The 115,343-nt window shown below is 48.5% G+C and carries 104 protein-coding genes and 1 riboswitch (1 of these 105 running past the window's edge); of the genes, 17 read left to right on the forward strand and 87 right to left on the reverse strand.

Features of this window, described 5'->3' with window-relative positions:
- Positions 1-348 precede the first annotated feature (348 nt).
- From DMN77_RS16905 to DMN77_RS16940, 8 genes are all read right to left on the reverse strand, one after another.
- On the reverse strand, positions 349-729 hold the full coding sequence (locus tag DMN77_RS16905; protein ID WP_179015773.1) for a VOC family protein: 381 nt from the start codon (positions 727-729) through the stop codon (positions 349-351).
- A gap of 551 nt (positions 730-1,280) precedes the next feature.
- Positions 1,281-2,003 carry a TraX family protein gene (locus DMN77_RS16910; RefSeq protein ID WP_068778187.1) on the reverse strand — a complete coding sequence of 241 codons (723 nt, stop codon included), beginning with the start codon at positions 2,001-2,003 and terminating at the stop codon, positions 1,281-1,283.
- A 242-nt stretch (positions 2,004-2,245) separates the two neighbouring features.
- Entirely contained in the window at positions 2,246-2,596 is a 351-nt protein-coding gene (locus DMN77_RS16915) for a DUF2200 domain-containing protein (protein ID WP_179015774.1), read from the reverse strand.
- 348 nt (positions 2,597-2,944) lie between these two features.
- The gene (locus tag DMN77_RS16920) at positions 2,945-3,934 is read right to left on the reverse strand and encodes a tRNA dihydrouridine synthase (protein WP_179015775.1); all 990 of its coding nucleotides are present in this window, start codon (positions 3,932-3,934) and stop codon (positions 2,945-2,947) included.
- Between the two features lie 112 nt (positions 3,935-4,046).
- Complete coding sequence (rlmD, locus tag DMN77_RS16925; RefSeq protein WP_179015776.1) at positions 4,047-5,567, reverse strand: 23S rRNA (uracil(1939)-C(5))-methyltransferase RlmD; 1,521 nt, start codon at positions 5,565-5,567, stop codon at positions 4,047-4,049.
- Positions 5,568-5,984: 417 nt separating this feature from the next.
- Positions 5,985-6,872, reverse strand: a complete 888-nt coding sequence (locus DMN77_RS16930; RefSeq protein ID WP_068778210.1) for a diacylglycerol kinase — start codon at positions 6,870-6,872, stop codon at positions 5,985-5,987.
- Positions 6,873-6,893: 21 nt separating this feature from the next.
- Positions 6,894-7,682, reverse strand: coding sequence for a sirohydrochlorin chelatase (locus DMN77_RS16935; protein WP_179015833.1), 789 nt, complete (start codon positions 7,680-7,682; stop codon positions 6,894-6,896).
- Between the two features lie 59 nt (positions 7,683-7,741).
- A complete protein-coding gene (locus tag DMN77_RS16940; protein ID WP_068778211.1) occupies positions 7,742-8,032 on the reverse strand; it encodes a YerC/YecD family TrpR-related protein in 291 nt (96 codons plus the stop codon).
- Positions 8,033-8,337: 305 nt separating this feature from the next.
- On the opposite strand from DMN77_RS16940, the gene DMN77_RS16945 reads away from it, so the two are divergent.
- Complete coding sequence (locus tag DMN77_RS16945; protein WP_068778212.1) at positions 8,338-8,838, forward strand: hypothetical protein; 501 nt, start codon at positions 8,338-8,340, stop codon at positions 8,836-8,838.
- A gap of 138 nt (positions 8,839-8,976) precedes the next feature.
- On the opposite strand, the gene DMN77_RS16950 is transcribed toward DMN77_RS16945, so the two are convergent.
- The 13 genes from DMN77_RS16950 to DMN77_RS17010 all read right to left on the reverse strand — a co-directional run bounded on the left by DMN77_RS16950 (position 8,977) and on the right by DMN77_RS17010 (position 20,878).
- Entirely contained in the window at positions 8,977-10,200 is a 1,224-nt protein-coding gene (locus DMN77_RS16950) for a glycosyltransferase family 8 protein (RefSeq protein WP_068778213.1), read from the reverse strand.
- A gap of 112 nt (positions 10,201-10,312) precedes the next feature.
- A complete protein-coding gene (gene galU, locus DMN77_RS16955; protein ID WP_068778214.1) occupies positions 10,313-11,206 on the reverse strand; it encodes a UTP--glucose-1-phosphate uridylyltransferase GalU in 894 nt (297 codons plus the stop codon).
- Between the two features lie 542 nt (positions 11,207-11,748).
- On the reverse strand, positions 11,749-12,714 hold the full coding sequence (gene corA, locus DMN77_RS16960) for a magnesium/cobalt transporter CorA (protein ID WP_179015777.1): 966 nt from the start codon (positions 12,712-12,714) through the stop codon (positions 11,749-11,751).
- A gap of 85 nt (positions 12,715-12,799) precedes the next feature.
- Positions 12,800-13,789: an inorganic phosphate transporter gene (locus DMN77_RS16965; RefSeq protein ID WP_068778217.1), complete on the reverse strand. Its 990-nt coding sequence runs from the start codon at positions 13,787-13,789 to the stop codon at positions 12,800-12,802.
- An 88-nt stretch (positions 13,790-13,877) separates the two neighbouring features.
- Positions 13,878-14,492, reverse strand: coding sequence for a DUF47 domain-containing protein (locus tag DMN77_RS16970; RefSeq protein WP_068778218.1), 615 nt, complete (start codon positions 14,490-14,492; stop codon positions 13,878-13,880).
- Between the two features lie 223 nt (positions 14,493-14,715).
- Positions 14,716-15,789 (reverse strand): DUF3048 domain-containing protein, encoded by a 1,074-nt coding sequence (locus tag DMN77_RS16975; RefSeq protein WP_179015778.1) that lies wholly within the window; start codon positions 15,787-15,789, stop codon positions 14,716-14,718.
- Positions 15,790-15,957: 168 nt separating this feature from the next.
- Complete coding sequence (locus DMN77_RS16980) at positions 15,958-16,764, reverse strand: DODA-type extradiol aromatic ring-opening family dioxygenase (RefSeq protein WP_068778220.1); 807 nt, start codon at positions 16,762-16,764, stop codon at positions 15,958-15,960.
- Between the two features lie 235 nt (positions 16,765-16,999).
- A complete protein-coding gene (locus tag DMN77_RS16985; protein WP_068778221.1) occupies positions 17,000-17,827 on the reverse strand; it encodes an alpha/beta hydrolase family protein in 828 nt (275 codons plus the stop codon).
- Between the two features lie 98 nt (positions 17,828-17,925).
- Positions 17,926-18,141, reverse strand: a complete 216-nt coding sequence (locus DMN77_RS16990; RefSeq protein WP_068778222.1) for a hypothetical protein — start codon at positions 18,139-18,141, stop codon at positions 17,926-17,928.
- Positions 18,142-18,296: 155 nt separating this feature from the next.
- Positions 18,297-18,887, reverse strand: a complete 591-nt coding sequence (locus tag DMN77_RS16995) for a TetR/AcrR family transcriptional regulator (protein ID WP_372776102.1) — start codon at positions 18,885-18,887, stop codon at positions 18,297-18,299.
- A 47-nt stretch (positions 18,888-18,934) separates the two neighbouring features.
- Positions 18,935-19,738, reverse strand: a complete 804-nt coding sequence (locus tag DMN77_RS17000) for an ABC transporter permease subunit (protein ID WP_068778224.1) — start codon at positions 19,736-19,738, stop codon at positions 18,935-18,937.
- Positions 19,735-20,640 (reverse strand): ABC transporter ATP-binding protein, encoded by a 906-nt coding sequence (locus DMN77_RS17005; protein ID WP_179015780.1) that lies wholly within the window; start codon positions 20,638-20,640, stop codon positions 19,735-19,737. The genes DMN77_RS17000 and DMN77_RS17005 overlap by 4 nt, the downstream gene beginning before the upstream one ends.
- Positions 20,641-20,683: 43 nt before the next feature.
- Positions 20,684-20,878 (reverse strand): hypothetical protein, encoded by a 195-nt coding sequence (locus DMN77_RS17010; RefSeq protein WP_068778226.1) that lies wholly within the window; start codon positions 20,876-20,878, stop codon positions 20,684-20,686.
- A gap of 88 nt (positions 20,879-20,966) precedes the next feature.
- Between DMN77_RS17010 and DMN77_RS17015 the strand changes: the two genes are divergently transcribed.
- The gene (locus DMN77_RS17015) at positions 20,967-21,677 is read left to right on the forward strand and encodes a hypothetical protein (RefSeq protein ID WP_256872462.1); all 711 of its coding nucleotides are present in this window, start codon (positions 20,967-20,969) and stop codon (positions 21,675-21,677) included.
- A 154-nt stretch (positions 21,678-21,831) separates the two neighbouring features.
- On the opposite strand, the gene DMN77_RS17020 is transcribed toward DMN77_RS17015, so the two are convergent.
- Positions 21,832-22,170, reverse strand: coding sequence for a zinc ribbon domain-containing protein YjdM (locus DMN77_RS17020; RefSeq protein WP_068778227.1), 339 nt, complete (start codon positions 22,168-22,170; stop codon positions 21,832-21,834).
- A 356-nt stretch (positions 22,171-22,526) separates the two neighbouring features.
- Between DMN77_RS17020 and DMN77_RS17025 the strand changes: the two genes are divergently transcribed.
- Both DMN77_RS17025 and DMN77_RS24300 read left to right on the forward strand, forming a co-directional pair.
- Complete coding sequence (locus tag DMN77_RS17025) at positions 22,527-23,258, forward strand: hypothetical protein (protein WP_179015781.1); 732 nt, start codon at positions 22,527-22,529, stop codon at positions 23,256-23,258.
- A gap of 48 nt (positions 23,259-23,306) precedes the next feature.
- Positions 23,307-24,608, forward strand: a complete 1,302-nt coding sequence (locus DMN77_RS24300; RefSeq protein ID WP_179015782.1) for a polysaccharide deacetylase family protein — start codon at positions 23,307-23,309, stop codon at positions 24,606-24,608.
- Between the two features lie 55 nt (positions 24,609-24,663).
- Here the strand turns inward: DMN77_RS24300 and DMN77_RS17035 are convergent, their stop codons facing one another.
- From DMN77_RS17035 to DMN77_RS17100, 14 genes are all read right to left on the reverse strand, one after another.
- Positions 24,664-25,626 (reverse strand): aldo/keto reductase, encoded by a 963-nt coding sequence (locus DMN77_RS17035; RefSeq protein ID WP_179015783.1) that lies wholly within the window; start codon positions 25,624-25,626, stop codon positions 24,664-24,666.
- Positions 25,627-25,747: 121 nt separating this feature from the next.
- Positions 25,748-26,419: a ThuA domain-containing protein gene (locus DMN77_RS17040; protein ID WP_179015784.1), complete on the reverse strand. Its 672-nt coding sequence runs from the start codon at positions 26,417-26,419 to the stop codon at positions 25,748-25,750.
- Positions 26,420-26,866: 447 nt separating this feature from the next.
- Positions 26,867-27,565 (reverse strand): SDR family NAD(P)-dependent oxidoreductase, encoded by a 699-nt coding sequence (locus DMN77_RS17045; RefSeq protein WP_068778232.1) that lies wholly within the window; start codon positions 27,563-27,565, stop codon positions 26,867-26,869.
- A 23-nt stretch (positions 27,566-27,588) separates the two neighbouring features.
- Positions 27,589-28,065, reverse strand: coding sequence for a VOC family protein (locus tag DMN77_RS17050; protein ID WP_068778233.1), 477 nt, complete (start codon positions 28,063-28,065; stop codon positions 27,589-27,591).
- Between the two features lie 70 nt (positions 28,066-28,135).
- The gene (locus DMN77_RS17055; RefSeq protein WP_068778234.1) at positions 28,136-28,591 is read right to left on the reverse strand and encodes a VOC family protein; all 456 of its coding nucleotides are present in this window, start codon (positions 28,589-28,591) and stop codon (positions 28,136-28,138) included.
- A gap of 31 nt (positions 28,592-28,622) precedes the next feature.
- The gene (locus DMN77_RS17060; RefSeq protein ID WP_068778235.1) at positions 28,623-29,510 is read right to left on the reverse strand and encodes a carbohydrate ABC transporter permease; all 888 of its coding nucleotides are present in this window, start codon (positions 29,508-29,510) and stop codon (positions 28,623-28,625) included.
- An 11-nt stretch (positions 29,511-29,521) separates the two neighbouring features.
- Positions 29,522-30,364 (reverse strand): carbohydrate ABC transporter permease, encoded by an 843-nt coding sequence (locus tag DMN77_RS17065; protein WP_179015785.1) that lies wholly within the window; start codon positions 30,362-30,364, stop codon positions 29,522-29,524.
- Between the two features lie 48 nt (positions 30,365-30,412).
- The gene (locus tag DMN77_RS17070; RefSeq protein ID WP_179015786.1) at positions 30,413-31,753 is read right to left on the reverse strand and encodes an ABC transporter substrate-binding protein; all 1,341 of its coding nucleotides are present in this window, start codon (positions 31,751-31,753) and stop codon (positions 30,413-30,415) included.
- A 207-nt stretch (positions 31,754-31,960) separates the two neighbouring features.
- Complete coding sequence (locus tag DMN77_RS17075) at positions 31,961-33,001, reverse strand: LacI family DNA-binding transcriptional regulator (protein WP_179015787.1); 1,041 nt, start codon at positions 32,999-33,001, stop codon at positions 31,961-31,963.
- A gap of 308 nt (positions 33,002-33,309) precedes the next feature.
- Positions 33,310-34,071 carry a hypothetical protein gene (locus tag DMN77_RS17080; protein ID WP_068778238.1) on the reverse strand — a complete coding sequence of 254 codons (762 nt, stop codon included), beginning with the start codon at positions 34,069-34,071 and terminating at the stop codon, positions 33,310-33,312.
- Positions 34,068-34,766 carry an ABC transporter ATP-binding protein gene (locus tag DMN77_RS17085; RefSeq protein WP_068778239.1) on the reverse strand — a complete coding sequence of 233 codons (699 nt, stop codon included), beginning with the start codon at positions 34,764-34,766 and terminating at the stop codon, positions 34,068-34,070. The genes DMN77_RS17080 and DMN77_RS17085 overlap by 4 nt, the downstream gene beginning before the upstream one ends.
- 16 nt (positions 34,767-34,782) lie before the next feature.
- On the reverse strand, positions 34,783-35,154 hold the full coding sequence (locus tag DMN77_RS17090) for a GntR family transcriptional regulator (protein WP_068778240.1): 372 nt from the start codon (positions 35,152-35,154) through the stop codon (positions 34,783-34,785).
- A 46-nt stretch (positions 35,155-35,200) separates the two neighbouring features.
- Positions 35,201-35,950 carry an ABC transporter permease gene (locus tag DMN77_RS17095; RefSeq protein ID WP_068778241.1) on the reverse strand — a complete coding sequence of 250 codons (750 nt, stop codon included), beginning with the start codon at positions 35,948-35,950 and terminating at the stop codon, positions 35,201-35,203.
- A complete protein-coding gene (locus DMN77_RS17100) occupies positions 35,943-36,923 on the reverse strand; it encodes an ABC transporter ATP-binding protein (protein WP_068778242.1) in 981 nt (326 codons plus the stop codon). The genes DMN77_RS17095 and DMN77_RS17100 overlap by 8 nt, the downstream gene beginning before the upstream one ends.
- Positions 36,924-37,126: 203 nt before the next feature.
- Here DMN77_RS17100 and DMN77_RS17105 point away from each other — a divergent pair, with 203 nt between their 5' ends.
- Positions 37,127-37,882: a MerR family transcriptional regulator gene (locus DMN77_RS17105; protein WP_179015788.1), complete on the forward strand. Its 756-nt coding sequence runs from the start codon at positions 37,127-37,129 to the stop codon at positions 37,880-37,882.
- A 97-nt stretch (positions 37,883-37,979) separates the two neighbouring features.
- Here DMN77_RS17105 and DMN77_RS17110 read toward each other — a convergent pair whose 3' ends face one another.
- The 25 genes from DMN77_RS17110 to DMN77_RS17230 form a co-directional block, all read right to left on the reverse strand.
- A complete protein-coding gene (locus DMN77_RS17110) occupies positions 37,980-39,032 on the reverse strand; it encodes an NAD(P)-dependent alcohol dehydrogenase (protein ID WP_372776132.1) in 1,053 nt (350 codons plus the stop codon).
- Between the two features lie 28 nt (positions 39,033-39,060).
- Entirely contained in the window at positions 39,061-40,671 is a 1,611-nt protein-coding gene (locus DMN77_RS17115; protein ID WP_179015790.1) for a glycoside hydrolase family 43 protein, read from the reverse strand.
- Positions 40,672-40,908: 237 nt separating this feature from the next.
- Complete coding sequence (gene ilvA, locus DMN77_RS17120) at positions 40,909-42,171, reverse strand: threonine ammonia-lyase IlvA (protein WP_179015791.1); 1,263 nt, start codon at positions 42,169-42,171, stop codon at positions 40,909-40,911.
- A 76-nt stretch (positions 42,172-42,247) separates the two neighbouring features.
- On the reverse strand, positions 42,248-43,195 hold the full coding sequence (locus DMN77_RS17125; protein WP_068778247.1) for a ring-cleaving dioxygenase: 948 nt from the start codon (positions 43,193-43,195) through the stop codon (positions 42,248-42,250).
- A gap of 144 nt (positions 43,196-43,339) precedes the next feature.
- Complete coding sequence (locus DMN77_RS17130; RefSeq protein ID WP_068778248.1) at positions 43,340-43,561, reverse strand: hypothetical protein; 222 nt, start codon at positions 43,559-43,561, stop codon at positions 43,340-43,342.
- A gap of 157 nt (positions 43,562-43,718) precedes the next feature.
- A complete protein-coding gene (locus DMN77_RS17135) occupies positions 43,719-44,330 on the reverse strand; it encodes a DJ-1/PfpI family protein (RefSeq protein WP_179015792.1) in 612 nt (203 codons plus the stop codon).
- A 340-nt stretch (positions 44,331-44,670) separates the two neighbouring features.
- Positions 44,671-45,942 carry a phosphoribosylamine--glycine ligase gene (purD, locus tag DMN77_RS17140; RefSeq protein ID WP_179015793.1) on the reverse strand — a complete coding sequence of 424 codons (1,272 nt, stop codon included), beginning with the start codon at positions 45,940-45,942 and terminating at the stop codon, positions 44,671-44,673.
- Positions 45,943-46,074: 132 nt separating this feature from the next.
- Positions 46,075-47,622, reverse strand: coding sequence for a bifunctional phosphoribosylaminoimidazolecarboxamide formyltransferase/IMP cyclohydrolase (purH, locus tag DMN77_RS17145; RefSeq protein ID WP_179015794.1), 1,548 nt, complete (start codon positions 47,620-47,622; stop codon positions 46,075-46,077).
- 116 nt (positions 47,623-47,738) lie between these two features.
- On the reverse strand, positions 47,739-48,356 hold the full coding sequence (purN, locus tag DMN77_RS17150) for a phosphoribosylglycinamide formyltransferase (protein ID WP_179015795.1): 618 nt from the start codon (positions 48,354-48,356) through the stop codon (positions 47,739-47,741).
- On the reverse strand, positions 48,356-49,399 hold the full coding sequence (purM, locus tag DMN77_RS17155; RefSeq protein ID WP_179015796.1) for a phosphoribosylformylglycinamidine cyclo-ligase: 1,044 nt from the start codon (positions 49,397-49,399) through the stop codon (positions 48,356-48,358). The genes purN and purM overlap by 1 nt, the downstream gene beginning before the upstream one ends.
- A 661-nt stretch (positions 49,400-50,060) precedes the next feature.
- Positions 50,061-51,533 carry an amidophosphoribosyltransferase gene (gene purF, locus DMN77_RS17160; RefSeq protein ID WP_179015797.1) on the reverse strand — a complete coding sequence of 491 codons (1,473 nt, stop codon included), beginning with the start codon at positions 51,531-51,533 and terminating at the stop codon, positions 50,061-50,063.
- Positions 51,518-53,764: a phosphoribosylformylglycinamidine synthase subunit PurL gene (gene purL / locus DMN77_RS17165; RefSeq protein WP_179015798.1), complete on the reverse strand. Its 2,247-nt coding sequence runs from the start codon at positions 53,762-53,764 to the stop codon at positions 51,518-51,520. The genes purF and purL overlap by 16 nt, the downstream gene beginning before the upstream one ends.
- Complete coding sequence (gene purQ, locus DMN77_RS17170) at positions 53,742-54,431, reverse strand: phosphoribosylformylglycinamidine synthase subunit PurQ (RefSeq protein ID WP_068778257.1); 690 nt, start codon at positions 54,429-54,431, stop codon at positions 53,742-53,744. Before purQ ends, purL begins: the two co-directional genes overlap by 23 nt.
- 3 nt (positions 54,432-54,434) lie before the next feature.
- Positions 54,435-54,680, reverse strand: coding sequence for a phosphoribosylformylglycinamidine synthase subunit PurS (gene purS, locus DMN77_RS17175; protein WP_068778258.1), 246 nt, complete (start codon positions 54,678-54,680; stop codon positions 54,435-54,437).
- A gap of 347 nt (positions 54,681-55,027) precedes the next feature.
- Positions 55,028-55,924, reverse strand: coding sequence for a phosphoribosylaminoimidazolesuccinocarboxamide synthase (locus DMN77_RS17180; protein ID WP_179015799.1), 897 nt, complete (start codon positions 55,922-55,924; stop codon positions 55,028-55,030).
- Positions 55,925-56,032: 108 nt separating this feature from the next.
- Entirely contained in the window at positions 56,033-57,334 is a 1,302-nt protein-coding gene (gene purB, locus DMN77_RS17185) for an adenylosuccinate lyase (protein ID WP_179015800.1), read from the reverse strand.
- Positions 57,331-58,605, reverse strand: coding sequence for a 5-(carboxyamino)imidazole ribonucleotide synthase (purK, locus tag DMN77_RS17190; protein WP_179015801.1), 1,275 nt, complete (start codon positions 58,603-58,605; stop codon positions 57,331-57,333). Before purK ends, purB begins: the two co-directional genes overlap by 4 nt.
- Positions 58,605-59,108 (reverse strand): 5-(carboxyamino)imidazole ribonucleotide mutase, encoded by a 504-nt coding sequence (gene purE / locus DMN77_RS17195; RefSeq protein ID WP_179015802.1) that lies wholly within the window; start codon positions 59,106-59,108, stop codon positions 58,605-58,607. Before purE ends, purK begins: the two co-directional genes overlap by 1 nt.
- A gap of 463 nt (positions 59,109-59,571) precedes the next feature.
- Positions 59,572-59,673, reverse strand: a riboswitch (purine riboswitch).
- Between the two features lie 293 nt (positions 59,674-59,966).
- Entirely contained in the window at positions 59,967-61,415 is a 1,449-nt protein-coding gene (gene spoIIP / locus DMN77_RS17200; protein WP_179015803.1) for a stage II sporulation protein P, read from the reverse strand.
- Between the two features lie 1,305 nt (positions 61,416-62,720).
- On the reverse strand, positions 62,721-63,155 hold the full coding sequence (locus DMN77_RS17205; protein WP_068778264.1) for a universal stress protein: 435 nt from the start codon (positions 63,153-63,155) through the stop codon (positions 62,721-62,723).
- 86 nt (positions 63,156-63,241) lie between these two features.
- A complete protein-coding gene (locus DMN77_RS17210; RefSeq protein ID WP_068778265.1) occupies positions 63,242-63,505 on the reverse strand; it encodes a DUF1294 domain-containing protein in 264 nt (87 codons plus the stop codon).
- 110 nt (positions 63,506-63,615) lie between these two features.
- The gene (locus DMN77_RS17215; RefSeq protein ID WP_179015804.1) at positions 63,616-63,753 is read right to left on the reverse strand and encodes a hypothetical protein; all 138 of its coding nucleotides are present in this window, start codon (positions 63,751-63,753) and stop codon (positions 63,616-63,618) included.
- 57 nt (positions 63,754-63,810) lie between these two features.
- On the reverse strand, positions 63,811-65,931 hold the full coding sequence (locus tag DMN77_RS17220; protein WP_179015805.1) for a DNA topoisomerase III: 2,121 nt from the start codon (positions 65,929-65,931) through the stop codon (positions 63,811-63,813).
- 76 nt (positions 65,932-66,007) lie between these two features.
- Complete coding sequence (locus tag DMN77_RS17225) at positions 66,008-66,418, reverse strand: DUF4183 domain-containing protein (RefSeq protein WP_068778266.1); 411 nt, start codon at positions 66,416-66,418, stop codon at positions 66,008-66,010.
- Between the two features lie 194 nt (positions 66,419-66,612).
- Complete coding sequence (locus DMN77_RS17230) at positions 66,613-67,188, reverse strand: hypothetical protein (protein WP_068778267.1); 576 nt, start codon at positions 67,186-67,188, stop codon at positions 66,613-66,615.
- A gap of 417 nt (positions 67,189-67,605) precedes the next feature.
- On the opposite strand from DMN77_RS17230, the gene DMN77_RS17235 reads away from it, so the two are divergent.
- Positions 67,606-67,821 (forward strand): hypothetical protein, encoded by a 216-nt coding sequence (locus DMN77_RS17235; protein WP_068778268.1) that lies wholly within the window; start codon positions 67,606-67,608, stop codon positions 67,819-67,821.
- A gap of 116 nt (positions 67,822-67,937) precedes the next feature.
- Here the strand turns inward: DMN77_RS17235 and DMN77_RS17240 are convergent, their stop codons facing one another.
- The 3 genes from DMN77_RS17240 to DMN77_RS17250 form a co-directional block, all read right to left on the reverse strand.
- Positions 67,938-68,306 (reverse strand): hypothetical protein, encoded by a 369-nt coding sequence (locus DMN77_RS17240; protein ID WP_068778269.1) that lies wholly within the window; start codon positions 68,304-68,306, stop codon positions 67,938-67,940.
- 123 nt (positions 68,307-68,429) lie between these two features.
- On the reverse strand, positions 68,430-69,356 hold the full coding sequence (locus DMN77_RS17245) for a DMT family transporter (protein WP_179015806.1): 927 nt from the start codon (positions 69,354-69,356) through the stop codon (positions 68,430-68,432).
- A gap of 132 nt (positions 69,357-69,488) precedes the next feature.
- A complete protein-coding gene (locus tag DMN77_RS17250) occupies positions 69,489-70,286 on the reverse strand; it encodes a sulfite exporter TauE/SafE family protein (RefSeq protein ID WP_372776115.1) in 798 nt (265 codons plus the stop codon).
- Between the two features lie 458 nt (positions 70,287-70,744).
- On the opposite strand from DMN77_RS17250, the gene DMN77_RS17255 reads away from it, so the two are divergent.
- The 3 genes from DMN77_RS17255 to DMN77_RS17265 all read left to right on the forward strand — a co-directional run bounded on the left by DMN77_RS17255 (position 70,745) and on the right by DMN77_RS17265 (position 80,421).
- Entirely contained in the window at positions 70,745-71,581 is an 837-nt protein-coding gene (locus tag DMN77_RS17255) for a sulfurtransferase (protein ID WP_068778271.1), read from the forward strand.
- A gap of 405 nt (positions 71,582-71,986) precedes the next feature.
- The gene (locus DMN77_RS17260) at positions 71,987-79,099 is read left to right on the forward strand and encodes an endo-1,4-beta-xylanase (RefSeq protein ID WP_179015808.1); all 7,113 of its coding nucleotides are present in this window, start codon (positions 71,987-71,989) and stop codon (positions 79,097-79,099) included.
- Positions 79,100-79,278: 179 nt separating this feature from the next.
- Positions 79,279-80,421, forward strand: coding sequence for an amidohydrolase family protein (locus DMN77_RS17265; protein ID WP_179015809.1), 1,143 nt, complete (start codon positions 79,279-79,281; stop codon positions 80,419-80,421).
- 91 nt (positions 80,422-80,512) lie between these two features.
- On the opposite strand, the gene DMN77_RS17270 is transcribed toward DMN77_RS17265, so the two are convergent.
- The gene (locus DMN77_RS17270) at positions 80,513-81,277 is read right to left on the reverse strand and encodes an SDR family oxidoreductase (RefSeq protein WP_179015810.1); all 765 of its coding nucleotides are present in this window, start codon (positions 81,275-81,277) and stop codon (positions 80,513-80,515) included.
- A gap of 150 nt (positions 81,278-81,427) precedes the next feature.
- Here DMN77_RS17270 and DMN77_RS17275 point away from each other — a divergent pair, with 150 nt between their 5' ends.
- Complete coding sequence (locus tag DMN77_RS17275) at positions 81,428-81,997, forward strand: thymidine kinase (RefSeq protein ID WP_179015811.1); 570 nt, start codon at positions 81,428-81,430, stop codon at positions 81,995-81,997.
- 1,162 nt (positions 81,998-83,159) lie between these two features.
- On the opposite strand, the gene DMN77_RS17280 is transcribed toward DMN77_RS17275, so the two are convergent.
- Complete coding sequence (locus DMN77_RS17280) at positions 83,160-84,569, reverse strand: deoxyguanosinetriphosphate triphosphohydrolase family protein (protein ID WP_068778276.1); 1,410 nt, start codon at positions 84,567-84,569, stop codon at positions 83,160-83,162.
- 357 nt (positions 84,570-84,926) lie between these two features.
- On the opposite strand from DMN77_RS17280, the gene aac(2')-IIb reads away from it, so the two are divergent.
- A complete protein-coding gene (gene aac(2')-IIb, locus DMN77_RS17285; RefSeq protein ID WP_068778277.1) occupies positions 84,927-85,646 on the forward strand; it encodes a kasugamycin N-acetyltransferase AAC(2')-IIb in 720 nt (239 codons plus the stop codon).
- A gap of 16 nt (positions 85,647-85,662) precedes the next feature.
- Here aac(2')-IIb and DMN77_RS17290 read toward each other — a convergent pair whose 3' ends face one another.
- The 16 genes from DMN77_RS17290 to DMN77_RS17365 form a co-directional block, all read right to left on the reverse strand.
- Positions 85,663-86,214: a hypothetical protein gene (locus DMN77_RS17290; protein WP_068778278.1), complete on the reverse strand. Its 552-nt coding sequence runs from the start codon at positions 86,212-86,214 to the stop codon at positions 85,663-85,665.
- Positions 86,215-86,353: 139 nt separating this feature from the next.
- Positions 86,354-86,812 carry a GtrA family protein gene (locus DMN77_RS17295; protein WP_256872466.1) on the reverse strand — a complete coding sequence of 153 codons (459 nt, stop codon included), beginning with the start codon at positions 86,810-86,812 and terminating at the stop codon, positions 86,354-86,356.
- 110 nt (positions 86,813-86,922) lie between these two features.
- Positions 86,923-87,774 carry a diguanylate cyclase gene (locus DMN77_RS17300; protein ID WP_068778280.1) on the reverse strand — a complete coding sequence of 284 codons (852 nt, stop codon included), beginning with the start codon at positions 87,772-87,774 and terminating at the stop codon, positions 86,923-86,925.
- On the reverse strand, positions 87,771-89,861 hold the full coding sequence (locus DMN77_RS17305) for a cellulose biosynthesis cyclic di-GMP-binding regulatory protein BcsB (RefSeq protein ID WP_179015812.1): 2,091 nt from the start codon (positions 89,859-89,861) through the stop codon (positions 87,771-87,773). Before DMN77_RS17305 ends, DMN77_RS17300 begins: the two co-directional genes overlap by 4 nt.
- Before the next feature lie 16 nt (positions 89,862-89,877).
- Entirely contained in the window at positions 89,878-91,128 is a 1,251-nt protein-coding gene (locus DMN77_RS17310; RefSeq protein ID WP_068778282.1) for a glycosyltransferase family 2 protein, read from the reverse strand.
- Positions 91,129-91,138: 10 nt separating this feature from the next.
- Entirely contained in the window at positions 91,139-92,701 is a 1,563-nt protein-coding gene (locus DMN77_RS17315; RefSeq protein WP_179015813.1) for a hypothetical protein, read from the reverse strand.
- A 22-nt stretch (positions 92,702-92,723) separates the two neighbouring features.
- On the reverse strand, positions 92,724-94,223 hold the full coding sequence (gene wsfD / locus DMN77_RS17320) for a glycan biosynthesis hexose transferase WsfD (RefSeq protein WP_179015814.1): 1,500 nt from the start codon (positions 94,221-94,223) through the stop codon (positions 92,724-92,726).
- Positions 94,224-94,261: 38 nt separating this feature from the next.
- A complete protein-coding gene (locus DMN77_RS17325) occupies positions 94,262-95,428 on the reverse strand; it encodes a hypothetical protein (RefSeq protein ID WP_179015815.1) in 1,167 nt (388 codons plus the stop codon).
- A 26-nt stretch (positions 95,429-95,454) separates the two neighbouring features.
- A complete protein-coding gene (locus tag DMN77_RS17330) occupies positions 95,455-96,456 on the reverse strand; it encodes a glycosyltransferase (RefSeq protein WP_179015816.1) in 1,002 nt (333 codons plus the stop codon).
- Between the two features lie 464 nt (positions 96,457-96,920).
- Entirely contained in the window at positions 96,921-97,367 is a 447-nt protein-coding gene (locus DMN77_RS17335; protein ID WP_068778286.1) for an OsmC family protein, read from the reverse strand.
- 184 nt (positions 97,368-97,551) lie between these two features.
- Positions 97,552-97,710: a hypothetical protein gene (locus tag DMN77_RS17340; RefSeq protein ID WP_157259333.1), complete on the reverse strand. Its 159-nt coding sequence runs from the start codon at positions 97,708-97,710 to the stop codon at positions 97,552-97,554.
- A gap of 75 nt (positions 97,711-97,785) precedes the next feature.
- Positions 97,786-98,610 carry a phosphoenolpyruvate hydrolase family protein gene (locus DMN77_RS17345; RefSeq protein WP_068778287.1) on the reverse strand — a complete coding sequence of 275 codons (825 nt, stop codon included), beginning with the start codon at positions 98,608-98,610 and terminating at the stop codon, positions 97,786-97,788.
- A gap of 87 nt (positions 98,611-98,697) precedes the next feature.
- A complete protein-coding gene (locus DMN77_RS17350) occupies positions 98,698-99,912 on the reverse strand; it encodes a Tm-1-like ATP-binding domain-containing protein (RefSeq protein WP_068778288.1) in 1,215 nt (404 codons plus the stop codon).
- Positions 99,913-100,039: 127 nt separating this feature from the next.
- Positions 100,040-101,245: a phosphoenolpyruvate hydrolase family protein gene (locus DMN77_RS17355; RefSeq protein ID WP_179015817.1), complete on the reverse strand. Its 1,206-nt coding sequence runs from the start codon at positions 101,243-101,245 to the stop codon at positions 100,040-100,042.
- Between the two features lie 188 nt (positions 101,246-101,433).
- The gene (locus DMN77_RS17360; RefSeq protein WP_068778290.1) at positions 101,434-102,345 is read right to left on the reverse strand and encodes a carbohydrate deacetylase; all 912 of its coding nucleotides are present in this window, start codon (positions 102,343-102,345) and stop codon (positions 101,434-101,436) included.
- A gap of 84 nt (positions 102,346-102,429) precedes the next feature.
- Entirely contained in the window at positions 102,430-103,644 is a 1,215-nt protein-coding gene (locus DMN77_RS17365; protein WP_068778291.1) for an MFS transporter, read from the reverse strand.
- Between the two features lie 140 nt (positions 103,645-103,784).
- On the opposite strand from DMN77_RS17365, the gene DMN77_RS17370 reads away from it, so the two are divergent.
- A complete protein-coding gene (locus tag DMN77_RS17370; protein ID WP_179015818.1) occupies positions 103,785-104,696 on the forward strand; it encodes a LysR family transcriptional regulator in 912 nt (303 codons plus the stop codon).
- A 12-nt stretch (positions 104,697-104,708) separates the two neighbouring features.
- Positions 104,709-105,836 carry a VanZ family protein gene (locus DMN77_RS17375; protein WP_179015819.1) on the forward strand — a complete coding sequence of 376 codons (1,128 nt, stop codon included), beginning with the start codon at positions 104,709-104,711 and terminating at the stop codon, positions 105,834-105,836.
- A 159-nt stretch (positions 105,837-105,995) separates the two neighbouring features.
- On the opposite strand, the gene DMN77_RS17380 is transcribed toward DMN77_RS17375, so the two are convergent.
- The 3 genes from DMN77_RS17380 to DMN77_RS17390 form a co-directional block, all read right to left on the reverse strand.
- Positions 105,996-106,769 carry an exodeoxyribonuclease III gene (locus DMN77_RS17380; RefSeq protein WP_179015820.1) on the reverse strand — a complete coding sequence of 258 codons (774 nt, stop codon included), beginning with the start codon at positions 106,767-106,769 and terminating at the stop codon, positions 105,996-105,998.
- Positions 106,770-106,923: 154 nt separating this feature from the next.
- Positions 106,924-107,259 carry an antibiotic biosynthesis monooxygenase gene (locus DMN77_RS17385; protein ID WP_068778295.1) on the reverse strand — a complete coding sequence of 112 codons (336 nt, stop codon included), beginning with the start codon at positions 107,257-107,259 and terminating at the stop codon, positions 106,924-106,926.
- Between the two features lie 92 nt (positions 107,260-107,351).
- Entirely contained in the window at positions 107,352-108,578 is a 1,227-nt protein-coding gene (locus DMN77_RS17390; RefSeq protein ID WP_179015821.1) for a purple acid phosphatase family protein, read from the reverse strand.
- A 197-nt stretch (positions 108,579-108,775) separates the two neighbouring features.
- Here DMN77_RS17390 and DMN77_RS17395 point away from each other — a divergent pair, with 197 nt between their 5' ends.
- From DMN77_RS17395 to DMN77_RS17410, 4 genes are all read left to right on the forward strand, one after another.
- The gene (locus tag DMN77_RS17395) at positions 108,776-109,489 is read left to right on the forward strand and encodes a polyphosphate polymerase domain-containing protein (protein WP_179015822.1); all 714 of its coding nucleotides are present in this window, start codon (positions 108,776-108,778) and stop codon (positions 109,487-109,489) included.
- A gap of 1 nt (position 109,490) precedes the next feature.
- Complete coding sequence (locus tag DMN77_RS17400) at positions 109,491-110,186, forward strand: DUF4956 domain-containing protein (RefSeq protein ID WP_068778298.1); 696 nt, start codon at positions 109,491-109,493, stop codon at positions 110,184-110,186.
- A gap of 21 nt (positions 110,187-110,207) precedes the next feature.
- Positions 110,208-112,175 carry a CotH kinase family protein gene (locus tag DMN77_RS17405; RefSeq protein ID WP_179015823.1) on the forward strand — a complete coding sequence of 656 codons (1,968 nt, stop codon included), beginning with the start codon at positions 110,208-110,210 and terminating at the stop codon, positions 112,173-112,175.
- Between the two features lie 114 nt (positions 112,176-112,289).
- Entirely contained in the window at positions 112,290-112,547 is a 258-nt protein-coding gene (locus tag DMN77_RS17410) for a GlsB/YeaQ/YmgE family stress response membrane protein (RefSeq protein WP_068778300.1), read from the forward strand.
- Positions 112,548-112,633: 86 nt separating this feature from the next.
- On the opposite strand, the gene DMN77_RS17415 is transcribed toward DMN77_RS17410, so the two are convergent.
- Positions 112,634-114,250 (reverse strand): response regulator, encoded by a 1,617-nt coding sequence (locus DMN77_RS17415; RefSeq protein WP_068778301.1) that lies wholly within the window; start codon positions 114,248-114,250, stop codon positions 112,634-112,636.
- A gap of 201 nt (positions 114,251-114,451) precedes the next feature.
- On the reverse strand, positions 114,452-115,343 hold the 3' portion of the coding sequence (locus tag DMN77_RS17420) for an ABC transporter substrate-binding protein (protein WP_068778302.1). The gene runs 455 nt beyond the window's last position; 892 of the gene's 1,347 nt are visible here — the last part of the coding sequence; the start codon falls outside the window, past its right edge; its stop codon occupies positions 114,452-114,454.

Consider the following 115,343-nt stretch of genomic DNA (forward strand, 5'->3'; position numbering starts at 1 on the left):
GTATTAGGCACGCCGCCAGCGTTCGTCCTGAGCCAGGATCAAACTCTCCAATAAAGTGTTACTCATTGAAAAGAGCGATTAGCTCATTTTGAATCTGACTTATTTCTTAGATTTCACTTGACGTGAAACCCGCTCACTCGTTGTTCAGTTTTCAAAGATCAACTTCGTTTTTAGCGTCGCTGCGTTCTCAGCAGCAACTCTTATAATATATCATGTCCAGATCATCAATGCAAGCATTATTTTTCTTTTCCTTTTTAGAAGCTGTCAACAACGCTTCAAATTAACGACCGGACTAATAATGTACCACGGTTATTCGCCCATTACAACACGTAAAATATTCCAATTCCTCTAAATAGCTATCCACCAAAACACACCGAATTTATCGATGAGATTAGAACAACACGGATTCCAATCACAAGAGCCGATGGGATCAATGACAGTGCCTCCATTGCTCAGTACATTATAAGCTTTGCGGACGGCTTCCTCAGTTCCCATATCGTATACATTAAATGCCATGGTCTGCCAAGTTGTTTTTTTATGAACATCGCAATCTTTTGGCGCTTCACTCACTGCCATAAACAGCTCGCCATTTAAAGTCAATTCACAATGCGCATAAGCGTTCTGTGTTTCATCCTTAATCTCCAGGCTTTTCTCTAATCCAAATGCTGAACAATACCTATCAACCGCTTCGATACTTCCCCTTACATATGCTTGTGAGCTTATTTTCATTCTTCCTCTCCCTTCGATTATTTTCAATTCTCTTAAACACAAAATATTCCATATTCGTTATTATAACTCTATTATACAGAATCGGGCCCAAATCCTGGTGTTAATTTTGATACAGTTAACTGTTCACTAAGGCCAAAGTATTCACAGAAACTCACGATCCGACTCCATTTGGAAGGATCCACATCATTCGAGTTCACATCCATAAGAAGGGAATCTTCTATATGAACTTTTTCGATGCGTACTTCAATAGCAACCAGCGAGCTTGGTTCTTCGAATGGATGTAATCTCCACAAACCTGGCTTCCAGATGGACGAGGCACTCTTTGACACGTGGTGCATGAACTAGCTGTGTTGAAAGAGAGGTTAGCCATGCGGCGCCAAAATTATCCGCTTCGTACCTATAACCTCTCATTGCTTTGAATTCTGACACCGGATTTTGCCCCTTTAATAGAGTCAACCGATCAATTGCAAGAGTTGAACCGACGGGATGGAAGATTAAGTACACATTCGCCCCCCAAGGATCAAATTTTGAAAAAACCAAATGAAAGGCAGCTAATCCGAAACGATATACGCAATCGTTGTAATTATCCATAAATGAGCCGGATAGAAAACATAGAAGAAATACTTCGCAAATCTAGAGTTGCTTCCTCTTTTACCATTATATATATACAAAAACGGGATAACGAAGATAAACATGAAGTCCGAATTAAATGCCAGCATTTCGATTGTTGTTAACACATCTCCGTAATTTACAAATGACATCAAGAACAAAATAAGCGATAAACATAAATAACCAATATTTCTGTATTTGTTTTTACCGTAGGTGAAATAGGTTATAAGCATAAACGGTAGAATGACCATGCCGCCTTCAGCTATCAATATTCCGACCGCCAGCAAAACAACGGAGCAGATGAACCCCCATATTTTATTATTAATTCGGGTTAGTACTGTTAGCATGAATACACCGATAGCCAAGGTTAAAAATATGTTGTTATGAATGGCAATACCGCGATCCTCAAACATTAAGTTCAGCACATAGTTGCCTGCAAACATCATGACTGCCCATGAGAACAATCTTGTAAAATACTTTCTCAGATTGCTAGTATACATGAAACCTTCCACAGCGATATAAGCAAACCATACTCCAACCACTCTTGTGACAACATGGAAGATCATTACCCAAATTCCAGGTATAAAATAAGCGATATGATCCAGCACCATTAAACACGCCATAATTAATTTAATTTGAAATCCGTTAAGCCTCATTGTTTGCATATTGATCTCCTTTCTCCCTCTTTCCTCCTTATTGTTCTATATCGATTATAGTGATCTATGTAAAATCTTACGATCTACCCAACTTACACTAACATTACTTATTTGTAATAAAACATGTTATGGCCGTAAATCCCTTTGCTACATAAAAAAAGACGCAGTTTCCTACGTCCATCTTAAATACAAATATTTGATTAACTAGCTTCATTTATTTAGCTTTGCGCATTCACTTCGGTTTCTTTATATTATTTCCGCAAAATCTTCTCCATTGCTTTTCCCTTGGCTAACTCATCGATCAGCTTATCCAAATAACGAATTTCCCGCATCGTTGGTTCTTCGATGTCTTCCACACGGACACCACAGACCACGCCTTTGATCAACTTCCGCGAAGGATTTAGTTGGGGAGCATTCGCAAAAAAAGTCTCAAAGTCCGTCGTTTGTTCCAGTTGCCCTTCAAACTCTTCCTGGCTATACCCTGTCAACCAACGGATAATTTCATCAACCTCTGCTTTCGTACGCCCTTTTCTCTCCGCCTTCGTAACATAATGGGGATAGACACTTGCAACACTTGTTGTGAAAATCCGATGTTTGGTCATGATTTGTCCTTTCCGTTCTATGCTTAGTTCTTAGTTCATAACTATCACGAATTTGTCTCTATATCAATGTTACTTCCTTCCGAAAGCTCCAATTCTTCCATCCCAAATCAACTTCCGACCTTCAGACTTACCATGACATGACTTATAGAAGTGCAGTGGAACAGTAAGGGTCTGCCGACAACTTCAAGACCAGACTTGGCCAAACAATAACGCTAAATTTCTATTTCGTCTCGGTAGCAACGCTATAGCCTTTACATATGTCGTACAAGCAAAATCAACATAGATCAATAACAGCTAATGGGATGCCTATACTCGTTTAATACCTAGGCTGTAGTAGAGAATCTGAACTTAATTTTCGGGTTCCTCCACCCCATCATGCTCCTTGCTGTCAAATTCATCAAGCAGCGCACGCACTTCATTTGTTGACTTTGTATTCATTAGGTTATTTCTTAATTCACTTGCCCCTCGGAATCCGCGGACATAGATTTTGAAGAAGCGTTGAAGCGGGCTGAACGAACGTGGTTTCTGTCCCGAATACTCATCATAGAGATCCAGATGCAGCCGCAGCAGACCCAGCAATTCCTCACTGCTATGTTCCTTCGGCTCCTTCTCAAAAGCAAATGGATTATGAAAAATACCGCGCCCGATCATAATGCCATCCACACCATATTGCTCGGCGAGCCTCAGTCCGGTCTGACGGTCCGGGATGTCCCCGTTAATGGTTAGCAGAGTATCAGGGGCCACCTCATCACGAAGCTTTTTAATCTCCGGTATCAGTTCCCAGTGAGCATCTACTTTACTCATTTCCTCTCTTGTACGCAGATGAATGGACAGATTCACAATGTCTTGCTTCAGGATATGGGTTAACCAGCCGCACCATTCGTCTATGCTGCTGAAACCGAGCCTGGTTTTTACACTGACGGGCAATCCCCCGGCTTTGGCAGCCTGGATGATCTCCGCTGCGAGTTCGGGACGGCAGATCAGCCCGCTTCCCTTCCCGTTCTCTGCTACATTTGCTACAGGACAACCCATATTAATATCGATGCCCTTGAATCCTTCTTGCGCCATGCCGATGCTCATCTGACGGAAGTATTCCGGCTTATCTCCCCAGATGTGAGCCACAATGGGCTGTTCATCCTCTGTAAAAGTCAGACGCCCGCGCACAGCCTGGTTTCCCTCCGGGTGACAATAACTCTCTGTATTCGCAAACTCCGTAAAAAACACATCCGGTCTGCCCGCCTCACTGACGACATGGCGAAAAACAACATCCGTCACATCTTCCATCGGCGCCAGTATAAAAAAAGGCCGTGGCAAATCACGCCAAAAATGTTCTGTCATATCAAAAACCTCTCTATCAATACCAGGATAAATCTTCATCCCGAAAAATAAAAACTGCAAAAATGGGCTGTTGCTATTGATAATAACAACGGCATGGAACCTTTGTTAATGATTAACTCAAGTGCAGTGATGCTACGCTCTCCACATGCACCGTATGCGGGAACATATCCACTGGCTGCACCTCAACGGTGCGGTAGCCGCCGTCTTCCAGTACACGCAAATCCCGTGCCAACGTGGACGGATTGCACGATACATAGACCACTCGCTTCGGCTTCATTTCGAGTATCGTCTCTAACAGACGAGGATCACAGCCTTTGCGCGGCGGGTCGACGACGATGATGTCGGCTTCGACACCTTGCTCCTTCCAGGCCGGGATGACATCCTCGGAGGCACCGACCTCAAAGGTTACGTTATTCATGCCGTTCAGCTCCGCATTGCGACGCGCATCTTCAATCGCTTCCGGTACAATTTCGACTCCATATACTTTAGCGGCATGCTGCGCCAGGAACAAGGAAATGGTGCCGATTCCGCAATAAGCGTCGATTACCGTCTCTTGGCCGGTGAGTCCGGCATATTCTACAGTTCTCCCGTACAACAACTCGGTCTGCACAGGGTTCACTTGATAAAAAGAACGCGCCGAGATGGCGAACTTCACATCTCCGATATAATCATAGATCGTCTCACGCCCCCACAGGACGCGGGTGACATCGCCAAAGATGACATTCGTCTGTCTCTTATTCACGTTCTGACAAATGCTCGCGACCGCTGGAATTTCATTGCGGATCGCTTCGGTCCACTCCTTGACATGGGGAATCTTGTCCCCATTCGTCACTAGGACGAGCATCATTTCGCCCGTACGGAAGCCTACCTTCACGACAACATGGCGAAGCAAACCATGTCCGGATTCCTCATCGTAGGCAGTGATGCCAAGACGACGAGCGATCTCCTTCACTCTAGCAACTACAGCGTCATTACTCTCATGCTGGATGAGACAGGTCTCCATGTCGATGATGCGATGGCTGCCACGGGCATAAAAACCGCCGACCAAGGCCCCATCCGTCACACCAACAGGTACTTGAGCTTTGTTGCGATAACGCCATGGTTCAGACATTCCCAGGGTCGGAAGCACCTTAATAGGATCAACTTGCTTCGCCAGGCCCGTTCCTTCAGAGTTCCAAGCATTCTTTCGCTCATCTGGCACTGCAGAGCTCTCCTCTTCCTTCGCTACCGTCAGTTTCCCGATCCGCTCCAGGGCATCTACGACATGCTGACGCTTCCACTCCAATTGGCCCGAATAGCTCAAATGTTGAAGCTGGCAGCCGCCGCATTGATGATAGATCGGGCAAGGCGCTGCTACACGCTGCGGACTGGTCTGAAGCAGCTCTAGCAGCTTGGCGTAACCATACTGCTTCTTCGTCTTCAGCACCTTGACCCGCGCTTGTTCACCCGGGAGTGCCCCTGCGACGAACAGCGTGTAGCCTTCGGTACGGCCTACACCCTCACCGTCATGGTTCATCCCGATGATGTCGATCATTACCTCGTCATTCTTGGCAACCGGTAATCCGGCTAGCGCTTCCTTATTACCTGTATCCGCTGCCTTCCTGCCTCTTGCCCGATCCCGCTGTTTCCTCATGGCTACCGCTTCACTTCTTTCCACTTAAGTCTAAGTCTATTTCATGTTACGACGTACACTCTCTCACTTCATGCAAAACCCCCGCCAATAAGGCAGGGGAACGCTGATTCCAGTTTCTAACGAAACTGGGTATCGTTATTTGGAACCCAAAAAGCTTCTGCAAATTTTAACGAAACTAGGTAGCGCTATTCGCTCAAATCAGGAGCTTAAAGCCCCTATTTCTCCCTAATAACGATCCAGAGTTTCGTTAGATTAAAATTGCCGCTATTAATGCGGAAATAGCGATCTGTAGTTTCGTTAGAGCTTCAAACGATTGGTTAACTTCGTTAGAGCTTCAAACGATTAGCTTCCATCGTTAAGGCTTCAAACGCCTGCCTAACGGTCATATCCGCAAACGAACCACGCTTAAATCTTCTTCTACTCATGCGAAAAAATATGCAAATGCCGCGGCAAAATCTCGAAAACGCCTGGAAGCTCGCCGCCAAGCTCACCGTCCAGGTTGAGCAAGACATGTCCTGGGGAGGTAACCTCCATCCGTTCGGTCTTGAAGTACATAATTCGCGGATCATTGAAATGATCGCCGCGCAATGCCATGCTGACCAGGCGGATAAACTCCGCCAGATTGCATTTCTTCACGGCAATGACATCAAGCAAGCCGTCATCGATTCTGGCGTCCGGCGCCAGCCGCTCGAAGCCGCCAACCGAGTTGCTGTTCGCGATCAGGAACATCATGAACTCGCCCTCTACCTCGCCGATCCCTTCGGCACGGATAACCAGCTCCGTTGGCGAGAGATTGATCATCTTCTCGATACCCTTCATGTAATAAGCCAATTGACCGATCATCGTCTTCAGACGGCTTGGAACCTCATAGGTTAATTCCGTTAGCGAGCCGCCACCAGCAATATTAATAAAATGTCGTCCGTTCACCTTGCCGATATCAATCGGTCTCGTCTTGTTCTCAATCACCAGATCACAGAAATCTTCCCAGCGCTTCGGAATTTTCATGGCCCGCGCGAAGTCATTGGTCGTTCCAAGCGGAAAAATACCTAATGGCGGCAAATCATCATACCCTGCCATCCCGTTCACGACCTCGTTCAGCGTCCCATCGCCGCCGGCAGCAATAAGAATGTCATAGCCACGCTGCACGGATTCAGCGGCCTCACGTGTAGCATCGCCGTCTCCCGTCGTCGCATGACAAGACGTCTCTATACCGGCCTGGTCCAACCGATCCAGAATAGATGGGAGCAATCTCCGCATTTCTTCCCTTCCGGAAGTAGGATTATAGATAAGCCTAGCTTTTTTCATTACTTGAACGCCACCTGTTTATCATAATTTCAATGATCCCATTATATTCAATATCTGATAAGATATCCAGCGGGACAACCTGGAATGCGGCAACAAAGCCTCCCCCAGATAATGATAAGGTAGTCCCTCAAGACGAGTTGGAATCACTGTACCGGTGAAGTAGCCCTTACTCAAAAAAAGCGGAGCAACGATCACCTCATAGCCCCGCTCCTCCTGCCAATAGCTTACTTTGCTGCGCAAGCTATCCGGACTAAGAAGCGCATAATCCGCATGAGCCAGCCCGCCAAGGCGGCCAACACGCGCGGATAGTCCTGCGATCCCCCGCTCCCAGCGCTGCCGGAAACCCTCATGCCGGCTGCCATGGCCAACGAGAAGCAGCACCTCCCGCTCCGGCCAGCTCGATAGCTCCTTCACCTTATCCCAGACGATCTCGGCCACGATCGGATCGTCGTCGATGGGATCGCCAAAAAACACGCGGACAGATAAAGAAAAAGGCTCTAAATCCGTTTCCTTCTCCGGCGTGCTCTTCATGCCAAGTGCATATGAAATCTCATCGATATGAGTACTGCCCGACGAGACAAATAACGGGATGACAATAATATCTGTCACTCCCCAAGCTTCCAGCTGATCGATTCCATCTTGAATCAGCCGTCCTTCCACAATCTCCAGGAAGGAGGATACGATTGGAATATTGGCCTGCAGTTCACTCGCCGCACCTGCAACCGCTTCGTCGACGAAGGCTACCCAGTCCGAGTCAGGGGACCCGTGACTAATAACAAGTACCCCTGGCTTCCCCGGAGAACTCTTTATATCACATGCCTCCTGACCGACCGTCCAATCCTGTGATGTCCCTGGCCCTGTCTTCACAATTACAGGTTGATGCGCTCAAGCGCCATTTTATACCCGTCGTTGCCATAATTAAGACAGCGCTTAACGCGTGAAATCGTTGCCGTACTAGCTCCAGTCTCAGCTTCGATCTGATTATATGTAGAACCCTTGCCAAGCATTCTCGCTACTTCCAGACGCTGGGAGAGCGATTGTATTTCGTTAACTGTACAAAGATCATCAAAGAAGACGTAGCACTCCTCAACATTCTTTAAAGAAAGTATCGCTTCAAACAATTGATCGATCGTCTTATCATTCAACTTCTTAAGTTGCACTGAATCATCATCCCCTACCGTTACTGTACCACACCACCATTGTACCCGAGTAAGGTCATCTTTTTCAAGCATTAACGATTTCACGCATCACAGAAAGAACGCCCATTTTCCGCAAATGCCCACAAAACCGGGACATTCGTCCAGACGAAAATCTGGGTAGATACATACATTGTATTATTGCAAATGCCTATTTACTAAAGAATTATCCTAGTCACACTAACGGTTTATATGCATAACCAGGAATGGGAGAAGCGCCGGAGGCTGCTGCCCACCTCCTGACACAATACTATGTAAAGGAAAGTGATATGATGCCGCATTACACTCCTCCACGGCGAAGTGCGACGCCCCCTTCGTATCCCTACTCGCACAATTATCCAGGGATTACGCCGTATGATTCCGATCCATCCGAGATCGTCGAGGCTTCTGCGCTTGTTCCTTATTCACAGCCGACCGATCCGCTCCCCGCTGCTACCAATTCGGCAGCCAAGGCTGGAGGCGGATTCTCCATCCCGAATCTGGGCGATCTGAAAGGCATGATCGACCGCATGGGTGGAATCGACGGAATCGTCGCCACCATGGGCAAGGTACAAAAAATTATGCAAACCGTTCAGCAATTCGCGCCAATGGCTAAAATGTTCACCAGCCTGCTTCCAGGATCCAAGGGCAAGGGCGGCAATAGCGACGACAATTTAGACGAATACAAACCGCGCCGCAAAGGAAGCGGAAGGAAGAGCGGAAGGAAAGGCAGCAAGCGCCCGTCCTCCCGTCCACGCAGCGGCAAGGCACCTGCCAAACGCCGTCGTTAAGTTCAAACTCCCGCAGAGCAGTAAATTTATGGGCGCAGGGCTGTCGAGAGGTCTCGGCAGCTATTTTTCTTGGCCTAATCGTAATATAGACAAGGATCCCCATCCGCTTCATCACGGAATTGAGGTCCTTGCCCCACTCTAATACCTGTGGTTGGCCCGAGAGTGCACCGTCTTCCAAGGGGTCCGGGCAACCCTTCCTCGCCGAGGTACTACGACTCGACGTCTCCTTCTAGGAAGTGCAGCTCTGGCAGGAGACGAATTCCATCCTCCGCGTTCAGGCGACAATCGATTTCTTGGCTGCACCGATGCTGTCCGATGCATGCGACGTAAAGAATATGATCGTAAAGTCTTGTGTCTTCGAGCCAAGCCAAGTCGTCTTCCTGATTTCTGCAATACCTTCAGCTTCGTCAATCTTCTGGACTTTTTAAGCCTCCATGATCTCTTCATCCGCTTCATCCGCGATCTTTCTATAGAGTGACGACGCCGGGGCGGATGCCCTCCATGATGGCTCCCGACATGTTCCAGGGGCAGCAATTGATTATCCTCCATGGGATCAAGCAGCCCTGCAAAATACGATTTCGGCAGTCTCCACGGGGTCTGATTCAGATATTCCTGATACAGGGTGAAACCCGGTGACACGGGTTCCCACCACTTCGCCCCTCCGGCAAAGTGTACAATTCTATGATTAAAGTCCAGATCCGGAATATTGATAATAAAAATATTGAAATTCCCATCCAGCTGTAAATAGTTGTCACCGTAAAGGTGATTGAGTACATCCTGGTCCGGCAGGCTCGTGCTGGGGTGCTGCCGAAGGAAATCCTGCATCTTCACATACCACTCCGAATTTTGGCGAATATTGTCCAATTCAAATACGATTACGCCCGAATTGAAGTAAGTATCCGGATTAAATCCTAAGGGGAGAAGAACGTCAGCGAGCCCTGCGGCGCCTAAATCTCGGGCCGCAGCCAGATAGCATCCGTTCAAATCGACATCCCACAATTCTTGAATATCGAGATTTACCAGCACATCGCAATCCAGATAGATTACTTTGCTGACATCCAGCAAAGAAGGCAGGAGCAATCGGTACATGCTGCCCCAAGTCCAGGAATTAACCGATTGGGCTCCCTCAACGGTTTCGGCCAAATCACGATCCAGGACAACAGAGTAGAATTTCACTGTATGATTATGATGTGTAACCAGTTGCTTGATTCGCAGCATGTTCTCCCGGGTCAACGACTCGTCATGAAGAATATGAACGTTAACTTGTGAACTTGTATTGTGGAAGACCGACGTCAGAACGACAGCGGCATGTTCTGCATAGCTTCCATCCTTATCTGTAAATGCCAAAGCCAATTCAACCATTTACGATGAACACCTCTCCCTGTTTTTTAGATAACCACGCAACTCACAACTGCCGTGCTTTTTACGCTCACGGTCTTTGGAGCCTGCGTTCCTACAGATCAAACGTAGATAGTTATTGCTCGGAACTAGGGATATCCTTGTCAACTTGCAGCAGCCTGTTTACCTCTTCTTGAAGATCATTCTTTAGATTTCCACGGTGCCCTGTAATTGCGAGAATGGCCTTAAGATAGCCAAGCGGGTCTCCCACATCATGCCAGCGGCCGTTGATCTCGCAAGTATAGACGGCCTCCCTGGCCAGGAGCCGATTCAACGCGTCGGTGAGCTGGATTTCACCTCCTACACCTGGCGGCTGATCTTCCAGAATATCAAAGATGGATGGCGTAAGAATATAGCGCCCTACCATAGCCAGACGCGAAGGAGCCGCACCCGGCTGGGGCTTCTCGACTAATTGATTGACATAGGCGAAAGCACCAACCAGTGGCTTGGCATCCACAATCCCGTATTTGGATACTTTCTCTTCGGGTACCGTCTGGACCCCCAGTATGGATGTCTGGAATCTGTCAAAGCCTTTGATTAACTGCCCCAGAGCCGGTGGCTCTGACTCGAAGAAGGTATCTCCAAGCAGCACGGCAAAAGGCTCTCCTCCGATAAACTTTCTGCCCACATGTATGGCGTGACCCAGCCCTTTACGATCAGACTGGCGGATATAATGAATGTCTGCCAGACCAGTAAACTCTCTCACCTTGCGAAGCTCTTCGAACTTTCCCTTCTGTTCCAGGAAGTATTCGAGCTCATGTGCAGAATCAAAATGGTCCTCAATGACCTTTTTCCCTTTGCCAGTGACAACCAGAATCTCTTCGATTCCGGCCGCCGCCGCTTCCTCGATAATGAATTGAATCGTTGGTTTATCAATAATCGGAAGCATTTCCTTGGGCATTGCCTTGGTTGCTGGAAGAAGCCGCGTTCCGTAACCTGCTGCCGGTATGATCGCCTTTCGAATCTTCAACTGGTCCTCCTCCTTAATGATGCAGTTGTATATGATGTCATCGTATGCCAGAGAAGCTTTTGAATAGTGGACATCTATCTAATTAGGCAAAAATAATTAAATGCCCGTCCAGCGCAGCCAAAAAAACGGTCACTTCCCGTCGAAATTGGGAAATGCCCGTTTTAAGTTGAAGCCATAAATGATGTTTAAAAATAGTGTGATCTAATCTGGGTCGTCAGTTTAATTAAAATGGTGAGCATACCGTATGTGAGGAGTGCATTGAATATATAGATGCCCAAATCTATAGAAGTGGTTAAGAAGAAGTTGTTGAAGATTTGAAAAGGACCCTCCGGAACTGTGAAGTTATGATAAGTAACAAATTTTAATGGAAAACCTAACTTGAATATTCGATCATCAACCTGGGTAACCCAAAGCAAAGACAACAACGGAATAATACAACTCCATAAGAACAGCGCCCTTTTCTTCATTTCTTCCCCTCCTTGGCACTATATATATCATACGCAGCGAGCCAAATAATGTTGCCAAACAGGACTGGCAGCCTGCTATTTGAACCAGCCTCGCCGCATGAAGCTGAATATCATCCAAATGCTGAGTATACCCATCAAGCTCAGTACGCCAAAATATCCATAACGCCAGTGCAGCTCAGGCATGTTCGCAAAGTTCATGCCATAAATGCCAGCGATGAGCGTCAGCGGCATAAATACACTGGTGATCACGGTCAGCGTCTTCATAATGCCATTCATCCGGTTAGAATTCAATGAGAGATAGGAATCGCGAAGATCCGCCGTCATCTCACGGTTGGATTCTACCATTTCCGACAGCTTCAGTAAGTGATCGTAGATATCCGAGAAGTAGGCGCCAGCTTCCTTCTGCGACTGAATATGCTTCGAATTGAGGATATGGTACATAAGATCGCGCATCGGAATGATCGTGCGACGCAGCTTGAGCAGCCTGCTGCGAAGATCGAAGACCTGGTTCATCAGCTGCTCAATCGATTCACGACTGCCCAGCTTCTCAAGCTCGTCCAGTTCATCCTCCACCGCATAGACACAAGGGAAATATTGATCGACCAGATTGTCGATGACCAGATAAGCAGCGGTAAAAGGGCCGCGCTCCCACATTTTTCGGTTCAACGCCCGCTTCTGAATGCTCTCCCAGGCTATATCGATCTCCTGAAGCTCCCGGTAATGAAAGGATACCAAATAGTTCTCGCCAATGAACAGATTTACCTCAATCAGCTCCAGCGTGTCCGGATCCAACGCGTGCAGAATAAGAAAATCATTATCCTCGTAGAAGTCAATTTTGGGACGCTGCATAACATGCAGCATACAATCCTCAATGGCTAATGGGTGGAATTGGAAGAAGGAATCCAGGAGCTTTGCTTCCTCCTCTGTGGGTTCACTGAAATCAACCCAGCTCCACAAAAAATGATGACTATTATGAATGTCTTCCAATGCAATATCCGTTTTTACCTGATGGTCATGCGTAATCCCCATCACACGAATCATTGTCCATAACCTCCCGCACATGCACTAGAATACAAAGAAGGCCAATCCTGCAGCAGATTGGCGTCATTGTTATTCGCTTTATCTTTTAGAACAATACAACATAGATCAGACCTGCAAGTACAGCTACGATTGGAATCGTAATCACCCAAGCGATAACAATTCGACCGGCTAGCCCCCAGCTAACTCCAGAGAACCGTTTCGCAGCGCCAACGCCAAGAATGGATGACGTAATAGCATGCGTAGTGCTGACAGGCAAATGAATCAGGGTCGCCCCGAAAATAACCGAAGCCGCCGAGATATCAGCTGCAAAACCGTTAATCGGTTCAATTTTAAATATTTTCGTCCCCATCGTCTTAATAATCTTCCAGCCCCCAAGAGATGTACCCAGAGCCATCGCGGATGCAGCAGCAATCTTAACCCATAGCGGAACTTCCATATGATCCTGGAATTTAGCCGTTACAAGCGCGAAGGTAATGATCCCCATCGCTTTCTGCGCATCGTTCGTCCCGTGCGAGAAGCTCTGAATCGCCGCGGTCAAGACTTGAACGGAACGGAAGCCTTTATTGACGGTATGCGGGCTTTTCTTGGCAAAGACCCATTTCAGAATCAACATAACAATGTAGCCAATCCCGAAGGCAAGGAACGGAGAAATGATCAGGGCTTCCACAATTTTTGTGAAACCGCCCCAGTTCAGCTTGTCCGGACCTGCGCCGACATACACCGCACCTGCCAACGCACCAATCAAAGCATGTGAGGAAGATGAGGGTATGCCAAACCACCAGGTAATCAAGTTCCAGATAATTGCCGCAAGCAGGGTAGCGATCAATACTTCCAGTCCATTATCCAGTGCGGCTGGGTTCGCTACACTGCCTCCGATCGTCTCTGCAACGCCCGTAAATAACAGGGCTCCGAGGAAGTTCATTCCGGCAGCCATCATAATCGCCGTCCGCGGCTTCAAGGCCCGGGTGGAGACCGATGTTGCAATCGCATTGGCTGTATCATGGAAGCCGTTAATAAAGTCGAAGCCTAACGCCAGTATGATAACAACGAAAATAATTATTAGACTCGTATCCATGTTTTTTTATTATTGCACAGATGGAATTTTTCTCTTTACAGGATCCGCGCAATTCCAACCTCCCGTATTTCGAATGAGTAGTTTAATCTTATGAATTGCGCATTATTATGGATTCAAGCATATTGGCAACATGCTCGCATGCATCTGTGGTGGTCTCGAGTCGCTCGTAGATTTCCTTCTTCTTGATCAGAGTGATCGGATCCGTTACCTTCGCAAATAGTTCATTAATGCAAATGCGGAGTAATTCATCCCCCTGATTCTCCAGGTCATTCAGACGGATCGTATATTCACGAATTGCCAACAGCTTCTTCTGCGACAGCAAGTGAATCGCCTTCTGAATCTCATAGGCAGAATTGCGCAGAATCTCGGCAAACTTCGTGATATGCTCGTCCGGCTCATGCAAATGATACATGAAGAAACGGGACGTTGTCGCTTCCAATCCGTCCATCACATCATCCAGTGTTGTCGTCAGACTCATGATATCGTCTCGTTCGATCGGAGTGATAAACGTCTTGTTGAGTTCAACGATAATCGTATGTGTGTAGTTGTCACACTGCGATTCAAGCTCTTTCATTTTTTTCGCGAATTGGTCTACGTCTTTAAATTCCGCAACCTGCTGGGCGAAATAATCGGCCGATTGTACAATCGTATCCGCCATGTTCTCCAGGGTTTGGAAAAAGATATCCTTCTTCTTAACTCGCATCTGGAATCCTCTCTTCTCTTTTACGTTTGTTATACCCCTTACACTCCTATTACTAACCCACAATATATTATCATAACTTGAGAGGGTATAGATCATTTTGTCGAAAACATTTCATCTATATAACTTATTTTTGCCCCAGTGTTCCCAGCTCTATCCTTAAAGCTCCAGATTCATCCAAAGGAACATCCAGATTGAGCCAATAAAGCCCTGTCATGACCAGCAATTATTCAAGCTTAATATGACTCTCGAAATCAGGTTTGTTAGGGACGATATTGAAGTATGTTTTACCTGGGTAAAAGGGAACCTCGACATTGTCCTTAATGATGCGAATCACGTCATCCGCCTTGCGAATCCAGGTGCCACGAATGACTTTGCCATTTTGCAGCAGGATCGCATCCCCGCCCATCTCCAGATTAATGCTGAGATGCCCGATATCATCAAGCACCTTATGATCCGTACCCAGAATGACCACGTTCGTGCAGGTCAGCTGTTCCCCGGTGTCCAGGTCCTTGTGCGGCTCGCCATTAATAAAGCGCTTGTACAATTTGCTCTCCGCATCATATACATAGGATACCTTATATTTTTCAAGCTGAAACTTAACCTCCACAGACGTTGCCGGATCCCCTTCTCCCGGATCACTCGAATCGCGGAAAGGGTAGGTAGGAATCTCGGTATCCTGGGTCGAGTATTTCCGTTTATCAGCACCTTCGAGCAGCTTCTCTACATTGGAATATAAATTATGCGGTGCTTTTCGCGATTTATCTCTCCAGAAATAAGGTCCCGCATTCGTAATCTCGTCCAAATCTTCCTTGTGCTGGCGCTGTAAAATAGCAAAAGCATCGTTGCTGGCTCCGGCATGAACCGTAATCCCATGGTAACTTTCGCCAAGTTCGATCATATAAGGACGTATACTGCGGATTGGACCAACCTTGGCTACTTCGCCACCGCTTTGAAATATGGCCACCAGCCGAGTAATACCGCCCTCCATTAGCAGCTCATATACAATATCCGCCCCGCCTAATCCTGATTGTGGTCTGGCAGCAGGAGCATTATTGATCATAATGGCTAAAGGTCTTTGTGTAGTCGGCTCATCAAGCGGCAATCCGGTAAAAGGAGACTTGTATAGCGCCTGTTGTTCATCCGGTTCTTCCACCGGCGGTTCCTGAACATCTTCGCTTGGAATGGGCTGATCCGGTTCATTCAATGCATGGTTGCCTCCTTTCCCACATGCGGGAACAAGCAGCAAGCATGCCGCTAACAGCAGGGACAGACTGATTCTGGATAGATAAGATTTCATAATTCCTCCATTATTTTCTTCTATTAGCTCTGGTTCCCTCTATTATACGTTGAACCGACTCGCCTAGAAAAGACAAAAAAAGACTGCCGAATCGATCCATGGATCATTCGACAGTCCTTGTTGCGATATAACTCGCCTAAGTATTCTATATATGAACTCAATAATGTATCATTCAATTTTTTTTGATATTGTTCCACCGAATACCCAGCAGTTTAGACTTATACTGCCATATTGGTAATCCTGGAACAGCTTCACCGCTCTACGCTCATCATCCGCAGCTCCCATCGCATACAACAAAGGGGCGAAATGCTCATTTGCGTAAACAGGAACCGCCTTCCGTACATGCGGAGCCCGCCGCTCATAATCGAACAATATTCGCAGATTCCACTCTTGCAGCTGCTCGCCAATCCACTCATCAAATTCCACCGCCCAATCGGCGGGCGAGGATGCTCCGGACTCCAGCAGCCGCAGGTTATGCACTAGACCACCGCTGCCAAGGACAAGCACATTCTCCTGACGCAGTCGGGTCAGCATTTTGCCAATCGCATATTGCTCTGCAGGGGAACGTCTGGAATCCACCGACAGCTCCACTACAGGCACATCTGCCTCAGGGAACAACATCCGAAGCAGCACCCAGACTCCATGGTCGAGCCCTCTTCCCGAGGACATCTCATACGTTAAATTATTGTTGGCGAACAGTTCTCCGATCTGCTTGCTCAGTTCCCGATCTCCGGGAGCCGGGTAATGAATGCCGTACATTTCCTCCGGGAATCCATAGAAATCATGCATCGTCTCATGAATATCATCATTGCTTACAGCCTGAACAGGTGAATCGAAATGGGCTGAGAACACAACGACTGCCCTGGGTCTGCGCGGCAATTGCTGTATCAATTGCTTCAGAAATTGGGTGTAGTTATTGTCTTCAATCGCGAGTGTAGGGGACCCGTGCGCGAGAAACATTGCAGGCTGAGTCATCATACATACCTCCAGGGCACCAGAATGGTTACATCTTCATTGTATCCCTATATGTCGGTATTTACTAGTTCCCCCTAACGCAGCTTTGATCACGAAGTGAATCAAGAAATATGCCAGGCATCGGACCTTGAATTCAATCGGGACTCCCGGGGCCTCAAGCACCCACTACGTATGCTCCGATCCGCAGGCTCTAACTTCGTCCAATCTTTTTCGGTGCTGGAAGCGTTTTTTGCTGTCAGATCATCCAGTCTTGCCACTCGCGATGGGCATGCTCAAGCCCGCCAAGCCAATCCCTCGTCTTATGGATCAGCTGCTGCTGATGCCCACCGCTCGAATACGTATGATCCGCCTGGAAAATAATCTCCTTATCGCAGCGTCCTTCAGGCCGCATCCAGAATACCTTTTGGTATAAAAAAGCATAGTCAACTGGTATCGCATCATCAGAGGTACCGTGAACGACGAGCACATCGCCGGCGAATTTCTTCGCCTCCTGGAACGGCTGGTAGCCAGCAAGCGATTCAAAGAACTGCGGCGTAAGACCATAGCCCAAATAGTCGACCTTGCCTTTCGTTATCGCTTCATCATACAACTTACGGCTTGTGATCTTGACGATATCGTTGAATGGATAACCTACGGCTGACCACAGCACCAGATTTTTCACACGCCGGTCACGGGCCGCTGTCAGCAAGGCGATCATCCCGCCCAGGCTATGACCAATTAACGTCACTCGTTCCGGATCAATATCGCCCAGCCCCAGCGCATAATCCAGTACTTCCCTCGTCTGTGCGATCATGGAGTCCACACTCTCGCGGCCATAATCCCCACTGCTCTCCCCACAGCCGACATAGTCGAAGCGCACGACCATGGATCCCGCCTGCGCCAGCTCCCGTGACGTCTTCACGAACAAACGATCAACGCCAATCCGGCTGCCCACGAAGCCATGGCAAATAATAACCAAGGGCATCCGGTTTTTGCAACGCCCTTCTGTTTTCACCCCGACCGGGTAGTGAACACTCGCTGCAATTTCCTCAGTTCCATGCTGTATGATGATTTGCCGTTCCATCTCTATTCCTCCCCGTTACAACAATGAATACAATTCCGATAATTTTAATATGAATTATTGGTTTTATATTATCATCGCAGCTAACAGGGTGTCAATTATCAGCTATAGTATTGTCTGAGATAATGTGCGATCTTCTCTTTTCCTGATTGTTCTTCTTCAAACAGGGTTGGAGGGATATCCTCGGAGATCTGGATCGCCAGTTCCCGGCCATCCGCCAGCTCCAATTGCTCATCCTCGCCTACGACTTCCTCCAGACTGCCCCGTGAATGACTGTTGAGCAAATAACGGCGTGTTAATTCCGCTTCATTCTCCATGGATACTTTCCTCCTGTTTAACAAATTCCGTGATGATGTAGTTTCGTCTTGATAGCTGCCTTTTTATGCGATGTTCACGAAAAATACAAAAAGGACACCACTTCAAAGCGGTGTCCTGTGCAGCCTGATTCAACTCAAGTGCAAAAAAGTCCATCCTATTCTTTTGGAGGCTCGGTTATAGACGGCGTATTGGAAATGCCATGAATCAGCAACGATATGAATTGATCGGCCAGTACATTCATATTCGTAAATGGCTCCAGACGACCAGGCTTCGCCATGAATTCCTTCATGGAAGACAAGTACAGCACCAGCAAATGCGGTGAGATATCCTTTCGAATTTGCCCATTCTGTTGGCCACGGAACACCATCTCCTCGAACAGCGGCATGTTCTTCTGCTCATTATATTCAATCATCTGCTGCGTATATTCGGGGTATACATTAACCAGATCATTGATAAATTCGGGAGAATAGTCATTCATTTTCTGATAGCGAAGCAAATGGTGCATGAGTTCAATTGCATCATTGGATTGCTCCATCATTTGTGCAAAATCCGCATGCGTCTCTTCATTGATCGCCATAACTACGTGCTCGATCAAGCCATCCTTGCTGCTGAAATATTTGTAAATGGTCATTTTTGAAACAGGTACAGCCTCGGCAATTTGATCCATACTCGTGCCTGCAATCCCCTGCTCATAAAACAGCCTGCGCGCCGTCCGGATGATTTGCTCCTTTTTTCCATTAGCCACGGACAGTACGCCCCCTTTGTTCAGTATCATTTTCTATCTATTATAAACTAAATATCCTGCCGACGGAGCAAAATTGCAGCCAGCACTATTCCCAGAAAATAAACCAATAAGCAGATAGCTACCCCTGTCCAGGAAAGATACGATTCGGTTGCCATTCTGAGGCTATCAAAGATATTGAATAAGCTCCATTTCGACAGCCAGGAGATGGATTCACTTAGCCCGGAGAGCATTTTCAGCAGGAAGGATACCATAACGATACCGATGCTGATCGACATAGCCGCCCGCTCCGTGCGGACCAGTGTTGTGAACAGATAACCGATTCCGGCAAAGGCCATCGCTACCAGCAGGCCGGACAGCATCATGACAAGAACTGCTTCCGGGTTGCCAACCGTGCTAAATAGAGAGCCAAATAAATAGACGGAGCCCATAACAATAAGAAATACAACAAGCATCTGCACCAAATGCGCCAGCACTCGGGACAGAAAGATTTGCGTGCGTGAATAAGGTAGCGTAAACAGGAAATCCTGCGTCTTATTTCCCCGCTCACGTGCAATCGTCTGACTCCCCCACACTGCGGCAAATCCACCGAACAGCATCTGGTAGAACAATAGCGGCTCACTGCTCATCCAGCCCTCAAAGCTAGCCATCTGCTCCGGATGCATCCCGAAGGCTTCCAGCATGGCAGAAGGAATGGTCTCCATCAATTTGATAATGTCATTATTCTGCAGATAAATATCCGACACACCGGTGAACAGCACCTGAAAGCCAACAATGATGAAAAGAGCGATCGCGAAATTGCGCCGATTTACCCACCATTCATTCCTGACCAAATTTCCAATCATGCCTCTCATTGCTCTCCCTCCGTATGCTCCGAATAATCCTTCATAAATATCTCTTCCAGAGATGGCCGCTCCACGCGCAAATCATTTACGCCGACATCAGCCAGCATTCTCAGTACAGGTTCGATGGGGCCTGATACCTGAAAGGTATGCTCACCGTGCTGATACTCCGCATTCGGATCCAATTGATTCAATGCCAGCCTGTCAATAAGGTTCCCCTGATCGCGGAATAGGACTGTGAACTTGCGCAACATTCGTTCTGCAATCTCATCCACCCGGGATACTCTAAGCAGCTTGCCTTCCCGAATAAAAGCGACCCGATCGCAGAACCTCTCTACCTCAGACAGAACATGCGTAGAGAAAAATACGGTCATCCCTTCTTTATTCAATTCGCTTAACAGGTTGAAGAATTCATGTTGAATGAGCGGATCCAGACCCGAGGTTGGCTCATCAAGCACGGCCAGCTCCGGTTGATGTTGAAGACATTGCACAATCCCCAGCTTCTTGCGGTTCCCAAGGGAGTAATCGCGAACCTTGAGGCTCAGATCGAGCTGCAATCGTTCCGCCATCTCCAGCGCCATGGTATCCTGCAGATTTTTGCCGTAAGCCCGAGCGGCAAACTTTAGCACCTGAAGGCCGTTCATATCGCTGTCATACTGCACCTCGGAAGGAAGGTAACCGATTCTGCTGCGTATATCCGGGTTCTCCTTCCCGAGCGTCCTGCCCAAGAGAGAGATTTCTCCACCGGACGGATGCAGAAGCTGCATCAGCATACGAATTGTCGTAGACTTGCCAGCACCGTTAGGGCCGATAAACCCGAATTTCTCCCCCTCTGACACGGTAAAACCGATATTTTCTACACCGATCTTCTTGCCATAGTACTTCGATAGACCAGATATCGAGATCGCGTCCATGTCCTCCAACCTCCAACTGTACTTATATTAAATAATGAGTACATTATATATTATTGATTAATTTATTCAATATATTTTTATACTCAAAAATATTAATTAGTACAATTTTAGGTGTTATTTTATCAACGATATCTGCTGAGAAATCTTGATTGCCAAGCAAGTCTGCCTTGAATTGAATCGAGGGCTGCCCAGCTCTGAGCAACTCGATTGGCTTTCTTGTCAAAAGCGGACTTTCCACACGAACCCTGTATCCCCCTTCCCTTGCGATTCGGATAAAATTTACCGTATACTATTGAACAATATCAGCATAGTTGGAGGGTCTTGGATTGAACACTCAAGAGAAAGCTGCTAGAGTTGAACAACTCCGCCAGCAAATGAACCAAGAGAATGCAGCTTATTTTCAGGAAATGTGCAATTATGTCCGCAAAGAGGAAGAGATCAGCGACGCCAAAAAGGAAGAACTGCTGCTCTACCTGGCGCAGAAGATCAGCAAACATGAGCCTAAAGGAGTTAACGCTGACCAATTATTTGGAGCAAACGCCGCTGCTTACTGTGCACAGCTCATCGACGATGTCCAAATGCGCAGACCTCGGACTTTAAGAGAGAAGATCAAATACTACATTATGATTCCATGGGTGACGATCACCTGGGTATTCTTCATCTTTATGATTACCAGCTTCTTCGGCAAATGGTTCGGAGGGGAATTCGCCAATACAACCATTAATAGCGGGATCCTGGTGTTAATCGCCGGGCTGGCCATCGTATTTATCGAATCGATTACGCGGTTTCTCGGACCCGGGCAGGAGGAGGATGACGCCAAGCAAGCCGCACCTTCTCCAGACCCGAGGCAGTCGCGTAAATTTTTCGATATGAAAGCCTTCGGCATTTATATTATTATCGCTCTGGCCGTCGTTGCCGCCGGTTTGCTGCTCAACCGGATTATGCCCTCCTTCGTGGTTACCCCATGGCAGAGCTTGATCATCTTTATCATTGGGCTGCTTGGTCAAATCTTCATCTTCGCGCGGCGCAGCAAATGATTTATTGACTCAATCGGCAAAAACCTTGCTTTAAAATTGCGAATTTTTGAGGTAGGAAATCCCGATGGCAACCGGATGGACATATACCGCTCCTTAACAAAAATACAGCCCGATCTCCTAAGGAGACGCGGACTGTATTTTTTTCATGCTCTTGCTAGATTTTCTTCACAAATTCCGACTTCAATTTCATCGCGCCGAAGCCGTCAATTTTGCAATCAATATCATGATCGCCCTCGATCAGACGGATATTTTTCACCTTGGTACCAATTTTGATGACCGATGAGCTTCCTTTTACTTTCAAATCCTTGATTACCGTAATAGAATCGCCATCGCTTAGCACATTGCCGTGAGCATCCTTCACGACTCTCGCATCTTCATTCTCCACAGCGGAAGACTCAGCAGACCACTCGTGGCTGCACTCCGGGCAGACAAGCAAGTCTCGATCCTCGTACGTGTACTCAGAATTACATTTCGGGCAATTTGGGAAAGGCATAACTTCATGTCCTCCATTCATCATTGTCAGTTGTCCATGTAACTCCAGCTTACAAGCTTATAACAACCATTGTACTATAGTGACATAGTTCCATACCCTTGGCAAATCCCTCTTAGATTCAATGAACCGCAATCCAATAGGACTTTATTATTGTATTCCTATATTTACATTTATAAATAATAGGATGTAAGGCCTAGTACAATAGCATTATATTGACATTATCCTACATAATTATACAATGTGAATAGATTGATTTAATCATGACGGATCATTTATACATAACTGCTACTTTAGTAATGTTTTTCACATTTTTACGAGGAATACCTATTACTATTTCTTATTTAGGAGACGAAACTATGGCTAAAGATGCTAGAAATAAGTCGATGGGTTGGTTGAAAGGTGTTCTAACTAATCAAAATGAACCCGTTCCTACGAACCTTGAGGGGAAGGAAGAACCATTAGAGCTGGTGGAGATTATTACTAGTAATAAGGAAATCTCCAATCCGGCCGAGAACTCCGGCAAGAAATACATATTGTCCAAAGAGAATCTTGATAAGGTCTCTTTCGATCTGGTGCTGTCTCTGGAGAATATGCTGAATGAACGGCAATTGCTCGTGTACAAGAACGAAGATTTCGAGACTCAACTGGATGCGGCCAACGAGACGATCAGCCGTCTGAAGTACGATTTGGTCAAGAAGGAACAGCTCATACAGGACAAGAGCAAAGAGATTCGCACGCTCGAGACCAGCCTCACCAACAAACAGATGAGTTATGATCAATTGCTTGAAGACTATAAAGAGTACCAAAGCACTTCAAACCATGATTTTGAGAAGATCTCCAATCAATTGGAGAAAGAAATTAACAAATATAATTTATTAAAGGAAGAGTCCGCTAATATTCAGTATCAAAACATGGTGAATATTAGAGAACTGGAAGAGAGAATTAGAGAGCTGGAAGTTGAAAATCAGAAGGTAGATGAGCAATGCACTAAGATTAAGGCCGAGAAAGATGAATTGATGAAGACCATCAATGATTTCACGGAGCGAATGAGCTTCTCCTTCTCTTCCAAGCCCACTGTAAGCGATTAACGACCACCTGATCTCTAGTCACACTAGAGAAAGGAGATTACTATGCCTGTGCCAGTCTATCTAGGAAAAGTGCTGGAATTGCAGTCCGTTTCAAACCAAGCGGATCAATCCTATTTAACTATCAAAATATCATCTGAGCAAGAACCAGGTACCGAGGTACTATGGAAAATTGACAACACTACAGCGGATCATTTGCAAGCCATCTTTGAACAAGAACTTGATCCCGATGCCGTTAATAAATATCGCTTGTCCTTTTATACCGCTCGGGATTCCGCCAATAGCTGCTATGTCAGCTATCTGACGAGGACTTATTGCGAGCAAAGCGAGCGGATCTATTTCACCTGTTCTGAACAATATGTGCACGACTTGCAATCTATTAGAACAAATGAATCCATCGATGGGCTAGAGTTCCTGACCCCCTTACCCGAGACAGCGCCTGAGCCTGATTCTTCGAAATCTGAGAACGCGCGTCCATATCTATCCAACCGGGGACTTATCTGGTCAGCCATTGTTTTGATGAGCATCATTATTTTAATGCTGATAGGTTCCGCGGTACCTGCTTTCTCTTACAAGATGGCTAGCGGCATAGATGCCGATACTCAGCTGGTCGGGGGCATGACCAAGACAGTTGATAGCATTGAGGGGCTTACTTCAGAGATAGGATCGATAACCGCCGTCAATCCTCAATTCCAAGCACCAGCAGCGGAGCAGAAAATAGCTAAAGCCGTGGACGCTCCGGCAAGGCCTGCCAATGAGCCGGTTGTTTCGTTTGTGGAATTGAACGATACCTTGAATTTTAGTATTCCGAAAGGCCATGTCGCCCTTACCTTTGACGACGGACCTTCCAAGTTCACAGAGAAGATTGCCGACGTATTGAAGGAGTATCGAGTGGGAGGAACTTTCTTCTTTATCGGAGAAAATGTTGAGAAGTATCCCGAATCGGTTCAGTATGTGAAGGAGCATGGGTACTCAATCGGCAGCCACAGCATGCATCACCTGGAACTGACCAAGCTATCCAAGGCGAAGCAAAAATACGAAATTACCCAGCCTAATGAGATGATTGAAAAATTGACCGGAGAACCTGTCGTTCTCTTTCGCCCGCCCTACGGGGCCAAAAATAAGGCGCTCGTCGATTACATAAATAATACGAATCATAAAATGGTATTATGGGATATCGATACGCTTGATTGGAAGAGCCGGAACGCGGATAAAATTTATCAATCCATCCAAAATGCGCAACCCGACGGTTCTATCATACTCATGCATGAAACGAAGGCTACGCTCGAAGCCCTGCCTAGAATTATTAAATATTTGCAGGATCAGAAGCTTGATATGGTGAGTTTGCGATAATAGCTATGGAAAAGCCGACACCTTGAGGGTCGGCTTTTCCATGTTCTATGACTTATTAGCCCTCGCGTAAATAACGCACAGCGGCGGAGTCAAGCTGAAGGTCGCCGGCCTTGAGACTCTCCTCAAGCTGCTGCCTTGTACGGCAACCGATGATCGGAAATGCCGGGAACGATTGAGAGGTCAAATAGGCGAGCGCCACCTCCGTACCGGAGCAACCCAGCTGCTTAGCCGTCTCCTGGACACGCGCCAGACGGCCAAAATTGACCTCATTGTAGAACATATTTACAACGCTGACTTTGGTACGTTCTTCTGGACGATATTTCCCGCTAAAAAATCCTTGGGCTTGCGATGTATAAGGGATAGCGGCAAGTCCTGTTGATATATGATAATCCAGCATCCGTCCATCCATCTGAACCGTCGTTGGATCGGCAATCCCCTCCGGGTTCACCACAGCCAGACTCCATTGCATCTGATTCGCAACAAAGCCTGATTTGCCAATAGAAGCAGCATACTGTCGTGCCGCCTCAATCCGCTCCACCGTCCAGTTTGAGCAGGCGTAATAACGAATACACCCCGCCCGTACATGCTCCTCAAGCATATCGATGATATCCTCCACAGGTCTGGAGATATCATCGCGATGCAGCCAGTATAGATCAATGACATCAGTGCCTAGATTAAGCAAGCTATGATCCAGATCGAAGGCAATGTCCTCCCTGGTTAATCTGCCCATGGACATCTTATCCCGAGCCGGATGTCCCCCTTTGGTCGCCAAAATAATCGAACTACGCTGGCCCCGGCTCTTCAGCCATTTGCCCAGGGTCTTCTCAGTAACGCTCTTCACATCGCTCTCCCAATCAGAGTACACACTGGCCGTATCAATGAAATTTCCGCCCCGCTCACAATACGCATCAAGCAGTGTGAAAGCATCAGCCTCGCTAATCGAAGCTCCAACGCCAGCCGTCCCGAAGCAAATCCGCGCCGCCTCAAGCTCTGTATTTGGAATATGCCCGCATCTCATATGTATATCCCCTCCCATCAATCCTTTATTAGAATTTTGAAATCATCATAGTTTAAAAAGCCTCTTTATGAGAATAAGCAGCGGATAACCTGCTTATAGGCAAGTCATCCGCTAGGCAAGTCTATGGTTCAAGCTCAGTGCACCAAGCAACGAGGCCTCTCATCACCTCAATAAACTGCGGCATCAGCAGGCCTTCGGAGAGATGGGCTGGCGTCAGGCAGCCCACTCGCCCTGAGCCGTACGCATGGTACCAGCCCGCTTTACTCTCGCCGTCTATAGAAGAAGAACGCAAAAATACAGTCGTCTTGGACTCATCGCAAGCTACGAAGTAATGCTCATCCATGAAAGCGAACGACGCCCCAAGCTCTCCCAGCTCCGTGCCTGGCAACGGGGTATACGTGACTTTGCTGTGCTCTGACGGGTGGGATAAGAAGTGCCCCTGCAGCATTCTCACATAAGCCCCACCTACAGGGTAGGAGGCAAGACCGGAGTGCCAGGCAAGCCAAGCCCCGCCTCCGGCAACATAATCCGCGATGTTCTCTGCCACCGGAGGCGTCATCCACTGTTTCACCTGTTCCGACTGCGGATCGATCCGATCCTCAGCGAACAGAACGACCAGATCAAGCAATACACCTGACGGACGAACCAGCTCCTGCTCAAGCTGCTCCACACCTGCATAAGCGACCTGTAATCGACCATCCTTGACGAACGGCTCGACCACCCGATCGAACGACTTCTTGGCCAGTTCAGCATCATGATAGAAGTCTCCGACAATTGCTAGTACACGCTTCATCTCTAATCATCTCCAATCTGCTTCTAATAGAGTTACTATATACGTAAGAACGGAAGACGCAATAGAAAAGCCGTTCGACTAGCGCCCCTTCATCTCCGGTTCTAACGGAAATGGGAGCCGTTATTAGGTCAAAAAAGCGACCGTGGAAAATCTAACGGAAATGAGTGACCTTATTAGGCAAATTTTCGGCCAAATGGGGTCGTTAACCCACCAATAGCGCACCACATTTCCGTTACAATTCTAATGTGCTAATAAATAGCAAAATAGAGACCGTGGTTTCCGTTAGCTCACTTCTTGAGCTTACTCCTAGTGCTCACTTCCAGTGCTCACTTCCAAAACCACTTCCAGTGCTCACCCAAGCTCACTTCCAAAACCACTTCCAGAGCTCACTTCCAGAACCCACTCCCAAAGCTCACTTCCAGAGCCCACTCCCAGTGCTCACTCCGATCAATAAGGCATAGCCTCGCCCTTATGATTGATCATCCAGCTCTCCTGCTCCGGCTGAATCTTCCGCTCTGCAAGGTTCAAGAGTCCAACCGCTGTATCCTGCGGATGCCCGGGGGCCCGGTCTCCCCCCATCTGCGTCTTGATCCAGCCAGGGTGTACGCTGTACACTACGAAGCCCTGCGGCGCGAGTTCCTTGCGCAACTGCGCAGTGAAGAAGGTCAATCCGCACTTTGACAACGCGTACGGATAATCTGCTCCGTACGCCGCTGAGAAGCAGCCCGCCTCTGAGCTGATATTGATAATGCACGGCTGATTGCTCTTGCGCAAGAGAGGCAGGAAATGCTTGGCCACCTTCATCGGTCCATACAGATTGGTCTGCATTGTAAGCTCCATATCCTTGAAATCAAGCTGCTCCAGCTTCTGATCACGCGCAATCAGTATGCCTGCATTGTTAATGAGAGCGTCGATATGACCGTGCTTCTGCTCGATCTGAAGCCTGGCCTCGCGAATTTCGCGTTCATCATTCACATCCAGTTGTACGATATCAAGCTGCTGCGAGTATTTGTTACTCAGTTCCTGCAAATGTCCAATGCGCTTTATGTCCCGGACAGTAGCCATCACCTGATGCCCGCGCTCCAGCGCCTCGCTTGCCGTTGCCAGCCCTAAGCCCTGAGCGGCCCCTGTCAACAAAATCTTCATATTTTGCTCTCCTCCCTCTAGGATCAGTCCTGCTCCGGACCGAGCTCCTGCAAGCCCAGCGTTACGCCAAGCCTCTTCTCCGAATCGAAATAACAGTAGCGCCCGGCGCCATACTCTCCCTTATGATTGAGTGGATAACCCCTCTGCTCCATGAAATCGATATGCTGGTTGAAGCCGTCGACCGTAAACATAATAAAGTGAACACCCTCGCCATGCGCCTGCTTGAATTCATTCCACGGACTCGGCTCATCGTACGGCTCCAGCAATTCCAGCACCATCGGCCCCATCTGCAGCACACACATCTTTGTGCGGGTAGGGCGAAGCTCACCGCGCTGCCAGGTATAGGAGTCAGCCGAAGGCTCGTAGACCGCATCAGGATCAGGAACAGAGATCGCGGGAACCTCCATCCCGAACAGCTGGCAGAAATGCTTGGCCGCCGCTTCAATATCGTTAACGACAATCCCCATCTTTAACAAGTGATTATTCGATATATGTTCCATTCTTCTCCACCCCTATTTTTAGAAGTTGTTCACAAAGACCGCTCTGGACAATAAAGCCAGTTAAGGGTATTCAATTATCATTCTCCAGCAATTCCACCAACACCTTCAGCTCGGCAAAAGAATCCATATATGCATAACGCCCGCCGGTATATTCGCCCTTTTGAATCAGCGGCATTTGCTGCGCCTGCATAACGCTAACCTTCTCCTTCATTCCCTTCACGAAGAAGGCGATATGATGCACTCCTTCGCCATGCTCGTCGAGAAATTCCCGCCAGGTGGAAGGGTGCTGATCAGGTTCGATCAGTTCAATCTGCAGTTGGCCGCAATCAATGAACGCGAGCTTCGCCCGGGCCGGGGAGGACTCTCCCTTATATTCCGTCTGTGCAACATCTGCGGTATCCGTCCAGGACCACTTGGGCTGCTCAATTCCGAAAAATTTGGCGTAGCTCTGGGCTACCTTCTCAATATCGCGAACAATAATACCAATCTGAGTAACAATCGTGGTCCCGAGCAAGCTTTTTTCCATAATAAATCGTCTCCTTATGATTGAATTATAATTATGCTTCGTCCGAGCTGAATCCATTGGACAGCTTGAACAGGGCTAACGTAATAATTAATGCAAGGATCAGCAGGATCCAGGCCATCGCTGAAGCGTAGCCCATCTTCGCATACTGGAATGCATTCTGATACAAATATAGCGAATAGAACATCGTTGAGCCGTCGGGACCGCCATTGGTAATAATGAAGGATTCGGCAAAAGACTGCAGAGTTCCTATCACGCCCGTAATCACATTAAACACAATCGCCGGCTTCAGCATCGGAATCGTAATGTTCACGACCTGTCTCCAGGAGCTGGCCCCATCGATGGATGCAGCTTCATACAGGGAATCGGATATGCCCTGCAGTCCAGCCAGATAAATGATGATCATCTGTCCTGAACACCACAGTCCCATCAGAATGAAAGCAGGCTTCGACCAAGCAGGGCTTGAAAACCAGCCCGGGCCCTCAATGCCAAACACGCCCAAAAAGGAATTTACCACTCCGTTCTCCGGCTGCAGCACCCAAATCCATAGCACAGAGAGGACAACCAAAGGCACCAGTGTTGGCAAGAAGAAGACCACTCTGAAGAAAGACAAACCCTTGATTTTCTTGCTGTTGAGCAGTATTGCAATAAATACTGCGCCGATAGTTGTCACGGTCGTACCAATTACAATCATATAAAGCGTGTTCATCAGCACCTTGTAGAACAGTGAATCCCCGGCGAACAGCTTCGTATAATTATCAAGGCCCACCCAGACCGGCGGGTTAATAATGTTATAGTCCGTCAGTGAATAATATAGTGAGCTTATTAGCGGATAGCCGGTAAATACAAGGAACCCGATCACCCAAGGCGATATGAACAGCAGGCCGTTCCGCAGATTGCGGCGGTCCAATTTGGAACGCATAGCTTCTCCCCCTATCCTTTGATCCCTGTGAAGGTAATCCCCTGAATGAAATATTTCTGCAGCAGGAAGAAAATGATTAATACGGGAAGCGTCATACTAACACCCACGGCCATCAGCAGCGTCCATCGTGGATCATTCACCGACATAATCTGCTGGATCCCAAGTGAGAGCGTATACAATTTATTGTCATTCAAGAAGACAAGCGGACCGATGAAATCTCCCCAAGCTCTTGTAAAAGAAAAGATCGCGACCGTGATCATGACCGGCAAAGAGAGCGGCAAAGTCAGCTGCCAATAAATACGGAACTCGCTGGCTCCGTCCACCTTGGCCGATTGGGACAGCTCCTTCGGAATTCCGATAAAGAACTGACGCAGCAAAAAGATAAAGTAAGCGTTGCCAAAAAAAGCAGGAATTACAAGCGGTTTAAAGCTCCCGATCCAGCCAAACTTCTGAAACAACACGAACAACGGGATCATCGTTACCTGAAAAGGCAGCATCATTGTAGCTAATACAATAATGAACAGCGTATCGCGGCCTTTCCATTCAATCCGTGAGAAGCCGTATGCAACCAGACTGTTGGACAGCACTCCGCCTATAATTGCCATAGCGCAAATATACAGGGTGTTCCGCAGATAGAGCAGGAACGGAAACTGCTGAAAGGCGGTTACATAGTTAGCCCACTGAAGCTTCGCCGGAATCCACACCGGAGGATCGGCGAACAGCTCTGTATTGCTCTTTAATGAACCTGAAATCAGCCATATAAAAGGAACAATATACGCAAGTGCCACAGCAACCAAAATTATATAGACAACGACCTTCTCGATCATATCTATCCTGTACTTGGTGTGTATCATAATCACCCCTTACTCTTTAATCAAGATTCAGGCAGCGAATCGACAGGCTTACTTGGACTGTTTATCCACCTCGGCTTGAAGCTTCTTCTCAGCATTTTGCAGCAGCGGCTTTGGATCGCTGTTATTATAGATCACATTATCCCGAAGCAGCGTAATCTCATTGGACATCTCTTTAGCCACGATCGTTAGCGCCGGGTGGCCTGAGTTTGGTGAAGAGGCGATTTCGCGAACGATTTTATAGACTGCGTCTCCTTCTTTATCCCATTTAATCGCATCATTTGGCGCTTTGTAGATCGACAGCGATCTCCAGATGTTAATGTTGTCGGCCATGACCTCCGGATTCACACCAAACAGGATGAACCTCATGGCCGCTTCAGGATTTTTGGCTCCCTTCGGAATCATGAAGATGTTCGTGCCGAAGTTCGAGGAATTGGCCCGGCCTCCTTGCGGGGCTGGTATAGCTGCCACACGGTAGTTCAGATTAGGCGCATATTCTTTGAGTGCATTCGCGAACCAGTTGCCGTTTACGGTCATCGCCACCTTGCCCGAGAAGAACGGGTGATCCGGCGAGAACGCTCCACCAAAGCCGGACGAGAATGATTTAATCTTCTCCGGATTGTACTTCCGGGCATAGGTATTCATCCAATTCAGCATATCGACCATATGCGGGTCATCAAGTACCACCTTCTTGTCGCTCACATCATAGAAGTCAGCGCCGAAGATATACCCCCACATGAACGCTTCATCTCCTGCATCAAGCCATGGAATGAAGCCAAGCCGGCTGATCTTGTTATCCTCTACCTGCGATAAACGCTCGGCCGCCGCATCTAATTCCTCAATCGTTGTTGGCGGTTCATCCGGATCGAGCCCTGCCTCAATGAATAAATCCACATTGTAATAAAGCAAGTTAACGTTTGAGTCTTCCGGGAAAAGGTAAGTCGTGCCATCGACCTTCATTACATCTCTATAAGCATCCAGAATTTCATCCTCTTTAAAATCAGTATCCGCGAGCAGATCATCAAGCGGCATCAATGCCCCCTGAGCGGCAAGCGCATAGGCACTGGCATATTCATTAGTGATGACGACATCGGGAGGGTTGCCGCCGGATATGGCAGCGAGCAGCTTACCGTTGGATATTCCTCCATCCGGTGGAACATAGGTTGCGTTGAAGTTCACGTCCGGATATTCCTTCTTGAATTCATCCATCCGCCATTGATCCCATTTCTCCGAATCACCGCCCCAAGGGTACCAATAGGTTAGCGACCCACCTGCTCCCTGGCTGGATTTGCCGCCAGAAGCTGCCGGTTCCGTTGATCCCCCGCCACATCCTGCAAGAACTAGACTTAAGCCTACCAGTAAGCTTAACAGTACTGTTACTTGTTTCTTCATAAGATACCCCTCGCTTTATTAGAGATTATTGTACCTTGATCAAGATGTGCTTCTTGAACCTCCCAACATCAATCCGCCGGAATGTCTGCCCGTCACCTCCCCCCTTTTGTGAACACGTGTTTATCATTAATCAAAAAAATACTATCCTACGGCAAATAGTATTTTTTTGGATTAACCGATCTATTGGATTAAGCACCTGAATCACCGCTAAATGGCACGGCAGGAGTCCCTGATTACCAGTTCGGTAGTGCCGACATATTTCTTGAATCCCTTCGGATCTTGCTCGATCGCTTCGATAATATTGCTGATCAATGTATGTACCATTTCCGTAAAATCCACATGGATGGTCGTTAATGCCGGCTGAATTCGGGAGCTAAGCGCGTGATCATCGAAGCCGATCAGGGAGAGCTGATCCGGTACGGTCAGATTCGCTTCCTTCAAAGCCGCCAGCGCACCGAAGGCGACGCTATCGTTGCAGGCGAATATCGCCGTCGGCAGCTCTTGGACCTTTTTGAGCCATTGCCTGACCGAATTGTATCCGCCCTTCTCAGTGAAATCGGACGGGATAATCCAGCGCGGATCCACCTCGAGCCCATGCGAAGCCATCGCATTCTTGAAGCCTTCAAGCTTCTCTGGCCCGGAGCAGCGCTGAGGATCGCCAGTAATAAAGGCCACTTTGCGATGATTCAGAGCGGCCAGATAATCGACTCCCTGCTTCATGCCTTGCAAATTGCCAAAGTTGCAGACGACCCGATTGGACTCATAACGTCCTTCAATATTCTGATCTATAATGCCAACAATGTAACCTTCGGCGATTAATTCTTCAATCAGTGGTTCATGATTGGCTGCGCCGACGAAAATTCCGCCGTCGATCCGCTGCTGGTAGAACGTCTCCTTTACTTTGCGAACGATGTCCTGGTCCTTGGTATTTCTGATAATATGCGTCAACACGTAATACCCCTTACTGGATGCGCTTTCAATGAGTCCGGTAATTAATGAGGTTGTTAACGAATCATGAAACACCTCTTCAGGCGAGATCATAAACAGACCGATGGTTCGGGTCTTCATGCCGGACATGATTCGGGCCGAAAAATTAGGCGAGTACTTATACTGCTCGATCACCTGCATCACCTTATCCCGCGTTGCCTTTGGCACGTTCGGATAATTGTTGATTACCCGACTGACCGTGCTGCGGGATACACCGGCAATTTTAGCGATTTCAATGCTATTGATATCCGACTTTTTCATAAAATGCCCCTCCTGCCTAACACGTGTTCATATTGATCTATTCTTAATTCCCTGAATCAGCTAATAATTTCCGATAATTAAACCCAAAACTCCTATAAAATGAGTAGATTTCTCTCCAAATTAATAAACACGTGTTTATGGTTACAATTTACATCAGCCCTATTTGATTGTCAATCTATAAATTGGAATGGAAACCCGAAAAATAAAAATCCCTCTCACGGAGTCTCTTGTTCGCTAATAAGCTCACTCAAGACCCTTAAAAGGGATCATTTCTTTCTCTATAATGATCTATCCATGTATTGCTGAGGTTAAGCCTCCACCCTGCGGTTCAGCAGAAGAACCGTTGCATACAGCATCAGGGCGATAAAGACCGCTTCTAATAGGGTTTCTCCCCAATTAATGAGCATGATGTCATTTGGAAAGATCATCTCTCCGCCAACCATCAAATCCGTTTGAACACTGACGTTGAGAAATGGAATACCTCCGAAGTTCACTTGGAACAGCCTGGATATGATCCAACTGATTACATTCTGTATAATAACGAAGCTCAGAATCCCGATCCATACTCTACCACGCTGGAACATTAATGCGATCGCAATGGACAGGGCTATAGCCATGTAAGAGAAGAGATAGGCCCAGAACGCCTGGAATATAAATATCGCTGTCACCCTCAAAAGCTCGGGAACCGCTTCCGCAGAAATTCCCTTAAGATCGGGAACCCCATAAATTAGACTGAAGATTCCTATATGAATACAGATGAGAATCCCTAGCCCAATCAGCACCAGCATTCCCAGAACCATCGGGGAGAGAACACTCCATATCGTACGGACAGGAAGCAGTCTGCGGCTGTATGACTTGGCATTGCTAAAAAAGGTTCTGTATGTCATGATGACTGCCAGCATCGCGACGAAGATATACAGCATTATGCTGAGCCCAAAGGTGATTCCCTCTTCCCAGCCCCGGGTATAGCTGGCTATCGTTAATCCCGCCTCGGCAAGGATCAAAATAACGGCTGTACTTAACAGCATCGTTGAGTTCTTCTTCCAATCGTACTTGAGCAATCTCATCATTCGGCAAACACCTCCTTGAACATATCGTCCACGCTCTTGCCATGCTTGAGTCGCAGTTCCTCTACTTCCTCATGCAGCACAAGCTCCCCATTCTTGATGAAGATCACCTCGTCAAAGATCCGTTCAATATCCTTAACCAGATGCGTCGATATGATCAAGCTGCTGTCTTCGCTATAGAACTCCACAATAGCGTCAAGAATTTTCGTTCTGGCTACCGGGTCTACTCCGCCAATCGGTTCATCCAGCAAATAGAGCTTGGCATTTCTGGACAGGGCCAATGTTAATTGCAGCCGTTCATTCATCCCTTTGGATAAAGAACTGATCCGGTCCTGCGGATTCAAATTCATAAAATCGAGCATTTGCAGCGCTTTTGCCATATCGAAGTCCGAATAAAAATCACTATAGAACGTAATCGCGTCCCTGACCTTCATCCAGGATTCCGTCAAGGGACGGTCCGGCATAAAGGAGACGATTGATTTCGTATTCAGATCAAGCGGCTGGCCAGCTACCGTTACGCTTCCGGAGTATACCGGCAGCAGTCCGGCGGTTATTTTCATCAGCGTACTTTTGCCGCTTCCGTTCGTACCCAGCAGACCGATAATTTTGCCGGGCCCGATGCTGAAGGATACATCGTTCAAAGCTTTTCTCGATCCATAAGATTTAGAGACGCTCTGAAATTGCAGCAGATTATCCATATCCTCTCTCCTCTCTCTATTCACTCTTTATTTCAACGGCTTCCGCTACAATACTTGCGATATCCTTATTGGAGAAGCCCAATTCCTGCATTCCGTTAATGAAATTATCCAGCAGGTCCCCGGCCATTTCCTTCTTGATCGTCATAATCTTCGCTTCCTCGCTCGTCACATATCTTCCTAGCCCGCGTCTTGTCTCCACGACTTCCTCACGCTCCAGTTCCTGAAATGTTCGTTGTATCGTATTCGGATTGATTTGCAGCTCGGCCGCAAGCTCACGAACCGATGGGATCTTATCCCCGGCCTTCAACTTTCCAGTGACAATCTCTTTCTTGATAAAATTCATGATCTGCAAATAAATCGGTAGATTGTTATCAAATTCTATGCTCACGATCCGTTGGCTCCTTTCATCCGTTATGTTCCCAGGCCATTGTGACCTATGCAACATCCCGTTTTTTAAAGGTAACAAAGCTTACCATAAGAAACAATGCCATATATACCGCAATAACGATTACGGAGAAGCTGATCGTCATCCCTGGCAGCGGTGAACCGCCGTCCACATATTTGGACAAATCGGTATTCGCAAAGATCAAGTACTTCGTAAAGGAATATTTCGCAAGCAGGCCAACAATCAGACTCTCCAGCATCATCAAGAACATAGTGAGCCCGACCGTTATTCCAGTAGAACGGGTGAGTACCCCCAACATAAACGTTATTGTTGCATAAATCACGGTATAGACCAAGGTGTAGAGCGACGTCTGAGCGACATCATTCCAGCTTACGCTTGGCGTCCCCGCTCCGAAGGCAATCGTCCCTGTGATGAAGGAGATCACCAGCATTGTGAGCATTAGCGACAAAATATACACGACGATGCCGATATATTTGGAGAGTAAAATCTTGCCACGGCTCTGGGCACGGATCAGCAACAGCTTAATTGTTCCCTGACCATACTCTTTGGAGACAACCCCCGCCGTTCCCACCACGACCAGGAAGAGGAGCAGAGTGCCAAATCCGCTGGGCGACATAGCCATAAAGACGAAATCCCGTGCATTAAATACCTCGTCTCCCGACAATTTAGCCATAAAGTAGGCAGCGCCGATGACAAAAACGGCAATAGCCAAATAAGCAACGAAAAAGCTTCTTTTCTTAAACAATTTCAACCACTCATTAAAAACCAATTTATGCACTTTGACTTCCTCCCGTCCATTTCAAGAACTCGTCTTCCAGCGATTCCTTCATTTCCTCGATCCGGTACAATGCGACTCCTTCATTCCGCAAAACATCGATCACATTCGGGATATCTCTGTCGTGTACGGCAATCGTAACTTGATTCCGGTCGGTATCGATTCCAACCACACGCAGTTCCTCCATCTGTACGAGTCTTAACTTCGCCTGCTCCGCATCATTGACACGCAGCATGACTTGAATTTGTTCCTCTTCCTTAACAGCTGACGAAGCGCCCAGCGTTCTGACGGTAACCAGCTTGCCTTCCTGAATGACGACAACCCGGCTGCACATCAGTTCCATCTCCGATAACAGATGGCTGGAGACGAGTATGGCGATGCCTTCCTCACGGGCAATTTTTTTGAGGTAGTCGCGCATTTCCCTGATTCCCGCAGGGTCCAGGCCGTTCGTCGGCTCATCCAGAATCAGAATCGATGGATTATGCAGCAGTGCCTGGGCTATGCCGAGACGCTGGCGCATTCCAAGCGAATAAGCCTTCACCCTCTTCTTCATCGCATCCTGAAGACCAACCAGTCGCACCACCTCAGCGATCCTCTCTTCCGTAATGCCCTTGGCCATACGCTGATATTGCTTCAAATTATCGTAGCCTGTCATATATGGATAGAATTCCGGATTTTCAATAATACCGCCAACATGGGCAATCGCCTTGGCGAAATGTCGCTTCACGCTCTCCCCCTTAATCAGCACGTCACCTTCGCTCATACCGATTAATCCGACAATCATACGGATCGTGGTCGTCTTGCCCGCTCCATTTGGTCCAAGCAAGCCAACGATCTCTCCCTGATGTATATTAAATGACAGCCGATCGACTATTTTCTTATGTCCAATCTGCTTGGTCACTCCATTCACTTGAAGGACGACCTGACCCTTTCCGTTCGCAGGGCCTGTTCCGACCTGGTTTACCGCTTTATTCATTACGGCCACTCCTTATTTGTATTAGTGTTATAGTTGAATAGTACACTAGTAAATAGATATTGTAAAGCCTATTTTTGAAATTTCGCAAAAACATAATAACGGTATTGACTCTCCTCCAAGAGGATAGCTTATAGTTCCTTTTATAAGAAAGGGAGGAGGGGACAATGTTACTATGATTTATAGAACATGAAGAGGGGGAAATCATGTATACCGTTCATGAAGTTGCAAAGTTGGCTCATACAACAGTAAAAACATTACACCATTATCATAGAATAGGACTTCTGATCCCGGAGCAAACAACGGAGGCCGGTTACCGTTTGTATGGATTAAAAGACCTGGAGCGATTACAGCAAATTCTTTTTTACAAAGAACTGGATTTGCCACTCAAAGAAATTAAGCAATTGCTGGATTGTGAAATCGACAGGGAGAATACATTGATTCAACAAAAAAAGTTACTGGAGCAAAGGATCGAACGATTTAAAGGACTGATCAAGACGATCAATTCCTCTATCCAAAGCGCTAAAGAAGGGGTAGATGCAGATATGGAAAATATGTTTAAAGGGTTTGAAACCGAAGAAGAATGGAAGAAAGCCTTAAAAAATCAAGATGAGCATTTGCAGCAAGCGTATGGCTTTGACTTGTCGTATCAAAAGGTTGACGTAGAATCCATGAATGATTCTGCTGTAGAAGCACAGTCGTTTAACGAAGATATGATCTGCTACTTGCGAGAAGGTTATCCCGCTAATGATCCGGAAGTGTTTGAACGTGTCCAAGAGCATTTATCCTTTTTAGAAAAAATGGGGCATCCCTCCACAGCGCAAGATTTTCTAAATCAAACCGAGTTTTTCATCGTTGATGATTTCCATAGAAATATGCTTGAACAATGGCAATTGGGTTACGCTTATTTTCTGAATAAGGTAGCCGCTAATTATTTGAGGAATGAAAGCGATGCAAAATAACATTAACGAGGAATGCTTCAAAGCTATATACGGCAATGGTTATAGCAGTACACCCCTCCACTTGTGTGGAGGGGTGTCTAAGCTAATGCCTATGAACTTAAAGCTGCGGATAAATCATCACTTTGATACCCGTCTCTTTCTCTGTCCGGGCGACTTCCACTGCTTCCTGAATATCCTTCAGAGCATACTTATGTGTAATAACCCGCCCCACATCAATGTCTGATCTGCCAAGAGCCTGAATAGCCGACGGATATGTATTGGCGTAGCGGAACAATCCATACACATCGATCTCACCGTCGATAATCGTATTGATATCCACCGGGATCTCCTTAGCCGCAGGCATGCCAACCAGTACAACCCGGCCACCGCGATTCACGGTTGTCAGCGCATCGGAGATCGCCCGGCCATTCCCTGATGACTCCACAACCACGGTAACCCCCCGGCCTGAGGTTAAATGTGCAATCCGTTCCTTCAGATCCTCCTTCGCCGGATTGATCACCGCAGTGGCGCCCATTTCCAGCGCGAGGTTTTGACGAAACGGTACAATATCTGTCGCATAGATTTCAGTGACACCGTATATTTTAGCCGCCTGGATCGCGAGTAAGCCGATGGGGCCAAGCCCTGTAATCAGCAAACGGTCAGAAGGTTTTACCCCGCCCCGGATCATCGCGTGCATGCCTACCGAAAGCGGCTCCAGCAAAGCGCCTTGCTCGAAGCTCAGACCGTCCGGAAGGCGGAACAGAAAATCACTGCGCACCGCGACATATTCGGCCCACGCGCCGTCCACCGGAGGAGTGGCCATGAATACCACATCCGGGCACAGATTGTAACGGCCTGACTTGCAGTATTCACAGCGTCCGCAGGCTACGCCAGGCTCTACCGCAACACGGTCGCCGACAGATACATTCGTTACCCCCGCTCCCACCTGTACGACTTCCCCGGCCAGCTCATGGCCAAGAATAATCGGCTTTTCCACGACATAACGGCCAATTCTGCCATGCTCATAATAATGAACATCCGAGCCGCAGACACCGATACAATACACTTTAATAAGCGCCTCATCTTCCTTAATCCTAGGCACAGGTACTTGTTTCAATGCCATATCCATCGGTTTATTCAAGACAGCTGCTTCCATTACTTCAGGTATCATAGACATCGTTTTCGACTCTCCTCTGTCATTAATATTCATCCAGCTCACGGTACGTAAAATAATCAAAATCCGCATGCAGCCCGCGGCCGCTTAAATCTTGAACACACATGCCGAGAAATGCCCCGGTAAAACCTTGGTCAAGCGCAACGCCTTCTTTAATGAATTCTGCATTTTCGTCCGATAGCTTCGTTGCATCCAGTTCACCGCCGATGAGCTGCCATTCCTGCCCATCCCGGGAATAGAGGAACTGCAGCCTTTCCCTGCGGATCATTGCTTTTAAATAACAGCGTTCCCAGCCTTCAATTGACACTGGCGATTTCAACGGTTCATCATAGGACCCCCGATCGCTGGACATAATCCCTACACATTTTCCAAGCTCCTCATCCCAGCTGATCCATAAATAATAATAATTCCTTGAATTATAGTAATAGATCAGTCCGGCCAACTGTTGATAGCTGTCCGGCGCAAATTCAACAACCGTCTCGGCTTCAACCAGGAATGACTGCTGGCGGCGGGCGATCAAGCTCTGTTGATGATGGGAGGATAAGGATTCCCTCCCTCTTAGACGTAGAAATCCAGGGCGTTCACGGAGAGACGCCCAATCCTCAGCCAGCGGCTCGCGCAAGCTATTGAAATGAATGCTGATCTGATCACTATCAAAATGCTCTGTCTCCGGCTCAGGCTCAAAGGAATATTCCGGTATTGATGGGGCCGTTACCTTCACTTCAGGCTCATGATCTCTCGAAGCCAGACTTAACCATCCCGCTTCGTTCCATATACATCTCTGAATTGCTGTCTCCCTGCCTAATGTGCAGTACAGTGACGGCCTCAAAGGACGTCCGCACAGATGAACAAGATACATCTCTGCGGATGGCGTCTCCACCAGGCAGCCGTGTCCCGCGCGTTGCAGTTCTGCCTCAGGACGGTCTGCGGAGGTTAGCACAGGTCCCGCCGGATCAGCCTCATAGGGCCCGAGTAGCGAAGTCGAGCGTGCCATCGTAATGGCATGTCCATATCTCGTTCCCCCTTCCGCCGTCATCAGGTAGTAATAGCCATTGGCTCTATAAATATGAGGCCCTTCGGTTAAACCAAGCGAGGTCCCCCTGAAGATGTTATGAATCGGACCAACAAGACGCTTCTCGGTTTGCGAGTATTGCTGAATAACGATGCCACCGAAATGATTTTTCCCTTTGCGATGGTCCCATACCATATTGACAATCCACTTGGTTCCGTCCTCTTCATGGAACATCGAAGGGTCGAAGCCGCTGCTGTTCAGATAGATCGGTTCACTCCATGGACCATGTATGTCACTCGCGGTAACCATATAATTATGCGTATCCTTGAACGGTCCCATATGACTCTTCACATCGGTATAAATAAGATAATATGTCCCTTCATGGCAGCTGAGACAAGGCGCCCAGACGCCACCTGAGTCCGGATTTCCCGTCATATTTAATTGGCTTGTTCGAGTTAACGGATGACCGATCAGCTTCCAGTTCTGCAAATCCCGGGAATGATGAATCTGTACGCCCGGGAACCATTCAAACGTTGAGGTCGCAATGTAATAATCCTCGCCAACCCGGATGATCGACGGATCGGGGTTAAATCCTCTCAAGATCGGATTCACAATATAAGACACCAGGCATTCCTCCTCTTGTGCTCTAATGTGGCTGCTGTTTTAAATTATAATAGCTTATTTATCCATTTCTCTGCCCTGCCCAATTCCCGCACCTATTTACCCTTAAGACTCGTATGGACATAGAAAAAGAGCAGCCCCAGGCATAAAATGCCGCAGACTGCTCAAGAATGCATAGCTGTTTTATTAATATATCGTTCATCTACTCTTATCCGTAGAGTAAATTCCTATTCGTCCTGCTCAAATCAACAGGTTAAACAAATTCAAGTCGCGATTCAGCTCGGTATAGGCGATATTCTTCGATTTCATCCTGTCGATCAACGGCCCGTAGTCCGACTGGTCGCTTAGCTCGATTCCGACCAAGGCCGGGCCATTCTCCTTGTTATGCTTCTTTGTGTACTCAAACCGGGCGATATCGTCATTGGGCCCAAGCACATCCTCCAGGAACTCCCGCAGCGCTCCGGCGCGTTGCGGGAAATTGATCAGGAAGTAATGCTTCAAGCCTTCGTAAATGAGCGAGCGCTCCTTCATCTCCTGCATCCGGTCGATATCATTGTTGCCACCGCTAATGATGCAGACTACCGTCTTGCCTCGAATTTGATCGCGGTACATATCCAGTGCCGATACAGGCAATGCCCCAGCGGGCTCAACCACGATCGCACTGTCATTGTATAGCTCGAGAATAGTCGTACAAGCCTTGCCTTCTGGAACCTTGACAATGTCATCAAGAAGCTCTGCGCAAATGGCGTAGTTCAAATCTCCGACCCGCTTCACCGCGGCCCCGTCGACGAACTTGTCAATCGCCTCCAGAGTGACGACCTGCTGCTGCTTCAGCGCCTCTGACATCGATGCAGCCCCGGCTGGTTCTACACCGATCACCTTTGTCACCGGACTGACGGTCTTCATATACGTACCCACTCCGGAGACCAGCCCTCCGCCGCCAATCGTGACGAAGATATAATCCGCCGGTGCGGCAAGGCCCTCCATAATCTCCATTCCGATCGTTCCGTTGCCGGCGACGATCTTCGGATCATCAAAAGGATGAATGAACGTCATTCCGCCTTCCCGGCACGCCTTCATAGCTTCCTCATATGCATCATCATAGGTGTCGCCCGTCAGCACGATTTCTACCGCCGAACCGCCAAAGCGCTTCACTTGCTTCACTTTTTGATTTGGCGTCGTGCTTGGCATATATATTTTGCCCCGGATGCCCAGCGCATTGCAGGAGAAGGCAACTCCCTGCGCATGATTGCCTGCGCTGGCACATACGATCCCTTTAGCCAACTCGTCCTGGCTCAGGCTGCGGATCATATTGTAAGCCCCACGGATTTTAAAGGAGCGGACAACCTGTAAATCCTCACGCTTTAAGTAGACATTGCATTCATATTTGGCAGACAGCGCCGCATCTAATTGCAACGGTGTACGTTTTACAACCTCTTTCAACACATGGTGAGCGCGTACGATATCCTCCATCCCCACTGGTTGCCGTTCCGTTTGGTTCATCCTCTTCTCCTCACTTTACTTCAATCGTTTTTATTGTTTTTATAAAGTTACACCCGAACGGCTGATCGATCAAGTCCTATTTACCGGCCGGCTTTACGGCTCTGACCTGGAATGGCTTAAGCCGCTTCGCTATTCTCTCGCGCTGATCCTCATACATATCCGGCAGCATCAGCTTATTGCCCAGAGATTCCGGAGTCTCGTCGTTATCAAAGCCAGGCCCGTCCGTAGCTACCTGGAACAAAATCCCCCCCGGCTCGCGAAAGTATAAGGATTTATAGTATTGGCGATCGATGACCGGTGTCGGTTCCATGCCGCTTACTTCAAGCAGCTCGTGGTACTTCATCTGCTCTTCTTTGTCCTTCGTCCGCCAGGCCATATGGTGAACGGTCCCGGCACCGCTGCAGCCTCTTGGCAAGTTCTCCATATTCAAATCGATCACATTGCCGAGGCTATCCGCCGCTTTGAAACGCAACAGCCCTTCTTCCTCGCCAACATAATCCAGACCAAGGACCTCCTGCAGGACCTCTGCCGTTTTCTCGCTGTTGCAACTGAATAATAAAGCACCTGCCAATCCCTTAATGGCATAACCTTCCGGAATGCCACCAAATTGCCAAAGGCTGAACGGCCCTTCCCGACACTCAACCAGATCAATCAACAGTCCGGAGGGGTCGGCAAACCGAACGTATTCCTCATCAAAACGAACCAGATCCATATATGTAATCTCAAAGTCCTTCAACCGCTGCCGCCAGTAGAGCATGCTTCCCGGTGGAACCGCAAGCACGATAACGCCAACCTGGCCACCGCCAAGAATACCCTGATGGTCACTCTCCAGCGGATAGAAAGACATAATCGTTCCGGGGTCTCCATTTTCATTGCCAAAATATAGATGATATAGATCCGGGGCCTCATAATTAACTGTTCTCTTCACGAGCCTTAGACCTAAAACACCCGCGTAGAAATCAACGCTCTCTTGAACATCCCCCACAATAGCTGTAATATGATGAATCCCTGTCGTAACGCTCATCGCTTGTCCTCCCGATTAATACCTCTCCTCAGTTATCCATTATACGGAACATCCGCGATGAATTCACCCATCCGTAGTGAAAACAAATCGAACGCCCTTCCGAAAAGTGAACTCGGGGACGTTCGACTCATTCCAACCTATGAACTAATCTTCCTCTGTATCCGACTCAGGGTCTGTGCGCCCTTCAGCATGCTTGATCTGGGCCAGCTCAGTCAGCTTCCATTCTACCGTTCCATGAACCAGATCGGCGGGGAATTGCTCCCCCTTGTGCAGGTACTCCTCACGGCCAATTTCATCCGTATAGACACCCTCAACCTCCACTTGCTCACGCGATACCGGAAGCATATCCTTCTTTTCTTTACTCATCCGTTAGGTCGCCTCCCGACAATGTTGGAATAATGTAGAACTTTCTGCTTTAACATTTGTCAAAGGGGCGATAATTATCCCTGCCTGTAAGCTGAAGCACATTCTGAGAATCCGTCAAAGTATAACTAAGTACAGGCCAATTCGCTCACAGATACCGTTATTTATCAGCATCCAGAATAATATCGTATTCCATCCTGCGCGCTGTCTCCTGTGCAACCTCTTTACCAAGCAGACGATTAACCATATGAAATGCCATGTTAATTCCGGCTGATATTCCTGCCGAGGTTACAATCCGGCCTTCGTCGACATATTTGACGTTTTCCTCTACGCTGACCCCAGGGTAAGTATTACGCATTCTTTCAATGCTCGCCCAATGCGTCGTAGCTTGTTTGCCCTCAAGCAACCCTGCTTCCGCCAGCAAGAAGGAGCCGGTGCAAACCGAAGTCATCCACTGTACTTCTGCAAATCGCTCGGCGATCCAAGCTACAACCGCTTTATTGTGCACTAGCCCTCTCGTCCCCATGCCGCCTGGAATGACCAGCAAATCATAGGCAGGTGCTGATCCGAAGCTATAATCCGGCTGCACCTTCAACCCATTCCGGGCCGTAATCATCTGACCGGTCTCTGATATAGTCGTTACTTCAAAAGGACTGTATAACTCCCCTTCATTCTGCTTTACCGATGTCACAGCAAACACCTCGAACGGCCCGGCAAAATCAAGCACCTCCGCATCGTCAAACAGCAGAATGCCTACTTTCCATCTCTTCATATGTCCTCCTCCTCTTTTCTACGAACTTCAAATAATTAATGAGCCATATAATGTAGTAGGTATGTATTTTCTATCATGCTATAACCAGAATCTTTTTTCAAAAAACCGCCGACCGTTCAGCAAGTGCTCCGCTCCCGACATCATCCACCGCACTCAGAGGACCGATCAGAATCATACGTATTGCCAAATACATCACTTTCCCCATACATTGTACAATTGTTACTATATTTATTTTCCTTCAAAGACTTCCATACAAAAACCCGAAAGCGGACACTGTTCTTCAAGTGTTCGACTTCCGGGCTTCTGCTCCACGATTCCTAACTTATTACTTCAAGCTCTCTTATCGCAATGCCTTCATGGCAATATCACTGCGGTTATGCTTGCCTTCAAATGTAATCTGCGTTGCAGCGGCATAAGCCTTATCGCGAGCTTCGGCAATATCCTTACCTAATCCAACCACTCCCAGCACGCGGCCCCCATTCGTGACCCATGCTCCTTCGGCATTTTTTGCTGTTCCGGCATGGAACACCAGAGACTGCTCCTGCTCAGCATTCTGCAAACCTTGGATCGTCAAGCCCTTCGGATAGGAAGCAGGATAGCCGCCGGAAGCCAGCACGACACAGACTGCGGCCTGATCGCTCCATTCGATTTGCACTTGGTCCAGCGTACCGTTTACTGCGGCAAGAAAAATCTCCAGTAAATCGCTCTTTAAGCGAGGCAATACGACCTGGGTCTCGGGATCGCCAAATCGTGCGTTGAATTCTATCGTCTTCGGCTTGCCGTCCTGCGTGATCATCAAACCCGCGAACAGTACGCCGCGGAACGGACGCCCTTCTGCCACCATCGCCTTAGCTGTAGGTTTAATAATCGTCTCAATCGCTTCTTCAATGATATTATCCGCGATATGCGGCAGCGGTGAATACGTCCCCATCCCGCCGGTGTTGGGTCCCTTATCATCGTCATAGACCTGCTTATGGTCCTGCGCCGCCGCCATAGGACGCACCACTTCACCGTCGACAAAAGCGAGGATCGACATTTCCTGGCCGGCCAGGAATTCTTCAATCACAACCTGACTGCCCGATTCGCCGAACACCTTGTCCACCATAATGCTCCGCAACGCCTCCTCTGCTTCCTCACGCGTAAAGGCTACGGTTACTCCTTTACCCGCTGCCAGACCGTCAGCTTTGATGACGATTGGCACAGGCTGACTATGCAAATAACTCAAGGCCGCTTCATAGCTGTCGAATTTCTCATAGGCTGCCGTAGGGATATTGTACTTATGGAGCAAATCCTTCATGAAGGTCTTGCTGCCTTCAATATGCGCCGCGTTCTTGCGCGGTCCAAATACCGGAATATGCTTCGCTTCAAAGGCATCCACGATCCCGTCCGCCAGCGGGTCATCGGGCCCGACCACGACAAGGCCAACCTTCTTTTCCTCGGCAAAAGCGACCAGGTGCTCAAACTCTCCTACCTGAATCGATACAAGCTCAGCGATTTGTCCGATCCCGGCGTTCCCCGGAGCGCAATAGATCCGGTCTGCCTTCGGGCTCTTGGCCAACGCCCAGCAGATCGCATGCTCACGTCCACCGCCGCCGATCACTAAAATATCCATTAGGATTCCTCCTTTTATTTGCTTGATCATACTGCTGCTGTAATGCAACCTTAGTGGCTCTGCGCAAATGTCTATATTAGGCTTGGGCAAAAAACGACAGGCCGCCGCAGCGGTCTGCCGTCTTCAGGTTTCTTAGTGTTTAAAATGTCTCACTCCGGTAAATACCATAGCGATACCATACTCATTGGCTACCTTAATCGACTCCTCGTCACGAATCGAGCCCCCTGGTTGAATCACCGCTGTAATGCCTGCCTTGGCCGCTTCCTCCAGGGTGTCTCCCATCGGGAAGAACGCATCGGAAGCAAGCACGCTGCCCTTGGCTTTCTCCCCTGCCTGCTCGATAGCAATTCTGGCTGAACCTACGCGGTTCATTTGTCCAGCGCCAACGCCAACCGTCATGTCATCCTTCGCCAGAACAATCGCGTTAGACTTAACATGCTTAACAACCTTCCAGCCAAACAGCAATTGCTTCAACTCTTCTTCCGTCGGTTTACGATCTGTTACAACCTGCAGGTCAGCCTCCGCCAAGGAGTGAATATCGCTCTCTTGTACAATCATACCGCCGTCGATGGAAGTAACCACGTATTGGCTCTTGCGATCCGCTGCCAGTTCCAGACCGCTGATCTTCAGAAGGCGAATATTCTTCTTCTGCGTCAGCAAGGCCAGCGCCTCATCTGTGAACCCTGGTGCAAGGACGATCTCCAGAAAAATATCCTTAAGCAAATTGGCTGTATCTTTATCAATTATGCGATTTGCCGCCACAATGCCGCCGAAGATAGAAACCGGGTCAGCATCGTAAGCCTTACGATAAGCTTCGTAGATGCTCTCGCCAATCCCTACGCCGCAAGGATTCATATGCTTCACCGCTACGACAGCCGGTTCCGTAAATTCCTTGACGATTTGCAGCGCCGCATTGGCGTCATTGATATTGTTATAGGACAACTCCTTGCCATGCAGCTGCTCCGCATTCGTCAACGAATCGACAGCAGCCAACGGCTTGCGGTAGAAAGCGGCTTTTTGATGCGGATTTTCGCCATAACGAAGGTCCTGAATTTTCTCATAGGTAACGGTAAGACGTTCCGGAAGCGGATCGCCCAGCTTGCTGGACAAGTAGTCGGAAATAAGAGCATCATAGGCCGCGGTATGACGGAATACTTTTGCCGCGAGCTGTTTACGGGTTTCCAGCGTTGTGTCCCCGCCATCGCGAATCTCATTCAACACTTGGCTGTAATCATTGGCATCAACAACAACGCTCACAAAAGCGTGGTTCTTGGCCGCAGAACGCAGCATAGTTGGGCCGCCGATATCGATATTCTCGATCGCTTCTTCATAAGCAACACCCGGCTTGGCAATCGTCTCCTGGAACGGATACAGATTTACAACGACCAGATCGATATAATCGAGTCCCAGCTCCTTCATTTGCGCCTGATGCTCTGCACTGTCCCGAATCGCCAGCAAGCCGCTGTGCACGGTCGGATGCAGCGTCTTAACGCGCCCGTCCAGAATTTCCGGGAAGCCTGTGACATCGGAAATACCGATAACAGGAACCCCTTCCTTCGACAACAGACTCTTTGTTCCTCCTGTCGAAATAATCTCTACGCCGAGCTGAGACAGCTCCCGGCAAAAATCTACGATGCCTGTCTTATCCGACACACTTACCAACGCTCTTTTGATACCCACGAATTGCTTCCTCCTCTTTAATGGCGAATATAGACACGATATTTCTCGGGAAATATCGAATTTGCATTGATCTCCTGTTGCTTGATTGAATCTGGTGACTTCTGTATGACAATAAATTATTTTTGTAAAACCGAGACCTTACGGCCTTCGACACGAATCATTCCTTTAGCGAACCATGAGACGACCTGCGGGTACAGCTCTTTTTCAGCCGCATGAATTTTCTCTTCCAGGGATTCCAGACTATCCTCGTTCCTGATCTCAACCGCTTTCTGGGCGATCACAGCTCCGGTATCCATGCCTCCGTCTACAAGATGGACGGTAATTCCGGTCGTTTTGACACCGTATTCCCAGGCTTGTTCAATTGCATCCTTACCCGGAAAAGCCGGCAGCAGCGATGGATGAATATTGATCATTCTCCCTGTATAGCGATCAACCAGTACCGACGTCAGCAGCCGCATATAACCAGCAAGGACTACCAAATCGACCTGCCTTCGCTCCAATTCAGCGGCAATCTCCAGCTCATAATCTTCGCGCTTCGCATAAGCCTTCGGGTCAAACACATAGCTGTCAATGCCAGCCCGCTGGGCTCGTTCGACAACCGGCGCTTTGGCCTTATCGCTGACCAGCAACACGATCTCAGCCTCAAGCCTCCCGCTTTGTGTCGCATCTACAAATGTTTGGAAATTGCTGCCCTGACCCGAAGCAAATATGGCAATCCGGAATAACGAAGCCATCAGACCTGGACTCCTTTGAAGGTCACTTCCCGATTTCCTTCAGTAACTCGGCCAATGGGATATGGGTGTTCTCCAGCAGCGCGAAGCGCAGCAACAGCCGCCTCTGCCTGATCCTCGACAACGACAATCACCAGCCCGATTCCCATATTAAATGTCGTGAACATATCACGGTTACTGACATCGCCTTGCTGTTGAAGCAGGGAGAATATCGGTTGAATCGGCCATGAGCCGTAATCGATCTCAACGTTAACCCCTTCCGGCAAAACACGCGGTATATTCTCAATGAAGCCGCCGCCGGTAATATGAGCCATGCCCTTCACCTGAACCTCATTCAGTAAAGCTAGTACTGGCTTCACATACAGCTTTGTAGGCGTCAGCAGCACATCACCCAGCTTCGCTCCGCCAAGCTCCGCCACTTCATCCTGCAGGCTATAGCCGCCATCTTCCAACAGCAGCTTGCGTACCAGCGAGAAGCCGTTGCTATGAACTCCGCTGGAAGCCAAGCCGATCACTACATCACCAGAGGCAATGGTGCTTCCGTTGACAATCTTGCTCTTATCCACGACCCCTACCGTGAATCCGGCAATATCGTATTCACCTTCACTGTACATGCCCGGCATTTCGGCTGTTTCTCCGCCGATCAGCGCACAACCGGATTCATGGCATCCTTCGGCAATTCCAGCAACGATCGCTTCAATCTTGGTCGGAACCACCTTATCGCAAGCCAGGTAATCGAGGAAGAACAACGGCTCCGCGCCTTGAACTACGATATCGTTCACGCACATGGCCACCGCATCGATGCCAATCGTGTCATGCTTGTCCATAGCAAAAGCAATCTTCAGCTTCGTTCCCACGCCATCGGTTCCCGATACTAGCACCGGCTCCTCGTATTTATCCTTGTTCAAGCCGAACAAGGCACCAAACCCGCCCAGATCGGTCATGACCTCCGGACGGAACGTCCGTTTGACGTGCTTCTTCATCCGCTCTACCGCTTCATTGCCAGCCGCGATGTCCACCCCGGCGTTCTTATATGCTTCTGACACGACAGGACACTCTCCTTAACGTAAATTATAGTTAGTTCAAAAATCCCTTGAACCTATGATATTTCATATCATTAATTATACCGATCATCTTATGTGGAATATTAGCATTTGAGACGAGGTGCTCAACATCACATTAGCTGCTTAACATGAGACGCGATACTCAATATGAGATGCGATACTCAAAATAACATGAAGTGCTCAATATGAAATGCGATGCTCAACATAAGACGCGATGCTCAACTTTACACTAGGTGCTCCATATGAGACGCGATACTCAACTTTACACTAGGTGCTCCACATAAGACGCAATGCCCAACTTTACACTAGGTGCTCCACATAAGACGCAATGCTCAACTTTACACTAGGCACTCCACATAAGGCGCAATGCTCAACTTTACACTAGGTACTCAACCTGAGACGCGATGCTCAACTTTACACTAGGCACTCCACATAAGGCGCGACGCCTAACTTCTAACGAAACGTGGTATCGCTATTTGCACCAATAAGGGCATCTGAAAATTGTAACGAAACTGGGGATCGTTATTTGGCATAAATAGTGACTCACAGCCTGAATTTAGTCCAAATAGCGATATGGTGTTTCGTTAGCTTAGAATAGCCGTTGTTTTAGAGCAAATAGCGATCTGTAGTTTCGTTAGAAATATTAACTGGTGCATCCGTATTTCTCTTCACCATTAAAGTCGGTGCGTGTAGGATAGTCGTTGTCGAAGCAAGCCATACACATGCCGCCTTTATAGTCATCTTTATTGTCGCCGCCGACAGCCTGGATCAGGCCATCCGCGCTTAAAAACTCCAATGAATCAGCGTTAATCTCCTGGCGAATCTCCTCGATCGAGCGGGAGGAAGCAATCAACTCGCTGCGATCGGGTGTATCGATCCCATAGAAGCATGGATTCTTGAAGGGTGGCGAGGTAATCCGAACATGCACCTCTGTCGCCCCCGCTTCCCGCAGTAAATTGACGATGCGGCGAGATGTCGTTCCGCGGACGATCGAGTCGTCGATCATAACGACGCGTTTTCCCTCCACGACGCGGCGTACGGCGCTAAGCTTCATCTTTACGCCAAGCTCACGCAGCTCCTGACTGGGCTGGATGAAAGTTCGGCCAGTATACTTGTTTTTGATCAAGCCGAGCTCATAGGGAATCCCGGTTTGCTCCGCATAACCAATCGCCGCAGAAATGCTGGAATCCGGCACGCCTGTGACAACATCCGCATTAACAAAAGACTCCTGAGCCATCACCTGGCCCATCCGCTTCCGGGCCGAATGGAGATTCGAGCCGTTCAGATCGCTATCCGGGCGAGCAAAGTAAATATACTCCATCGCGCATAGCGCTTTGCGCTGCGGTTCGGCATAGCGGTCTTCGCGGAGGCCATTTGCGTCCAGCACCAGCAATTCGCCGGGACGGATATCGCGAATGATCTCTGCCCCGACAACCTCAAAGGCACAGGTTTCGGACGAGAACAGATAAGCATCGCCAAGGCGAGCCATCGATATAGGCCGCAAGCCGTTTGGATCGCTGGCGACAAGCAGCTTATCATTCGTCATCAATAAGAACGCAAATCCGCCGACCAACTGATGAAGCGCGTCCTTCGCTGCCTCCACGAAATCTTTGGAGGAACGAGCGATCAGGTGAGCGATAACCTCCGTATCGCTAGTCGTCTGGAAGATCGAGCCGGACTGCTCCAGCTCGCGGCGAATCTTCGGAGCATTGACGATATTGCCGTTCGTGGCCACCGCAAGATCTCCGTCGCGGTACTTGAAGATGAGCGGCTGAGCATTCGTCACGCGGCTATCTCCGCTTGTCGAATAACGAACATGGCCGATCGAACGATCCCCCTGCAGCGAGGACAGCTTGTCACGGTCAAACACTTCCTTGACCAGCCCCATTTCGCGGTGATAATTGAACTCCGTTCCATTCGCAACGCAGAGCCCTGCGCTCTCTTCGCCACGATGCTGCAACGCATGCAGGCCGTAATAGGATATAGAAGCGGCCTCGGGATGACCGAACACCCCGAATACGCCGCACTCCTCTTTTAATTTATCGAATATGCCGTCACGTCCGCTGCCCTCGTTGTAATAATCACCTGTCCAGAAAGGCATTATTTCATCAGACATGGAATGACATCCTCCCAGACCTGCTTCAGCTCTTGTACAGGTCTATTGACAACAGCAGCATCATTCGCATGAACGATAAGATCTCCGCCTTCCACACGTCCGATTACCTGCACAGGTACGCCATGCTGCGCGATCAACTTCACAAGTTCATCCGCTTGATTTGGCGAAGCTGAGAGCAGGATGCGTGATTGGGATTCACTGAACAAGGCGATGTCCGCACGCAAGTCCGAGACAGCCAGCTCAACCTTAGCTCCCAAGCCGCCGCTGATGCACGATTCTGCCAGGGCGACAGCAAGGCCGCCTTCCGAAAGGTCATGCGCCGATTGAACGAGTCCGCTCTGAATTGCTTTGAGAACCGCATTAAGCAGCGACTTTTCTTTATTCAAATCAAGCTGCGGTGGACGCCCTTCCGTAACGCCATGAACAACAGCCTGGAACTCGCTGCCGCCCAGTTCACCATAATTGTCGCCAAGCAGGAGGATTGCATCTCCCTCCTGTTTGAAGCCTTGCGTCGTAATATGATCCGTATCATGCACCAGACCAACCATGCCGACAACCGGTGTCGGATAGATCGCGCCTTTGGAATTCTCGTTATAGAGACTCACATTACCGCCGATTACTGGAGTATCCAACACACGGCAGGCTTCCGCCATCCCATCAACCGATTTCTCCATCTGCCAGAAAATATCCGGCTTCTCCGGGCTGCCGAAATTCAGGTTATCCGTAATCGCCAGCGGCTCTGCGCCGGAGCAGACGATATTACGCGCGGCTTCACTCACCGCGATCTTGCCGCCGATCTCCGGATCGAGATAAACAAACCGTCCGTTACAATCCGTCGTCATAGCCAGCGCTTTGCGCGTTCCATGCACCGTTACGACAGCGGCGTCTGAACCCGGACGAACCGCAGTGCTTGTACGCACCATATAGTCGTATTGGTTGTAAACCCATGCCTTGCTGGCTACAGTAGGCGAAGATAACACTTTATCCAATGCACCGTTCAAATCACGAACTTCTTCATATCTTAAAGTATCTATATTGGCATTCTTTTCATAGTAAGATGGCACGCTGGATGGCTTATTATAAATAGGACATTCATCAACGAGCGCGGTCACCGGCATATCGCCGACAACTTCGCCATGATGAATCAGCTTCAGACGCCCGTCATCCGTCACTTTACCAACCTTGGAGCAAATCACGCCCCAACGTTCAAAAATCTCCCGTGCTTGTGCCTCGTCCTTTGGCTCCACCACAAACAACATCCGTTCCTGCGACTCCGAGAGCATCATCTCATAAGCCGTCATGCCTTCCTCGCGTTGTGGAACTTCGTCCAGGTATAGCTCCAGGCCGTTGCCGGCTTTACTGGCCATTTCTGCGCTGGAGCAGGTGAGACCCGCTGCGCCCATATCCTGAATGCCAAGCACGATGCCCGTATCAATCAGCTCCAGGCAAGCCTCCATCACAAGCTTCTCCATAAACGGATCGCCAACCTGTACAGCCGTTCGCTTCGCTTCCGACTCCTCAGTCAGCTCCTCGGATGCAAAGGTCGCACCATGGATGCCGTCGCGGCCCGTTGGCGGCCCTACATAGAACACAGGGTTACCCACGCCCTTGGCAACACCACGCTGGATTTTATCATGATCGATTAGACCGACACACATCGCATTGACCAGCGGATTGCCATCATAAGATTCGTCGAAGACCACCTCTCCGCCAACCGTTGGGATACCGATGCAGTTGCCGTAACCAGCAATCCCGGCTACCACATGCTCGAACAAATATTTAACCCGGTCGCTCTCCAGCTTGCCGAAACGCAAAGAGTTCAGAGAAGCGATCGGTCTTGCGCCCATAGAGAAAATGTCGCGAATAATGCCGCCAACCCCAGTCGCCGCACCTTGATAAGGCTCCACAGCCGAAGGGTGGTTATGACTTTCGATCTTGAACACGACCGCCTGATTATCACCGATATCGACGATCCCTGCACCTTCACCCGGACCCATCAGTACGCGTGGACCACTGGTCGGAAATCTTCTTAGAAGCGGCTTGGAGTTCTTGTATGCGCAGTGCTCAGACCACATTACGCTGAATACGCCAATCTCTGTATAGTTCGGTTTGCGACCCAGAAATCCGCAGATCAGCTCATACTCGCTATCCGAAACGCCCATCTGTTTATAAATTTGCTGCTCTGCAATTTGCTCTGCATTCGGTTCCTTAGCGGACACTTGCTGACTCATGCTGATCCCTCCAAGTCTTCAAAATCGATGTGAACATTTTCTTGCCATCCTCTGATCCAAGCAGATTGCTAACCGCACGCTCCGGATGCGGCATCATGCCGACTACATTACCGCGTTCATTGGCGATCCCGGCGATATCATCAAGCGACCCATTCGGATTATGAACATAACGGAAAATAATTTGTCCGTTCGCCTGCAGCTGCGCGAGAGTCTTCTCATCGCAATAATAGTTGCCTTCCCCATGCGCGATTGGAATGTTAATCTCCTCGCCAAGTGCATATTCGCTCGTGAATGGATTGCTGTTGTTCTCAACCCGCAGAAGCGTGTCATGACAGCGGAACTTCAGCGACATATTGCGGCGCAGTGTTCCTGGCAACAGGCCCGCCTCGGTCAAAATTTGAAATCCGTTGCAAATGCCAAGCACAAACTTGCCTGCCTCCGCCGCTTTGGCCACCTCAGCCATTACCGGGGCAAAGCGGGAAATCGCACCGCAGCGAAGATAATCACCATAAGAGAAGCCACCCGGAACCAGGATACAATCATAAGCGGATAAATCCGTAGCTGTATGCCATACATAATCAACAGGTTCACCTAATGTATCCTCCACAGCTTTGTAGCAGTCGATGTCACAGTTGGAACCGGGAAATACGAGTACTGCGAATTTCATGAATTAGCCCTCCAATTCAAAGCGGTAGTCTTCTACGACCGTATTCGCCAGAAGCTTCTCACACATTGCCTTGACACGGGCCTCGGCCTCGAAGCGATCATCCGTATCAAGCTGAAGCTCCATATACTTGCCGATACGAACGCTTCCCACTTCGTGGAAGCCCATAGAATGCAGTGCGCCTTGCACGGCAACTCCCTGCGGATCAAGTACGCTTTGTTTAATGGTGACATAGACCTTCGCTTTCAACATATCTCTCATGTTCCTCCTAAGGGTTTGTATTGCGGCGCAGCCGCGGTATAAGGTAGTTCAAGAGCTCTTTTCGGGATGAAAACCGTACCTTTTGAACACTATTAACACTTTATGAACTGCTCTATGAACACAAAAGCTTGAAGCACGGGATGAAAGAAAATCCGGTTGCTATATTGGTTGAACTAAAAATAGAAAGATGAAGGCAGCCGGGTGAAATGTTCCTTCGATCGCTACTGTTCCTAAATTTTCTTAATTTCATAGAATCCAAAAAGATAGAAATTCGTTCCACAAAGACGAACGTTACAGTTCCCCAGAATCATTTCTTCCTCTCGCCTATTCTTCAACTTCTATAGCTGCTGCCCGGAAATGCGAGAATAAATTTCTCGATAACGGCGTGAAGTTTCCTCGACTACTGGTGTCGGCAGCGGATCAGGCTGACTGTTCTGATCCCAGTCGGAATGCGCCAGATAATTGCGCACCGGCTCTTTATCCATACTGTCAATATCTACGTCAAGCGCATATTTCTCTTTAGCCCAGAAACGAGAGGCATCCGGAGTGAAAATCTCATCAATCAAAATCAGCTTGCCATCGATCAGTCCAAATTCCAGCTTGCAATCTGCCAAAATGATATCGCGCTTCTCGCAGAAATCACGAGCAAAAGCATACAGCTCAAGACTGCGGCTGCGCAGCTGCTCAGCCAGTTCGGCTCCGACATCATTCGCCATCTCCTCAAAGGAGATATCCTCATCATGGCCAACATCGTTCTTGGCGGCAGGAGTAAAGATTGGCTCCGGCAATTGATTATTCATCCGCAGGCCTTCCGGAAGCGAAATGCCGTTGATCTCACCGTTCTTCTGATATTGCCGCCAGCCTCCGCCAGTGACATAACCACGCACTACGCATTCGATATCAATCCGCTGCGCCTTGCGGGTAACCATCACTCTTTTGCGAAGAACATCCTTATTCTCTTCGCTGATTACATCGCCAAGCCGTTCGACATCGGTATGCACAACATGATTCTCCATCAGCTCTGCAGTCTGTTCAAACCAAAAGGCACTGAGCCGATTCAGAACATTGCCTTTATCAGGCACAGCCGGTTCAAGCACGTAGTCAAAAGCGGAAATCCGGTCGGTCACGACGATTAAGTAGTGTTCACCAAGATCATACAATTCGCGAACCTTACCTTTATACAGCAACGGGGCGTTCACTAGGCCCTCTGCCGTAGAAATGGCTCTTGCTGACATAATCACTGTCCTCCTTAGTGGCGCGCCGCCCTGCCCAGACGTGAATTCAAGAGTCAATAGCCAAGCGGCGCTGCCGTATAAGCCTCCATAAGAGGCGATGAACTTCCCTTAACCTTCGATCAACCCAAGCTTGCGGAAGATTGTATCCACATGCTTCAAGTGCCAAGCCGGATTGAACGCATCGTCAATCTCTTCCTGGCTTAACACGGCTGTAATCTCCGGCGTCTCCTCGATAATGTCACGGAAGTGATGCTGCGTCTCCCAAGCCTGCATCGCTCGCGGCTGCACCGTATCATAAGCTTGTTCACGGCTGAAGCCTTTATCGATGAGCTTCGTCATCACGCGGCCGGAGAACGGCACGCCGTAAGTGCGCTCCATATTGCGCTTCATATTATCAGGGAATACCGTCAAATTCTTGACGATATTACCGAAGCGATTCAGCATGTAGTTGAGCAGCATCGTCGCATCCGGGAGAATGACCCGTTCGACCGAGGAATGCGAGATGTCGCGCTCATGCCAGAGCGTCACATTCTCGTAAGCGGAGATCATATGCCCTCGGATAACACGGGACAAGCCAGAAATATTCTCACAGCCAATCGGATTGCGTTTATGCGGCATCGCTGAGGAACCTTTTTGCCCTTTGGCGAAAGCTTCCTCTACCTCACGGAATTCACTCTTCTGTAATGCGCGGATCTCTGTAGCGAATTTATCGAGCGATGTAGCAATCAGGGCCAGCGTTGCCATGTATTCAGCATGGCGGTCGCGCTGCAGCGTCTGCGTCGAGATTGGAGCGGCCTTCGTGCCGAGCTTCTTGCAGACGAATTGTTCAACCGAAGGATCAATATTGGCGTACGTTCCGACAGCACCGGAGATTTTACCGTATTGTACATTGTCTGCCGCATGGCGGAAACGATCCAGATTGCGCTTCATCTCTTCGTGCCAGAGCGCCATTTTCAGTCCGAAGGTGGTCGGTTCGGCATGTACCCCATGCGTACGCCCCATCATCGGGGTATCTTTATAGGCCAGCGCCTTATCGTGCAAAATTTCAATAAAATTGATAATATCCCGTTCCAGGATTTCATTAGCCTGCTTCAGCAAGTAGCCAAGAGCTGTGTCAACGACGTCCGTCGAGGTCAGACCGTAGTGAACCCATTTGCGCTCTGCGCCCAATGTCTCGGAGACAGCTCGTGTAAAAGCAATGACGTCATGACGCGTCTCCTGTTCAATTTCGTAGATCCGGTCCATATCAAAAGAAGCGTTCTTCCGCAGCAGTTCCACATCGTCCTTAGGAATAATCCCCAGCTCCGACCAAGCTTCACAAGCGCACAGCTCTACCTCCAGCCATGCTTTGAATTTATTTTCCTCCGTCCAGATCGCTCTCATTTCCGGTCTGCTGTAACGTTCAATCATGAGTGTTGATTCCTCCATATTTTGGTTTTCTTTATCCAATCAAGCCCGTCCGATACCTCTTCACAGAGCAAATTGATATGCCCCATTTTCCGTTTAGGTGCCGAACCGCTCTTCCCATATAAGTGTACTTTCGGAATGACGGCAAATCCAGTCTGCCTCCCCGGAGCCAAGCGTTCGTCCGGCTGCTTCCGTCCGTTCTGGTCTTCGGAGTTCGACATTTCCCTATACCACTGACCCGTTGTCATTGCCAGTTCGACCTTATCTATATGTTCTCCAAGTATGTTCACCATTACGACAGGTGTTCGCAGCGAGGGATCTCCGAGCGGAAGATTGCAGATCGCCCGGACATGCTGCTCGAACTGCGAGGCATTGCAGGCCTCCATCGTGTAATGTCCGGAATTATGAGGCCGCGGAGCAAGCTCGTTAACGAACAGTTCTCCGTCCTTCGTCAGGAACATCTCCACAGCAAGTAATCCGACCGCGCCCATCGATTTAGCGATGCGAGCGGCAAGCCGCTCCGCGTCCCGCTGGATTGACTCGGCTATGCGAGCCGGGACAATCGATACATGCAGGATATTATCGACATGAATATTCTCGGCAACAGGAAATGTCTTGATCTCCCCACGTGGGCTGCGCGCGGCAATGACGGACAATTCCTTCTCAAAGGAAATAAATTGCTCCAGTACAAGCTCCGTATCGGCCTTGCTCAACTCCGCATAGGCCGCGGCGATTTCCGCTTCTGAGCGGATCACCCACTGCCCTTTGCCGTCATAACCTCCGGTCGCCGTCTTCAGAACGCTTGGCAACCCAAGCTTTGCTATGGCCGCCCTCAGTTCATCCTCACTGCCGATCTCCGCATAGGGGGCCACACGTACGCCCGCAGCTTCCACCGCCTTCTTCTCCCGCAGGCGATGCTGCGTAGTGTACAACAGGCGGCTTCCTTGCGGCACATAGGATTGCTCCGTAAGCAGAGCCGCCACCTCTGCATCGACATTCTCGAATTCGTAAGTGATGACATCCGATCGTTTGGCAAGCAGCTTCGCCGCTTCTTTGTCGCTGTATGCCGCCACGATCTGCTCGGCGACCTGACCGCACGGCGCAGCCGTTGTCGGATCAAGCGCGATGAAGCGGTATCCCAGATTGCTGCCTGCGAGTGCCATCATCCTTCCCAGCTGGCCTCCGCCAAGTACGCCAATAGTCGCGCCAGGCCGAATAATCCGTTCTGTCTCAAGACCTGTGACAGCCTTGCGCTCCGAGATCCTTTTATCCATTATTGTTGCTCCTCCAACACCAGCTCATCGCTTGTCTCAATGACCGCATCACGCAATGCTGTACGCCGCTGCTCCAGAAGCTGCGCCAGCTCGGGATCAAACGCACCAAGGATTTGCGCAGCCAGCAGGCCTGCATTGGTGGCCCCAGCCTTGCCGATTGCAACTGTGGCAACAGGAATGCCACCGGGCATTTGTACGATGGACAGCAGGGAATCAAGTCCGTTAAGCGCAGCGGATTTGACTGGCACGCCAATGACGGGAAGCGTCGTCTTCGCGGCAACCATGCCTGGCAAGTGAGCCGCGCCGCCCGCGCCAGCGATAATCACCTTAATGCCGCGCCCTGCGGCCTGCTCTGCGAATTCAAACATCAAGTCCGGAGTACGGTGAGCGGAGACAACCTTCTTTTCATATGGAATTCCAAGCTCCTCCAGAATGACGCAAGCATGGGACATCGTGCCCCAATCCGATTTGCTGCCCATGATCACTGCAACCTGTGCTGACATTCTTCAACCTACTTTCTTAAGTATAAGTTTGATTACAAAACCGGGTAGTACTATTGAAGTGAATGAATGACTAGAAAAACTGTAAAATCACATTGTGTAGCTTAGCTTCATTAAGGATGTATTCCAAAAGGATTATAAGAAAAGGATGTATTCCAAAAGTCTAGAAACAAAAAAAGTCCTGGAAGCTCCGAGAAATAACAAAGTATTTCCAGAAATCCGGACCAAAAGTGAATACGCCCTCGCCCCTTTTGCCATCAGGGGAACAGAACGATCGGCTTCATGAATGTCTAATGCGGCTATATTCGTCTCAGGCTGCGCCACACCGTGGACGGCTCCCACCCTGGGCCTCGTCCAATCTTCATTAACCCATGCACACCGCTCGTCAAACAATTCAATAGACTCATTCTGCAGCACATGCATGTCGTTGTTCCAATGATCCGTAAGGAGAATGGTATGACCTATCCTAAATGACGTATTCACTCGTAGTCCGACTATTTAAGGTAATCAGGTAGAGACTCCCGGGCCATATTCCCAAGGTTATACGAGCGATTATTCCACAAAATTCTATTAGAAAAAGCGGGTTCAACAAAACAGATAATGTGAACATTCTATGAGCAAATGACCTGCTCTCTATGACTAGTTTAACAATCCCTGCTGGCCTGTGTCAACTAAAACACGAACAATATAAAAATGTTATAAATTAATGTTCGTTTTTAACCCATGCACTTATTGCCAACCCATTCCTAAAGCCTTATATCATCGTAAATTTACATAAATTCTGTATTTATAACAAGAGACCGTCCTCAGTAATAAACTGTTGTACAGGACGGTCTCTGCTTTTCTGATTATATATAATAATTATTCCTTGGAATGATAGTATTGTGAAAACACATCCGCCAAAGCTTCAGCGGCACGCTGGCTTTCCTGGAACGTATTATTGGCTCCCCCGATCTCGATCAGGATGCTGCCTGGGGATACCGATTGATTGTATTCGCCATTACCTTGCTTTGCAGTCTTCAGCAGCACGCCCCGGGACAAGCCGGGATAATTCTTCTTCAATAGCTCATTCAGCGCATCGGCAAACTGCTTGTTCTTCGCATAGTTGTTATGATTCGTTCCAATCACGAATAAAATGCGCGCATAAGACTCCCCGTTAATCGAAGCTGTTGTCGTCTGCTTCGGTACATCGCTGTCACGATGAATATCGAGGAAATAAGTCAATGAAGGATTCGTCTTCAGCGCTGTATTGATCGCTCTGCGCGATTCCTCATATGATTTGGAATAGCTGAGCCTCTGCTCCTCCAGTCGTCTTGCTATATCAATGTTATTAACGAACGTCGGCACACCTTTCTCCTGTAACACATCACCTAGATATCTGCCAACCATCGCAATATTCATATCACGGTCATCTACCGAAGAACCCTTCACATTACGGGCCACACTTCGCCACGATTCCCGATTATGAGAGGAATAGATGAATACTTGATTCTCATAATTCACTTCAGCATTTGACTGTCCCGCAGGATCCTGTGCGCCGTTGGCGGAATCAATCTGTACCACCCAACCTGCGATATAGGCCATGCCCCCATCCTGCAATGCGACCTTGTACCAATCTCCATCACTCTCTACGATCGTATAAGATTCGCCAGGCTGCGCCTTGCCAACGATCTCGAAATCCATGCCAGGTCCGACACGCAGATTCGTCACATCAACAATTTTAACGACGGAAGCACCTTGATCGCCTGCATCAGATTCCCCGTTCGCTGCTTGATCGGGTTTATTTTGCTCCACAGATTGAGGCTTCTCCTCTTGACTACTCTGGAACTTATCCTGCTCCTGCTTAACGACCTTGGTCTCACCTTGGGTGGCTTTGGTGTCATTCTTAACAACCTTGGTCTCACCCTGGGTGGCTTTGGTGTCATTCTTAACGGTTCCTTTGTTCCCGTCTTGTACATACTCGATATAATCGCTGTGTACCCAGCCATTCGATTTCGCCAGCTTAATCTTGATCCATTTTCCCTGCTTATCCAGCACCTGATATATATTCTGCTTGCCGATCATCTGGATCACCGCTGCCTTCAGGTTAGGCTCTGTGCGCACATTCAGACGTTCCACCGTACTTCTGGCATATTCAACCTTCTTAACATGATCACTTGCCTTGGTATTGGTATCTTGCTTCTTCACAGTCTTGACCTCAGCAGCGCTCCCTTTGGCCGCATGAGCCTGACCTGGAGCATATAGACTATTAACACTTCCTAGTAAAAGAACGACACATACAGCAACTCTCCACATTTTGAAACGAGGCAAAATCATTTCTCTCCCAACATCGATAGTCTTGCTCTATTATTTCGACATAGATAGATGAAACCCTCCCCTATTCGCCGAAATGATCGAGACGGATTACTAGATTGCGAGGGTCGGTTCTACTCTAACGGAAATACAGACCTCTATATGGCGAAAAAAGCCCTGTTTGCAAATCTAACGGAACTGGGGGGCGTTAATCGACTATAATTGGACCAAATTCCCGCTCATTTTGCCAAATAAGGTACCGTATTTCCGTTAGAATTCGCAGCAGCGGTCATTTGGGACTAATAGCAGCTCTGATTTCCGTTAAAATGGGCAACGGACGCATTCTGCTTTAATAGCGGCTCTGATTACTAGATTGCAAGGGACGGTCCTACTCTAACGGAAATGCAGACCTCTATATGGCGAAAAAAGCCCCGGTTGCAAATCTAACGGAACTGGGGGGCGTTAATCGACTATAATTGAACCAAATTTCCACTCGTTTTGCCAAATAAGGTACTATATTTCCGTTAGAATTCGCAGCAGCGGTCATTTTGGGCTAATAGCAGCTCTGATTTCCGTTAAAATGGGCAACGGACACATTCTGCTTTAATAGCGGCTCTGATTACTAGATTGCAAGGGACGTTCCTACTCTAACGGAAATACAGACCTCTATATGGCGAAAAAAGCCCTGTTTGCAAATCTAACGGAACTGGGGGGCGTTAATCGACTATAATTGGACCAAATTCCCGCTCATTTTGCCAAATAAGGTACCGTATTTCCGTTAGAATTCGCAGCAGCGCCATTCTGTTCAAATAACGGCTCTGATTTCCGTTAGAGAATATGCGGACTCACGAACTTTCGGACTCATCAGGCTTGCTGACTTGCAACTTATGAACTTATGAACTTATGGATTTATGGATTTATGGATTTATGGATTTATGGATTTATGGATTTATGGATTTATGGACCTACGAACTTGCGGACTCGCGAAATTACAAACCTACGAACTTACGAACTTACGAACTTACGAACTTACGAACTTACAAACCTACGAACTTACGAACTTACGAGCTTGTATACTTACAGACTTGTGGACTTACGGACTCACGGACTTACGAACCTACAAACTCGCGAATCTACGTACCTACGTACCTACAGACTTACAGCCAGGATCGCACGCGAATTTGATTTTTTGATTGTCACTGCTTGCTATTCTAAAAGCAAAGCAATGGCCGCATATCACGCAAGCCACATTTCACACAAATAAAGGCCAGCTCTTAGCAATCTTCCTTACTAAGAGCTGACCCTTGTCTTAAGCTTTATTTTTTATTTTACGACCAGAACCGGGATTCTGGAATGCTGGACGACATTGTGGCTGACGCTGCCAAGCACGAACTCGCGTATGCCGCCAAGACCGCGGCTGCCGATTACGATCAGATCGTTATGATTCTTCTTCGTATAATCAAGTATGACCTCAGCTGGCGCACCTTGCATCAATTGAACGGTAGCATTAACCCCTGCCTCTTCCAGGCGCTTCTTTGCTTCCTCCACCGTCTTCTCTGCAAGCTCATAGAACTCCTCATTCACAGAAGCAGGCACGGGAGCGAAGCCGTCTGCTACGTAGAACCGAGGGAAATCAAACACATGGAGCACTTCAAGCGTCGTATCCGGGTTCAATTTTGCCAATTCAATCGCTTTGTCTAACGCTTTGGTACCCGCTTTGGATCCATCGTATGCTGCTACTATTTTGGAGAATAACATAACAAGCACCTCTCTCATCTAAGTATTAATACGATTAACCGTCAACTAGCCAATAGTACGATAGAATTTAATGCGCCAATCATAAATCAGGTTAGAAAATAACCATACAACACTGCGTTCAAAAGGAGTAACAGCGGAATCCCGATCCGGAAGCTCATATGCTTGGTCTTATGGCGTTTCGTATTCATAGCGATCAATACGCCTAACGCTCCGCCGATAAAGGCCAGCAGAAACAGCGTCTTCTCGGGGATTCTTTCCTTCCTCTGCCTTGCGCGCCGCTTATCGTCGGACATGACCAGATAGGCCACTAAATTAATAAAAATCAGCCAAATGACCAGGCCCATTCTCATGCCGATTGCTCCCTTCGAATTCGAGATAGAATTAACTCTATCTAATTATATTATAACGCCAATTCCCGCAATTAAAAAGCTCCCCGCAAAGGGGAGCTTCAATGCAGCAGCTAGGATTCCTGCTTCGGAATCTTGTTCAAGCTGGATGGCTTGCCCGCCTGCTTCTTAGGCTGCAGCTCATCGGCGGCTTCCATAATACTTGACTTGTTCTGCTGATTTTTAATTTTTTGCGCTTTATTATGCGGCATATGCATACCACCTCCAGGCATAGCATCCCGGGATGACCCATGATTTATGCATAACGCTTACTGATTCTTCTTTTCCATCGCCGCCTTGAGCAGCTCTCCCAGATTATTGCCGGCCGGCTCCTGCTTCGCATATTGCTTGACCAGCTTCTGCTGCTCCCGCTTATTGATATGCTTCGAATCCTTATTCATTACTTCCGTTATTCCGCAGGAGAGACACTGTACATATAGCCCCGCCTTGCCTTCCTTAAGCTCCATCTTCTTATGACATTGTGGGCAACGGCGATTGGACAATCTCTTCTCTCCGGAGCGTTTATAGCCGCAATCTTCATTCGGACAGATTAACAGCAGCCCCCGCTTCGTCTTCTTCTCCAACAATCTTGTCCCGCAATCCGGGCAATGGCTGTTCGAGACATTATGCGGCTTATAGGATGCCTCACTGTTCTTAACGCCCTTCACCAGGCTCTGCGCCATCTCGCGGATACCGCCCAGGAACGGTCCCGGTTTGCCTTGTCCGCGAGCGATCCGCTCGAGCTCCGCTTCCCAGCGCGCCGTCAGATCAGGGCTGCGCAAATCCGCCGGAGCCAGCTCAATCAATTGTTTCCCCTTGCCGGTTGGATGCAGCAAATTCCCCTGTCGCTCGATCGTATCCGAATTCACCAATTTCTCGATAATATCGGCGCGTGTCGCCGGTGTGCCAAGACCATGCTTCTCCATCTGCGTCAGGAGGGCTGCCTCGGTATAACGCTTTGGCGGCTGAGTACGTCCACTCTGAATTATGCAGCGCTTAACAGTGACGGCTTCCCCTTCCTTCAGCTCCGGAAGCGCAGCTCCGCTCTCCAGATCATCCTCGTCTTCCTCTCCGTCAAGAAGCGCCTCATCATAAGCGGCTCGCCAGCCGCTCTCCTTCATGGTAATACCCTTGGCATGCAAGGTCTCCCCGGCTACATCGATCTCTACGGCGACATTGTCATAGCGGGCAGGTGGATAAAATAAGCTGATGAACCTGCGCACGATCAGATCGTACAATCTGCGTTCCTCAGAGCTAAGCGCGTTCAGCAGCACGGTCTGCTCTGTCGGAATAATCGCATGGTGATCCGTGACCTTGCTATCATCAACAATCCGCTTCGACAAAGGCAGCGGTTTGCGAAGCAACGGCCGGGCTATCGCCGCATAAGGCCCGATGGCGACACTGATCAGTCTTTCTTTTAACGTATCAGCCATGTCTGAGGACAGATAACGTGAGTCCGTGCGCGGATAGGTAACCAGCTTATGCTGCTCATACAAGCGCTGCAATACATTGGATGTCTGTTTCGCCGAGAATCCGAGCATCCGGTTCGCATCCCGCTGCAGCTCCGTCAGATCATAAGCCAGCGGATGAGGGACATGCTTTTCCGTCTTTTTCAGCTTGACGATTTTACCGGTGCGTCCGCTTAGTTTATTTTGCAGGCTTTGTACTTTATCATTTTCGAAAATACGGGAATCGCCATTACTCCCCCGCCAAGTCGCTTCAAAATTGCCTAGGTCGGCGCGCAGAACGCTGTATTCCTCGGAACGGAACTTGAGGATCTCGTTCTCACGCTGCATGATCATCCCGAGCGTAGGAGTCTGTACACGCCCGGCCGACAAAGGCGAGCCAAATTTACAAGTCAAAGCTCTCGTGACATTCAAGCCAACCATCCAATCCGCCTCTGCACGACAGCGGGCCGAATGATACAACCGTTCGAACTGACTTCCCGGCTTGAGCGATGCGAACCCTTCCTTGATCGCCTTGTCCGTCTGCGACGATATCCACAACCGCTTGAACGGCTTGTTCCACTTCGCCATATCCATGATCCATCTCGCCAGCAGTTCTCCCTCGCGCGCCGCGTCGGTGGCGATGATCAGCTCCTCAATATCCTGCCTGCGCATAAGCTGCTGAACAGCCTTATACTGATGGCTGCTCTCTCTGAGCACTTTCAGCTTCATTTTGTCAGGGAGAATCGGCAGGTCCTCCAGCGACCAGTTGCTAAATTTTTTATCATAATCCTCAGGCTCAGCCAGTCCAACCAAATGGCCCAGCGCCCAAGTAACCACATACTTGCTTCCTTCAAAATGGCTCTTATGCTTCTCACGGCTGCCCATCACCCGCGCGATTTCACGCGCAACCGACGGTTTCTCCGCTAATACCAAAGTTTTCATATTGTAAAAGATGCACTCCCTTCCTCCCTCCATTATAGCATCTCATCCTGCCGGAATATAAATTCCCCTACCCTTTTTAATAATAGATAGACGTGGATACGGACAACCCGTTCGTGGAATTCGAGGTTGAGGAGGAATCGAGAACTACAACCTCCACAACAACGCTGGCACCAATCACCAATGCAGTGTTAATCGTTAAATTTGCCGCAGAGAGAGTACTCATGCCGCCCCGCTGCAGGACACCGTTCACATATAAATTGAAATATCCGTTCTCCGGCGGAACAACCAGTCCATTTGCAGGAACCGAGTTGCCTCCATCATCAGTGAAGCTGCTCGCCTGTACAACAGTCGTGCTTCCGATAATATTCCCCAGTACAATTCCTGCACTATAGCGATATACGGTTGGTATCGTATTCGTCGCCGTAGTGACGGTAACACCACCGCTGACAGTGCTCTGCGCCTGCAAATTCATTTTAATAACTGACATATGCTTTTCCCTCCTGCCATCTTCTGTAAATCTCCTTATTTTCGGAAAATTACTATAAAATATGATTGAATAACGTGCTTGGTTTGGACTTACGGTAAATTCATGCTTATTCCCGAGCAAAAACAGAAGACTCCTACACTAACATAGGAGTCTTCTCCGGATGGGTCACCTTGCCCGACTATTCCGGCCGTTATTTACTTCTCGAATTCAAGAAATAACAGATTCTGATACACATGTTTACTGAAAGGAAATTTGAAGCTTAAGCCAAAGCCAGTAGAATCGATACGAACTGCCTTCAATGCCGAAGACCTTACCGTGCTGCGGATGAGTGCAACTGCCAGCGGTTTATTATGACAACGAATGGCCCGGGCAAGTCGATCCGCGAAGGATCGCTGGCAAGCCAACCTGCAATAAAGAGGCAGGATTGCCCGTGTCACGGCACGGTGGGCAGCGGTCTCGAACTTGAATCGCGCGGTTCCTGGCGGGATCGTTACACCATTCGAATAGCTTGATTTGTGAATCGCAAATGAAATAAAATATCCGATCGCATTGGTTCCTAGTCCGTGTCTGCCCAACACAGGGGATACTTTACGCAACAGCTTTGTCAGCGCATGAAGATCAGCCGAGACGACAGCCCTGCTCCAGGCGGCCGCGTATTTTCGATTGCAGGCTATCGCTTCGTAGAAAGGCAGCATCTGACGTGCAATTCGCTGCAATACTGCTCCTGTCGGGGCGTGAACAGGCCGTCGCCTGCCCCTATGCTTCACCATTACATCATCTCCCTATAGTCCGATTTGGATCACGAAGTCGTTCAGAACTAACTCGACATCGAATCTTGAGTTCACCCGGGCCTAAAGCGGATAATTGCAAGATCATGTTTCCTACGGAAACACCTCAAATGCTCACGTACCCACTACAGCCGTTCGCTCCTCGCTCCCCAGTTTCATGCAACTGTAGCGTTTTGAACCAACGCACATCAGGAGCAAACCTCGGTGCTGAAAACCGGACTTTTCTAGACTGCTATATTGTATGGAAATGCCTATAAAATGGACTGGGCTCATTGCATTTAGTATGGGATTACATGCTAAATACCCTGGGCTGGACAACAGCCTATTCTGATTGCTATGCTATTTCAAGTGCTGCAGACAAGAGTATTCATTCAGGAGAGAAGAAGGAGAACGGGGATTATGCCGATAAATAGACGCCTTAACACGGATCAGGACTTCCAGGATGCGCTGGACCGCCAGCTGCGGATTCGCGTATTTCACAATAGTCATATGGTTGAGAGCGGAGCGATCATCGTCCGCTTTACCGAGGATAAGATTATTACTCAGACCAGCGTTAGCGATCTCACCTATCATTCGCGTCAAGAATGCGAGTTTTTTGAATTAAAGAAGTCATAGCGGCGGCGTAAGCCTGCGATTTGCTTAATGTAAAAAATCAGACGTCCTGGCAGGAAAAAATCCCGCCTGGACCGCCTGATGATAAGGTGTTAGCCTGTTAGCTTTTTACTATTAAATTAAATCAATCTATAGCCAGCGGGGAGAGTGCCGCTGCTGCGGATATCGCGAATTTGCTGCAAGGTCAGACGCTGATTGGTCGATATAATCGATTCAACGTCATTCCCTGAGATCAAATCATCCAAATCGGCAATACTGCGATTGCCACGATACACACGGAAATTGCCTCTGAACCGCGTCCTAGTAAACAACACCAGAGTTGCGTTGCTGCTCGTAGAGAAAAAGCGCAGACTCTCGATCCCATCAAGGATGTTATCCGTATTACGGATGCCCAAATTTCCTGTATAAACTCGGCTGGCTCCCCGGAAGTTCTCTTCGCTGTAAACTGTTAACCTCGGATAAGTTTGCGATACATGTACTTGTTTCATGCTGATGCTCCCTTCTCTTTTTGCTAATCTATCTTATTAAGAGAAAGAAGCATTGGTATAAACCAATCCCCCGCAATCTGCAAAATGATGCAAATGAATCAGGGGATATGCATCGCATCATAACTAAGCCGCCGTCCCCGGATCCGCACGGTTCGCGAGATCAGACACCGGCTCGTCCTTCCCGAACCGAATGAATATCGCCACACCGCACAAAATAACGAATCCAGCCCCCAGCTGAAGGAAGCCAAGTCTCTCTTTCAGCAATAACCAGGCCAGCAAAGAGGCAAAAACCGGCTCCCCCAATACAGCCATGGACACAGCAGCCGCACTGATATATTTCATCAGCCAGTTGAACAGATAATGGCCGAATAAGGTCGGCACTACAGCCAGCAGGAGGAAAATTCCCCATTCTCTCGGCGCATAACCCGTAAATGGAATATGACGAACCAGGTTATACCCTGCCAGAAAAGTCGCCGCGATGGCAAAAACCCAGAAATTATACACATAAGCACTCAAGCTCTTAAGTAAGTGCTTGCCGATCAGCATATGTACGGCTACCGCGACTGTTCCCAGAAGAGATAAAATATCCCCGCGAATCGCCTTCTCCGATAGCTGGAAATCCCCAATGCCTATAGCCAGTGAGCCGATAAGAGCGAGGCCGAGACCGATCAGCATGGCCCGGTTGATCCGGGCACCAAACAGAAAAAATGATCCGAACATCACGATAATCGGTTCTAAAGTTAGAATCACCGTTGAACTGGCTACGGTTGTCAGCTGCAAGGACCCCATCCACAACAGAAAATGCAGCCCTAGCATAAGTCCCGATGAGAGCAGCGTGAGCCATTGCCTGGAAGTCAACCGGAGCAATTCTTTACGATACTTCCATAGCAAAGAAAGCATTAGCAGATTTGTAAGATACAATCTGTACATCGCAATAATAGATACCTCAGCGGTAGACCAGCGCACAAAAATAGAAGAGAACGATATCGCTATGATCCCGATGATATAGAGTACTTCATATGACACAGATGATTTAACCCTGGAGTACATTTTAGCTTCCCTCGATCCAATAATATGTATATTTTACATGTCGGCACACCGCATTAAGCGGATACCTATCCTGGTCCCAGCAATGGATCTTAGTACGGCTTTCAGTCCGCCCCTTCGCTGGTCATACCCTGTTCACGCAATAATGCCCCACCAGATTTTAATGGCGGTTGCGGCGATTAGCACAGCTAATGCAACCCGAAGGTATTTTACATTCAAGTAACGACTGACATGAGCGCCGATCGGGGCTCCAATAACACTGCCGAATATCGTAAACGCCGTGGGCAGCAGCGGAATCCCTCCGCCGATGAGTTTGCCGGTTACACCGCCAATTGCCGAAATAAATACGATAGCCAGTGAAGAGGCTACCGTAACGCGGGTAGGGAGCTTCAGCACGGTCAGCATAATCGGAATTAAGATGAACGAGCCGCCTGCTCCTACTATCCCGGATACGATCCCGACCAAGAGAGCTGCAACCGCAGCCGTAACCTGGTTATAGGAAATGGCCCGGAGGTCCGTATCTTCCCTGCTGCCCCGATTCGGCACCATCATCATCACAGCCGCCAGCACGGCCAGCACGCCGTATATGATATTAATCGTCTCGCTTGGTAAATATTTAGAGCTAACACTGCCTGCCAAGCTGCCGATCAAGATACTGATCCCCATATTGCTGATAAGCCCTCTATGCATCAACGGCTTTTCATTCCTGGTCTGCTTCTTATAGGCCAAGACACCCGCCATAGACGAGAAGAATACCTGAAACATGCTGATTTCTGACACTTCTTTTGGGGTAAAGTTACCTACATGGAGTAGATCAGGAATATACAGCAGCAGCGGATAATTAATAATCGCCCCACCGATACCCAGCAAGCCGGAAAAAAATGAACCTATCAGGCCAATCAGAAACATAATGAAATATCCTGCTGTGTCCACGTATGTATACCTCCCAAGCTGCTCATAATATTTTGCACAAACGATATACGAACGAACCATGATGCGCTATAATAAACAAAACCAAGTAAATCAATGGGATAAATGTAGACGGAGGTGTTGTTGACATGCTTAGCAAACTCAAGTCCTTATTTCAGGACCGCTGTCCGGATTGTAATGAAAAGCTTCATGTCAAATCGGACTCACTTCGCTGCATCAAAAGTTGTCCCAACCAACATTATACCGAAGAGACATACTGTCACTTAAATATTCGCATCGTGTACCGCGATTAAATCCCGGTTCATTTTAACACTCTGCGTCCTAATGATACCGCCTCTTGTTTATTATGTACAGCATACTTCGTACGGCTAATTGCTTATGCGGCCTGGTTATTTTTTCTCTAATACAAACGGTGTATACTGGCATTATCATTATTTCTAAGAAGGCGGTGTTTTTCTATTATGAGCATTACAGTAAGCAAAGCTTGGGTGTTGGCACGAATGTATGAGCCCGATGTAACGATCGTGGATTGCCGCTTTGAATTAGGGCAGCCTGACGCAGGGCGGAAAGCTTATGAAGAAGAGCATATTCCCGGCGCAGTCTACCTGGATCTTGAACAGGATCTCTCCTCTCCAATAAGCGAGCATGGCGGTCGCCATCCGCTTCCTGAACCGGAACAGCTAAGCAAAACTCTGGCCAAAATTGGCATTACGCCTGAAACGCGGGTTATCGCCTATGACGACCAAGGCGGAATGTACGCCTCCCGATTATGGTGGCTGCTAAGTTATTTAGGACATAAGCAGGCCCATGTTATGAACGAGGGCTTCACGGCCTGGAAGAATGCCGATTTTCCGGTAACTGCTGATCAGCCGATCCGCGTGCCGGCAAGCTACACCTATAGCCTGCATCCCGAATTACTTGCCAGTATAGATGAGGTGCGCAGCGCGGCTGGAAATAGCGAGGTCATTCTCATTGATTCGCGTGATCCGCGCCGTTATCAAGGGTTAGAGGAAACGATGGATAAAGCGGCCGGTCATATTCCGGGAGCGAAAAATAAGTTCTGGAAGCTGCTCATCGAACAGGACGGAAAATGGCTGGCTTCCGATCAGCTGGCGGAGCATTACAAGGAATTTCCCGCTGACAAGGAAATTATCGTCTACTGCGGTTCGGGCGTCTCGGCTTGTCCGAATTTCATTGGACTGAAGGAAGCCGGGTACGAGAAGGTAAAGCTCTATGCGGGAAGCTGGAGCGACTGGGTTAGCTATGAGGAGAATCCGATCGCGACGGGTGAGGAATAGAGCCAATAGAGGTTAACAGAGTATTTCAAATAAGATTCAAGCTGAACAGACGAAGGCTGTAACGGGTCAGGAACAAAGGACCTGTTGCAGCCTCTTTTATTTTTTATTTAACCACTTGCAGACAAGAGGGAACGTAAACTTCACAATATTTGAGAGACATAGAGCAGTTTATTAGAAGAATAATGCCAGGTGAGCAGCTATAATGAAAACGCATTCAAAGGACATGTCCCTCTCTGGGTCGCGCATTTCAAAGCAGCTGCAATAGAGAAAGGAGGAGTAATGAAGAGACTTGCAACTAGGTGACTCCCGCTGACTGAATTAGGATTAATATCCGGCGCTAATGTACGTCTACAGAGATGACTTCAAGTGAGGATAAAAAGATTAAACGTTAAAGGAGACCGATGCATGAAATCTAAACGTTTTATTTCATCGTTCCTAGTTACGATCATGTTATTTACCTTAGTTGATATGAATTTGGTGCTCGCTGACGAGAACACGCCTATTAATAAGACGAATTATACCGCGACGGCGAATGGCGAGGCGAATAAGACTGCATCAAGCTTAATTACACTGGTCATTGAAGAACCTGTACCGGGATTAGTCGAAAGCGACATCACCATTTCAGACGGTACCGCCACTGCGGCCAAAGGAACTTTGACCGTGGTGAGCGGTTCGAACGACACCCAATATGAACTTGGGATCAACGGGGTTACCCTGGAAGGCACCATCCATCTCAAGATTACCAAGAACGGTGTAGTCGATGCAGAAAAAATCGTTGATGTTCACGGAATCCCGATCACCTATAACGTGATAAACGTTGGTGGTGCAGCGTTCGTGAGCGACAGTACCGCCATAAGGCTAACCTTCAACAAAGCCGTAGCCAATCTAGCAACGGAAGATATTCTTCTCAGCGCTGGTACGCCTGCCACGGTATCCAACTACGCAACCTCCACGGCGGAAAAAGGCTCGTTAACGAAGATCAGCGATACCGTATACGAGCTTGGGCTCACCAACATTACCAGAACAGGTACGCTTGGTATCGAGATCCATAAAATCGGAATAGAGACTGCTAAGAAAAATGTGATTGTCAACGCAAAGGTTGATAAGACAGCCCTGCAACCTACGCCGCCCCGCGACTATTTCCAGCAGAATATCACTAACTTGCCGAAGACATCGGGCCTAAACGACCTGTTCGAGTTCCTGGATCCCAGCGCCGGCACAAACGGCCGGGTAGAATCCGAGACCGATTGGTCAGAGCGCAGGGAGGAGCTTAGAGACCTGATTCAGTACTACTACTATGGAAGAAAATACCCGACCCCCAAGAGCGCCATCACGGTAAATGCCCCTACTAACCAGGTCAATGTCACCATCAACGATAATGGAAAGAACGTAAGCGGGAGCCTTGGCAATGTTACTGTTCCTTCGGGAAATGCACCTGAAGGCGGCTGGCCAGTCATTATCGCCTTCGGGTTTAGCCAGACGGCCATGGCGACCCAAAATGGCTACGCCGTAATTAATGTATCCAACTGGGGAAGCAGCAGAACCGGAAACTATTACAACCTCTACCCATTTAACCCCTACGAATATGATTTCAACACCGGTTCCATAATGACGGCAGCATGGACTGTATCCCGCATTATTGACGCAATGGAGCTTAGCGCCGAAGCGAACGGCGGTATAAATCAATGGAAGATCAACCCATATAAGTCGATTACAACCGGCGTATCCATTAACGGCAAATATGCTCTGATGTCAGCGGCCATGGACGACCGGGTTAGTGCGGCGGCGCCGGTAGATAGCGGACAGTCGGGCGTATCCAGCTTCCGTTACATCGCCGAAGGCAAACTGTTCTACTACAATTCGCCGTTAGACCGCATCTATCGCAGGAATCAAAAAGGCCTCAACAGCATCCAGTACTCCGGCGAATCATTCTGGATGGGCCTTGGAACAGCGGCCGGATTCCATCGCCAGACAGATATGGACTATATGCCATTTGACTCGCATGCTGTTGAAGCTTTGATGGCCCCGCGGCCGCTTATCGCCTTTGCCGCAGACAACAACTTTGACTGGACGACTCCGCCCTCCTCCGTCATGGCGATAAGTGCCGCAAAGGAAGTCTACGAATTTTTGGGCAGTGACAATATTGCCGTGCGCGTGCGCGATGGCGCCCATGCCATCCAGGACAGAGACGTGCCGTTCATGATTGCCGTCATGGACAAGGAATTCAGCGGCAAGCCGCTGGAAGTCAGGGATCTTTATCCGAACAGCAATCCGCCGAGCTACGGCATGGGCGTCTACGACAAAATCTCTGACATGACAGTTTATCCGTACGATATCGATAGTTCCTACCTCCGCTGGTCCCGCCCGGGCAAATATACGCTGTGGACCGACAACGAGATTGTTACCGAAGGCATCCCCGCCACAATCAAGGTTCACTCTGACGACACCAAGGTGAAACTAACGATTCTAGATGCGGCTAACAAACCGACGAACGACACCTGGACAGCGGATGTAGTGGACGGCATAGCGGAGTTTAAACTGACGGAGAACCAGGTTAAGATCGGGCGTTATGAAATTACAACCTTAGGTGCCGCGAAGGACAGCAAGACGGTATACTTCCAAGGCGTCGACTTGGCCACTGCACTGCGACATGGCACCGCCAGGAACGACAACGGCGCAGCCGTAATGTATGGCTTCACCAGCAAGATCAATAAAGATTTGATAGAAGTCTACGCCGACGGCAACAAGCTAACGCAATCCTTCCAGGAGGATACGGAGCAGGCTTGGATTCTCAATTACGGCGTAACGACCAACCCCAATGAGAACAACCGTATACCGAATAATTCCTTCAATATCATTACGCTGAAAAAGCTGCAAATGGAGGCTATGCCCGGCAGCACGTTTGAAGTCTCCATCGACAAGTCTAAGCTCGCAAACAATCAGGAAACTGTCAGCTGGAATGCCTCGGCAGCGGTACAGAAGATCGGTCCTCAGCCGGACTGGCCGCCACAACCCAACAGCCAGACGGATGATGGAACACGTCCATTGCTCCCGGCGACAAAGACCAACTTTAATGCTGTTGTCGCCTTCAATTTAAATGAATCAGCGGATTTGGCTGCTGGAGATACGCTGAAGATTACTTTCAGCGAGCCGATGTCCAAGGGAGATTTCGGTATCGGCTTTGATTTCTCCGACGACTTCACGCTCAAATGGGCAGCGGACAATAAAGCAGTCGAAGTGGTATTTAACGATGTTACCAAAAATAAAGGTGAAGTTTGCAACCTATACATCATGCGGCTGAGCGATGCTGCGGGCAATATGATTGCGGCTCCCATACACCATTCATTCACCCTTGAGTCCGATTCAAATGTCATTTATCATGAGGGTTTTGAAAATGGAAACACGCTGCAGCAGAACGGCGATGCAACTGTTAGCCGGACGCAGGAATACGCCGCGGCAGGAAGCAGCAGTCTGAGTGTCGCACCTACAGCGGCGAACAACTATTCTGGGGTCGCCCTGCGCAATAACTCGCTCACGACGCCGATGCTGCCCGGCGGCAAGTATAAGCTGACCGCGAAGGCGCTGAGCGCAAAAGACGCCACCTTGGGCGTTCGCGTTGAAACCAAGGATAATACGGGTAAAGATACGTATGGTACTGTTGGAAAAAGCACAGTGAATCTGCTGGCTGGCCAGTGGGCCGATGTTGCTCTTGAATTCACTGTACCGGCAGACCATCAGTCGGTTAGCGCCATTGTGTTTCATAATGACGCTCAAATCCAGGGTCTTACCTTCTATCTGGATGAGGTGAAGCTGCAAGTAATCAGCCCGCCTCCGTCTGTGGAAGAACCAGAAATCAAGGAGCTGCTGCATTACAACTTCGACAATGAAGCAGAGCAGGGAAGCCTCTTTACATCGGCTGCTTCCTCAAACATCGAGTGGATCAATCAATCCGGTATTGGGAAGAACGATGACACCGTATTGAAGGTAACGCATATTCCTGGCACAAGCTATACCAGCGCTGACAACGCTGTTCGATTGACCTTGGCCGAGCCGCTTCCTGCCGGTGGAGTTTATAATATCTCCGTCTGGATTTATGCACCGGCTGCCGGCAACGAAGGCAAAGGAGTGCTTACCGGGCCTGGTGTGGTACTCAATCAGGATTACGCCAATAGTGCATACAAGCTCCCGAGCAGCCCCGGGACCCTTCCGATCGATCAATGGAAAGAAGTAAATGTCCAAACACCTCTAATGGAAAATCCGCTGCAATCAATCGATTTCCGGCTGGTTGTCAACGATGCGGCTAACCATGCCGAAGTATGGTACATCGACCAGATTGTTATTAGCCAAGTGGGCGATTTGAAGGAGATTCCTAAGTGGGATCTGACATTGCCTTCTATCGCAGATACCTATAGCCAATACTTCATGATCGGCAATGTGATGAGTGCCGGTCAGACGACAGATGCCGGGAATACGGCGATGTATGAGCATCACTACAATATCATGACACCCGAGAATGACATGAAGCCACAGTATTTAAGCTCAGCCAAGGGCGTGTATAACTATTCAAATGCCGACACTTTGGTGGAGTGGGCGGAGGCAAATAACATCTTGGTTCATGGTCATACACTGGTCTGGCATTCCCAGTCGGCGCCTTGGTTGACCACGGACACAGATAACAAACCGCTTACCCGTGCAGAGGCCCAATCTAATATGAAGGACTATATCGACCATGTTGCCGGCCATTTCAAGGGCAAGCTTGCTTCTTGGGATGTGGTGAACGAAGCCTTTGACGGAGGCTTTGGCATTCCGACAGACTGGAAGACCGTGCTGCGCAAAAACTCACCGTGGTATATGGCCTATGAGAACGGTGCTGATGCAAGCAAGGGAGAGAGCGGCGCCGACTATATCTACGATGCGTTCGTGTTCGCGCGTCTGGCTGACCCCGGAGCTACTCTCTATTACAACGACTACAACGAGAATGAGCCCTGGAAGCGGGAAGCGATGGCGTTAATGGCCGAAGATCTCAACGAGAAGTGGAAGACGGATGCTCGCAATACCGAGCCTGGACGTTTGCTGGTGGAAGGCATCGGCATGCAAGCTCATTACTGGATCCAGAGCCTGAACCCTGACACGGTAGAAGCAAGTATTGCGCGCTTTGCCCAAGCAGGCGTGAAAGTTAGCATCACCGAGCTGGATATTCCTTCAACGGGAGCGCTCACGAAGGAAGACGAGGCTTTACAGGCTGAGCTATATGCGAAGCTATTCGTTATTTTCAAGAAGTACGCAAGCAGCATCGAACGCGTTACCTTCTGGGGCAAGGCAGACTCCCAGAGCTGGCGCGCTTCCGGCAGCCCCCTGCTCTTTGACAAGGCTTTGGCCGCCAAGCCGGCCTATTATGCGGTTATCGATCCCGAGAACTACCTGCATATTATCATGCCGGCTGCTCCAACTAATGTCTCCGCACAAGCAAAGAGCAGCAGCGAGATTGAGATCAGCTGGACGGCAGCAAATGCTGACGGCTACAATGTATACCGTTCCGATGCAGTGGATGGAGCTTACCGCAAGCTCAACTCCGTAACGGTTACCGAAGCTACCTATTTCAATACAGGTCTGGAAGCTAACACAACTTACTTCTACAAGGTGACATCGCTGAGCGGAGACTACGAATCCGAGATGTCGGAATATGCAGCAGCCACAACAGATTCAGATACTAAGGAGCCTGGAACACCTGCTGCACCAACTAATGTAAAAGCGGAGCCGAAAGGAACTAGCAGGATTGAGCTCAGTTGGACGGCGCCAGCCGATGCAGACGGCTATAACGTATACCGTTCCGATGCAGCGGATGGACCTTACCACAGACTCAATTCTCTAACGGTAACCGAAGCCACCTATGGCGACACGGGGCTGGAAGCGAGTTCAACCTACTTCTACAAGGTAACAGCTATAAAAGGAGAACTTGAATCCGAAAAGTCAGGATATGCCATGGCGACTACAGATGGGGAAACTAAAGTACCAGAAGCACCTGCCGCACCGACTAATATCTCTGCGCAAGCAAAGAGCAGCAGCGAGATTGAGATCAGCTGGGCGGCGTCGACCAATGCCACCGGCTACAATATATATCGCTCCACTTCTGTGAACGGCAACTACAGCAAGATCAATCCGCAATCGATTACGACAACCTGGTTCCGGAACAGCGGCTTAGCGGCATCGACTACCTACTATTATAAGTTGACGGCTGTCAATGAGGCCGGGGAATCCGAGCTATCTGCCACAGTACAAGCGACAACGAATAGCATAAGCACGAATCCGGGCTCTCCATCAACTTCAACATCTCCTTCGTCTCCAACACCATCGACAAACCCGGCTCCTGATCAATCCGGAGAGTTGAAGGCAGTGGTAGATTCAAGCGGCCATGCCAGAATCACAGTCAAAGCAGATGCTGTGAAGAAGGCGATATCCGAAGCAAAGGCTGGAACTATGGAGCTGCTTATACAAGGGGCTGAAGATGCCCGGCAGTTGACCTTCTCCATACCGATTGATCAGGTGAACATCGCCATAGAAGCCGGTATCATACGCATCAAGATTTCCTCCGGATTTGCTTCAGTGCAGCTGCCGGTGTCGTTATTTAAAGATGCTACTGGCAATGCAATGCTCGAATTGAACATGGCGAAGGTTGATAACCTTGCCCTAGCCGAAGATGTCCGCACGATCATTGGATTGAACACGGTGTATGACTTCACCTTGAACATTGACGGTGAGAAGATCAACAAGTTCAGCCAAGAACAATCCATGCGAATAGCTATACCGTACACGCTGAAGCCGGGCGAGAACCCGGTCCAGATTGTCATCTACTATCTGTCAGAGGATGGCAAGTTTGAAGTGATCAAGAACGGCCGTTATAGCAAGGACACGGGCATGGTGGAATTCAACGCGAAGTACTTCGGCAGATTTACCGCCATCGTTAATCCGGTGCAATTCAACGATACAAAAGCTATCACATGGGCGAGCGACAGCATCGACGGATTAGCAGCACGCGGAATCATAAACGGTGTGACGAAGAATTCATTCGCCCCGGGCAATTCCATTACAAGAGCTGAGTTTATTCAAATGTTAATGCTGACGCTTGACCTGAACCAGGCGAATGCGATAAGCTCCTTCACGGATATTGAGCAAGAGGCATGGTATTATAACTCGGTCGCTTCAGCTCAGCAGCTCGGTATCGTGTCCGGTCTAACCGATGGATCATTTGGCATCAATGACAAGATTACTCGTCAAGAGATGGCCGTAATGGCCTACCGGGCAATTCAGACGGCGGGGATTACATTAAATGAAGGTATAGCTCCTGCCGCTTTCTATGATGCGCAAGACATTGGAACCTACGCAAAAGAAGCAGTAGATTCAATGTCACAAGCAGGCATTATTAAAGGCATCGGCAATGACAAGTTCGACCCTAAGGGGGCCGCAACTCGCGCACAAGCAGCGGTTATCCTATATGATTTGTTGATGAAGTCTCTGTAACTTTAGCTGGTACTGACCCCGTCGGGCACCCTGCGGCTTCTTGTCTGCAGGGTGCTCTCTTGTAAATGAAGTCGCTTCGATCTGTGACGACTCAACAAGGAAAAACAATCAATATAGAGAATTTATTGATTAAGATATTTTGGAGTTTATAGAAGATGTCTCTAGAGGGAGGATTCACAATGAGAAAGAGTCTGAATCCAAAGCAGGCGAGTCTAACTCTACTGATAGTTTGCTGCATCCTTGTCGTCGCCGCTATTGGGTTGCACAACAAGCACTATTGGCCTTTTAAGAGAGCAGAGACAACAACGGCTGCCAACGCCCTTAATGAGGTAGCAGACCGCGTAGCGAAGCTGAAGCAGGCCGGAGATACTCCAACCCTGGAGCAGCTTGTCGATGCTTTTCAGCCCCTGGAGTTAATCGACGTACATAACCACGATGCCTCGGGCTCACGTTACTTCTCGATGCTTGAGCCCTGGAAGAGACTTCATATCAACAAAGTCGTTCTCTTCGGCGATGTATCCGAGCCCAGCGCGATCGGTACAGATGCTGTCGCCTGGTCAGCCTATCAGAGCTCTCCCGAGCAATTTCTCCCCTTCTTCTCAGGCTTCGACCTTCATGACGAAGGCAGTCTGGACGTCATTCGCAACAATCTGGAGCAGGGTTATTTCGGACTTGGCGAGATTGCCGCCGCCTCGACCTTCTCCCCCGTCGTATCCCGTGTGGCCTGGAAGGCCTCGGACCCTATGGATGGGTTCCTGCCTGACATCTATGAACTCCTTGCGACTTATAAAGCCCCCATTCTGCTTCATATTGATCCGCCCAACGGCTATCCGATTCTCAAGCTGGAAGAAGCACTGGAGGCCTACCCGAACACAACCTTTATCTTTGGTCATATGAACGCCTACAGCTCACCAGAGGAGATCGATCGTCTACTTGGCAAGCATTCGAATCTATATGCTGACTTTTTCGCCGGGTTCTCCGTCTATAATCCCGAAGGGGGAGGGCATCCCGAAAATTTTATACCGATAATGAGGAAATATCCGGAGCGCTTCATGCTCAGTACGGACTCGGGCTATGGCATTGGAAGCGAGGAACAGGCCATCGACGCGATGTATCGAATTCTGTACCTGCTGGATGACCCGGAGCTTGCCAGGAAGATTGCGCATGACAATATGATGGAACTTATTCAGGCGCAGCCAGCAACAATGACGCAGCTGGCTGCCATTCGGAAGCTGGTGGCCGATAGCGGGGAGACTTATAACTACGACAAAATGTCGAAGCTGGAAGCTGGAGAAATACTGGCTAATGCCGGGAAGCGATAATGCTATGAGAAGACCACGTTGAATGCAAGATAGAGAGCTGTAACAGGTTCTGATGGACAAGCTGTTGCAGCTCTCTTTGAGGCTTAAGCAATTACAGATGGGATCCGCCGCTGGCATCAATGAACTGACCTGTTACCCAACGGCTGTCCGATGAGGCAAGAAAAGCAGCAATATCCGCAACATCTTCAGGTTCCCCCCATCTATTGAAGGCTGAGAGACCAGCGGCATATTTCTGTCCATCCGGATTTTGTAGCGTTGCGGCATTCATCTCTGTATTAATAATGCCAGGTCGAATGGCGTTCACTGTAATATTGCGTCCTCCCAGTTGCTGTGCCAAAGCCAGCGTAAGCACGTCAATCGCCCCCTTCGACATACTGTAAGTAAAGACGCTAGGGGAGGCTACACGTGTGACAAATGAGGATACATTGATAATACGTCCTCCATCCCTCAGGCGCGGCAACACTTGTCGGGTCACAAAAAACGGCGCTTTAACATTCATGTTCATGACTTCATCATAAGATTCTTCCGTAGCCTCTTCTAAGGTCAAGATTTGACCGACTCCAGCGTTGTTTACCAGAATATCCAGCCGATTATCGCCGGTACGTTCCCGCAGGGCCTCATCCAAGGACACATATAGATCATAAATCCCGTTAAGCGTTCTTAAGTCAGCGCCGATTGCGATTGCAGCTCCTCCCCTCTGCTTGATCTTATCAACTACTTCTTCCGCTTCATTTTGCCTGGTTCCATAGTGTACGACAACGAACGCGCCCTCCTGTGCCAGACGCAAAGCAATGCCGCGACCGATCCCCCGGCTTGCACCGGTTACTAAAGCAATTTTTCCATCTAATTTACCCATTTCCTCATCTCCTAATATCGAATTCATGTCTATTTATATCATGGGGCGATATTGGAAATGTTGCTCTCTCATTAGGCATTCATTCCGCCTATAAATATGTGGTAGAATAATCATGGTTATTGATAAGAACTAGAGAAAGGGCGACATAGATTGGCACAATTATTTTTCAAATACGGGGCAATGAATAGCGGCAAATCGATTGAAATTTTGAAGGTGGCCCATAACTACGAGGAGCAGAACAAACCTGTACTTATTTTTACTCCTGCTGTTGATGATCGGGATGAGGTCGGCTTCGTGTCCTCTCGGATCGGGCTGCGCCGGCAAGCCATTCCGATGAACAAGGATACGGACATTTTCGACATCGTTAAAAGCCATAGCCCTCGGCTCTATTGCGTATTGGTCGATGAATGCCAATTCCTGGGTGAGGACAGTATCAAGCAACTAGTCCGGATCGTTGACGAACTGGATATTCCGGTAATGGCGTTCGGGCTGAAAAATGATTTCCAGAATCACCTGTTTGAGGGCAGCCGCCAACTGCTTATCTACGCGGATAAGATTGAAGAAATGAAGACGATCTGCTGGTTCTGTGCGCGCAAGGCAACGATGAATTTGCGGGTAGAGAACGGTAAGCCTGTCTATACCGGTGAGCAAATTCAAATCGGCGGCAACGAATCATACTATCCTGTATGCCGTAAATGCCACGCAAACCCACCGCTATAAGACTCTAGCGAAACTACGGAGCGTTATTGGCACCAGTTTCGACAGCTAAAATCCTACGTAACTGCCGACCGCTATTGGCGCCATTGGCGGCAACTAAAATCTAATAAAACTACGGATCGCTATTGGCGCCAGTTGGTGGTAGCTAATTTCTTACGAAACTGCGGGCCGTTATTGTCGCCAGTTAGCGGCAACTAAATTCTAACGAAACTACAGATCGCTATTAGCGCCAATTTGGGACTAAATAAATTCTAACGAAACTACAGATCGTTATTTACAGAAAATAGGGCGTCTGGTCCACTTATGTAAACCAATAGCGATACCCAGTTTCGTTAGAATTTTAGAGAACTGTTTTGAGCACAAATAGCGATACCCAGTTTCGTTAGAGCTAGCAGGCAGGGTCAGACTATGCCGGATTCGAAAAGTCTCGCCCACTTGTCAAGAATCTAACGAAACTCCAGAGCGCTATTTGCTCGAAAATAGGGGCAGAAGATATCTAACGAAACCTCATATCGTTATTCGCGGGAAATCGAGGCTTTTCGCGCCAAAATGGACTAAATAACGATCCACAGTTTCGTTAAAATTCCCAAGAGCCTTTTTGTTCCTGAATAACGCTCCACAGTTTCGTTAGAGCTAGCAGGCAGGGTCAGACTATGCCGGATCGAAAAGTCTCGCCCACTGTCAAGAATCTAACGAAACTCCAGAGCGCTATTTGCTCGAAAATAAGGGCAGAAGATATCTAACGAAACCTCATATCGTTATTCAGGGGAAATCGAGGCTTTTCGCGCCAAAATGGACTAAATAACGATTCCCAGTTTCGTTAAAATTCCCAAGGGCCTTTTTGTTCCTGAATAACGCTCCACAGTTTCGTTAGAGCTAGCAGGCAGGGTCAGACTATGCCGGATTCGAAAAGTCTCGCCCACTGTCAAGAATCTAACGAAACTCCAGAGCGCTATTTGCTCGAAAATAGGGGCAGAAGATATCTAACGAAACCTCATATCGTTATTCGCGGCAAATCGAGGCTTTTCGCGCCAAAATGGACTAAATAACGATCCACAGTTTCGTTAAAATTCCCAAGAGCCTTTTTGTTCCTGAATAACGATCCACAGTTTCGTTAGAGCTAATAAAAGAAGGAGCAGGGCTAATAAGCCTGCTCCTTCTTTTATTAATCCATATCGTAAATGGTACCTACCTTCAGTCCGTACAGCTCATTATAGATTTTTTCTGCATAAGCGTCTGTCATGCCTGCGATATAGTCGATGATCATATGCTCCCAGGTCCATATCGGCTTCTCCCTTGCCTGATCGCGGTCGAAGCGACGCAGCCAGTCGCCCGGGATGATCGACTTGGACGTCTCTGGATCGACAAACGCGTCCCATAACCGCTTGATAACCCAAGCGCTGCGCTTCTGCAGCCGCTGTACGCGCAAGTCACGGATCATCGTTACCCATGCGAAGCTTTTCAGCACGCTTACTGTACGCAGCATATCCTCATCCTCCCGTCCCTCCTTGACGAAAGTCACCTTTTGCCAATTGCCATCCGAGACAACGCCAAGGCTGGAGACGAATAAACTGACCCAATAGGCCTTCACCTCGCGACGTGTCCGGGAATAATCATGACCACAAATCGGCATTTTCTCATTCCAGACTCGCAGGAACGAATCCAGCACCTCTTCGACCTTCACCTGGATTTTCTCCGGGACCCAGCCCACCCAGAAGAAATCCTCCAGCGTCATAATCTTCTCGACAATCAGTCGTTGAATATTCGAATCCTTGAGAAAATGCTCATGCACCTCAATTTTTCCCGCTTTGATGCCGTCCTCCAGATCATGTGCCGAATAGGCGATATCGTCGCATAAATCCATCAGCTGCGCTTCGAACGTTTTTTTACCTTTGGGAATCCCCCAACGATCACGAATGTAAGAAATATACTCCCACTCGTGCAGGTAGAGGCCCTTTTTATTAACGGTGCCAGGGTAAGGGTATTTATTCGTCCCAAGCAGTACCGCGTCAGACAAGTTCAGTCCGTCGATATTCTCCCGCTTCTCCAGGAACATCATCAGCCGGAAATTGTGGGCATTCCCTTCAAAATGCTCATACTTCCGCCTTACAGCTTCCCGGACCCTTTGTTCTTCCTCAGGGCTTGGGCTGCTGTTCTTCAAGGCCTGCCCGATTTTCTCTTCCACCAGCTTCTCCAATATATGGTCCAGCACCTCTTCACCTTTGTGTCCAAAGGGAGGGTGCCCGAAATCATGGCAGATCGCCGCACACTCGACAACCTCCGGATCAATGATCAATCCGGGATGATCGGCCTGATCCAGGGCGACATCCGGGTAGGAGCGAAGCAAACTGCGCGCGGCTTCCCGAGCGATTTGCGCCACTTCCAGCGAATGTGTCAGCCGGGTCCGATAATAGTCACCGGTGCCCGCCCCAAATACCTGCGACTTGCCCTGCAGACGACGGAAGGTTGGCGAATGAATCAATCGCGAATAATCGCGTTCAAAGGTCGCGCGGCTCTTTTCCTGCCCGATATTGTCCGGGTACTGACGATGCTCCCTCATTTCCTGTATATTCATAAGTCTCGCACCCCTTCATTTCTTTGCTCTATTTATGTTATTGTAGCCACCACAGGGAGAAACTTAAAGCAAAAATTTAAAGCTATTCTACTCTCTATTTCTTCAACCCCTGTCCCTGTTCAAATCTTATCCTCTATAGTGAAATTGCGCCGAATAAACCAAGTACCCATAACGCTCGGCCCATACGATCGGCATAGACAGGAGCCCTTTCCAGTTGAGCAGGGCCGCCATCTTAAAAACAGGAAATTTTCAATTATAGTCAACTATTCTGAAGCATCCCTCGTTCATTCTGATACTATAGAGGTGGTATTCTTTATTCTAATCAATCACCACCGTAAAGAACGGAGAGATCTAAGCATGATCATTTGGAAAGGAAATCAACCGAGCGCTCACGATCTGATGCAGCTTCATGTTGAGGCGCTTTTTACACATGACCAGCATACACGACTTCATTCCGTCAATGAGCCTTGGCCTGGGGAAGCCCCTGCCCCGCGGTTCTTCTTGGGTAGAACAACAGACGGGAAAGCGATTTGTCGCTTCCGCTATGATGTGCAGGATACGCTTATCGCGCAGTTGCAGGAGCTATGTGCCGATGAAGCCGCTGTTCAGGATTTTCAGACAAAGCCGAGGCATTTCGGGGCGTACATGAGCCTTCTGCAAGGAGAGAGCTTTTCCATGGGACCCTGCTACCTTATTCCTCCGCTTGTTCCTCCATCCATACAAGTAATCAGCCTTACCCGTTCTAATATTCTGGAATGGCTGCCCATAGATTTCGAATGGCTTATCTCTGAGATCGACTATGCGCAGCCTTGCGTAGCATGGATTCACAATAACCAGGCCGTCTCAATCTGCCGTAGCGTACGTATCACTTCGCAAGCCCATGAAGCGGGTCTGGAAACGCTGGAACCGTATCGCGGAAGAGGATATGCTGGCCCTGTCGTTGCCGGATGGGCGGCTGCAGTACGCAAGGCAGGGAATCTCCCCCTATACAGCACAGTAACGGAGAATACGGCATCTCAAAGCGTTGCTGGAAAACTCGGTTTGCCCTTCTATGGAGTTAATTTCATAATCTATTGATGATGCCTTGCCAGTACTAATCACTGCTATCTTCCGGATCCAGCATAGATAGCAGTTCCCGAATGGCAGCAGCCTGCTGATCGTTGTCGTTCATGATGCTGACGAAGACGGGAATGGCCTCTCTAAGTTGTACATAACTGAAATAATAGTAACTGAAAAAAGGACGCTGCTCATAACCCGGAGGCTCCTCAGCTTCCCATGACATCTCATCATCCTCTTCGTACTCCGGCCATAAATAGGCCTCATCCAGCAATTCCTCCATCGACTCAACCGTATTTTGCGGGTTCATGTAATCGATCAGGATAGCAGACGCGACAGCTGAATAAAGGGCGATTTCCTCTGTTGTGACCTGCTCCGGAAGCTTCTCTGCAAGCTGACCTAGAAGAATGAGCAATACCCATGGCGTTGTCTGCCATAAGGTGCTCTGATGCTCAATCAGATGGGCCAGTTCCCCGTACTGCTTCGTCTCGATCAGTCTAGGAATATCCGTGCCTCTTCCATAAGCGGTCGTCAGTCGCTGCCAGGGAATACTATCAACGGTTCGGGTCGACCATGCGCTTCTCGTCATTTCTCATCTCCTCCTCATTTCAAACCCCTATACTTCATCTACAAGATTATACCGCCAAATTCCTCTATTGATCATCAGATCAGGATATGAAAGGGGCGCCCCTTTACAGATCAGCATATCTGCAAGAGCGCCCCAATTTCTACTGCATTTCTTTACCTGTTAACTCACGAACCACGGCCTTCTCCCGATTCTGCCGAATATGCGGTTCCTTGCGAAACACCCACCAGCGGCTGCCGGCAAAGTTTAAAATTACGCCGAGAACCGTGACCGCTCCCTTGCTTATCCATAGCGGGATGCCAAGCTGCTCATGCAAGAGCAGCATGCAGGCGGAAGTAACTCCCAGCGTCAGCAGATTCAGCAAGACGAAGCGCAGCAGCCCTTTGGTCAGCGCGCCCTCCTGCTTAAATGTCCACTTCCTGTTCATCAGGAAGCTGTTCAGTACCCCGCATCCATAAGCAATGATCTGCGCTGCAAGCCAAGGCAGCTGCCACCAGATTAACAACGCAAATACGCCGATGTCTACGCCGGTGTTCACGATCCCTACAAGGCCAAAGAGGATAAAGGAACGTAGTGAATCACGCATCGCATTAGACTTCATAGGGATCTCACCTTCCATCCAATTTTTCTAACCCAGTCAGTTCACAAAGTGCGTTTTTGATAAAAAACGGATTTTATCCGGTACTGAAAACCGTACTCATGGGAGATGCACTATACGTCATACTCCATCTTCTGCCGCGCCTTCGCGATAAAATCAAGTGGAGTCTCGACTTCTTCAGAATACTGCATCGCTCCGATCGTCAGCTTCATATCAAGCTTGTACTTGTTCGAGAACTCAATATTGTTGAACGATTCCACCTTCTCCTTCAGACGCTGCACCACGATCTTGGCGCCATCCTCATCCGTGAACAGCAGAAGTCCCCAAGTAGGATGATCTGCATTCAGCATATAAAGGGAATCATTCATGCGAATGCTCGTCTCGCTCATTCGCGAGATGTCATAGACCATATCGGTGATCTGGGCCTGACTTACCATCCGGCTCAGTTCGTCCCAATGTTTGACCGTCATGACGACCAGAGTTAACGGGATTTGATAACGCTTGGACAACGCCATGAACACGGTGGCATCGCTTTGAAAAGAGCGGGTATTCTTCAAATTGGTATGTTCATCTAAGGTAGCTAATGATGCATTCTTCGCTTGAAGCTGCTCCTTCTCCTGCTGGAGACGCCGATTAGCATAGGTCAGCAGGGCGATAACCGCCGTCAGAACCGGCATCATTACCAGCCAATAGTAATGATAGCTCTGAAGCGGCTCGCCGACAATCACTGTTTGATAAATCGTATAGGTACCATATCCGAAGATAAACACGATGTTGAGAATCAGCCCTACGGTGATGCTGGTGAAGTAAGTTATTACAGCCACCAGGAACGATATATTCAACAAAATCATGTTGATAAGATAGCGGTCCGGGTCCCCCGCCGTGAACACGATATGGATGAAACAGACTACAAATAGCAGCAGAAATGCCGCATCCGACAACAAACTGCTTTGATAGCGCCTCATGACTCTCCCCCCGCTCTCTTTCTATGCTTACGGATCATGAGAACAAGCGATACGACCACCAGGAGGAAGGTAAGTCCAGCGGCCACGATAAAGCCCATGACATCGCCTCGTTCGGTAATCTGTGCGACTAGGCCCTGATCTTTCGGCTCCGCTTGCTTCTTAAAGCGGAAAGCCTTCGTATTGCCGTCTACATCGGTGACAACACCGTCTCCATAGACCTTCCATTTGGCGCTGTCCGTTGCCAGCAGCCCCGAAGCCAGGTAACTGTATTTCGAGCTTGCCCCTGTAACCGCAAGCCAGGCATATCCCTTCGCATAAGGAGACTCCATTAACTGCAGCGTGCCGATCCGCTTACCGTAGTTCTCCTCGATACTCATCTTCTCATTGGATTGTATCCCTTCCCCATTGGACCCGTACTGGAAAAACAACTTGCTGTTGTTCTTCTGAAGCCAGGCATTATCCTTGTAGGAACCGATGGAAATGAGATTGTGCTGCTGCAGCTCGGATTCTCCCGGCAGCTTGCCGTCGGTATAGAAACTTACCTCGCCAGTATTGGCTTCCGCATACTTGCCAAGCAAATGGAACAGATTGCCGATAGTCTGATAGCCGTAGGAGTCCAACTGCTCCGGCAATAATACTGCGATCTTGTTGAAGCTCGCATCCCTCAGGAACGGATTCGGATAATTGTTGAACAACAAGTCCGTGCGATCCTTCGTATTCAATTGAAGCATAGAATCCTTGGTAATAAACGCCCAGGGCATCTGATCCTGAAGTTCAATACAGCCGGCGCTGATCAATTCCAGATCAAAGGCCACCGTAACCGAGAAATTGCCTGAAACCTCAAGATTCTTCGGAATCGTCAGTGTAAGCTGATCCTGGTTCGCCGCCTCCTTGGTCAGCTTCTTGCTGCCAATCGGCGTGTCATTAATGAGAACCGTCACGAGCGAACGGTCAAAATCCAGATTGTCCGAATAGCGGAAATCAAGGCTGATCTTGCTCGATTCAGCAATGAAGCGATTCGCTGGCAGCGAGACGAAGTAGCTCTTCTCTTGATGCATCATCCCGTTCAGCTTGTCCCCGGTCTCCGTAAGCGTTACATTGCGGCTTACGCTAATCTTCGGCGTCTCTACCCTCGTGTCGGCATCAAGCCATTTCTCCGCTCCGTCCAGTTGGTCTATCAACGTCTGATTCCCAATCAGGCGTCCCGCCTTCTTAAGCAGAGCAGGGTCCTCTGATGTCACGATCAGCGCGGTTTGCCCGCCCGACTTCACGACGCGGATCAGCGCTTTATCCGCAAGGCTGACTTGTCCCAGGGCCTGCTTCCATTGATCCGGCAAATCTTTATATAGCGATACAACCACCACTGTCTCGCGCTCAGTTAGCGTGGAGTCTCCCCACGGAAGCATCGGTATTGAATTATTCTCCGAGCGGTTGCCCTTGGCAAAGCCGGAAAGCGCATATATCGCCGCTTCAAGCTCAGCCGGGTCGCTGTCCTTGGGAACGCTAAGCGCGCTAAGCCCCTGCTCTAACGAATCCAGACCGATGAACCGTTGATTGAAATCACGAATGCTTTCTCCAATGTCTTTTTTGGAATAATTGACTGTAACATAGGAGCTCTTGTACAACTCAAGCCAATTGTCTCGCTTCTCTACAGGCACGCAGATTTGATCCGGCAAATGGGTCACAATATATCCCTCGATGGAGAGCGAGTTACTCCCTGACACCAGCAGATTCTTAGGCACAGCAACACTTATCGTCTGCCTCTTCTGTTCATCCACCACAGGGCGGAAAGAATAAAATGCCGTACCATTCATCTTGAGCGTAACACTCGATACTTCCCTTCTTGATAGCTGGGTGGCCTGATAATCGAGATTTAGCGTCAGCGTATTAACATCCCAGTAATCCTCAAGCTGAACATACAACGTTCGCGCTGCCGTAACCCCCGATAATGACACGTTCGATGAAGTCAAAGGCGCTTCATAAGTGAACTTGTCTCCGCTCTGTACGGGTTCGGCATATACCTGGCCGCAGGATATTACGAATAGGATGAAGCATAAAATACCTGAGATCATAGACCTTCTTTTCACGTTTCTCCCCCTTATCTTAATAGCGTTCGGTTTTGTACCACTTTACTTCTCTTTTAAAGATCAGATCCTTGATGTAGTTATATAGGCCGTAAGCAGCTACGACCATCCACAACTGACAATAAGAAACATACATCAGCATAATAATCCATAGGTTGGAGAGCCTCATCTCTCCCTTCTCCGTAATTAACGTCACGAAGGTCCCCGTCACAAATAGGATGATAGCCAGCAGCCACAGGAATGAACTGAGGCCAGCTATCGTAGTATGAACAAGCCCCAATGCATATAAAATAAGCAGAACGTCGGACATAATGAGCGAAGTCAGCAATAAGAAGTAAATCGATAAGAAATAGAGAAGGTCAAAATGAATCCGCCTCGCTGAACGATCGAACAAGAGCGGCAAGTTTTTGACAATAACATAAATATTGCCCTTTGCCCATCTCGTCCGCTGTTTGAACCATACCTTCAACGTCTGCGGCTCCTGCTCCCAGGTGACCGACTTGGGCTGGAACTTGATGCGGTAGCCCATCATGTAAATGCGGAAGCTGATCTCCGTATCCTCGGCGATCGCCTTGACATCCCAGCCGCCAATCCGCTCAATAATTTCCCGGCGCATAATAAAGTTTGTCCCCGGGATGGTACACAGCTTGAAGAGCTTCCAACGCCCGGCCTGAGCCATCCATTGGAAGGACAGCGTCTCAACATTGATAAAGCGTGTGAGTAGGCTGGCATTGCGATTACGGGTACGGAATTTGCCGATCACCGCTCCCAGTGTCTGATCATGAGTAATTTCCCCGACAAGATAGCGCAGAGCGGTCTTCTCCGGCGTATTATCGGCATCGTAAATGGCGATATATTCCCCTTTGCTCTGTTTGAAGCCAATGTTTAGAGCATTGGACTTGCCTTTGCCGCCGGTAATATGATCCGTGTTAATGACGATCAAATTCCGTCCCGTGTACTTGTTCTGAAGCTTCGCCAGGAGTTCGCGGCTATTATCGCTCGAATTGTCATTAATCACGATGATCTCATAACAGTCATGCGGATAATCCAGGGCAAGCAAAGCCTCTACCGTCTGCGTGATCACCTTCCCCTCATTATGGGCCGGCACCATCAGCGTGACGAAGGGAATCTCCTTCGGAAGCGGCGGCACCTCGCGCCTCTCATTCTCCATGTAGTACAGGTATCCGGAAATGATCAGCACCACATTAACGAGAAGCAGCGACCATATACTGATGACAGCGATCAGCATTAAGATATCTGCAGCAGTCATGACTGCCTCCTTACTTATAAAATTTCCTCTTATACATGCGATATCCAATAATCAGGAAACCGGAAAATACGAACAACGTGATAAAAATGATAATGATAAAAATTCTGTTCTGGACCGAAAACCAGGTTTCAAAGCTTTTTTGCTCCTGCTGCTTATATTCGTAATCAGAGCTTGTCTCTACATGGCCGGCCTGAATGCCTATATTCGTTCCGTTTAATACAAGTGAGCCACGCTCTGATCCTAATTGATTGGCCTCAGTCGCTACGGCATGCACCTCATTCTTATAGTCTTCGAAATGAATCCAGGTGTTGCGGAGTTGATCTGTCAGGCTCGCAAGCTCTTCCTCTGTCTGTACAAAATCATATGTGATCGCCAGATCCATCGGAGGCGGATCGACCATCCGCTCCTCGATCAAGTATCGCTGCAAGTACGATTGAGTCACGCTGTATAACGAGGACGGGAACGCCTGCGACCGATTGAGCTCCGCCTTGTGGACCGGGCGCTTGTCCGGGAAGAGGACAACAGAGTCGAAGAATGACATCCCTTCCTTAACAAAATGCTCGTCATACGACCAATACATTTCCGTTCCAATCCCTAGCGGCACAACGCCCGCCTCTGCCAGCACATCAATAAAATGCTCCATCTGACGATACAGGCTGCGATCCAGGTCCTGAATGGTCGTTGCGACAACAGGCGACTCGACCAGGATCGTGCCATTGCGGGACTGAACATATTTCAATGTATTGATATAGCGCTCCATAGACGGATAATCCGTATTGTTGAATACCGGATGCACACTAATGATGAAGGGAATCCCCGCCTCAAACAGCTCATCTGACATTCGTTCCAGCAAAGACAAGTTCGAAAAAGGATAAATCTCTTTGAACAGAAGATAATTATGGCCGTTTTCTCTCTGCTGAACCCAATCCTTGAGCACATAGGATACAGCCATCTCACTTAACGTATCCTTCTCCAAGAAAGGAACATAAGCGTACCCTCCCTTGCTCATCCCATAGGGATAACTGGTATCCTGTATCTTCAGCGTGCCATATTCCTGCACATTTGGTGTATTTGAATTATAGATAGATGGAAGATGAATCGACTTCTGCGAGAAAGGGCCAATCGACAAATCCGCCATTTTCTCTACGGCTTGCACTTGCAGGCCTAATGCATGAACCATTTTGGCCCGTGGCGAAGCTCCGATGTAGAGCATATCTCCCGAATAAGACTGCAAATCTCTGAAATAATCACTATTCTCTTCCGCAAGATCAGAGCGGTTCTGCACCTCGATCAGCCCGGAATACCCCTTCAACGCTCCTGCAGTATAAGTATCGAGCGACTGGACCGTGACCTGAACCTGAAATGCGGCAAGCAGCCGCTTCAAAGCTTCCACATTGCCTTCCCTCTCTGTTCCTACATCCAGGCTGTCATAGATGATAAGTACTGAGGAAGAGGAAGTCCGCGTATCCGCCAGGGCCAGGGATGGACCCAGGGGAAGAATAAGACCTATCATAAGCGGTATCAATACCGCAGTCAGCCAGCGACAATGACAAAGACGATGATGCCCCCTCAAGCAGATCCTCCTCTCCTCTTCGTTACGGCTCATGATGCACCGTCGGCTTGTTCTGCCATAGATTACGGCAAATGGCATCCGCAATCGCCGTGAATGTAACTAAATCAAATGCGGCTGTGAATAGAAATTCATGCTTTGACAAGTCCGCATCCCCGGCCCCGATAATCGAGACGAGTATTCCCGACAGCCCCATAAACATCAGCATTAACACCAGAGGAAGCCGTACCATGCCCCGCACATTTCGAGCTTTAACGGCCGCGATAAACTGCGGGGTGTATATCCCCGTAATGACCAGCATCCAGATCACAATGAAGCCGAAGGTCTTGGGTGCGAGCGCTCGCTTAAGTTCACTGTATCCGGAGAAGAATTTCGTCTGGGTCCCAAAAGGCTTGCCGGCCGCTTTCTCATAGTTGCCCATCGCGGGCGGACGAATCGTAAATGCATTTTTCGCCGCAATATCGAGCATCTTCCCCGCTTGATCCGGGTGGCTGATATAGTAAGCAAGAATGGATACGAAGCCATAATGTTTATAGAAGTTATCCTCAAGTATCGGAGAGTTTACATCTACAGTCGTGTAAGGTTCATAATAAATGCTCTCATTGAGAACCGCATACTGCCTGTCAATTCCAAAGCTCTTCAAGGTTGCCTCCGGGTCTTCAGACTGCATCAGAACACCGCGTGTCATCGCATGGTATTTGTTAATGTTTACGAACTCCTTCGGAATCAGCACATAGGTGGCGATACCAGCAAACATCAACAGAGCAAGCGATGAAGCTACCATCGCGCGAAAGGTGCGCTGTCGGCGAACGAAGATAATAATCACTCCCATGACAGCAATAATGATGCCGACAGGGGCATTTTGCTGTTTGCTGGTCGTCAGCAAGAGCCCGCTAATCAAGAAGATCATCATCATCGCATAGTCAGAGTATCGTCCACGGAATAACAGCAGCCCTGAGGCAAATAAATAAATGAGCATAATCCAGACCATACTCTCACTAAAAAACGAATTAAAAAAAGCAGTATAAGCGGTGTCCGCAAACAAGAAAACAGCCAGCACGGCTACGATATACCCGTATTTGCGCTTCATTCTCCAGGTTATGGCTTCGACGAACAGATAGACGGCAAAGGTATATAAAGCAGTCAGGAGCGCCCCTTGCACCCGAATGTCGAACACCTGCTTGTCGAACCATTGATTGATCCAGACCGACAGGCGGATTAGCAGAGATTGCGATGAGGTCAAGGTCGCCCCATTCTCATTAAAATACTGAAAGATTCCAAACCCCTTATTGAAATAGCCTAAATACAAACTGTCATAATCAGGCGTATTGAAGTATAAACCATTGCTATATAACACACGGAAGTAGTCCCCATTATCAGCCATCCCGATATAGGGCGGCACGAACAAGGCAATGACGGTAATGATCAGTACTAGTGCCGCTGCGAACAGAGATGGTGAAACATAACGGCTGAACGGTGCGATTCTATATTTCAGCTTGTTCAACCCATGAGCCTTATCTGCCAAATGACTTCACCTGCCTTCTTGCCTGCCCATCCCCGGCTCTAGTGAGCATAGGCAAGCAATGCCATTAAATTATCAAATGAAAAGGCCTGCTTCGTCCCTGAGTCCCCGAAGCCGCCGTAGAACGGGCTTGTCTTATCATGAACCTGATATTTCTCCATCTGCTGAATGCTATCTCTATATAATCCATCATCCCCGACAACCGACCCGATCATCGCCGCTATGGCATATATTGCGGTGGACTGGATCTGATTTAACGGCTTGCCCTGCAGGTCATATTGGCCGTAAAGTGTTCCTCTACTCACCTGATCCTTTAAGTAAGCGATGCTCTCAGGACGCTCCAGCCCTGACTCTGCTAATGACAGGACTACCAGCAGCGACTCTACGGTATTAATTCCTTCCGAATGATATGAATCCGTATCATACTCGTATCTTGTCTCATAGAAAGGAAAAGCATCCGATAAATATCCGTTCTGCAATATCGCTTGCATATTTTGAGTCAACGCCGTCTTCTGCTCAGCGGGAATCGGCAGCCGCTGCAAGGTCTTCAGATCGATATAACATAGAGTGACAAAGTTATTGTTATTCTTGTATTTCTCATCATAAAAATCGAACATCCTGTTATCCTTGGTGTTATAACGATAGAACAATGCTCCGTAGCTGTCGGCCAGCTCCTTATATTCCGGGGCAAACCGATCGCCCGCCTCATACAGGGCCCGAATGATCCGGAGATCATCCACCGCAGCATTAATCGTATACTTCTCACTCTGTTTGGGGCTGTACCGGTAACTAAAACCCGAAGGAAGTTCGAAGACTCGCTTGGCCCGCTCCCATTCCGCCTGAAAATCCTCCTCGCGGTTCGTTAATACGTAGTAGCGCATCATTAAACCGGCTGATTCGCTGAGCACCTCATGCCCGCTGGCAGCCGTCCCTGTCTCATTACTATCCAGATAGTTCGTATACACTCCATCAGGACCGTATAATTGGCTTAGTACAAAATGTTCGGTGCGCTGGCGATACAGCTTCAATCGCTCCCGATATGCCGCATCACGGTTAATCAATGAACGATCCGGCTGTGTATGTTCGACTGGCTCAGCCGTCTGCCCTTGTTGCAGAGGCCTATTGCCGCAAGCTGCAAGCGCACTGAACAGTACCGGCACAACGAGCAGAAATATCCCGACTCGCTTCAACTTCTGTCTTCTATTCAAGGTCTTGCACCACAACTTTCCAATCGTTATTTGGTGATCATCTCCGAAGGGGGATAATATTGATAAGATTCATTTAAATGTGTCTCTTCATGAGGATAATGAACCGTCTCTCTGACAATATATTGAGGTCTGTTCTTGCTCTCGTCGTAGATCCGGGCAATATATTCACCCATCACTCCGAGCGATAGCATTTGAACACCACTGAACAATGTAATGGCCGTCATAATTGACGTCCAACCCCGTTCTACCTGAGGAAGGTCGAACAGCTTCGCGCACAGGGAGTACACGAGTACAATAAAGGCCAGTACCATAGTAAGCATTCCCATCCGGGTAATCAGCTTCAGCGGTTTGGACGAAAATGAGAAAATACCGTCGGAAGCAAAAGCCAGCATCTTCCTTAATGGATATTTCGTTGTACCTGCCACCCGCTCATGCCGATCATACTCAACAAAGGTCTGTTTGAATCCGATCCAACTGACGATCCCACGAATAAATTTGTTCCGCTCTGTCATTCGGTTGAATACATGCACCACTTTACGGTCAATCAAGCGAAAATCACCGGTATCGCGAGGGATATCCGTATCCGACATCCGCTGGAGGAAGCGATAGAACATCGACGCCGAAGCAAGCTTGAACCAGGTCTCCCCTTTGCGCTTCCTGCGCTTGCCATACACTACTTCATAGCCATCTTCCCATTTCTCCACCATCTGATGGATCACTTCAGGAGGGTCCTGTAAATCTGCATCAATAATAACGACGCAATCCCCTCTCGACATATTGATTCCTGCGGTTACTGCTGCTTGATGGCCGAAATTTCTGGCAAAATTAACGATCCGGATATGTTCATCCAGTCTGGCCAATTCATCAAGGATGCCCAACGTACGGTCCTGGCTCCCATCGTTTACAAAGACAAGCTCATAATCATAGCTTGTGGCGATCATCACATCGGTTAATGCATAGTAGCATTGCCGAATGACCTCCTCCTCATTGTAAGCAGGGATCACTACCGATATGCACTTGGCATTCATTTCTCCCACTCCTTAGAATTTATAAACTATAACAGCGAATATGATCATCAAGTCCCCTTTAAAAATGAAGATTCGACAAAAAACGGAAAATTCGTGCTAAAAAAACTCTTTTTCACTTTATTACTATCACTTTCAAATATTTTCATATTTTTCGATGATTTTCAATTTTAAACAGCATAAATATGGCTTTAAAAACTTATTTTGGGGAATTTTGTGGCTTTGAGGAGCTTTTTTGATCACTATATTGAGTATTATAGCAGTTCAAACTGAACAATTTCTCAACAACATTGTAATATCAAACAAATACCTACAAATACACAAAAAACCAGCTATCCCTCGTTCATCATTTAACGCTCTTCCCTCGACATTTTAATCCTTTCCCTCTCCATTGGAAATAGAAAAACCGCCGGATTTCCGGCGGCTTATATCATAAAAATTATATAATCCTTATGCACTATACTAGATTACGAATTAATGATAATGCTCCCCAATGCAAGATTCACCGGGTTGGCGATCGTATCTCCCACCGGGCATTTGCTCTCCAGGAAGCGTACAAACTCGTCAACCTTATCCTTGGGAGAATCGGTCTTGATACGGAACGTATAACGGATATCAGAATATCCAGGCCGGACTGGGGCACGGTCAAAGAATCCATCCAGATCGAGATCACCTTCAACTTCTACCTGAAAATCATCCAGCTTCACCCCGAATTTGGACGCGTACACTCGGGCTACGATCGATTGGCACGCTCCGAGCGATGCCAGCAAGGCTTCCACCGGATTCATGCCTGTATCCGTTCCTCCCAAACTTTTGGGCTCATCAATCGTCAGCTCGAAATTGCGGGCAGTCGTCTTCACCCGAACTCCGTCCTGCAAATGCGCAGTCGCTTTAAAGGTATGTACAGCAGCCATCTTTTCAACCTCTCCTTTGTCTGGATTCGTCCGTTAGGCATCACTAAAACACACTTATCCACTTGGTTTTATAAGATATTATAAATTCACGGCTGCGGACTGTCAATCTTTAAGATTATGTTCACAACAACAAGGGTGCCCTTCGGTTCTATCCGATTAGGCACCCTATATCTCACAATCCCTTTTACTTCTTATGTTTCGATTGCTCCTGCCCGAATGCCGCCTTTGCATCTTCCACCATTTCTTTGGCGAACTCTTCCCTTTGCTTGTCGGGAACCGGCATCTTGTTCAGCGGAGTTGTCTGTACTTCATATTTGCTTAGGCCTTGGGATTTTTTGCCCATCTTCCTGCACCCCCTTCAGCTGTTATAGAGTCCAACTGTAGGATGAGGCAATAGACCTTTTTTTATGCGTTTGCCTTATTTCAAGATCCCTTTGAATGCTTCGGTTTGCTGTTTGATACCTACTTCAGTTGCAAAGCGCTCGATGCTGGATGCCCCGAAGAAGCCTTCAACATTCTTCGTTCGAGCCAGTACATACTCCGCATCTGCCGGTTCGGCAATAGGACCGCCGTGACACAGCACCATAATATCCGGATTCACGGCCTTGCCTGCATCACAGATCGCCTGAATTTTATCTACACAATCATCCAGGGTTAAGGCCGTCTTGGCACCGATCGTCCCCTTTGTCGTCAGCCCCATATGAGCAACGAGAATGTCTGCCCCCGCTTCAGCCATTTGCTTGGCCTGTTCCGGATCAAATACGTACGGAGTCGTTAGCAAACCCAGCTCATGCGCTTTACGGATCATTTCCACTTCCAGACCATACCCCATCCCCGTCTCTTCCAGGTTGGCGCGGAACACGCCGTCGATCAGACCTACCGTCGGGAAGTTTTGCACTCCAGCGAAGCCCTGGTCCTTCAATTGCTTCAGGAAGATGTCCATAATCCGGAATGGATCGGTGCCGCATACCCCGGCCAGAACCGGTGTATCCTTCACGACCGGAAGCACTTCATTTCCCATGTCCACAACGATCTGGTTCGCATCGCCGTAAGCCATCAGGCCCGCCAACGATCCGCGTCCTGCCATCCGGTAGCGGCCGGAATTATAAATAATGATGAGATCAACACCGCCTGCTTCCGCACTTTTGGCAGAAATCCCGGTTCCTGCGCCAGCACCCAACAGCACATTGCCTGCGGCCACCTCTGCTTTTAATTTCGCCAAAATCTCTGCTCTCGTCTTCATCTGTATTTCCTCCTTGGTTATATGAATTTTCGTGAGCTCCCTTCGGGCCGGCTCTTTTGAACTTTCGTCTCTCAGACCGCCATCCGCTTATTTACCCTGTTCCATCAGTTCCACTAGCTTCCTGGCAGCGGCCACTGCAAATGCCTGATCATTGATATTCGCATCCAGTTCAATGAGTTCAACCTTATCGCGATCGATACGCTGCCGCAGCGTGTTGAACAGCATCTCATCCTCGGCGGCTCCGCTAAATGCTCCCCCTTCGGTATCCAGCATCGAGACCCCTTTGAGCGGAAGCATTAATGCGGTTGGGCCTTCGGTCATGTTCAGCTTATCGGCAATAATCTCACCCAACTGGCGATTCTCCTCCACCGTCGTCCGCATCAGAGTAACCGATGGATTATGCTTGTACAGGTTGCGAGCCTTGAACTGCTCCGGCACCGTATCATACGGTCCGAAGTTCACCATATCAAGGGCACCGGTCGATACGACCTGCGGTACCTTACAGCGTCCGGCCGCCTCCAGTCGATGCGGGCCTGCAGCTAACACCCCGCCGACCAGTTCATCGCACCATTCAGTCGTGGTAAGATCCAGAACTCCGTCGATAAACCCGCCCTCAATCAGGCTCTCCATCGTTTGTCCGCCCGTTCCGGTAGCATGAAAGACAAGTACCTCATAGCCTTGTTCCTCTAAATACTCACGCGCATAGTCCACGCATGGCGTCGTGACACCAAACATCGTCGCTGCAATCAGCGGCTTTTTATCCTGCGGTGGAGCCGATTCGAACTGGACCATGCCTGCGATCGCATGCACGGCATTCGTAAATATTTGGGTTGAGAAGGAATTCAGCCCGGATACATCCACGATGGACGGGAACATCATAATATCGCTCGTCCCCACATAAGGGGCTGTATTCCCCGACGCAACGGTCGATACCATCAGCTTCGGCACACCGATCGGCAATGCTCTCATCCCCGCGGTTACAATCGATGTTCCACCCGTTCCGCCGAAGGATAAAATACCGTCAAATTTGCCTTCTGCGTAGAGCTTCGGGATCAACTGCTCCATTCCCTGAGCTAGCGCCTCCGTACCGATCGAGCGATCCTTCTTCCCGGCAATTTCATCGATGTTCATGCCCGCTGCCGCCGCGACGTCCCTATTCGAGACATCCGGGGCAAATAGCGGAGCAAACACGCCACAGTGAATCGTATAGGCTTTCAACCCCAGACCTTCAATCACTGATCTCACATACAAAAACTCTTTGCCTTTGGAATCAAATGTTCCCGCAATAGCTATCGTCTTCACCGTATGCCCTCCTTCAATCATTCGATTCAGGTTCCAGCGAAATTGAACCGCAGGCGATCGCCTTGAACCTCTATGTTTTCATAATACAGCGCTTTCAAAGGAAAGTAATCGTACGCTTGTATGATGTTCATGTATATTTGTCTGATGCTTGTTTGCGGAAGGATTGCGGCGTCATGCCGATATACTTCTTAAAGGTCTTGCTAAAATGAACATAATCCGAGTATCCCACCAGTTCGGCGATACTCGTTAGAGACAGCTTGGTATGCCTTATTATATCCTGAGCTTTATGGATACGATACTTGGCCAAGTACTCCGGAAAGGTACACCCTACCTCCTTATTAAAAAGCGCGCTAAGATGCGTCCGCGATACATGAATCTGATCCGCAAGATCCGTTAGCGAAATGTTGTTCATATAATTTTGGGCGATATGCTCTTTTACAATGGCAACATAATCATATGGTTCATCAAAAAGTGTCAGCTTACTCATCAGCCGTTGGTCCTGTTCCAATTCCCCCGTCACCTTGAAGCGATATGTGGTATCTACAATAGCTTCCTCTGTCGGAATCCGTTCAAAGCTTGAGCCCCCGACATACCCCATCGCCGATGTATTATCATACATATACTGCACATCAATGGGGGTATGCACAGGGCCTCCATAGATGAGTTTGATCGGGCTTCGTCCCGAGGCATCACATACCGCGAATATTTGCCTGGCCAGCTCCGCGCTGGTCTCCAGCGACAGAACCTTCTTCGTTCCCATCAAACCTCCCGCAGTCACCCCCAGATGAGCACAGATCACATCCGCCCCGGCATCAAGCATAAATGCCGCTTGTTCTGCATTAAATACGAAAGCCATCGTGAACATATTCTGCTGATGTGCGATGCGGATCGCCTCAACTTCCTGCAAATAAGAGATCCCTTCCTCCTCCAGCGCCTCACGAAATTGTCCGTCGATCAAACCAAGGGTGGGGTAATTGATCATTCCGGCAAAGCCGCTGCGGCGAATCGTCTCTAGATATGAAGGCAGGTCGATGGTCGGATCGCTTGCACATAAGCCGAATACTACAGGCTTGTCTCTAACAACAGACAAAATCTCTCGTGAACCAAATTCCATCACCATCTCATTAGAGTTGGCAAACGGCATCAGACCCGCGATAGAACCTAGGCCCATCTGTCTGAAGCGTCCCGAGTTCAACGCCAGGATCAGATCAGCCCCGCCTTTTACCGCATATTTTGCAGAGATTCCCGCTCCCGCAGCCACGCCGATAATATGCTCATTCGCATGAATCTGCGCATGCATATGCTCTACAATTCGCTCTCGATTGATTGTCATATTACTCCACCTTTTCCTGACCTCGAACATCCGCCCTGAATGTCCCTTCGTTCTTCTATATTATTTATTATAAAGAAAAATCCTTACTGAGGCATTGTTCCCTCCCCGCACACTTTTCTCACATCCTTTGAGATCAAAAAAATAACCCCCCGATGCTAGGAGGTTATCCTTCTTATATGCCATATTCCCTATTTATTATAGCGGAATGGGACCTTCTTCTCGTTAATCGATCTTTTCCTTTTTTCTCTGGATTGGCGCTGCAGCACCGCATAAGGCTGGGAAGGAAGCAGCCTGCGCGTCCTAGCCGACTTTGAACGATAGCGAGCTCGTGAACGCGCGGAAGGCTTGCGCCGCTGCAACACCCTGTAATTTATCGGCGATACTCCGATCGCGGCCAGAGTATTAGCGACTTCCGGACTTGTGAACAGAGCGAGCTCCTGCTTACGGATATCAGCCCATGGAGAAGGCTCCATCAAAACCTCGTCTTCATACCCCGGATGGCACATAATCTCCGTAATTCCTCCCCGAAGTGACAGTAAGTGCTGCCGCAGACGTTCTCTTCCCTTATCATCACCATAGGTATCCAGCATAATAAAATCAGTCATTTTTGGAGCAGGTACTCCGCTCAATGGATGCGCTACCTGCGATCGTCGCAGTGGAACGCCTTCATTGTAAGCCTTTCGCGCCATTACTTTGTATATTTCTGCATGATCCTGATGCAGCAAATGATGTGAATCAAGATGTGTCGGCCTAAGACCGGTACTAGTGAAGCGATCCCATTGTGCTGCAAGCTCTTTGTGTACATCTCTCCAGTCCCAGCCCTGCGGGGCGGCCCCACTGCGAAATGTCCCGTCTTCCTTGACTAATGAAGGGATACTGGCCGGGTCGGACACTGGCCGACCCATGGTCAAATTGAAATGTAAGCCTACGCTTAAATCCGGATATTGATGAGCCAATTGTACAGCTTCTGGGAACCCAGGCATATTCACCATTAAAGAGGTACTCGTGATCCCGCCGGCATTGAAGGCATCGATAATCCCCCGATTCACGCCCGCAGACATGCCAAAATCATCTGCATTTATAATAACCTGTCGATTCATCTACAACATCCCTCTTCTTGAATTGACCCTGATATATCAATAAATGCGGGATGAAGTCCTAATGAAAGGTACAGATGCGTAAGTTTATCGGATACTGCCCCCATGTGCATATTGCGTCCGGCGAGAGCCAGCAGCAAGCCAAGAGATAAGCACCGCCAGAACAAGCAGTACGCTGGCATAAGCGATCATACCGTTCCAGCCAAAGCGGTGGAAGAACAAACCGCCGGACCAACCGACCAGACTTGATCCTCCGTAGTAGAATAAAAGATAGAGCGCAGAAGCCTGAGCCTTATACTCTCGGCCCGCGGCAATACCGACCCAGCCGCTGGCCACGGAATGACCGGCAAAGAAGCCAAACGCTACAATGGCTACCCCTGCTATTTTCAGGAACAGGATGGAGCTTAGGGTTAGAAGCACACCGATCAATAGAATGCCGATCGCTAGAGCGATGACATGTTGTCTGGAATAACGGTCGGCCAACTTGCCGAACAGGACCGAGCTGCATGTCCCGAGCAGATTGACAACGAACAGGAAGCCGAACACGGTCTGACTCAAATTATACGGCTTACTGGTGAGCGGATAACCGATGTAATTCAAGATCATAATATAGACGCCCATGAGCAAGAAGGCTGTAAGAAACAGACCTAACAAGTTGCGCTGCGAGAAATTATGCTTCAGATTCGCCTCCCATTGCTGCAGACTTGTCTTCCCGGGTGTAAAATTACGAGACGAAGGCAAACTGTACCAGAAAATAAGACTGAACAGCAGGCTGAGCACTCCAAGAATCGTCAAGGCAATCTGCCAGTTGAACAGATCGGTTAAAGCCCCGATCACAATTCGGCCAACCAGGCCGCCGATCGACGTACCTGCGACATAAATTCCGATCACTCGCCCTATAGCCTTGGGATGGAATTCCTCGTTAAGGAAAGCCATTGCTATTGAAGGGAAGCCGGAAACGCTGATTCCTATCAGAAAACGGATGACAAGAAATAGCGAGAATTGAGGCGTAAATGCTGACAATATGGCTAATACCGAGGTACTGAGCAGCGACAGACTCATTAACAGCTTGCGATCAACACGGTCGGATATCGTTGAGATAATAATGAGGCCGATGGCTAGGCCGATCGTGGCTAACGATACCGAGGCTCCCGCCGTCGCCGGAGAAATATGATATTCCTTGGAAAATAAGCTGATTAACGGCTGCGGACTATACAAAACCGCAAACGTAACAATACTGCCGAGCAGCATGCTAAGAGAAGTTCTCCGATGCTCAGAACTCCCTAATTCAATGGTATTCATTTCTCTCTCTCCAATCCAATACTTATCTATATATTTGTTTATTGGCTACATATAAGTATAGGACGGGGTAAAAGTATAGTATAATGCATTATTAGTAACACTTTTATATAGTGGATGTAATAAGCAGGAGGAGAGTTATTGTGGAGTGGCAGCAGCTTGAATATTTCCAGACTGTAGCACGGATGCAGAATATCACTTCCGCGGCTCGGGCTATGAATATTACACAGCCGGCATTAAGCAGATCTATTGCCCGACTGGAGTCCGAATTAAATGTGCCTTTATTCGAGCGGAAGGGCCGATCGATTGTGCTGAATCGATATGGGGAGCTATTCCTTGCTCGAGTGGAGAGAATAATGGAGGAATACCAGGCAGGGCGCCGTGAGATTGAACAGCTGCTTGACCCCGAGCGAGGCGAAGTATCGCTGGGTTTCCTGCACACGCTCGGTATCCGCTGGATTCCTGACCTGATTGGCAAATTCCGCGAGAGTTATCCAAGTGTCCGTTTCCAGCTTCATCAGAACAGCAACCTTAATTTGCTGCATCAGCTCCATTCGGGAGAGATCGATCTATGTATGTCCTCCCCGCAGGAGACGCCTCTGAATATTCATTGGACAAAGCTATGGACGGAGGAGCTATTCCTCGCGGTCCCCGTTCACCATCGGCTCGCCGGGGTAAAATCCGTTGCCCTGGAGGAACTGCAGGATGAGATGTTGATTTCCTACAAAGAAGGGTACGGACTCCGACACATTATGGATGAACTTCTGCACCAGGCGGGCATCTCGCCCAAAATTTTGTTTGAGGGGGAAGAGATCCATACGATAGCGGGACTGGTCTGTGCCGGACTGGGGATCGCCATCCTTCCGAAGACGGAAGGCATCAATGAGGACGGCCTGGTCTGGGTAACAATTACAGATCCGGACTGTAATCGGGAGATCGGGATCGCTTGGGTGGAAGGGAAGTTCCTCTCCCCGGCAGCAAACCTGTTCAAACAATTCGTGATCCATACGGCCAATCAATATTATAAGCAAAGAGCAATAACCAAACCTAACTAAGGGTGACCACATATGCTGCAATCTTATTTATTCCCAATTAAATATGCTTTTTTCTCTTTTCCTTTCGCTGCCTTCTTATTTACGATGCCGTTCCTGATTGTGCAGTATCGCAAATACGGCTATATCAACAAATTCAGGTCCTTCCTGCTCTATTTGTTCCTGCTGTATTTAATGAATGCTTATTTCCTTGTAATCCTGCCCTTGCCCGCTTCCAGACACAATCTGCCCATGGCTTCAGGGGGCATACAATGGATGCCGCTCAATTTCATTCACGATATTGTGAAGGAGACCGGGGTCGTCATCAGCAGCCCGTCATCTTACCTGCATCTGCTTAAGGAACGTGCTTTTCTTCAAGTTCTGTTCAATATTTTTCTAACCGTGCCCTTTGGCATCATGCTCCGATATTACTACCGTCTCGGATGGCTGCGCTGTATTCTATATACCTTCCTGCTGTCCCTGTTTTTTGAGCTTACGCAATTGACGGGCTTATATGGGATCTATCAGCATCCTTACCGTGTATTCGATGTAGACGATCTATTGATGAACACGCTCGGAGGAATCTTGGGAGTTCTAATCGCCGACTGGACCTCAAGTCTGCTGCCTAATGTGGAACATCTGGATGCCAACGTAAATCCGGCGGCCAATCGTGTCACGTATTTAAGGCGTGGGATCGCCTACATTATCGACTTCTGGATCTGGACTATCCTTGAAGTGATCCTCGATCAGGCATTCAATCTGTCTCTGTCATTCTTCCTGTCAACCGGCCTTTACTTCATGCTGCTTCCTTACTTGACAGGCGGCTATACGTTTGGCAAATGGATTGTACGCATCAAGTTGACTCGAACCGGACCGAAGCAGAGGGTATCCCTACTGTCGCTCGTTCTACGCTACGGAATCCTATATTGGTTAATCTACGGCATACATCAATTTGTTCCAAAATGGACCCATGATCTGCATCCATTTATCTCGGTAGCAGTTACGCTGTCTATCTTCGCGCTTGATGTAGCCCTCTTTATTCATGTTATCATCTACATGATCCGCAAGGAGCCGCAGCTCTTCTACGAGAAGCTCAGCAGAACCAAGCATGTCGTCGCCTGGGAGCCCCGAGACAAGCATGTACCAGAAGCGGGCAACCAGTGAAATAGAAGCCCGTCCAAACAAACGGTCTCTATGACCTTTTGTCTGGACGGGCTTCTTAGGTTGATATCCATCCAATTGAATCCGCTAGATAAAGCTCTGGGACTCTACTTTTACGCTTCAACTCAGATAATAATTAAGAACTATATCCTTATTGTATTATCAAGCAGATTCAGCTTCGCTCATTTCTAAGCAGAGCTTCACCGGGCAGTGATCACTGCCCATCACATGGCAATCGATGTCAGCATCCTTCAAATATGGAGTGATCCTGGCCGAGGTCAGGAAGTAATCAATTCTCCATCCAACATTCCGTTCCCGAACCTTTAGCATGTATGACCACCAGCTATAGACCTGTTCCCGGTCAGGATAGAAATGACGGAAGGAGTCCACGAACCCCGCGCCAAGCAGCTCGGTCATTTTGCCCCGCTCCTCCAGGGTAAAGCCGGAATTGCCCAGATTCGACTTTGGATTTTTCAGATCGATCTCCTGATGAGCCACATTCATATCCCCGCATACGATGACCGGTTTCCTACCATCCAGCTCCAATAAATAGCTGCGGAAGCGATCCTCCCATTCCAGGCGGTATTCCAGCCGGGTCAAATCACGCTTGGCATTTGGAGTGTACACGTTAACCAGATAGAAATTATCGAACTCCAATGTAATTATTCGCCCTTCTGGCTCATCATTTTCCTCTATCCCGTACCATACCGACAGCGGCTTAATTCTTGTGAATATACCCGTGCCGGAGTACCCTTTCTTCTCCGCATAATTCCAGTACTGTTCATACTCTTCGCCCAGCTCCAGTTCTATTTGCCCTTCCTGCAGCTTCGTCTCCTGAACGCAGAAAATGTCCGCATCCACCTCTTTAAAATAATCATAAAATCCTTTATTTACGCATGCTCTAAGACCGTTCACATTCCAAGATACCAGTTTCATAATGTTCTCCTTGCTAGAATATAAGATAGTCTGATTTTATCATATAATCTGTCGCCGGCATCAGTTGACCTTGCTGTAACCTATTCCCACCATCGCGTCAAATAAAAAAACAGCACCCCCACCACAGCGGCACTGTCTCCTTATTATTCATATATTAATGATTGGCGTTAAAGGCTTTCCCTTTCTTCACCACATCAGCGTTATATAAATTTACAGTGGTACTAATGATATAGGAAGGAGGCTGCTGACCTTTCTTCTGACGGTGGCCTTCAATATGCGCGGGGCTCTTCTCCCAATTCTTCCAGGCTTCTTCCGATTCCCACCGGATAACAGTGACTACTTCTTCCTGTTCCTTGCTCTTCTTATTCACCATCACGCTAATATCAATTAGGCCTTCCATTTCATCCATCGGACCAGGCTTGCTGAACCGTTCAATGACTTTATCGCTGTTTCCCTTTTCGATAAGCATCGTTCTTGTCATGATAAACAATGGCAGTACCTCCGAATTAAATAAATATTTTTAATAATTATATTTATATTAGTCGATAATGATTATCATTGTCAACATATCCTCTTTTACTTCTATTTGCGTTGTCCAAGCTCAAACCTGTCCAATCGTTGTCCTTCTATATCGTAGGCCTCGTAAGTAAGCGAGCTTTTCGTCACTGTTATAGCGGCGTACATCTGCTTGAAATTTTGAAAATGGACCGCATGATAAAATTGATCCTGCTTCTTCTCATTGAACTTCTGCCCCGATGCATTTGTCGTTACATATACGGTTCCTTCTCCTTCGTTAACGACCTTCCCGTCCTTGATCGGATAGGAGCGGGAGTATTCATGATTATGCCCCTGAAGCACCAGATCGACGTGATAATCGTCGAACACCTTGGCCCAGCCTTCAATCTTCTTGTATCGATTCCCTCCATACACCGGCCGATGAATCGCAACAATTGTCCAGCGTTTGCTGTTGTGACTCAGATCTTCACGCAACCACTTCGTCTGTTCGTCAATATTGGATTCCGTATTCAGCACTACGAAATGCGCTTCGCCATAGTCATAGGAGTAAACTGTCCCCGGCAGCGAACCCTCCGCCCCTTGCTCCGGCAAATTAAAGTGGGCCAGATACTGCGGTGCTTCACCGTCCACCTGCTCATGATTGCCTGTAACTGGCATCAACGGAATAGACGGCACCCACTGGTCCGCCGTGGCGAAGAAATCATTCCAGGCCTGTTCATCCTCTGTATTTTCGGTCAGATCGCCATTATGAACGATGAAACTCGCCTGCGGAAAATGAATCAGTGCGGCTTCCAGCGTCCTGCCCCATAGCTCAAAATCCGTTCTCGTTATCCCTTGGGAATCAGTAACGTTAATGAATGTAAATTCCTCCACCTCCTCCGCCTCGGTAGTGAAGGTATACGCCTTGCTCCAGCCGCCCTTACTCCCGTTACCCACCCGGTAAATATAGGAATGACCCGGTTTAAGCCCACTGACTTCCACTTTATGAGAACGAATCCTTTGCCCATCGCCGATATCGATGACCATCGATTCAGCCTGATAAGCAAGTGCACCCTCTCCCTTCAAGGCTGAACCACCCGTACCTTCGGCAATTTGCAGCAGTGCCTCTGTACTATCATCCTCTGTATACCAGGTAAAGGCCCTTGAGGTTCCAGGGTCCCCCTTAAAAGTAGTAACCAATGACTTAGGCTGTGCCGCATGGACATGCTCCAGCCGGATAATCCCCGCAGCACCGGCCAATATCAGCAGGCATACTGCGGCCAGAAGCCATTTATCACGTCTATGTTCCTTCATCCGCTTTCCTCCTCGTTTGCCAATTCTAGAAGTACATGCAAGAGCTTCTCCCTAAATTTTTTGCCATTGTCTTACATTTGTCAACGCAATGTAAACAACTTTCAGTCAACGTTCAGGATACGTTAAGTCAAAAATCAGGATCGGTTGCTAGGATGATGTTTGTACAATCAAGCTCAGGAAAAGAGGTGTCAGAACTAATGAACGCTAAACTTAAATACCGCCATGAACTGAAATATGTAGTTAATCGCCAGCAGTATTTTATTATACGGCAGCGGCTAAGAAGCCTGATCAAGCTGGACGAGCATGCCGGACGAAGCGGGGAATATCATATTCGCAGCCTTTACTTCGATGATATGGACAATACCGCTCTCTACGAGAAATTAAGCGGTGTCCGCGACCGGAACAAGTATCGGATCCGCATATACAATAAGAGCGACAGCCTGATTTGCTTCGAGAAGAAGATTAAGTTCAATAATTATGTCGCGAAAATGAAAGAACCGCTGAGTCGCGATCAGTACAACTCTATTCTTGCCGGCAACTACGAAGTGCTTCATCAACTTGACAAGCCATTCATGATGGAATTATACCGACAGTTAACCCAAAACCTGCTGCGTCCAAAAGTAATCGTTGACTATGTGCGCGAACCTTATATTTGCCGCAGCGGGAATGTTCGCATCACCTTCGATAAGGAGCTCCGCACCGGCCTGAACTGTATCGACATGTTTGATCCGGGCCTGTCCCCGGTGCTGGCCATAGACGACAATCTGATTATTCTTGAGGTCAAATATAATGAATACTTGCCGGAATATATCAGAGCCGCCATTCAGTTAGACGGCCTGATCCAGCAATCCACCTCAAAATATGTTATTTGCAACAAATATCTGAAAATGAATTCATGGGAGGATCATTAAGATGAACAATACAGAATCCACAACATTCAGCGATATTATTAAGAAATCGGTACTAAGCAATTTTTCCTCTTCCGACATCAGCATAACGAAAATTATTATTGCACTGGCTATCGCTTTTGCAATTGGATTGTTTATTTATACCCTGTACAAACGGATTTTTAGCGGGGTACTCTACTCCAAAAGCTTCAACGTCTCATTGATCGGTATGACCATGGTCACGTCCATGATCATTATCGCCGTTAATTCCAATCTCGTCCTGTCACTAGGCATGGTCGGTGCGCTATCCATCGTTCGTTTCAGAACGCCGATCAAAGACCCTACCGATCTTATATTTCTGTTCTGGGCCGCGGCTGCCGGGATTGTCACCGGTGCCGGCTTCTACACCTTAGCAATGATTGGCTCTGTCATCATCGGATTGGTACTGTTTCTGTTTATCAAGAATTCGTCGGTTGAGAATCCTTACCTGTTAGTTGTCAATTGTGACGGTGACGAGAGCGAACAACGGCTTCAGGAGCAGATTGGCAGCCTGGTAAAACGCTACAATGTAAAGCAAAAGACGGTGTCTCAAGACAATATCGAAGTCACTTTGGAAATTCGCCTGCGTAAAGGAGAGGGGAGCTTCATCAATCAAATTTCCGCGCTTCAGGGCGTCCGGAATGCCGTGCTGATCAGCTACAACGGCGACTATGTATCTTAAAACGCGGGGGTGTAACAGAAGATGAAGACTAAATTCTCCAGGTTTCTTCTATGTCTTTGCTCGTTCATCTTGATCTTCGCGATGACCGCCTGCGATACCAACAGCAGTCCAACCATCTCCAATGACACGGAGAAGACAGGAAACACCTCCTCGCCGGTGACTGACAGGCTGGATGAGGAAGTGTTTCCAAAGGACAAAGTAGTAGATGTGAAAATAACGATAGATGAAGATGATTTTCAGGATATGTTGGATCATGCCAGCGACGAGGAGATGAAGACAGCGTCCGTCGATTACAACGGCAAACATTTTGACAATATCGGGATACGTACCAAAGGGAACCTCACCTTGCGCAGTGTTGTGCAGATGGAGGATTCCGACCGCTACAGCTTTAAGCTATCTTTTGATGAATATATAAATCAGACGCTGGATGGCATCAGCAAAATTAATCTGAATAACAATTATAGCGATGCTTCCTACATGCGTGAATTTCTGGCGTATGAACTGGCGGAGCAAATGGGCTTGCCTACCCCTAAATACTCATACGTGAATGTCTATATCAATGACGAGCTCTGGGGCTTCTATCTGGCCGTGGAGCAGATCGGGGATGCTTATCTGGAGCGGCATTTCGGCAACTCCTATGGCGCCCTCTATAAAGGCGAAATGACCGGCAGCGGCAGCGAATTGTCCTGGCTCGGGGATGACCCGAACAGTTACACCGGACTGGTACAGAAATCGAAGACAGCTAATGGAAATATTCTGATCGATATGCTGAATGAGCTTAACAACGGCTCCGATTATGAGAAATATATCGATGTGACAGAAGCATTGAAGTACATTGCGTTGAATGTTGCTACCAACAATTCGGACAGCTATATCGGCGCTAACAAGCAAAATTATTACCTTTATGAAGATGAAGGGGTATTCTCCATCCTGCCCTGGGACTACAACATGGCGTTCGGGGGCATGGGCGGAGGGATGGGAGGCGGTATGAATATAGACATGGGCGGATTCAAGCGCAATACAGATGCCGATGCTCCAGATGCCGATACCCCTGCCAATATTCCGGATGGCGATGTTCCAGGCGGTGATCTGCCAAATAATCCGGATGCCGACATTGAGAATAATGCGGATGCCGCAAAAGGGAACAATACTGGCAATGGCAAGCTGCTGATTGATGAACCCACTCAGGGAGCGGTGGCGGAACGGCCGCTGATCGCCAAGCTGATCGCCGTCGATAAATACAAGGAGGAGTACCACGAGATTTTGAAGGAAGCGACCGAAGGCTATCTTGCCAACGATGCCTTCACAGCGCGGGTTAATCAATTGTCCGAGATGATCAGTTCATATGTTAAAGCAGATCCTACTGCGTTCTATACCTATGAGCAGTATGAACAAGCTTTGCCCCAGTTGATTAACAGCAACTCCTCCCAAGTCGAGAATATAACGCAACAGCTGGATGGGACGATCCCTTCTTCAGGCGACGGTTCCGGCAGCGGCGGAGGTATGGGCGGTGGCATGGGAGGCAGAGGCGGCATGGGCGGTGGCAGACCTACCATGGGTCAAGGCGGTAATGTTCAGGGCGAGCAAGCCCAGCCAATCGCACCGAACGGCGATGTAAACGCCGCCCCAACCCCGTCAGAAGAGACGAATAAGCAAGCTAGACAGAAACAAGGTACGGATGGCAGTCCAACACAGCAGACCACAAATAGCGAGCCTCAGCAGAGTGCTGATCATGGACAGCAGAGCCAAACCGACCAGGTTCAGCCGGATGAGACAAACGCTCCAACGGACCTTCCGGCGTGGAATGGAGAACGGGGACAAGCCGGAATCGAGGGCGGCTTCCCTGGTGGCTTCGGAGAAAGGGGCGGGTTCGGTCAAGGAACAGCGCAAACTGACGGAAGCTCAGGCGAGGCCATAACAGCTGGTATCTCATTAGTCATTCTCGCGCTGGGCTGTATATTCGTAGCACGTTTCCATCGCCGACGCTAAGCCTATTTGCAGTATATTTTTACGAATTGGCACCTTTTTTAGAATATAGGTTTAAAACACCTTGCTTTGGTAAATAGTAAATGCAAACCTACTAAAAAGCAGAGGTGTTCATGAATGGGGTTTTTATGGTCATTAATCATCGGTGGTGTTCTCGGCTGGCTGGCCGGATTAATTCTTGGTAAAGATGTTCCCGGTGGTATCATCGGCAACATTATCGCCGGATTTATCGGGGCCTGGCTCGGCAGCTTCATGTTAGGCAATTGGGGACCTGTCCTTGGCGGTTTCTACTTTGTACCTGCCCTGATTGGGGCGATCGTGCTTGTCCTTATCGTCAGTCTGATTATGCGTTCCATGCGGAAGAACCGTACCTAATTCTCGGGACGGACTTTCCAAAGACCAAAAAAGGCCAGCCCGGAATTGTTCTGGCTGGCCTTTTTTCACGTAAACAGAAGCCGCAATTATACGTTGTTACCGCTCCCTGTCTCAAGGCTCTCTTCACGATACTCTGTAGGTGTTCTTCCCGTGACCTTTTTAAATACCTGCGTAAAATAACGCGGGTCCTGATAGCCAACTAACGGAGCCACCTGATAGACTTTGACATGACTGTTCTTCAATATATATTGAGCCTTCTCAATCCGGTAATTCGTCAAATACTCCAGGAAAGTATAACCTGTCTCCTGCTTGAACAGCATACAGAAGTGGCTGATGCTCAGTCCGGCGATCTCGGACACTTCTTCTACGCTGAGGTCCTTATGATAATTATTGTCGATATAAGACTTCGACTTCGTAATGATCACGTGAACATTTTCTTTGGATTCATTCTGCTCTCCCTCGCGAATCCACTTCCCGAAGCTGTTCTTCAATAACTGAATCATCTCCCGAAGTGCGGCAAGAGAATGCAGCTCCTGCAGCAGACCCTCCAGAGACCATTCAGGAATCAGATTCATATGCTCAAATTCTCTGTATAGCACAACAGTCAGTTCGACAATACTCCGTTCGGCCAGTTCCTTAGAGAAGGTCTTGTCCTCAATGTACGCCCGGGTCTTATCCAGCAAATCCATAAGCTTATCATGGTTCAGCGTGCGAATGCATTCCAGCATGGAGGACTCCAGATGCTTCGGATATTTCGGGTCGCCTGCCTCGCCGGTTCCCTGAAGCGAATCGATAAATACGCCTTCTTCATCACTATAGAAGCGCTGGTACAGCGCTTTGGCCGCGCTCTGGTATGCCTGGCTTAATCGCTCAATCCCGGTAACAGGCTGGCTGAAGCCAATGGAGCAGGGCAATTTGGTATTTAATTTGAGCTGCTGAATAATATCGATCCCCAGCCGTTCCTTCTCTTTATTCATTGAAGCCGGAAAGAGCAGAACCCATTCTCCGCTATGAAAAGGAAATACCGTGAGCGCCCCTTGGGACAGCGACCACTCACTAAGTATATTGCGGATGGCAAATAGCCATAACCTTCGTTCCTCAAGCGACCACACTTGGTTCAGCTTCAAATAATGATCCAGCTGCACGACCGCCATAAAATATTCTTCGTCCAATTCGCTGTTCTCCAGCCAGCGCATATGCTGCAGCGGGCTCTGACTGTGGTTGCCCTCAATCACCTCTGCAAACATCCGTTCACGGGCTAACAGCGATAACACTTGCACCGAATGCAGCAGCTTGTCATTTTCCATCTGCTTATCCAAGGTTTTCTTGGCGCGAAGGATCATCTCAATCAGCTCATCATGATCGATCGGCTTCAGCAGATAATCAAATGCCCCTTCCCGCAGAGCCTCCCGGGCATATTCAAACTCTCCGTAGCCGCTAATAAAAATAAATAATCGCTTGGCGTCTTCGGCCAGCACTCTCTTCATCAGCGTGATCCCGTCTATGCCTGGCATCCTTATATCACTAATAATCATATGGGGAGCAAGCTCGCGTACGAGTTGCAGCGCCTCTTCTCCATTCCGCGCTTCTCCGACAATTTCGAGCTCCAGTTCATTCCAGGGAATCGCTACCTTCAAGCTGCGTAAAATAATCGGCTCATCGTCCACAAGAATAACCCGATATTTCCCCTCTCTCTGTTCCACCCTACACACCTGCCTCCAGATTTTTTGAGAAGTAGTTCAAAAAGTCCCTCTTTGATAAGAAATCTGCATCGATGCCATTTAAGGATGGGCGGCCACGGTCCAAAGGTTGGTTTGGCTGCGGTATAGAATTTCATTAAATGCTGATCCCTTATAAATTCTATTTAGCTTCGGGGCCAAATATCGGACATTTTGAACAAACTCTTAATTCGGTGAAATACTTTTTCGCTGCTTCCAATACTGATCTGAAGTTTGTTGAATTTGCTCCAACGCTTCATTCGGAGAAGCCTGATCCAGAATCATCCCTTCGATCACTTGCAGGAAGGTCTTACTGACCTCCGGCGATAGGGCATTATCATAAGGTACAAAGGTTTGTTTGCTTCCCTCCATCAGTTTGACAACCTGGGCGAATACCGGGCCAGTTTGCTCGGAATCGAAGGAGATTCTCATAGAAGGAATTCGCAGGCCCTCATATACTACTCTGCTCTGGACTTCCTGGGTATAGAACATTTTAAGCAATTCCAGCGCTGCCTCTCGTTTGCTGCCTTCAAGAGTGGAGGAAAGCCCGATGCCAATCGTATAACCCCCCGCCATCGAACGCGGCTGATCCGCGCGAAGCGACGGAAACGGGATAACTCCCACTTGATTCTGGAAATCTTCCGTTTCCTTTTTGCTATGGAATAGATTAATGTCCCAGTTCCCGTTCAGATACATCGCCGCTCGGCTGCTCGTAAAGGAATCGATCGCTTCCTCGGTCGACAGATCATTGGCCGGCGCGGTGAAGGCCCCTTCTCGAACCCACTTCTTGAAATGCCTAAAGGCTTGTAAATATACGATATTATTGAAGCTCCTGTCCGGCTCTCCCTGGGCCAGCTGCTGGATCAGCGTCGGTCCGGCATACCGGTCCATAAGATAATGGACATAAATCGCCGCGGGCCATCTCTCTTCGTTGCCCAGGGCAAACGGCGTATATCCATAATTCTTCAAGGTCTTGATCGCGGAGTCCAATTCATTTAACGTTCTTGGTGGATTAATGCCAAGCTTCTCGAAGATAAGCTTATTATAATAGAGCGGTTCAGCGTTTCCTTCAATCGGC

Source organism: Paenibacillus sp. 79R4 (genome assembly GCF_013393165.1).
Lineage (GTDB): Bacteria > Bacillota > Bacilli > Paenibacillales > Paenibacillaceae > Fontibacillus.

Bases quoted from the DNA above. Each gene is read 5' to 3' on its own strand.
- DMN77_RS16905 (WP_179015773.1), bottom strand. From the start codon at position 729: ATGAAAATAAGCTCACAAGCATATGTAAGGGGAAGTATCGAAGCGGTT.
- DMN77_RS16910 (WP_068778187.1), bottom strand. From the start codon at position 2,003: ATGCAAACAATGAGGCTTAACGGATTTCAAATTAAATTAATTATGGCG.
- DMN77_RS16915 (WP_179015774.1), bottom strand. From the start codon at position 2,596: ATGACCAAACATCGGATTTTCACAACAAGTGTTGCAAGTGTCTATCCC.
- DMN77_RS16920 (WP_179015775.1), bottom strand. From the start codon at position 3,934: ATGACAGAACATTTTTGGCGTGATTTGCCACGGCCTTTTTTTATACTG.
- rlmD (WP_179015776.1), bottom strand. From the start codon at position 5,567: ATGAGGAAACAGCGGGATCGGGCAAGAGGCAGGAAGGCAGCGGATACA.
- DMN77_RS16930 (WP_068778210.1), bottom strand. From the start codon at position 6,872: ATGAAAAAAGCTAGGCTTATCTATAATCCTACTTCCGGAAGGGAAGAA.
- DMN77_RS16945 (WP_068778212.1), top strand. From the start codon at position 8,338: ATGATGCCGCATTACACTCCTCCACGGCGAAGTGCGACGCCCCCTTCG.
- DMN77_RS16950 (WP_068778213.1), bottom strand. From the start codon at position 10,200: ATGGTTGAATTGGCTTTGGCATTTACAGATAAGGATGGAAGCTATGCA.
- corA (WP_179015777.1), bottom strand. From the start codon at position 12,714: ATGATTCGTGTGATGGGGATTACGCATGACCATCAGGTAAAAACGGAT.
- DMN77_RS16965 (WP_068778217.1), bottom strand. From the start codon at position 13,789: ATGGATACGAGTCTAATAATTATTTTCGTTGTTATCATACTGGCGTTA.
- DMN77_RS16970 (WP_068778218.1), bottom strand. From the start codon at position 14,492: ATGCGAGTTAAGAAGAAGGATATCTTTTTCCAAACCCTGGAGAACATG.
- DMN77_RS16975 (WP_179015778.1), bottom strand. From the start codon at position 15,789: ATGAAATCTTATCTATCCAGAATCAGTCTGTCCCTGCTGTTAGCGGCA.
- DMN77_RS16980 (WP_068778220.1), bottom strand. From the start codon at position 16,764: ATGACTCAGCCTGCAATGTTTCTCGCGCACGGGTCCCCTACACTCGCG.
- DMN77_RS16985 (WP_068778221.1), bottom strand. From the start codon at position 17,827: ATGGAACGGCAAATCATCATACAGCATGGAACTGAGGAAATTGCAGCG.
- DMN77_RS16990 (WP_068778222.1), bottom strand. From the start codon at position 18,141: ATGGAGAATGAAGCGGAATTAACACGCCGTTATTTGCTCAACAGTCAT.
- DMN77_RS17000 (WP_068778224.1), bottom strand. From the start codon at position 19,738: ATGAGAGGCATGATTGGAAATTTGGTCAGGAATGAATGGTGGGTAAAT.
- DMN77_RS17005 (WP_179015780.1), bottom strand. From the start codon at position 20,640: ATGGACGCGATCTCGATATCTGGTCTATCGAAGTACTATGGCAAGAAG.
- DMN77_RS17020 (WP_068778227.1), bottom strand. From the start codon at position 22,170: ATGCCTTTCCCAAATTGCCCGAAATGTAATTCTGAGTACACGTACGAG.
- DMN77_RS17025 (WP_179015781.1), top strand. From the start codon at position 22,527: ATGGCTAAAGATGCTAGAAATAAGTCGATGGGTTGGTTGAAAGGTGTT.
- DMN77_RS17035 (WP_179015783.1), bottom strand. From the start codon at position 25,626: ATGAGATGCGGGCATATTCCAAATACAGAGCTTGAGGCGGCGCGGATT.
- DMN77_RS17040 (WP_179015784.1), bottom strand. From the start codon at position 26,419: ATGAAGCGTGTACTAGCAATTGTCGGAGACTTCTATCATGATGCTGAA.
- DMN77_RS17045 (WP_068778232.1), bottom strand. From the start codon at position 27,565: ATGAAGATTTTGTTGACAGGGGCCGCTCAGGGCTTAGGGCTGGCAACG.
- DMN77_RS17050 (WP_068778233.1), bottom strand. From the start codon at position 28,065: ATGGAACATATATCGAATAATCACTTGTTAAAGATGGGGATTGTCGTT.
- DMN77_RS17055 (WP_068778234.1), bottom strand. From the start codon at position 28,591: ATGGAAAAAAGCTTGCTCGGGACCACGATTGTTACTCAGATTGGTATT.
- DMN77_RS17060 (WP_068778235.1), bottom strand. From the start codon at position 29,510: ATGCGTTCCAAATTGGACCGCCGCAATCTGCGGAACGGCCTGCTGTTC.
- DMN77_RS17065 (WP_179015785.1), bottom strand. From the start codon at position 30,364: ATGATACACACCAAGTACAGGATAGATATGATCGAGAAGGTCGTTGTC.
- DMN77_RS17070 (WP_179015786.1), bottom strand. From the start codon at position 31,753: ATGAAGAAACAAGTAACAGTACTGTTAAGCTTACTGGTAGGCTTAAGT.
- DMN77_RS17075 (WP_179015787.1), bottom strand. From the start codon at position 33,001: ATGAAAAAGTCGGATATCAATAGCATTGAAATCGCTAAAATTGCCGGT.
- DMN77_RS17080 (WP_068778238.1), bottom strand. From the start codon at position 34,071: ATGATGAGATTGCTCAAGTACGATTGGAAGAAGAACTCAACGATGCTG.
- DMN77_RS17085 (WP_068778239.1), bottom strand. From the start codon at position 34,766: ATGGATAATCTGCTGCAATTTCAGAGCGTCTCTAAATCTTATGGATCG.
- DMN77_RS17100 (WP_068778242.1), bottom strand. From the start codon at position 36,923: ATGAATAAAGCGGTAAACCAGGTCGGAACAGGCCCTGCGAACGGAAAG.
- DMN77_RS17105 (WP_179015788.1), top strand. From the start codon at position 37,127: ATGTATACCGTTCATGAAGTTGCAAAGTTGGCTCATACAACAGTAAAA.
- DMN77_RS17110 (WP_372776132.1), bottom strand. From the start codon at position 39,032: ATGATACCTGAAGTAATGGAAGCAGCTGTCTTGAATAAACCGATGGAT.
- ilvA (WP_179015791.1), bottom strand. From the start codon at position 42,171: ATGAACCAAACGGAACGGCAACCAGTGGGGATGGAGGATATCGTACGC.
- DMN77_RS17125 (WP_068778247.1), bottom strand. From the start codon at position 43,195: ATGAGCGTTACGACAGGGATTCATCATATTACAGCTATTGTGGGGGAT.
- DMN77_RS17130 (WP_068778248.1), bottom strand. From the start codon at position 43,561: ATGAGTAAAGAAAAGAAGGATATGCTTCCGGTATCGCGTGAGCAAGTG.
- DMN77_RS17135 (WP_179015792.1), bottom strand. From the start codon at position 44,330: ATGAAGAGATGGAAAGTAGGCATTCTGCTGTTTGACGATGCGGAGGTG.
- purD (WP_179015793.1), bottom strand. From the start codon at position 45,942: ATGGATATTTTAGTGATCGGCGGCGGTGGACGTGAGCATGCGATCTGC.
- purN (WP_179015795.1), bottom strand. From the start codon at position 48,356: ATGGCTTCGTTATTCCGGATTGCCATATTTGCTTCGGGTCAGGGCAGC.
- purF (WP_179015797.1), bottom strand. From the start codon at position 51,533: ATGTCTGATGAAATAATGCCTTTCTGGACAGGTGATTATTACAACGAG.
- purL (WP_179015798.1), bottom strand. From the start codon at position 53,764: ATGAGTCAGCAAGTGTCCGCTAAGGAACCGAATGCAGAGCAAATTGCA.
- purQ (WP_068778257.1), bottom strand. From the start codon at position 54,431: ATGAAATTCGCAGTACTCGTATTTCCCGGTTCCAACTGTGACATCGAC.
- purS (WP_068778258.1), bottom strand. From the start codon at position 54,680: ATGTTGAAAGCGAAGGTCTATGTCACCATTAAACAAAGCGTACTTGAT.
- DMN77_RS17180 (WP_179015799.1), bottom strand. From the start codon at position 55,924: ATGTCAGCAAGAGCCATTTCTACGGCAGAGGGCCTAGTGAACGCCCCG.
- purB (WP_179015800.1), bottom strand. From the start codon at position 57,334: ATGATTGAACGTTACAGCAGACCGGAAATGAGAGCGATCTGGACGGAG.
- purK (WP_179015801.1), bottom strand. From the start codon at position 58,605: ATGGATAAAAGGATCTCGGAGCGCAAGGCTGTCACAGGTCTTGAGACA.
- purE (WP_179015802.1), bottom strand. From the start codon at position 59,108: ATGTCAGCACAGGTTGCAGTGATCATGGGCAGCAAATCGGATTGGGGC.
- DMN77_RS17205 (WP_068778264.1), bottom strand. From the start codon at position 63,155: ATGTTATTCTCCAAAATAGTAGCAGCATACGATGGATCCAAAGCGGGT.
- DMN77_RS17210 (WP_068778265.1), bottom strand. From the start codon at position 63,505: ATGAGAATGGGCCTGGTCATTTGGCTGATTTTTATTAATTTAGTGGCC.
- DMN77_RS17215 (WP_179015804.1), bottom strand. From the start codon at position 63,753: ATGCCGCATAATAAAGCGCAAAAAATTAAAAATCAGCAGAACAAGTCA.
- DMN77_RS17220 (WP_179015805.1), bottom strand. From the start codon at position 65,931: ATGAAAACTTTGGTATTAGCGGAGAAACCGTCGGTTGCGCGTGAAATC.
- DMN77_RS17225 (WP_068778266.1), bottom strand. From the start codon at position 66,418: ATGTCAGTTATTAAAATGAATTTGCAGGCGCAGAGCACTGTCAGCGGT.
- DMN77_RS17230 (WP_068778267.1), bottom strand. From the start codon at position 67,188: ATGGTGAAGCATAGGGGCAGGCGACGGCCTGTTCACGCCCCGACAGGA.
- DMN77_RS17235 (WP_068778268.1), top strand. From the start codon at position 67,606: ATGCCGATAAATAGACGCCTTAACACGGATCAGGACTTCCAGGATGCG.
- DMN77_RS17240 (WP_068778269.1), bottom strand. From the start codon at position 68,306: ATGAAACAAGTACATGTATCGCAAACTTATCCGAGGTTAACAGTTTAC.
- DMN77_RS17245 (WP_179015806.1), bottom strand. From the start codon at position 69,356: ATGTACTCCAGGGTTAAATCATCTGTGTCATATGAAGTACTCTATATC.
- DMN77_RS17255 (WP_068778271.1), top strand. From the start codon at position 70,745: ATGAGCATTACAGTAAGCAAAGCTTGGGTGTTGGCACGAATGTATGAG.
- DMN77_RS17260 (WP_179015808.1), top strand. From the start codon at position 71,987: ATGAAATCTAAACGTTTTATTTCATCGTTCCTAGTTACGATCATGTTA.
- DMN77_RS17265 (WP_179015809.1), top strand. From the start codon at position 79,279: ATGAGAAAGAGTCTGAATCCAAAGCAGGCGAGTCTAACTCTACTGATA.
- DMN77_RS17270 (WP_179015810.1), bottom strand. From the start codon at position 81,277: ATGGGTAAATTAGATGGAAAAATTGCTTTAGTAACCGGTGCAAGCCGG.
- DMN77_RS17280 (WP_068778276.1), bottom strand. From the start codon at position 84,569: ATGAATATACAGGAAATGAGGGAGCATCGTCAGTACCCGGACAATATC.
- DMN77_RS17290 (WP_068778278.1), bottom strand. From the start codon at position 86,214: ATGACGAGAAGCGCATGGTCGACCCGAACCGTTGATAGTATTCCCTGG.
- DMN77_RS17295 (WP_256872466.1), bottom strand. From the start codon at position 86,812: ATGAAGTCTAATGCGATGCGTGATTCACTACGTTCCTTTATCCTCTTT.
- DMN77_RS17300 (WP_068778280.1), bottom strand. From the start codon at position 87,774: ATGAGGCGCTATCAAAGCAGTTTGTTGTCGGATGCGGCATTTCTGCTG.
- DMN77_RS17310 (WP_068778282.1), bottom strand. From the start codon at position 91,128: ATGACTGCTGCAGATATCTTAATGCTGATCGCTGTCATCAGTATATGG.
- DMN77_RS17330 (WP_179015816.1), bottom strand. From the start codon at position 96,456: ATGAATGCCAAGTGCATATCGGTAGTGATCCCTGCTTACAATGAGGAG.
- DMN77_RS17335 (WP_068778286.1), bottom strand. From the start codon at position 97,367: ATGGCTGCTGTACATACCTTTAAAGCGACTGCGCATTTGCAGGACGGA.
- DMN77_RS17340 (WP_157259333.1), bottom strand. From the start codon at position 97,710: ATGGGCAAAAAATCCCAAGGCCTAAGCAAATATGAAGTACAGACAACT.
- DMN77_RS17345 (WP_068778287.1), bottom strand. From the start codon at position 98,610: ATGAAGACGAGAGCAGAGATTTTGGCGAAATTAAAAGCAGAGGTGGCC.
- DMN77_RS17355 (WP_179015817.1), bottom strand. From the start codon at position 101,245: ATGACAATCAATCGAGAGCGAATTGTAGAGCATATGCATGCGCAGATT.
- DMN77_RS17360 (WP_068778290.1), bottom strand. From the start codon at position 102,345: ATGAATCGACAGGTTATTATAAATGCAGATGATTTTGGCATGTCTGCG.
- DMN77_RS17365 (WP_068778291.1), bottom strand. From the start codon at position 103,644: ATGAATACCATTGAATTAGGGAGTTCTGAGCATCGGAGAACTTCTCTT.
- DMN77_RS17375 (WP_179015819.1), top strand. From the start codon at position 104,709: ATGCTGCAATCTTATTTATTCCCAATTAAATATGCTTTTTTCTCTTTT.
- DMN77_RS17380 (WP_179015820.1), bottom strand. From the start codon at position 106,769: ATGAAACTGGTATCTTGGAATGTGAACGGTCTTAGAGCATGCGTAAAT.
- DMN77_RS17390 (WP_179015821.1), bottom strand. From the start codon at position 108,578: ATGAAGGAACATAGACGTGATAAATGGCTTCTGGCCGCAGTATGCCTG.
- DMN77_RS17395 (WP_179015822.1), top strand. From the start codon at position 108,776: ATGAACGCTAAACTTAAATACCGCCATGAACTGAAATATGTAGTTAAT.
- DMN77_RS17400 (WP_068778298.1), top strand. From the start codon at position 109,491: ATGAACAATACAGAATCCACAACATTCAGCGATATTATTAAGAAATCG.
- DMN77_RS17405 (WP_179015823.1), top strand. From the start codon at position 110,208: ATGAAGACTAAATTCTCCAGGTTTCTTCTATGTCTTTGCTCGTTCATC.
- DMN77_RS17410 (WP_068778300.1), top strand. From the start codon at position 112,290: ATGGGGTTTTTATGGTCATTAATCATCGGTGGTGTTCTCGGCTGGCTG.